This is a genomic window from Enterobacter sp. DVT3837 (assembly GCF_056238685.1).
The window spans coordinates 1-115,343 of record NZ_JBWDLA010000004.1 but is presented as its reverse complement, the minus strand read 5'-3'; the positions used below and the strand labels follow the sequence as shown (position 1 = coordinate 115,343).

The window sequence follows — 115,343 nt, the reverse complement described above, 5'->3', positions numbered from 1 at the left end:
CCAGCTCGTGATGGATCGCGTCTTACGGCGGAGTCTCGGCAGCAGTACCGAGAGCTGGAACGCATAGGTTTCCAATGCGGCTGGAATCTGATCATCAAGGCTGTCCAGTAGCCAAGGCACCCAGCCGGCGAAACTCATGCAGCGCAGCCGATCCAGCTCGATACCGCTCCGCTGGGAGAGCATCGCCAGCAGCGCCAGTGGTGGCGCGGTGTCCAGGTCATCAACCTGGCCGTGACCAAGATCGTGCTCCAGCAGCTCGGACACTTCCATGTGATAGCAAAGGGCCACGCGGTTGAGCCACGAAGACAGGGCTTCGGCTTCCCTGGGTGCCGGATGCAGTGGCCAGCGTGGCGCTGGCTTCACATCAGTTCCCGCTCGAATTGCCGCCGCCGCTCGCTGGGACCGGTGTAATCGGCCATGCTGAGCGTGCGGTGGTTGATCGCTTCCTCACCACTCTCCACGGCGGCCACGGCCGCCGCCATCAATAGGTGCGCCAGCTCGCCAATTTTGCCCTCGCTGCGCGTGAGCAGGTAGCGAGCCATGTCCAGCGTGGCAATCGACGAAGGTCGCCGCAGCGGGAGCGAAGCCGCGAAGCTGGCCAGCAGTGAACAGCAATCGTCGTTGGCCTCCCACACCGGCAGCATCATCGGCTCGAAGCGATTTTCCAACTGGTCATCCGAGCGGATGGCCAGGTAGGCGTCGTGTGTGCCCACACCGACCAGCGGGATGCGCAATTCGTTGCCGAGGAAGCGCAGCAGGTTGAGGAATTCCCGGCGGTTGACGCTGTTGCCGGCCAGGACGTTGTGCAGCTCGTCGATCACCAGCAAACGCACACCGAGCTTGCGCAGCAGTGTCAGCGCCAGTTGCTCTATTTCCGGCAGCCGTGGGCGCGGTCGCAATGGTGCTCCCATCGCCGCGAGCAGCGCGACGTAGAAGCGGATCACCGATGGCTCGGACGGCATCTGCACGACCAATACCGGGATGTGCTCCTGGTCGGCGTCGGAGCTGGCCGGGTGGGCGCGGCGGAACTTCTCGACGATCATCGACTTGCCGTTGTTGGTTGGACCGACCAACAGCAGGTTGGGCATGCGTTGTTTGTTTGGCCACGTATACAGGGCTTCCAGCCGGTTCAACGCCTCGACTGCTCGCGGATAGCCGATCCAGCGGTCGGCGCGAAGGCGATGGATGCGCTCGTCCGCCGGGAGACGGGCCAAGCCCTGGGCCGCCGGCAGCAGGTGGCTGGTTGTCCGCCTGCGGGTCTGCCATGTCCGTGTCCGCTGGTGGCGTGGTTTTGACAGGTTGTTCCGTTGACTTGAGATGCTGGCGTCGATCCGCGTCGCGCCGCGCCTTGCGCGTGGCTTTCTGCGCAGTGGTCACGATTTCGCGCATCTGCCCGATCATGCGGAACAGCGCCGACTCATCCACCTGTTCGCGCCCTTGCTGCCGCAATTTCGCCAGCGCCTGCCGTTGTTCCCAGAGGGTGACAGCCGGGTGCGACAAGGTACGGTATGGAATTTCCAGATAGTGCTGCCCCTCCGGCTCCAGCACCCAAATGCGGCTGATGTCGCGTGGGTCGCGCCGGATCAGGAACGCAGGCAGGCGGTCGCGCCGAGCTATCCACGGCTTGAGCGCATCGGCGTAGTAGTGGATGTGGTCGATGACGAAGCCAGTGCGGGTCAGGGTGCGGCGGAGGACGGGCAGGAAATCGACCAGAAAAGCCGTGGTGCGAGTGATGACGGTTGGAACGCCGGTACGCGCGACAGCTTCGGCCCAGCGTGCGGCCGGCGGTTGGAGCAGGCCGTTGTGCACGGAGCCGTGATAGGTGCCAACCGCCAATGCGAGCCAGCGTTCCAGCTCGCGCAGTGTCAGGGCGGCCATCTTCTCGGAGGCGTATTCCCCGCGCTGGTCAGGGTTGGAGAAGGTCGTCCCCGGCAATTCGTCGTGGATCATTTGCATCGCCGTGCCGATGATCCGTTCCACGATGCCGCCATAGTGCGGCTGCCCGAGAGGCCGATAGTCCAACCGGATGCCATGCTGCTCGCAGCCACGGCGTAGCGCCTCGCTCTTGAATTCGGCCGCGTTGTCCAGGTAGAGCAGCGCGGGCTTGCCGCTCATCGGCCAGTCCATTTCCACGTCCAACCTTTCCAACCAAGGGCGCTTGTCGCAACCGGCGTGTGCGAGGCACAGGCCGACCGAGACGGCAGATGGCGCTTCTAACGTGACCACCATGCCAACCACGCAGCGGGTGAACACGTCGATGGCGAGGGTCAGGTACGGACGGCCAATCGGTTGCCGGTCGCGCTCGTCCACCACGATCAGGTCGATGACTGTGTGGTCGATCTGTACCTGCTCCAGCGGTGCGGAGACTGGCGGAGGAACACCGCCAACACCTTGCAGGATGCGGGACGCATCCTGGCCTTCCCGAAGTCGAGTGGTCTTGAGTGGATCAAGGCTGGCGATCCGCAACGCGACCGTGTTGCGCGCCGGCATCCGCAGCTTTTGCAGCTTGCACACCCGCGCAACTTCACGGTGGAACGCCGCCAAGCTGCGCTTCTGCTTGGTCAGGAAGCGCTTTTGCAGTAGCTCGCGGATGATTCGTTCGACCGACTCCGGCAAGCGGCCTTTACCTTTGCCACCGCTCGACTGTCCAAGAGCCAAATCAGTGACCAGCCCCGAACCTTGCCGGGCACGGCGGATCAGGACGTAGACCTGCCGCCGGGACAGACCCAGCGCCTGGGCTGCTGCGTCGGCCGCTTCATGCCCGACCGTCTCCGACTGCGCCAACGGCCCAATGATCTCCGCGCGGCAGCGAGCACGCTCCCATGCCTGTTCTGACAGGGTGGCTACGCCGCGCTCGGCAATCGGTACGGTATCGGTCGCCATGCTCGCCTCGCTTTGGTGCACACGAGTATTGAGCATAGACGAGTTTCGTGCAGAGGAGTCCTGATATCGGGCTGTCAGGAGCCGTATGCACAGCAGGCTTCATGTCTCGTTGATTGGTGCAGTCGTCTTCTGAAAATGACAGCCAGGGACAGGCGCAATGTCAGATTCTGTCGCGGCCTTGGCGCGTGCCTGGAAGCGTTCATAGCAATCCAGCCCGCAGAAATGTTCGACGTATTCCGCGCCTTCCGGGGTGAAGGCGGCATCGAGCGGAATTTCTTTGCAGCATACGCAGCAGGTGGTGCAACTGGCAGTGTTCGGGGCGTTTGCGTTCATGGTGGTACTCCTCCAGATTGGTAGCGAAGCTCAAAGCTGCCCACTCTCGGCTGGCTGGGAAGCGGTCATGATCTTCCCTTGAAGGCCCGCAGCAGCCGCGTCACAGACAGGACAAACAAGCCGGTCAGCGTGAGGGCTGCAATACCCCAGTGCTCCCCGATGAACGCGCCGGCCGTCGTGCCGGCTAGCACAATGGCGAGAATCGGCAAATGGCAGGGACAGGTGAGCACGGCCAGCGCGCCCCACAAGTAGCCGGTGATCGGTTTGTGCGTCTCAGACGGCAAGTGCTCTGGGCTGTTCATGGCAGACTCTCCGCGTGCTGTGCCGGTTCGGTTGGCATGGCGGCCAGTTGCATTTCGAGGCTGGCCAGGGCCTCGCGCCGACGCTCGACGAGTTGCCGCAACACGGCAAGCTGCGCAGACGCACCGTCACCGTCCGCAGCATCCAGCGCCCGGCACAGCCGCGCCAGTGCGTCCAGGCCGATACCCGCTTCGAAGGCAGCCCGTACAAAGCGCAGCCGTTGCAACGCGGTGTCATCGAACAAGCCGTAGCCGCCCGTGGTGTACGCGACCGGCCGTAGCAATCCGCGCAGCAGGTAGTCGCGCACGATATGCACGCTCACCCCGGCATCAAGGGCCAGCCGGGACACTGTGTAGGCGCTCATTGAACACCTCCTTTTCCTCATCCGGCGCAGCACGAAAGCTGCTTCACGTCCTTGCTGAAGGTCTGCGCCGCGAGCTTCAGCCCTTCGACCATGGTCAGGTAGGGGAACAATTGGTCGGCCAGTTCCTGCACGGTCATACGGTTGCGAATGGCGAGCACCGCCGTCTGGATCAGTTCACCCGCTTCCGGGGCCACCGCTTGCACGCCGATGAGCCGTCCGCTACCTTCCTCGATGACCAGCTTGATGAAGCCGCGTGTGTCGAAGTTGGCAAGCGCACGCGGCACGTTGTCCAAGGTCAAGGTGCGACTGTCGGTCTCGATCCCGTCGTGATGTGCTTCCGCCTCGCTGTAGCCCACGGTGGCGACCTGCGGGTCGGTGAACACCACGGCCGGCATTGCGGTCAGGTCCAGGGCCGCATCGCCGCCAGTCATGTTGATCGCCGCACGAGTGCCGGCCGCTGCCGCCACATAGACGAACTGCGGCTGGTCGGTGCAGTCGCCGGCCGCGTAGATGTTCGGGCTACTGGTGCGCATGCCCTTGTCGATGACGATGGCCCCCTGCGCATTGACGGCTACCCCCGCCGCTTCCAATGCCAGGCTGCGCGTGTTCGGTGTCCGGCCGGTGGCGACCAGCAGCTTGTCGGCGCGCACTTCGCCCTGTCCAGTGGTCAGCACGAATTCGCCGTCCACATGGGCGACTTGGCTGGCTTGCGTATGTTCCAGTACCTTGATTCCTTCGGCACGGAAGGCGGCTGTGACGGCCTCGCCGATGGCAGGGTCTTCGCGGAAGAACAGCGTGCTGCGCGCAAGGATCGTGACCTGGCTACCCAGCCGGGCGAAGGCTTGCGCCAGTTCCAGCGCCACCACCGACGAGCCGATGACGGCCAGGCGTTCGGGAATGGTGTCGCTGACCAAGGCCTCGGTCGAAGTCCAGTAGGGTGACTCTTTCAGGCCCGGAATCGGCGGCATGGCCGGACTGGCACCCGTGGCGACCAGGCAGCGGTCGAACATCACGACGCGCTCACCACCCTCGTTCAAACTAACGATAAGGCTCTGGTCGTCCTTGAAACGCGCTTCACCGTGCAGAACGGTGATGGCTGAATTGCCGTCCAGGATGCCTTCGTACTTGGCATGACGGAGTTCTTCGACACGGGCCTGCTGCTGGGCCAGCAGCCGCTCGCGCAAGATCGTCGGCGGTGTGGGTGGCATGCCGCCGTCGAATGGGCTTTCCCGGCGCAGATGGGCGATGTGGGCGGCGCGGATCATGATCTTGGACGGCACACAACCGACGTTGACGCAGGTGCCGCCGATGGTGCCGCGCTCAATCAGCGTGACCTGCGCGCCTTGCTCGACGGCCTTCAGTGCTGCCGCCATCGCGGCTCCACCGCTGCCGATCACGGCGACTTGCAACGGGCGCTCGCCGCCGCTGCCCTTGTCGGCGGCACCCATCCAGCCGCGCACCTTGTCGAACAGCCCAGTGCGGTTGTCGGTCGGCGGGGCATCGGCGAGCATCGCTTTGTAGCCCAGGCCAGCCACGGCGGCGGTCAGTGCGTCCGGCGCTGTGCCTGGATCAAGGGCGAGCTGGGCCGCGCCCTTGGCATAGGACACTATGGCAGATTGGACGCCGGGTACTTTTTCCAGCGCTTCCTTGACGTGCGCCGCGCACGAGTCGCAGGTCATGCCGGTGATTTTTAGATGGGTCATGCGACAGATCCTTTTTCGTTTGTGGTAGCAGACAAGGGCGTCAGATGTGCTGCGCTGCCGTTTTCAGTGCCTCACTTCTTGACGCTGGACGGATAGCCTGCGTCTTCGGTGGCCTTGGTCAGCTTCTGCACGCTGGTCTTGGCATCATCGAACGTGACAACCGCTTCGCGTGTCTCGAAGGTCACGTCAATTTTGCTGACGCCTTCGACCTTGGAAATCGCCTTCTTGACGGTGATCGGGCAGGTGGAGCAGGTCATGCCCGGTACGGACAGCGTGACGGTCTGGGTGGCGGCCCACACGGGGGCAACAACGGCAGCGAGGGCGAGGGCGGCAAACAGTTTTTTCATGATGAACTCCTGTGATTAATAGAAAAATGGCATGACGTAGGGAAATCCGAGCGAGACCAGGACCAGCGCGGCCACGATCCAGAAAATGAGCTTGTAAGTAGCTCGCACTTGGGGAATCGCGCAGACCTCACCCGGTTTGCAGGCTTGCGCCGGGCGGTAGATGCGCCGCCAGGCGAAAAACAGCGCGACCAGCGCTGCGCCGATGAAGATCGGGCGATAGGGTTCCAGCACCGTCAGGTTGCCGATCCATGCCCCGCTGAACCCCAAGGCGATCAAAACCAGCGGCCCCAGGCAGCAGGCCGACGCAAGAATGGCGGCCAGCCCACCGGCGAAGAGCGCGCCGCGCCCGTTTTGTGGTTCAGACTTTTGTGGTTCAGACATACGCTTGTCCTTTCAAATTTGGTTTGGATAGCTTAAGCTTACTTCCGTAGTTATGTACGGAGTCAAGCGATATGCAAATTAATTTTGAGAATCTGACCATTGGCGTTTTTGCCAAGGCGGCCGGGGTCAATGTGGAGACCATCCGGTTCTACCAGCGCAAGGGCCTGCTGCCGGAGCCAGACAAGCCCTATGGCAGCATTCGCCGCTATGGCGAGGCGGATGTAACACGAGTGCGGTTCGTGAAATCGGCCCAGCGGCTGGGCTTTAGCCTGGACGAAATCGCCGAGCTACTGCGGCTGGAGGATGGCACCCATTGCGAGGAAGCCAGCGGCCTGGCCGAGCACAAGCTCAAGGATGTGCGCGAGAAGATGGCCGACTTGGCACGCATGGAGGCCGTGCTGTCTGAACTGGTGTGCGCCTGCCATGCGCGGAAAGGGAACGTTTCCTGCCCGCTGATTGCGTCACTGCAAGACGGAACGAAGCTCGCTGCATCGGCGCGGGGGAGTCACGGGGTGACTACGCCTTAGCGTGCTTTATTTTCCGAATTCTGAGACGACCCCTGATCCACTCGTTTTCCGCCTGAATCCGGTCAAGGATCGCTTTCTTTTCTTCGTTAAGCAGCTGGAAGCCTGCCAAACCAGATTCCCAGTGAACGGCCAGCGGATACTGCTCAACAAAGATCACGGGTTTGCCGTCCATCTTTGCCAGGATATTCAGCTGCCTCTGGCGTGCGTTTTCGGACGGGCTAAAGGCCAGCTTAAGGAATAACGGCGCGATCCCCGCATCCTGTTTAAGACGTTCGGCAACCTCCGGCATGTCGAAATACAGACTGTCGATTACCACAATGGCTGGCCGTGTGGCGCTGCGCAGTTCGTTAGCCAAGTCTGCGTATAAAACGTCTTTCACTTTGTGCCGCTCAAGTATTCGGCCCAGCGAACGGCCAGATGCGCTTTGTCCAGGTTGTAAATCAAGGGAATGATCACGCGGCCTTCATACTCTTCAAACTCAATGCCTGGCTTAAAGTGAACAGTCAGTGTTTCAGGGTTAACACCCATCAAATGACGGTCAAACAGCTTGTGCAGTGTCGGCGACAGCAGGATACCGTTGCCGACGCTGTAGCAACCCAGATCTGCACCTTCGATGTGCGCAGCCTCCAGCACGCCGCCCAGATGCTTACCAGACACCGCACAACGGCCGCCAAAGTTCTGGCGAACCAATACCCTAAACTCTGCCTGTATGGCCGTGTCGCGCTGCATGACAACGCGCTCGGAGGAGCCGCCTTTCAGCTCGCGACCGTCGCGCAGCTCGGGCGGTGTGATGTCTTTCATCAGAAGCGCAACGGGCACGGCCATATCAACCACTTCCGGTGCGGAAACCTCAACCGGAGCATTAACTACCTGCGGGACAGTTACCGTCTCGTTGGCTGCAGGCCTGGTCTTCAGGGGCTCGGCCAGCGGTTTACCCAAGAACTGCTTGGCCATTTGCTGTACGGTCATGCCACTGGCGAGGTGCTTATGCACGAACAAGGCAAACTGATGACGCTGCGCGGCGGGGATCCGCTTCATGGCCGCTTCAATGCCGGACAGCTTACCGGTTTGGGTGGCCGCTTTGGGTTTGACTATCGGTAAATCATAGGTCCTGATAGCGACGGCGGGGGTGTCAGTTCCGCCCAGCTTACGCTGATTGAAGCCCTCCACCTGACGAGGTGTCACACGCTCGCCTGTATCCTGGACAGTGCCAAAGGTCAAGGGCTTAGTGGCTTCGGCACCGGAAGCTGTACGCGCAACAACCCACGGATCCAGTTTAGCTGTTAGCGTCTGCTTGCCTTTCGACTTTTTCAGCAGGTGGTGCGGGTTTGAGCGGGCTGTTCTTTCTTTGTTTTCACGGCGAAGAGCGGCCATACGAGCCAATTTTTCGCGGTAAGCAACTTCCCTTCCCCGGGAGGCGATAACGAGTGGATCTGTATTCATAGCCCTGACCACTTCACTTTTTGTCATCCCCACCGCCAGCAAGTGAGTCACGTTCGTCATTACCTTGCTGACATCCTGCTGCGCTATGCGTAATCCCTTAACAATGCTGTCAGCGATTTGGTTGCGCTCGCGGATCATCTGTTTGGCCGTGGTATTCGGATGACGCGCCGCATTAGATGCTGCGCGTGCTCGTTTGCCCTTGCCCATTTATTGCCTCTCTTGCCCGGTAACCGCCGGGGCGGTTATTTGCGTGGTTCAGGATCCGCTGTTTCTTCACTGTAGAACTGCTCTGCCGCCTCAATCAGCCATTCGGTGAGTTTCAGGCCTCTCTTCTCGGCCTGTTCGAATTAACGTCGCTGGCGGTGTGAATGTGGATCTGCGCTTCGCGCTTTACATCGACACACTGGGCATGGGTTTTGCCCGTCATTCTGTCAATATCCCGCATAATCAGGTCATTCATATTTAAAGAACCTTCGACACGATAATGAGAAGGCTCTCTAAGAACACGCCAATAAGATAGATAACAACAATTAGGCCCTGCTTCACTCGACTCGGACCGTTTGGTTAATCGTCTGAAACAGACGTAATGCCTATCCCGCTTGCACCTGCGTCTCCCGTCAGATACATGCGTAATGCATATAAAAGGTCGGGAGTATTAAGAAAAATTTTCGGCTTTTCAATTTGCAGATTGATGCGAGACTGCAAACCAATATTGTTGTCGATCACTAACCTGGAAACGCGATCGATCAGGTCCACAAATTTTTGGGTCCGTTCATTATCTGGCGCGAAAATCATTTTTAGACCTTCATCCTCGGAACCTCTGCTTCTCAGCAATGCCAGCAGAAGCTCCAGATGCTTACCAAGAGTCGCGATTTGGTATCTCGTTCCTTCACTATCCAGCTTTTGAATATCGAACCTGAGGCAACGATATAAGCTTACGGATAAAGCCTCGAGCTTCTCTTTAGTAAATCTGTTTATCACTGTTCTGGAACGCCAAAGCACTATCGACAAAACTTCCAGGGTAATGGATCTGGTCAGGCCCTCATTATCAATGGGATCAATGACATTCTCCAACAGCACTTGTTGGTAAGACAGGTCGGCATTACCGATGGCGAAAGCAATATTCTTGTGGTACTTCCGCAACAGCTTTCTATCCTTCACTGCATCAAGAAGCCGGGAGCCAACCATTTCAGGGGCGTCCTTATGCAGACAGCACAGAAAGAAGAAAAGCTCCTCTTTAAGCGTGTCCGGCATATTTTCAGACTCAATTATCGATATGATCTTTTGTGTTCCGTCGAGTATCGCGTTTCTAAAATGGTCGGGCACATCTGGCTCGGAAAGCGAGTGACCGTGATTCCAGATGGTTAATGCGGGGAAACGGAGGCTGAAGATCCCTTTTTCAGCATATTCAATGATTCTGGACAGCTTCCGATTGAGGGTATCCTGTGCCTTCTCCTGAAGCTGTGAGGGGACGCGCTCCAAAAAGGATATCGTTGCTCCGTAAGGCCCTTTTTCATTCGTAAATACATCCAGATAAACCGGGCAGCCTTTATGCAGGGAGTTTTCATCAACAGCCTCAATAAAGTGAGAACTGTGGCAAAACACACTCTGTCCCTCAACATTGACGCGACAATAGTATTTCCCGTTACTGTCTGTGCTTCCCCATTCCAGATAGCCGACTTTTCTTTTATTCAGGATGGATTGAAATTCCTTTTCATAATCAAAGGAGATCAGATCATTCAAACCTGAAATTTTGGAGCAACACCAGTCCAGGAGGTCAGAGACGCTCTTACCATCGTCTTTCGGGAAGGACTGAAAATCGGACCAGCTTTTTCTGGCCGGGAAATCCGGAATCGGTAAGTTCGCCAGATCGGCAATCCCCCTTTCTGATGCTGAGCGCCACTCAACTCGGACAGATTTAAAACCTGCTTCCGCTGAATCCAGCGGAAGGAATTTCAGTTCGTACGGGTCATCCGCGCCATAGGTATAGGTCATCTTCAGCTTGCACGTTGTGTCCTTCTTTAATGGAAAAGCTGGCGACATCAGGTATGCAACAAACCGCATCTCTTTATTGCCTTCTCCCTGTTGCAGGGGAAAACGATAATGCGTTTGTCCCGCGGGAAGCGTGAACCATTCTTCCACGGGTATATCCACCGTTCTGCCACGTTGCGGCGTTACTGTCGCGTCTTTTACAAGATAAAAATTAACCTTATACCCTTTGTCACTCTGTACCTCTATCGATAGCGCTGGCAGATGATCACGCCAGAGGGTCATATCACCCACTTCCTCCTGCCATCTGTTTAAGGTCTGGCTGCCTTTAATTGGCGACCATGCAGACCCCAGCCACTTATAATCCATTCGCCCATCGGGTTTCCTGAGGGTAACGTCAAGAGGCAGGATAAAGACATTCGCGCCCCGACAATCCAGGTTTGCAGAGTTCAGGCAGTTACTGATGGCGGTGTTTGACAATATGCTGAGATCTAGATCCTGAGTCAGAACCTCCCGAACAGAACCCGGAACGTTATACCAGCGTTCATCGTTGACAAAAGACACGTCTCCGGCATCGCTGGCTAAACCCTCGAATCCAAACAAATGAAGAAGGTCTTCAGATGTCTGGCAGCCATTCCCGTCAAGATTGCGGACCATGGCATTATGAATGCCGCTGTCGGGCTGATTAACCGTAGGATGTCTTTCCCAGCTAATACCTTTTGTCTCAGGCAACAGTCCCTCAAGCTCCGGTTGGTAAATTGCCTGAACCGGGGTTACTGAAATGCCACCGTCAAAGGAATCAATCACCAGCACAACATCATTGCCCTGGACGCTGTCCTGTACAAATTTCTTCGACGATTGCCATGCAAAGATAGCAGCGATACTTTTGGGAAGCGGAGTTGACTCATCAAAATAAAAATTGGCGCTTTTTCGTATCCCCTCCAGATCGAAATCATTCCCCCAATCAGGAATAAGATAGGTCAACTTATCTGCCTTGATATAGTCACTCAACTTTTTAATAAAAAACATCGATGCCCGGCTTTTAGTAGCCTCGGGCAGTGTTGAGTCAGGTGAAAAGAGGCTCCTCATGCTGACCGTCTGAATACCGGAATGCAGGGCGATGCATTTAGCGTAACCGCAGTCAATCTCCACTTCGCCATCAGAATGCAGGGGCCAGTACTGCTGAACCAACCTGAATGGCAGATGCGCCTGGGAGCCTGTACCGTGCGTGAACGCAGGACGGACTGAACACAGATCCACAACGGTGCTCTCCATCCGTATCGGGTCACGTTCAGTATTCGTCGGCGCAGCGTATTCAGGCGGGGCATCCGTGACGAATGACATTATCGTCTTCGGTATCTCGTTGATCGCTGCAGGCTCGATTTTTAATTTTTTATTTACGCCCTGAGCTGACGCAATAACCAGATACCCCGAAACGATATGTAATAAATACTTATCCTCACCGACGTGTAACTCCCATTTATCCCCCGTCAAATTGAACGCCACAGGGATGATCCCCGCCAGACGGTCGATGTCATCAGCACATTCCCCCTTTGGGTTACTGCCAATGACAAAAGACACCTCATCTCCAGCAGTTAGTGAGTTTATGTCTAATTTTTGAGATAGATTTTTTTGGTGGAAAAATAAGTCCACACCCTCTTCAGACGTGATAAATCCGAATAAACTCTCTGGCTTAATGAACTTAACTTTCCCTTTTTTCTTTGCGCCATACCCGGGGAATAGATATCCCCGAATGGGAAATTCAGACACGATAGAAAAGTTGTCGTAATCAAAGCCGACCGGTTGCTGAACTGTCCGAAAGCCACCACTCGCGTAAAGCTGGGAAAGTGTATTCCAGTAGATAACGGTGAGTAGGTCTTTATTAAGCCGTTTGCTGTCCTCGGTTATCTGAACGTCGCTGGCCTGGAGCCAGAGCCAGCCATCCCATATTTTTCGATAACGCTTGTCCTGCAGAAGCGTATTGTTGGGCGGAAGATTTCCCCATGCACCGATTTCAGCGGCATCGTCAGTTCTTAGCCATCGCTGAAGGGAAACAAGTATGTCCTCACAGGTCTCTTCTTTTGCGGCAGATAATGCACCCTGTCTTTCTGTCAGAATGTGTTCCAGCCGGAAGAGAAAAGCTCTCATCAGTCTGTTTTCCGACGTATCCACACTGCTCCTCCGTCTGACGGCCTTCATATAAGGCTTACCGGAAAGCTTTTCTCGGAGTGTCCTGCCCGGCTGACGGCTTAGCCATTGAACACTGTTGCTGTCAACCTCTCTCGCCGCATATATCGGCAGCATGGCATGTTCGCGTATCACCTTATCCCGGGTATGCTCCATTATTGCCAGGACAGCGTCCTTCACATGTGATACCACGCGATAGATACGGTCTTTTGTCTCCTCCTCTGGTGAGGTATCCCGCACCGATTTCGCCACAACATCCAAGAAATCGTCGATACCGGTATGCAGGACAAGTCCGGAAACTGGGTCGAAGTTCGACACTTCCGTCAGCCAGTTGCGAACCACAAGAATTAACTGGGCATGAGCCTTTAACTCATCGGTATTATTTAGACACCTGTAAACAGACTCAACAGAGTCAATTTTGAATGTACCCTCCATGACTTATGATTCCCTGGTCGCATTACACAAAGACTTGATAGCCTTTGCTTCTTTTGCATCACATTTCAGGACGGTCATTATTTCGTTTGTTGTCAGCTGCCAGAGTTCCCTTGCACTATTACTTGCATACACGCTGAGCTCAGCAGGAATAGCGCTTGCGCCTGCAGCAGACCGATAATGAAGTCCGGCGTGTTCAGATGACAGCATACTGGCTTCACTGGCACTGGCGTTGTTACCAGTTTGACCATTCAATGACTCATCGTCTTTTAAGTAATTAGCACTGCTCCAGATGAACTGACCGTAACCAAATTCGCACGCCAGATCGAAATCTTCGATTATCGTATAGTTGTCATTCACCAGTTGAGTACGAATTCGGTCAAGACAGTCCGTTCTGGATTTACCTCGGGTTTCGATGCCGCGCAGCTTAGGCATAACCTTTTGAACAAGCTGATCTTCAAAAGCGACTTTCATGGCTTTGACCAGGCCTGCATCATCATTTTTTCTCTGGGCGTCGAGCACATCAGGATAATTTGCCATGTAGTATTCGATCGATTGCCACACCCTGTGCCCCAGTGCTCTTCCGACTTTAGAAAGAGCATCGTTCATGTCTTCAATAAAACCCTTAAAGGGCAAAATCTGATCATCGCTGAATTTACTTTCTCTGCACCACCAACTCTCCCACAGTCTGCGGGACAGTAATGGCGCCTGGTCGCCTAACGGAATCAGCTGACGGCGTCTTTCCAGCGTAGTCGGTCGGGGAAAGTTGATGACAATTCCCCTGTCGAGGACCTTGTCTGAGAGGGATTTCGTTGTCTCGTCCTGATTCATTGTGCCAGCCCAGAGCACATTACGACCGATTGGCAATTGATAGGGCTGAATTCCGGCCCCCAGCTTAACATCAAGGAAGGGGAGTTCTTTTTTCATTCCTCTGCGCAGCTCAAGCTTGCTCAGGAATTCCGCAAAATAGAGTTCGACATGGGCAAGATTCATTTCATCCATCAATATCAGATTCATGGCATCTTTAAGACCAAAAGGATAGCCTTCAGCCTGCGCCTTCTGACTTTGTGCCAGTAAACGCAGAACCGGTTGGGCATCGAACTTGTTATCGATAGAGTTGAAGAAACCCAGCATGGATTCCTGACTGTCCCAGTTGGGTTGCACGGCCAGACTCAAAAAGTTTATGCCGCCAAAATGTGAATACAGCCTTGGCAGTTCAGACTTTCCGGTTCCACTCACGCCTGCCAGAACAGTCACAGGAGACCACTCTGACGTTTTTAGTGCCGTGTGGAATGCGTGTAAAATTCGCCGCGGGAATCTCAGCCCATAATCGATGCAGGATTGACGGATGCCGTCCAGCCATTGAAGCTCTTCAACGTTTTCAACCGCACGAGGCAGTTCCTTTTGAACGTATGGCGTTTCAATGTCCCGAATCCTTGCCTCACGGTCCTGTTCCCGTTCGTAAGAGGATTGCAAGCGTTTAAGCTCCTCCATCAAGCGGTTGTTGTCGGCATCCACGGATTCAAACCGCCTCAGCAGCGATTTGTTTTTATCGGTCAGTTCCGCTACCTGCATTTCCAGATCTGACTGTGCGCGTGCTGCACTTCTGAGCCCCTCATTTTCTTCAGAGAATCGCTCACAGGCCAGTTTCAGTTCGTTCTGTTCAGACGTCAAACGATCAAAGGCGTCCCGCATCTCCTGCGTTGGGCGTGTGGCAAGATCCTCGCGCAGGGTGTTGATTTCCTCTTCATAGGTTTTCAGCTTAAGTAAAACGGCGGCAGGATCTTCATCACCGAGCTTATGCTTCAGTACTTCGAAGTTTGAAATGAGGGCACTGCTTGTTTTGAGGGATTCCCTCAAACGGGCAATTTCATCGTTAAGCACAGACTTCTCACTCTCGAAAGAGTGTTTCCGCTGAGCAATCCTGGCATCCACCTCAAGGTTCAGACCAGATTCTCTTTCCTCGAGTCGGTCTTTATGAGAGCGAAGGCGCTGTTTCTGGTACTCAAGTTCATCCCTGAGTTCATCAAGCTCCGCCTGGTTCTTAAGGAATGCCTTTCTTTTTTGTTCGAGTTCATCCTTATCCTGTTGAATAGCCGCTTCATGCGCGCTTAGCCGGTCAGCTATCTCTTTCCCCAGGTTTGCTATTCTGGAGACTCTCTCCACTGTAAGCTCTTCTTCAAGGGCCGTCAGGGCGCTGGCGCGTTTTGACTCCAGATCTTTTTCCTGTCCTTTTCTGAGACTGAAGAGTTCATCATCAAGCCTGGCCCTTTCATCGGCATACCCCCTGTCCCTTTGGATTTCCGCCTTTTGAACAGCGACCTCTCTTTGCCGCAATTTTTCCTTTTCAGCTTCGAGAGTTTCCCGCTCACTTACACACTGAGCTTCCCGCTGCGCCAGTTGTTTTTTGAATGCTGCAAACTTTTCCTCAAAGAATTGCGGAAAGCCGTTTTTTGCATGAAGCTCCATCTCCTGAAGATGAACATATTTATCATTCAGCTCTGCTTCTTTTTGGGCCATCGCGTCTTTAGCCGCCTGTAGCGCCTGTTCCTTTTGGGCTAAAACCGTTTCTTTTTGCGTCAGAAAGTCTTCCCGTTCCTTCAGTTCCTGCAGTTTATTCAGGAACTCACTCTCCGTTACGTTGATTGTGTTATTCGTCAGATCTTCCATATCATTATCCGCAGTAAACTGAACGCTATTATTTTTTTTAGAGTCCACTAAAATTCTTCCATAATTATTTTGATGAGTTTGAATACGTTCATTTTTAATGACGCCAGGTATTCCCTTGAATAGTCAAATTTCTGGTGATTACCGTGCCCACGCAGTTTGATTAAACTGGCGATAAGCTCGAAACAATCCGGAAAAGACCTTTTGAGTGCGACCCTTTCGCTTTCTGATGCCAATAAACAAAGCGCAAGAAGTTGAGCCCCAAGAGTTGTGCTTGAACCTTGCACAGCACGAGATAGTCGACTGCTGTTTACCGTACTGATTTGCACTGGTATGGCATCAGGTGCGGGATAAAAACCGGATTGAACGATTTTTTCAATCGCCTCATCCTTCAGGTTTGTTCGGTTTTTGAAGGGGGTTATCCGGTCCTTAGCGGCTTCAAATAACGACAGTTGCATAATGGACGCCAGTAAATTTATGTAGCACTGTTGCTGTTCATTATCCAGAGTCGTCATCTGGTTTAAGATCGTCACTTTGACCAGTTCTTCCCGCAACGACGGGGAAACCGCGTGGACGAAACCCAGCCCCAATGACCTGTCCAGTTCGATCCTGGCCTTCAGTCTGACCTGATCAATATCGGTTTTCTGCCGTGTTTTGGCTGTATCAGCATCCCGCGTGATATCCGGTATCAGTAATTGAATAAGCCGAACGGTTCTCCTGCAATAGCCCTGAAGGGTTTCCCTTGAGAGCTGCACACCCATTGTGTTTCCATGGGAAACAGGATCCCTGACGTCTTTCAGCGCGTGAATAAAAGAGAGACATCCTGCGTCTTCAATGGCCAGACGATTAAGTGGATGGCTGGGATCATTGATCGCCCCGGCGATTGCCATAGCCAGTAGCGGCTGCATCTCGGAAGCACCATGGTCAACGGCTCTGATTTTGCCGGGTTTAACCTGAAGCAGGCCCTTCACACTCTCTGAAACATCAAATCCAATCCGGGTGGCAAACGAGCGAAGTATCTTGTCATTTTCCCTGTAGGACTGTGATGATAATAATCGCTCCCAGTGCGTCACTGGGTTATCCGAAACAATAAACCGCAACGCCCATTCTATTGCTTCATACAGGGCGACGACCGCCAGGCCGGTCAGGCGGGTGAATTCCTGCTCATCATTTGATGAATCAATCCTGATTTTTTCAGCGTCTGACAGATACGCTTGTGCGCGCCGAAGTGGGCGCGCTATCCGCGGATATTGCTTCAACTCATCCGCCGCTGAAGAGTCTTCTTCAGCCTCTTCATTGCGTTGGTCGGGGTTCAGCGTGTCGACAACCCCTTTATTCTTCAGGTCGATGACCCACTGCCAATTCTGAGACATAAGGTAACTGGCAAAGCTCTCAGAGAAGCCGAAGCCGCATCCATCCGTCACCAGAATGTCAGAATTGCCTGTCTGGATCAGGGCGTGGCAATGCAGGTAAACCAGTTCCGGATTCGCCTGTAAGGATATGGCTTCAGCCACAGGGATCGGAGGTGGGTACTGCTCTACGCCCTGGTTCAACAGCGCCTGCCGCTTATATCTCCTCTTAAATTCCCTGATAGCTCTGATGATGTCGTTGGCGTCAGGAACGGTTTTCCAGAAAGCGTCGTTTGCTGGACGTATCTGAATCGCCCGAATGTATTTATCATCAGTGGGGTTGATGAAAAAATTCACATAGTGTTCAAACTCCCCCTTTTTCTGAAGATTCTCTTTTGAGTAAAGGGTCTCTATTTTTTTGTAGCTCAGCTGTTTTGTACTGACATAAGGTAGAAGCTTTCCGTACAGCAGATCCACAAACACCGTAGCCACGGTGTATTCCAGATCTCCGTCGGATTTATTCTGCCACTCGTTCAAAAGCGCCTGTCCTTGCTGAGACAACTCATAGCGATCATTCAAAAGACCGAGCTGGTTGAGGCGACTCTGAATAAAAGCCACCAGCTCCTTCTCCAGGCACGTGAGCTGCGCAATCGTTTCTGTGTCGCCGGATTCAATCTCTGTGATCTTCAGAACAGTTTCTTCGAACACATTGAGACCGCTCTTTTTCTTTTGCGGAAGTGAGATGTTGAAGGCATGACATGGCCACAGAACACTTTGTCTGGCAGCGATGTTCAATCCATCCAGTGCGGTGCGGAAACTGATGACTTTAGGACGATGATCTTTGGGTTTTGCACTCACAGGATCACCCCCTTTTCATGGCACAAATCATAGAAGTTTTTCAGGGCTGGAACGGCATCCTCCGCTATCTGGGTGTTCGCAAACACGCCATCTCCCACTATGGCCAGGACCTTTTTCTGGCGAGTCATACTCACACAGAGGCGGTTTTCCGACATGAGATGCCCGAAAAGTTTTTGCTGTTTCTTTTTGTCATCCTCCTCGTTGCGTATATGAGGCGGCAAGGCGTTCATATCCTGAGACCTCACCATGGAAAGAAACACAATGTCGAATTCCATCCCCTGAAAGGCATCAACGGTGCCGATGCGGAGCCGCTCTTCACCATTGTCGAGAAAGCGGTATTCCTGACATATCTGCCATGTACCATCCTGTGCCCGTTCCGTGATACCGTATTTTTGCAGGGCTTTATAAACAGCAAATACCTGGGCTTTATAAAAACTGATGACACCAAAGCTAAGGCCGGGTTGCCTGTCATCATGGGTTAACGTCTTCATATAATCTGCAGTGGACTCATCTGACTTAATCCAGTCACTTAGTCGCCTGGCGATAATTTTAGCTTCAGCCTCTCTATCACGACTGCCACTCTCAAGACGCTGCTCTTTTCCAGCCTCATTGGGCACATGGATCCAGACGGCGGCGCTATCTTCGATGCCGTTTAATTTCTGGGTAAAATATTTAGCGCCTAAAGGAGAACGATAACCTTCATTGTATCGATCATAAAAGTTGCGGCTTGCAAACTCCCCCAACAACGGGTGTGTACGGTACTGCGCATCCAGTGTCACCGTTCGCTTGATGCCGTCCTTCTCCTCCAGTTTTTTCAGGCGGTTGAACAGATACTCAAACATGCTTTTCTTCACAAAATCGACATCAACCGGCGGACCTGATCGATCGTCACCTTCGAGAGCTCTGGCGACCTCCTGGTCAATCAGGTGAGGCAACTGCCTGTGGTCCCCGACAAGAATTATCCTTTTTACCGCCTGGGACATCGGGATAAGCAGATCTCGCGGACTGGTTCTCGCGGCCTCATCGATGATCACCGTGTCGTACTTAACCATTTCCGTTCGCTGATCATATTGGACGTTTTTATTCTTTGACCGGATGATGTCTTTTCCGACAGCCTGTTGCGTGGTGGCCGCATACACAAAGTTGTAGTCCTCTATGGCCTCACGCACGCCATCAGGATTGTCTTCAAGCTCATGTAAAAACTCAGCCAGTATTGCATCCCGTTTACGGGTTGAACTGAGTTCTTTCTCCAGACTCTGAGATACCGTTGTCACCAGTCTCAACACATCCTCTCTTGGTTTTTCTGTCCTGAAATCAGGCGAGGGCAGATATTGATAGAGCAATGATGCTTTCAGTTCTCTGAGTTCTGGAAGAAAATTCAGCGGCTTACCGCTGCGCCAGCGAGCCGCTTTTTCAAGAACACGTAAATCCGGATTAGCCGGTCCGTCTTCTATCTTGTCCAGTAAATCAACCGCTCTTACCGCACCGTCGTCAACAAAGGCGGCTTCACTGACACGCAGAGCCCTCACGAGCCGCAAGGTGGAAGGATCGTCTGACGTGGGCTCCGTTTGCAGGGAATGGATGATGTCTTCAGCCTCACGGGTGATATCTTCAGAAATCACGTCTCTGGGCAAATCCAGAATACGCTTTATTAAACTGGCGGTGTTGTTCTTTGAGGGGCACAGTGAATAGGCGACAAACTGCTCTGTCAGTCTGACCTGATGCTCCGTCTGAGCCATTTGAGGGTTTTTGGTTCGAATCTTTCCGGCGACAGTGGCGCACCATTTGTTCAGTTTTTCAGTAACGGCATCTGTCGTAAATTCTGAGCCACCAGACCGGGTGCCAAACTTCACTGCCGGAAGCGCATTCACACTCAGCCTTGCCACAATATTCTCAACGGCATCATGCTGAAAACCGGAGACAAGTATCTGACCTCTTATCGAGCGGGTTTTATCATATTCCTCATTGAGCCGTTCAAGAATGGCTGTCACAACCGTTGTTTTCCCTGTTCCCGGAGGCCCCTGAACAAGCGCAATATCCGGGGTGTTCAGTGCGACATCGATGGCCTCTGTCTGTTTAGGCGTTGGTTCATGCCTGAAAATTTTCTCTTTCACAAAAGACGTCAAAGGTTTCAGTTTGGTGACACGCTGTATGTCCGGGAGTATACCGCCTTCTTCAATAAGCAGGCCGAGAAGCGGATTTGCGCAGCGTCCTTCCAGAATGGCTGAACGTGCCCGCATTCGTCTTTCAATCTGAATTTTGTCGCCATTTATGGACAGGATCAAAAACATCTGACCGGACGGAATTGACGGCAGATCCAGTTCAATACTGGTCTTTGAAATTGTCAGGATCGGGGCATAAACAGAAACGGATATTTCAGCATCGTTCTTTTTTCGATCCCGTTTGGTGGCAAATTCTTCTTCCAGAGCCTTGCTGTAAGCTTCCCAAGTAAGATCCGGAGCCCTGAGGTATAAAGGCTCCTCGGAGGTGATCTCTATCTCATCGCCTTCGCTAAGTTGTTCCGGAACAGACGACACAAAAAACTTAACCCCTTTTGTTGTCTGTTCAGTGCCATGATAATCCACCCTGCCAACAGCTTTTGCCCGGGCCAGCAACATTTCACCTTCAATTGCGCCGTATTCGTCCCACTGTTTCAGGTAACTCCCAGTTTCCCTGGAAAGCTGACTCATCGCGCCGGCAGCTAAAGCACGGATGCGTCCCGTCTTCGTGTAATCAGTAAACCGGACCCTCCCCCTTGCCAGACGTAATGATCCTTCCCTCTTATGATCGTCTCTAAAGATAGCTTTGGTCGCAAAATAGATATCCCTGAACGGCTCGACATTGCGCCTTTCAACCGGAATACGCACCCTCTCACCATAGACAGAAAATTCCCTGTATTTTTCCTGAACAACGCCCTGGGGATCAGGTGAGCCTCCCTCTTCAGACATATCCGCTTCAAAGTCAGCCCTAGCGGATGGTCCACTCATTAGCAGAAAGTAATCGTCGCCACCAACGTTGATGTTACATTTTTCGTTTAATACGCCCCCCAGCGCTTCAGTGCCACTGAAGCGAATGCCATTTTTTTTCGCCGTTAACTCTATGCGCTCATCAATGCCGATCTCCACATCACCAATTTCAACAACTTCGCCGTTAAAAAAGACAATTTTCACCAACACACTGCGATCCTGTGCAATCAGCATGACTTCGGCAAGGTGCGCACAGCCTTTTTTTAAGTGAAAATTTAGATCGTTTCCGGCCGGAGTATCCCGAAGCACCATGCTCCACTGCCGGCCATCGATTCTTAATCTGTATGCCTGGTCATTTTGGTGAGGAGCAATAGAGCCCACCCCCGTGGTTGGCGTCTCTTCGTACAGCGCCGGCGTCATCCATAATTCAAAAGTGATTTCAGCATTTATGTCTTTGAGTTTCATTTGTCACTTCCGCTGATCATGCATTTAACCAACCGGGGACTATTCATGTTTGAGAACATCCAAAACTGAACATCCGGGGTTGCACGGTCTATTTTCATCTGTGAATAAACTGTCTGAAAACCACGTTGCGGATGGCTGTCAGCGGCAACAGAGACATCGGCTTTAGCATGATCTGACTTTTTAATCAGAATGCCCTCATCGCCTGAAGAGATGAGCACCTCTGCTGTATCAGAATCAAGCATGAGAAACTCATCAAAGACGCGTCTCGGTACTGTCAGCTCTGACCCCGGCGGGATCTCGCGGACATAGCGCCAGCAGGGAAGTTCCAGGGGGGTGTCACTGCCCTTCCATCGATAAGACTCCAGAATGAGCACCTGCGGCCTCGGTGTTGTACAGTAAGGGCAATGGTGCGCCTCTGTTTCCGGGTGAATAAAATCATAGTAATAATGCATCGCGCAACCCGGGCATGTGACGGTCATATCCGCGGCCTGGGCGAGAGCTTCAGGCCAGTGATAGATTGTCGGCCGCAGCAAAGGAGATGTCCTTCCCGGACCGAATGTGCTCTCAAACAAGGCCGTCAGTTTCGCTGTGAGGAGAAGGGATCTGGGCAGACCGCTGTCGGAAGAGTTGGCATCATCATTTTGGTCATCAACCCAGGGGAGCAATCCAGCGTAAGCCTTATCTTCTATATCCCCGTCATCATTTTCTTCATCAGCCCAGTCGCCTTCATCTGTTCCATCCACTTTTTTTCCAACAAACGGGTGAATCAACGAAAGAAGGTAAAACGCTACCACCGCAAACGCATGACAATCGCTTGACGGTCTTCCACCATCAGTGCCCTGAACCAGCTCCGGGGCGCCGTATTTTGGTGTGTAAACAACACTTCCCCCTGCCAAAATTTCAAATCGAATATTGTCGGCATCAATCAGCCAGACGGAGGTATCATTCATGCCTTCTGAAATAAAGATATTGTTGGGCGAGATATCACCGTAGACCATGCCGTTACCATGGAGACGTGCCAGTAATGATGCACACTTGTAGAGCGCATGAAGTCTGCGCCTTAGCCCGCCCGTTTTGCAGTAATGGACGATCTTTTTAGCTTCGTTCTCCGGCATGGCAGAAAGCCATGCCGGGATCTGGTCAGGCCCCATTTTTTCTGCGGTCTGGCCATCAAGCCAGAAATGGCTGAACGGGACCATTTCACTCAACAGTTGCATCACATATCCGGCCTTGTTCTGAAGCAGCGCTGCCGGTACGGATATATTCAGGTTTTCCGGCAGAGGCAAGAGCCGGACGCGCTTAAAGCGTTTCGAATACCGTTCCACCAAGACGTCATCGGTGACAGGGTTCCCGCTCTCATCGGTCACCAGTTTGATCGCCAGATCAGGGTCCCTGGTACGGAAAACAACACCCTGGCCCCCCTGACCGAGCACCTTGTCCTGAATGTGCACATTCTGATATTCATCCACATACCTATTGAACCATTCACTCACCGGGTGCCTCCTTGCTTAAACAGACAGGCAATCGTCTTATCATCGGAGTGTCCTGGAACCGGCCATTCACTGAGCCAACGCCGAAGATCCCGCTTTCTTTCCTCAGGCTTAACGTTTGAATACGTGGAGCAGAGCTCCTGTGCAAAAATCTTCTGTTTTTCAGGTAACAGGTCATCGGATATCCCATCCGTACATAACACAACGGCATGGCACGCCGCGCTTGCAATCGTCGCGGTTTCCCATTCTTCGGGCCTAAACGCCTGTTGAAGACTGTTTGTGAAGTTTGAGAAGGAATCGTGTCGGGTATCACTGAGGATAAGGTGGTGTTCCTCAGTTTCGCCAAGGACAGCAATCATGCCGTCCCCCAGACGACCTAGAGTGATAGTTCCTTCTGTCTGGATGACGAAAAGACAGGTGGCCGAACACTCTGTTGAAGAGTACGGCGCTATCTTCATAAGCCAGTTGGCATGAATGAGTCTGAGAACATCACCAACAGAAGCCGCAGGGGTATTCTGATAGTTCCTGGCTGCCTCAAAGACAGCTAGACAGGCGGCTTTTGACCCGTGATCTGAATGTGCCTTGCTGCCCAGTCCGTCCGATACAACGACGACATTTCCCCATTTATACCGGCGCGCCCTCCAGGAATCCTGATTGGGTATTCCCGCTTTAACATGAAGGGGGCCGATTACTGAGGCCCCCCAGCTGTTCCAGAGTGGATCACGCATCCCAGTCCTCCTCAGGCCCAACTGTTTCAGCGGGTGCGGAGTGCTGTATCTGGGCTGCGGATACCGGAGCGGTCACCGGCTCATCAAAGCCAAAGAGAGTGCTGTTCATCGCTGAAGCGATATTCTCCGGAAGGTAAACGGTGTTGTTTGTAGACAGTTTCCGCAACTTCAATAGGTCAGCATCAGCGCCGACTGCAACAGTCCGGATAATGAGGTCGGGGAAGGTGCAAAGCTGGTTTTGAAAGTTGATGGTGTCTGAACTGGGGAAATTGCCATCAGACAGAATGAGAACTCTTACCACCCCGCTCTTATAGACATGTTGGGATAAAAAATCAGAGAGCTCAGCAAGGCTCGAGGAGCCTTTTGCGGTTAAGGATGGAATATCCCCATCGCTTTGTAGCGTGATCTCGGAAATATTCTGATGCCACTGATATAAACGGATGACGAAATCCGTACAGCTTTCCTGAGCTAGGCTAGGCACTTGAATTGCATAACGGGCTAAATTCCGGTGAAGATGAACTTTCCCCATTTCATCCATGCTTCCTGAAGTATCGAAAATAAAATATATGTCCATTTTAATTACTCTCAAAAAACTTCAACAAGCGGTCTGACGCATGCTCCCCAAAAAACCAGTTTACATTCGTCTGGTCATCTGATTTTTGCTTAACCACAGGATGTGAGGGGCGAAATGCTGAAATCATAACCCCATTGCCTTTCACCCCACCAAAATGCTTGGTAATTTCGCTAAGCTTCGAAATATGGTGTGATTCAACTTTCCCACTTTTACATTCAATAACAAATAAAGCGTATCCGTCGGTACAGATAACATCAAATTCTTGATAACCTGTTTTTTCCTTAAACCCATCATGATAGGACTTAAAGTTATCGTTCGAATCAACGTCCTCAACGGATACTTCAAGCCCAAGGCGTATATCTTTCAGTACGGCCGATTCTTTTAACGGCATTAACACACTAAAGACATACACCTCTAACCATTTCCCCAGGAGAAATTCCATAAAATTCGGACATTCATCAAACACAAACGACTGACCCCCGATGGTCAGTTTTCCTTGTTTTTCTATTGTCAGCTCTGCGTAGAAGTCATTCCCCCAACATTTGAATGATTTCTCTTCGAGATAAGATTTCAGTTCGCGATACTTAGACACCATTAAATTACGATTTTCCCAAATTAACTGAGAAGCCGTAATCATCTCGCGAGAAATATCGTGTTCAGTCAGACCGGGCTTAGAGATGGTTAATCCATCACCATTCAACTTCAGGAATGTTTCTACCGAATCAATTGAAACAATCTCACTTTTCGTGAAGCTATTTAGATTGATCACCTGCTTCTTTGAAAAATCAAAATAAAATGGCGTTGCATTCACCTTGCGACAGGCGGCAAGGGCCCCGGCATACATCAACTTGGTGCCACCCGTTAAGTTAAAGCCGATCTTCGCCTCAGCAGGCATGTCCGCAATCTGCTCCAGAATGGTGGACCGGACATTGTCAGGATCATACGGGTCCACCGCAATTTCACCGTATTCTGCTTCGCCAAGAAACGGTTTCATGACATCGGCAGGAAACTGGGCAGAATTCACGAAGATATGCTTCCGGCTTAAAAACTGGAGTACACCAAGCAGGTTAGGGATCCGCTGTTCGCCGAACAGGTGAAAAATGGCATCATACCGATCCGATCCCGCACTGACTGTCCGGACCTGTCTTCCGTGCCATTCCAGCCACTCGTTCGGCAGGACGATTCTTTCCGGCGGTTTGCCCGGCTGAGAAGATGCGATAAGACGTTTTTTTAGCGTTGGGTACCTCAGGGCCGCAAAAGCCCAGACGAATGCCATCACCGGAGTGCCCGGACTCAGGTAGAGCGTAACCAGTTTTTCACCTTCGGAGGCAGCAACGGCGTTAAGGGATTGCGTTGCCGCCTCATAGATACCTTCCGTGTCATTGAGATGTGCCAGCTCCACGGGTTGAAAATGTACATCGACTTTTTTACCGGCAGCCTGAAGCTGTTTATTTAGCCATTCATTGAAATGCGTGTGGGCAACTTCTGTATTTGAAAACAGGCCAATACACTGTCTTGCCGCAGCCGGGTCAACGCCTCCTGTTGCGGCAGTTTTTGGCTGGACATCATCCGCGTGGCTTTCGATTTTCACCGGGCGCGTAAACCCCAGGATGACCACGTCGGTGTAATCTTCCGCCAACAAAGCCCCCAGAACAGGGCCGGTTGTCTGTTCCAGTCCGAGAGAGGCCCTGAAATCCGTCATTCCGTACCATGTCATTAAATATTTTTTCAATTTATACGTCCCTGACCTTTAGGTACGAGTATTTGCGCGATCTGTTCACCTGCATGAATTGTTTCACCGGTTTTGACGCACACCTTGACAACAAGTCCGTCAACAGAAGCGTTGATTTTTTGGGTGTTACCTCGCTCGTTATCTATCTCAATAAGAACATCGTTATATTTAACAATATTGCCTGTAAAGCAAAGGATATTCTGAACCGTACCTGCTGTAACAGGCCGAGGTAATTTTATTGTTGCCAAATCAAATATTTTTTTTCGCTCCTCAAATGAAATCTTATGGGCCAGCGATAAGAGCTTTTGTGCATCAATCAGTTGCTTTGAATGGAGTTCAAGAATGAGCTCACCACTCATATTGGGGTGCTGCAATGCCAGCTCGAACTCATTTTTGGTGATTTCGTTGTTACTCCAGGAGCCTGGCTTACTAAAATCAAATTTGCAATATCTGTTTACGACTTGCTGTAAGGCTGAAAATGGACATTGAGGGTTTTTTAAGGCAGCCTGGCGAACGAACGGGCTTTGATCATTAACTAATTGTATGAGCTTTTCAGATGCGATAAATTCATTTGAAGCGGCGTTTTCTCTTTCCGATACTGCATCGCTGTCACTCAGTGTATTAATGTTCTCAAGATCTTCCTCTGCAAGGGAGGCGGCTTTGAGACTCAATTTCTCAAACAACGCCTGGTAGACCGCAATTTTCTCTTTAAGAACAACACTTATGGGTATCACCAGGTCAATGTGCTTCTTAATAAGGGCCTGGGTCAGAACAGGCTCATTACTGCGGAACAAACTTTCTAAAGCATCATTGATAACACATTCAATATCAGCGCCGGAAAAACCTTTAGACAGGGTTGCAAGCTCTGCAAGGTCGAGCCCTTTAGGTGGAAGGGTCAGTTGATTTAATTTAACGGCGAAAATCTGTTTTCGCTCACGTTCACTGGGTAAATTAACATAAAAAATTTCATCAAACCGTCCCCGCCTCAATAGCTCTGGAGGGATATGGGTAATGTCATTGGCAGTTGCCACAACAAACACCGCGCCCGGCTTCTCCTGCATCCAGGTCAGAAAATAACCAAACAGACGGGTTGTGATTTCTGTGCTTCCCCCGGTCCCGTTAATGCCTGAAAAAGCTTTCTCGAGTTCATCGATCCACAACACGCAAGGGCTCGCTTGTTCTGCAACCTTTAGGGCGGCCTTCATATTTGCTTCACTCTCGCCCACAAATTTTCCCATCAGGGAGCCAATGTCTAAACGAAAAAGAGGAACATTGAATAATGAAGACACCGCTTTTGCACTCATTGATTTTCCACATCCCGGCATACCGGCTAACAGCATACCTTTGGGGGCCGAGATGCCCAAACTCTGCGCTTTCGTTAAATCATCAATGATGTGTTTCTTGTTACGTAACCAGCTTTTGAGCCGTTCCAGCCCACCGATTTGGCCAATATCTATTTGACTATCGACCAGCTCCAGCAAACCGGAGCGAGATAACGCTCTCTTTTTCAGGGCCAGAGCATCACCCACAGACTCCTGGGGAAATGTGCCCTTATACTTATTGTTTAGCGTTTCGAATATTTGGAATACCCTGTCTCGCTCCATACCTGAAAATATGGACTTAAGAGAATTACGCACTGCGGTAGTAACCGTGACAGAGTACTCCTGTAAGAGAGAGTCAAAAATGCCGTCCACTTGCTCTAACGAAAGAGGAGAGCAAGAGAATGGGATCAAAAGATCCACAAGCTCTGAAAATTCTATACTCTCTTTTGAGACGAAAAAGATCGCTGCCTGCCCCTTAAAGTGACGCTTGATCCTTAACAATTCCTGCTGCAGTCTTGCAATCGCTCTGATGTCATCTTTCAATACGGAACAGGCGTTCTGTATGACATAAATCCGACCCGTCGGATCGTCATCCGCAATGGCTTTTAAATCCTGATACAGCAATGCGTCTTGATCCGGTTTCAGAGCCCTTTTTGTCTTAAAATCAACCCAACCATACCCCAGATTCCACTCCTTTACCCTGAAGCCCAGTGTGGTCGCAACGGTCTCGATTTCTTCATCGATTCGATTGACGTCCTGGCCCAGAATCTGAATGCCTGGTACACCGGAACGAATGGCCTCAATAATGCCTTTAATATCCATACTTAAAATCCAAACAGAGAGGCCACGCCGCTACAGAACGATGAAACACCACTGCCTATTGCCGACCCCACCAATTTAACGGAATCAACAACTGCAGATACAATTCTCTTTCCACCTTCATAAATCGCTTCTCCAACAGTACTTCCTGCCATGCCGCCGACCACCCCACCAACAAGACCCCCAATAGCAGTCCCCACGGGTCCCAGAACGGTTCCCAGTGCAGCACCTATACCCGCTCCCTTGGCCCCACCGACAAGTCCCCCCACAAGGCTGCATGTGACACTGCCGGCTTGATCAAGCGCTTCTTCCGCTGTGATTTCTCCGGTTGCGTATTTGTAGAGAACCTTCGCGTTTTCAATACCGATGCACACAGCATTAGCAATTCTGCCAGCCGGTGTATTTTTTAACACAGTGCCCAACCAGCCACTTTTCACTGCTACGGTCACAGCACCCGTGACAGCGACGCTTAGCCCCGAGGTCGCCGCCGATTTCAGAGCACTCTGTACAAACTCCTGGAGGTCTTCTTCAGCACTATTATTTTCTTGCCCTGTTATTCCCTTCCAGATCCGCCGCCCGAGAATACGTGCCCCCTGAAATCCCACAGACAAAAGAGCCGCACTACCCGCGTTTTTCCCGATATTTTTTGCAATATCGATCCTGCTGGTCTCGTTCCAGTCATATTGTTTGGCTTCGGCTTTTTCCTGGGCTCTGCGTTGCCTCTCTTTGGCTTCCTGTTTAGAAAGCGGCTTCGATTCAACCCCATCAATTTCTATTGTTTCAGTACTGCCAAGTATGTCTTCAGACTGCCCTTCAGGCACCAACTTGCGCTGCCCCCGATAATCACCCTTTTTAAGCAATGTGTCTGTTGCATCCGCATCGGCCCCATATTTGGCCTGATAGCGACGTACAATTTTTCCCTCGCCATCCCGAATTACAACATCTACCGAATTTTTGCCATATGTCCCGCCGGATTTGGGTTTTAACACTTCAGCGCGGTATTCACTGCCTTTGGCTACTGCATCAAGGTTGAAGGTATCAGCATGGTGCTGTTCAGCAATAAAACCATCCAGATTAAGCTGCTGGTTCAATTGGCCATCGTTCCGGTAAAGCAAATCAATGTTTGCTTTGTTTGCCGTCTCAATGGCGCTATCAATTATCGTGGCGTATGCGCCGAAGTTGGTGACGCCGCCTGCCGTTGCACCCTGCTCAATTTTCCCCGCCAGCCAGTTGCTGGTACTTAATCCTTTGCTGTGATGTGCCGCCAATTCTTGCTGAGAGGATCTGAAAATCGACACCTCCTCAACAATCTCGCTAGCCGCTTGTTGGCGTTCCTCTTCAGTGCGCCAAATATCCGGATATTTAGCGAATTCAAGGTTGAGCCAGGCCTTACTGGAGAGATCAGGCGATTTATCTCTGTAAGAACGAATAAATGAACCAATCACTCTGCGAGTTTTGTTTGCCCCCGCTGGTGTAACCTCTATCTGTCCAGCTAAAGCGTCTGCCTGAGCTTCACTATGATGTGCGCCATTCGTTATCAGTGTCGGTAAATCCACATTTTCCTGATTCCTTTCCATTATGCTCCCCTACCAATAACCTTGATCATCATTCGCAATAGAGACTGACGCTGCAATATTTGACTTCGTACGCGCATCGAGCTCAATGGACGCCGGTAACACGTTCGGGTTTCGGGACTTGGTACGCAGGGTCACAGACATTGTCACTCGCTGGAAAAATTCATGCATCTGCCCGGCGTTTTCCGCATAAAAAAGGTCATGCGGCGTGCCCTCGGTAAATCGCTTCAGAACCGCCTCATCCGCATCACGCCCGATAGCCATTGCCATGCGGTCACATTTGGACGAGCGTCCTTCAAGAATAAAGTCCTCCAGTGGCCTTTCCCAACGGTCATTAGGCTGTCCGTCTGAAACGAGAACAATCGTCGGCCTGTAAGCGCGGGACGGCGTGGTTTCCTTGTCTTCAATCATGGCCTTGGCCATTTCGAGTGCGGTTCCCATCGGGGTCATACCGCTTGCTTGCAGACCCTGCCAATGCACCTGAGAAGCCCGGGTGTAGGGAACATATAGCTCAACCTGATCGCCAAAAGTGATGACGGAAACCAGGATCTCGGTCTCCATTTTCTCTTCCTGCGCAAAGGCATCCAGCATATCCCTGACGGCCTTGTTCAGGTTATCGATTTTCTCTCCGGACATACTGCCACTGACATCCAGAAGCAGGACGACGGGAAGCGGCCTGGCGGTCGGTGTGGTGAATTTTTTTGGATCAAACATGGGTTATCCTCCTGATACGCTTGTTGGTTATCATCTCGACCCTGAATCCTGTTTAGCATCCCATCCGTCTACTGAACCTCTGACATCACTGGCTGTCGCCCAGATTTGACGGTGTTGTTCTGTACGATGCTGAATGCTTTTCATTTTATATGCTGCTGTACGATGCTTTGTTGGGCGGTCTCCACCAGAGCAGACATATCCTGTCCTCACGACGAGGCCAGTCCAAAGGACTCCGGACTGATGCCACCGGGATGCCCGTAATACCGGGCATGATTGCTAAGCACTTCAATGTAATCGAAGATATCCGCCCGGACCACCTCCCGAATTTTGTATATTCTCTTCCTGATGCGTTCTTTTTTACGTGAACTGAAGAACGATGCGGTGAGAGAATTGACGCGCCTGTGTCAGTCGCAGACATCTGACACGGGTGAGGTCCGATACGATCCATAGATAGCGTTCACGGACGGTATCGCGTTTTGGTACCGCAGGGTCTCTTTGTCCGATAGCCCTCCGCCTGTCCATCTGTCAACACTGACTTTTGTTTGTGGATTACTACACATCAGCACAAGGGGCTAACTGGCACGTGCCCAACCTTATCGTCAGGTGAGCGCTGATCCCTGCCACGACTGCAAATGAGACATAAGAAGACTACCTGTTTGTGATTTGTCTGGGAAGCAAGAAAGTGGTATTGATTATCACCAGATAATGGCCTTTGTGTCTTCAATATCGTATTGCATGAATGATGCAGCTCTTACAGGTTCTATATTTATAGGATTAACACCATGACTGTCGAAATGACGAGTCTAATTTAACTTAAAGTGGTTGGAAGCCAAGATGAAACTTTGTTTTTTGTGGGTGGATCGTTTTAAAAATCTTGCTAATTTATCCGCCAGTTTCTGCAGTGAATATCAGTATGCCTTTGACAGCGAAAAAAAACAGTTAACACGTTTCGCAAAGCCCCCATTGCCTGATAGCCGTCTGCTCGAACCACACCTTTCACATATCTCCGGTGTGCTGGGTGCCAATGGTACGGGTAAAACAACGCTTCTGGAATTCATTTGTTTAGTCACCAAAGCGAAAGACGATCTCAACAGTAATTACATTCTGATTTACGAGAGTGAAGGCGAGCTTTTTTATTATTCCTCTGAGGACAGCAATAAAACCTTATATCGTCATTTGAGATTCAGCACAGTCATGGTGCCTCTCATTTGGAGCAATTGAATGTTATTTTCTTCTCCAATGTTTATGATGACGGTTTTTTAAATTTAGGATCTCCTATCAAAGATATTTCCGTTAACCGGCAGGCAAGGTATTTTGGGAAAGAAGAAAATGACAAAAGCAAGTTTATTCAGGATCTTGATTTCATAAAATCTGATGCATTCCGCTATCTACGCTATCCTTCCCCGCGTCGGGCATCAGTCAAAATTGACCCTTAGTTCTGGTCGCGATATACGAACAGAGATCTGAATCATGAAGATAACAGCGTTATTCGAAAACTTCGGGATATATACTCTATTAAACGAAGGGCCAGAATAAGTGTAAAAGAACATGCCTGCGTGGTCATCAAACTGGGGGGCTTAGCTCGAATTTATGCCGATTTTTATTCGGATGCATCTGTAAGCCACATATTTCAGAAAAGTTTATCCGATGAGGATAACTTTACACCTGACCTAGACCTGTTAATGATAAAGCTTATTAAGGGTTTTGAAAATGATCATCCTTCGGTGGCAAATATGCTTTCCTTGTTACGAGATATTGACGAGATGTTTGAAATGGTCAATTTGAAAGAGTAACGTCGCTATCGTAATTATCAGATTAATTTCACGATCGCTTTAAAGAGAAATAATTTGTCGGCATTTGAGGGAATAGTGGCTTTAGTCCATATTATCCCCAGGGCGAATATGCAATGGGCGGAACTGAGCTCAGGGCAAAGAGCCTATGTTAATCTTTTCAGCTCCGTCTGGAATGCCCTTGCCGACAGCAGAGATACTGATGCACTGGTCTGTATTGACGAAGGAGATCTCTATTTACACCCTCAACTTCAGGTTGAATTTATTGAAAAGCTGGTCCGGGTCATGCCTCATCTGACGCATAAAGAAATGCAGATAATCGTCACGACGCACTCACCGCTGCTGGTGACGGATTTACCCGGCCAGTGTCTGACAGTGCTGACAAAAGATAAAAACGGTCTGACTCAGGCGAAGCAGGGTGGAAAAACGTTTGGCGCCAACCTTTATGATATTTACCGGAATACCTTTCAATTAGATAATCAACGCACAGGCAACCTGTCGCAAGATTATATTACCAGCATTATCCGGTTACTGGACAAGGAGGTACTCATGGATGCAGATATTGTCGACCTGACTGCTTCGCTCAATATCATTGGAGATAAACTGCTGCGGTATCATATCGAGAAGAAACTGAATGCTTATCAACAACAAGCTGGCATAATAGGTGGCCAGTATGATTAGTATAAGACATCATTTATCGAATTCATTTTACGATCCTGATACGGTTCTGAATGAGAAGGCGCAGGCCGTCTGGCGCTATCTTAATAAGGAGAACGTGGTGGGGGCAGGTGCCGTGCGGGGTAAATCCATCACCAAGCGGGCCCAGGAATTCCTGACTATTGTCGAAAGTCATGAACATGCATGTCACTATTCCAGACCCGCAGCCCGTCGTCACAGCGCGCTATTGAAGGCTTTGCTGAATGACGGAACACTGGAAAAACTGATCACGTCCGGCCCGCGAGAACTCGATGCCCTGGCAGATACACTTTCTCCAATCCTGGCCAATGCTGACTTCGAGAAGTGTGGGACTCATGCCGCCTTTTCTGAATTGCTGCAAAATAAAGTTTTCAACTATAAAGCCTACCGTGATTCGGATTTTTGTTCCTCTTTATACATTGAACTGAAATTCACCACTGTAACCTGCCCATATTGCAATGAATATCCGGTCAAGGTCATACTGCGTTCAAAAGGCAAGGACAAGAAACCCATCCTGCATTTTGACCTGGACCATTTCTATCCCAAGAGTAAATACCCTTTTCTGGCGTTGTCTTTTTATAATCATATTCCCAGCTGTAAATATTGTAACAGTCTGCATAAGCAGGCTCGGCCTTTTACAATAAGGACGCATACTCATCCGTATCTTGATAACTTCGACAGTCTGTCCTCATTTTCGTACAGCCATGGGGCACTGATTGGACGCAATGTTAATTCAGTCAGCATTAACAATACTACCCCAAATGCGCTTAATTTGTGTGGTGATCCTAAACTTGAAGAACGCTATCAGCAGAATATTGGCTACGAAAAAAATCAATCAACTGGTCCGTATCCTGGCTGACAATGCAGACCTGTTTATTGACGAAGAGGAGGAGAGTGTCACGACTGAATTCTTGCAGTTGAAAATGAGGCTTGCCGATTTCGGACTAAGGCATGATGCCAGCCGCATTATGGAACAACCCTGGAGTAAAATGCAGCGCGACCTGGTTAAATTCTTTGATGTAAACAATATCATACACAGGAAATAACAACGCCCAGTTCACCTTACGTTCAGAAAGCCGTTTTCTTCTGACCCCTTCGACTGCACCGAGGGGGACAGTCGCTCAGGCATCCCCGGTAACTCTACCGAGCGTATTGCCATTCCTGAATGAGGATCGCTTTTTAACTCCCGCGAGCCAATGGCCAGTATTTCACTATCCCGACAAACATGGCGGGTATCTCAGACGGCCGTCAGACCGCTAACTCACGTACCACCGGTGCAGCCATGGCCAACAGACTCCGAACATGCGTAAGAGTGGAGACACTGGAAAGCTGTGTTCATCCCATTTGCCTTGCCTGGAAATGAAGAAAACTAATTTACTTATTAAAATGTATCTTTGAAAAAGTAGACTTTCTGCGATACGCTCTGGCGGTATCATTTCCCCCGATTTTTCACGCAGCGCGCCGGACGGTTTCCGGCCCTGACGGAGCCCTGGATGACACAGATGCCTGATGATGATCCTGACCTGTCCATGTCGCCGGCGGTCATACCACCTGATGGGGATTTCCTGCCGGCGCTGACAGGCGGCGAGGGTCCGGTCAGTCCCGCCCGGGCGTACCTGCTTTCCCTGAATTCCCCCCGCAGCCGGCAGACCATGGCCTCGTTCCTTAGCATCGTCGCGGACATGCTCGGTTCAGCTTCCATGGATGCCTGCAGCTGGGGCAGCCTGCGGCGTCATCACGTGATGGCTGTGACCGAGCTGCTGCGCGATAGCGGGCGGGCCACGGCCACCGTCAACACCTACCTTTCGGCACTCAAGGGCGTGGCGAAGGAAGCCTGGATGCTCAGGCTGATGGACGTGGAAAGCTTCCAGCACATCCGGGCGGTGCGCAACCTGCGCGGCAGCCGTCTCCCCCGCGGCCGGGCCCTGCTGCCGGAGGAGATCCTAGCGCTGTTCAGTACCTGCGAGGATGATGGCTCCAGTATCGGCCTCCGGGATGCGGCGATGCTGGGTGTCATTCTTGGCTGCGGCCTGCGCCGGTCGGAGGCCGTGGGGCTGGATTTGAGTGACGTTGTCACCACTGAGCGAGCACTCAGGGTGCTGGGTAAGGGGAACAAGGAACGGCTGGCCTATATGCCGGCGGGCACCTGGCAGCGGCTAAAGCTGTGGATCGATGAAGTGCGCGGAGAAAAAGACGGGCCGCTGTTTACCCGTATCCGTCGCTTTGACACCCTGACGAATGACCGTCTCACCGACCAGGCAGTGTACCATGTCCTGCAGGTGCGCCAGCGCCAGGCAGGAATAGCGAAATGCGCCCCGCACGATTTAAGGCGTACTTTTGCCACGGCCATGCTGGATAATGGGGAAGACCTGATTACGGTGAAGGATGCGATGGGTCATGCCAGCGTCACCACCACCCAGCAGTACGATCGCCGCGGCGAGGCGCGCCTGCGAACGGCGCGCGACCGTCTGGATCTGATATGAACTTAACAACACGTTAAGATAACAAGTTAACAAGATAGTAGGTGTGGATGCTCGCATGCTTGCAATTTTCTGAAATGGTGTCACATTGGAACTTCCGTTAAAGTAGGTCTGCCGGCTATCCCGTTTCCCCTTCTGAACCGGGGTGGTTTGGATATGCGGGATGGCCGGTCCTTTTCGTTCTTTTGCCGGGTACCATATGTGATTTTTAGGGTTATGAAGCGTGAAAATCTTCTGCAACTTCAGAAAAGTAGCTGAGTAACCGTGTATCTCTCGCGGGCATACGTTCATGAGCCGGTGTTATCAGCCCCATCAGCAGAAAGCGGCCGCTATCCCACATGTGTTCTGTGTAAATGAGATAGTGATCTGAGGTACGGTTGTAATTCTCTTGTCTGGCACTCCAGGTGAGCTGGAAATGCAGATTAACGTGAATATGCTGGACGTTAGCATCGACAGCGAATGGCGGGTAATCAAAAGGGGCGTCCCTTCCAAGAAGATTTGACGGTGCGCCAGTTGATTTATACGTAATGAACTCTGCTTGTAACTGGCTCTCCAGCTCAGGGTAAACGGCAAACGTGGGCTGGAAAAAAGTATCCCACGTGACATGACTGTACTCAGCTGTTAACGCCATTTAGCCGCTGCCCTGTTGCCTGAATCCAGCAGGTGATTCATGGCCGAGAGGTTGATTCCAGAGTCACGCACTTCTGTCGTTCGTGTGATTTGATCAATAAGACTGAGGTAGTTTTTAGTCGCAAGACTGACCATTTTAATGGCCTTAAAGAATGCAAACTCAACAGAATTCCTGTCATACGACTGAACGATTTTTTTTTCCGGCAGCATCAGAACAAAGGACTCTGCGATACCTGCGACATAGATAGTATGATTTCTGATGTCGCTGGCGACTTTGATAGCGCCGGCGAAATCGCTGTCTGCATACCGTGCCAGCTCGATGCGACTTGAGCGTAATTCTTCAGCTACGTCATTGAGAGCAACAGTGAGCTCGCTGATATCGGTTTTGTTGACTCTGGAGCCCATTTCGTAAACCCGTTCAACAATCGTAGGCTGACACGCAACCGCTTTGGGTTGCGGCTGGAAACTGGCAAGAACCAGTGCCACTGCGGCCTGCAAGTGCTGGATTTTAAATTTCACGACGGGCTCCATAATCATCATCTCTCGACGAGGCGCTGCATTTTACTACTGAACTTAACTATATGCTAAAAAAAGTTGGTTGCATATGTGGCTGGCACAGCAAACAGGAAATTGAAATCTTCTATCTGGCCGTGGCTTTCCGGATTGCTACCTGAAGCCTGTCAGCGGTTACGGCTTCCGGGAAAACCGTGATGGTGTCGGGAGTCGCCCCGCTAACGGGCATGACGATGATCCCCGGCGTTCCGGTGAGTCCCAGCGCCTCCGACAGATTGCTGTTTTTCTCAAGAGACGCGGTATGGTCGCCAGGAGCTGAGGTGGCCAGCCCCGCCTTTGACGCTGCAACGCGAATATCCTCCACCGTCAGTTTGCCTTCATTATGCCCGGTGGCGTAGATGGCATTGTGATAGGTGACATAGGCCTGCGGCCCTTTCTTTTGCCAGACCGTCAGCCCCTGCTGCGCTGCCTGAAGTGAGGCTTCCCAGCGGCCACCAAATATTGGCCACTCCTTAAAGAGGTAGCGGACGTCCGGCTGCGCTTTCATGACCTTCTCCAGCTCCGGCGCAAAGCGGCTGCAGAACACGCACTGGTAATCAAAGAATTCAATCACCGCGACCTTTGTATTATCAGGCCCGTAAGCCGGGGTATCCGGATCATGCAGAAGGTTCGCCTGATTCTCCATCACGCTGAGTGCAAACATCTTCTGCTTACGTGCCTCCTGCTGTTCCTGCAGCTTATGACTGACCGTCACCAGTATCTCCGGGTGGGATACCAGGTAGTCTGCTGCGATTTCCCCGATACGGGCCTCCTGCTCCGGGCTGAATACCGGCTGAGGGGCCGAAGCGTGTGCTGTTGCAATAAAGCCAATGTATGTTGTAACTATTAATGCTGCTAATTTGTGTACTTTCATCGTCTGAGTCTCATTGTTAAATGGGGGATTAGCGTTCTTTCTGAATGGTACGGGTGAGGGTCTGTTCTTCACGCTCCGGCATGCGGCCGCGTTCAGTATTTTCTGCCACCCTGAGCATGTCGCGCTCAGCGTTTGCCAGATCTGCAATCACACGCGATGCCCGCGACTGTTCACCGGATGCCTTGTCAGCACCTTCCAGCTCACTCCTGACACCTGCAGCAGCTTTCATTTCCTGTCCACCGGTGTTTTCCTCACCTCTCCCCCTGGCGATTACATCTGCATCCGGGGTGAGTGGTTCCGGTTTACGCGGGTTAATGTCTTCCGGTTTCAGTCTGATCACCTCTTCCTGCGGAATTTCCGGCAGCAACGACTCCGGCTGCCTGTTCCGTCCGGCGTCTTCATTGCGAATCTGGTCTGCCAGCATCTGTTCGCGCAGTTGCTGTACGTTCTGCTCGTCAGTCAGCGTGGAGACAATACCCGGCGACACATCCTGTTTTGTCCCACCGCTCACCTTAAGCAACCATGCTGAAGGCGGTTCATCGCCGGTCTGCCAGACCACGCCGTCCTTCGGGTGATGTCGTACTGCATCAAGCGCGGCCGCCAGGTCACTGGCCACAATCGTGTTGCCTGACTGGCTTCGCTGCAGTACCGCACCACGGGCACGCTCTGTCATGACCATCCGGGTCTCCCCCTGTGTCATCCGCCCTTCCGGGCTGGCAACCAGGGAAACCAGGGCCAGGCCCGCACTCCTGCCATTGTTGTCATAAACCGGCAGCGCCAGCGCCGGTTCAGGAAAGCGCCGGGTGGCCGGGATGATTTTTGCCGTCAGTGACGCATCCTGCATGCCCTGATGGCGCACCCAGGCGCGACCGATGGCCGTTTTATTCACCGGCTGCCCCATTGCCCAGATGGCTTTCGCCTGTTTGCGCTGCGTTTCCGGTGCCAGCGCATCGTGCGCCGTTTTGATATCACGCTCCGGCGTTTTTACCGCCTTAACCCAGTCCGCTTTCTTGTCGGTGTAAATCTGGACGTGCTCCTTGACGCGTGAGGCTGAAATGTAGAAGGCACGACGGGAAGCCAGTGCCTTACGTCCGTCTTTCGTGCCCTCAAGCGCAATGACATAATCACTGCTGGCCCCCTGTGCGCCGTAGCCGGTGACGGCCCAGCCGTAGTCGAGATTCTGCTGCGCCCGGACCTTCTCAGGATTGATGGTGACGCGACCGTTCTCCCCCTTCAGACGGATATTCCCCTCCTCGCTGACCGACTCCACCGTATAGCGCTGGTTGGCCATCTGCCCCTGTTCGCGATCGGTCGCCGTGAACTTAAGCAGATCGCCGGAACGGACTTCCATCTCGCTGCGGCGAAACAGCTGCACGTCACCGGTGATCAGCTCCTTCGGTGAAACCAGAGCAATCTTCCCCTCCTCATCACGTACCGTCACCGTGCTGCCGTTACGGTCAACGGCTACCACATCCTGGTAGCGGTCACCGCGTTTAACCACCATCCCGGCTTCCCAGGACTCTGTTTTATTGAACTCATGGCGCGTATGGGTGATTTTATCGAGCACCGGCACCTTAATAGCCTTCTCCCCCAGTTCTCCCCGCGCTGCCAGCGCGGCATGAATGCCAGCATTTATCGCCTTACGGTCGGCGTTCAGCTGCGCAATGATGAGCGTACGGGACCGCGCCTCCGGTGTCCGGTCCTTCCAGTCAGCGACAATATCGATAACAGGCGTCTCCGTTTCCTGAATCGCACTCTCCGGGAGCGCGGCTGAAGCGCTACGCGCCACGCGGTCAGCCGGCTGGGTTTCAATGCGCTGCAGGGCCGCATCGATCCGGTTATCAATGATGTCGTGAACGGCGCCGCGTAGCTGCAGGTCTTTCTGACGGACGATTTGCTTCATGATGGCCACATCCATCGGACTGCGCTCCTGCATCAGCTTAAACGGCGCGCCCACGTCGACCGATTCAAACTGGTCGATATCCCCCATCGAGACCGCGCGACCGCCGCCGCTGGCAATGGCCTGGAACAGGGCCGCCGTATCCTGGTTGCCTGCCATTGAGGACTCATCGATAAGAAACACCTGTCCTTTATAGTCGGGCTTACCGCCTGCGGCCGTCACCTGGTCATGTTCAACGATAAAGGATTTGATGGTCTGCGCCCGGACACCGACGTCGCTCATCTCTTTCACTGCCTGGTGCGTCGGGGCAAGACCCGTCAGTACTGGGCGAACATCTGCCGGTAAGGTTTCAAGCGCGGTTTTCACGGCCTTCAGCTGCGTGGTCTTCCCCACGCCGGCATAGCCCTGAATCCCGATAAACTGATCCGTGGCGCCCAGCACCAGAGTGGTCGCCTTTTTCTGGCCATCGGTGAGTCCGTTCAGCACGGCCTCCGGTACCTGTTCCAGCAACGGCTGCTGCGTACCTTTCCCTTCCTCCACCACCCGCAGAATAGCTTTCTCCATCTCCCATGTGGACCGGGAAACCAGCACCGGCTCTCCCCCTGCGGATACGGACAACAGCTCGCCATTTTTAATCATCGCGCCAATTTCATTCCCGATAGCTTCAAGGTCGGGATGATATTTCTGCGCCTCCGTCGCCAACTTAAGTTCGCTGAACACCACAGTGCGCTGGTCATTGATGGCACGCCAGACGGCCAGCCCGGCGTCCGTCCGGACGCTGTCATGCAGAGAGTCTACCGCCTGGCTGACGTCATCGTGGTCACTCAGACTTCTGACCAGCTGCACGGGAGATGCACTGGTCTTCATACGCTGCAGCCGGGCTTCCGCCCGGTCCTGCACTTCGGCGGTGAACACTTCCGCCCTGTGGCCACTCTGTGCCAGCGAGTTCATGGTCTGGGTCGAAATATCGCGGCTGTTCAGCGCGGCCAGCACCACGCCGGTGTCGTTATCCCTGCCGCCCGGCGCCGTCACGTAAGCATGTGACAGATAGAGCGGCTGGTCTTTTGGCAGCGTCAGGGTGTCTTCCCCCCGTTTCACCTCAATCCCCTTTTCACTTATCCCGGTCACCTCAAGACGATCTTTGGCCTTCAGGCTGTGCTCGCGGTCACCCGCCACGGACAGCAGTTTTTCGCCGGTGGCCACGCTGAGGGTTTCGCGGCTGAAGAGACGCCAGTCAGCGCTGATATCCCCGATTTTCATCCGGGTCAGCACGCCGTCCCCGTCGATGAGCGAGAGGACTCGCGTGTCCTCATGCACCCGGTCAATCACATACGACTTACGTGCTTTTGCGTCCGTGCGATCTTCAAGCACCATGCCGGGACGGTATGAACCGGGCATGCGGCGCGTTTTGCTGTCGAGCCAGACCGGCTGCCGGGCCTCTATCTCCACGCCGTCGCGCCCCAGCTGTCCTGCGTTCTGCAGCGCCTCACGTACCAGGCCCGTCAGCTGTGCCTGTTCACGCCTGCCGACCACAACGGCGGTGACGTTTTCACTGCCTCCGCTCAGCTCTGCAAACCGGTTGGCCAGCGCCTCGTAACGGTCGCGTTTGTTCGGAATACTGACCACTTCGGCCTCCAGCCCGGGCGCCGGCTCCGTGCGGCGGGAACGGGCAACCCCTGCGGACTCCAGCACGGACATGGCGTTACCGTTCGCCTGCCGTCCGGCACTGTCGAGAAAGACCAGCTGTGCATCCTGCGCACGCGCTTCGCCCAGCAGAACCAGCGTCTCCTTGAGCCCCAGACGCTCTGCCCCTTCGATTATCAGCGTGCTCTGGGGTTTCAGGTGAAAATCACCGCTCAGAACATGCTGCCGGCTGATGATCCGCTCCCGCAAATCGTCGGATTTCGCCAGCGAAATGGCGCGCTCGGCAGAGCTGGCCAGCACCTGCACGTCACGACCGTTCGCGCCGGCAATGCCGGCCAGCTGCGCGGTCAGGTCACGGATACCTGCCACGCCTGACGGGGCATTCATCAGAACCAGGGCGTCTTTCTCCACCACTTCCAGCGCCGCTGGCGCGTACTGCGCCGGACGGGTGAAACTGACGACTTTTGTGGATTTGAGATGTTCCTGACTCAGCGCCTGGATCGAGAGTTCATCCAGCAGGTGAATACGGGAGGTGAAGACCCCTTTCTCACTGTCCAGCGGCACAATCATGCCGTCCTTCAGCGCCGCATCGATGGCCACACGAATTTCCTGAATTTCCGGCAGCCGTTCGCTCAGCTCAGCGGTGGTCATCATCAGCTCGCCAAAGGTGAAGCGCGTTTTACTGTCGCTGAGCTGCGAGATGGCCAGCCGGACAGCCTCAGTCAGTTCCGGGCGGGGTATTTCAGTGTCCAGCTGCGCGGCAGGTAAGCGCCTGGTCGCCGGCGTCTTTTCGGGACCGGTCTGTGCCGGCTGACTCAGCGTGTCAGTTTGTTGTGGTACTGGCTGACGGGACAGGCTCTCCCGTTCTGCGGGTTGAGCAGGTGTGTCGACGCTCTTTTCTGCCGTGGACGACGTCTGCAGAGAAGACTGTTCAGGCCCGGCAGGAACCGGTTTAGCCTGGTGACCTTGCTCCGGCTGAGGCGCGGTCTCACGAAGACCTGCATCACGCGGCACCACGCTCTCCTGATACGCCTTCAGGTCAAATCCCTTCTCCTTCATCTGGCCCAGCCAGCGCTCCATCAGGCGCATCCGCGAAGGGTCAACTTTCGCCCTGCGGGTGTCTTTGGCGGCCACATCCCGGCTGCGCAGCGTGGCTTCCGCCCCCACGGCCCCCTGTATTTCCCTGCCCCGTGAGGAATATTCGTCCCTGACTTCTTCCGGAACGCCCTTGATCTCCCACATGCCATGCTTGCCTACTTCTTCCACTTCATGGCCAAGAGCTTCAACCCGCTCACGAAGCGCGCTGCGATAAATTTTCCCGAGGGTGACCTGGTGCTTCATGACGGTTTCGATAAAGCCGGCGTTATGGATATAGTCCGTGGCCAGGGCTTTCCATTTGCCCGCATACTCCGTCATGTTGGCAATCAGGAGATGGGTGTGCAGCTGAGGATCAAGATTGCGCGAGGTATCATGCGTATAGGCGGCCGCCACCATCTTGCCGGTGTGTACGATGGACGTAACGCCGTCTTTCGTGTCGCGGGCCGAGATGAGCTTCTCCACATAGCCAGCCGCCACGCGGACGGCATGGTTATGTGCTTCCACCATTTCTTTATCATTCCCAATGAGCGCCAGAATGGACACGCTCTTGGGAGCGGAAAAGGTCAGGTCATGGCCCGGGCGGTGGACGTGCTGTCCGTTAACCTCCTTGCCCAGCCGTGAGCCGTCCGGCAGACGGCCCTCGAGCACGGCCGTCAGGTCATCGCCACGGACGTTGCCCTCAAGGCCCAGCTCTTTTGCACCTTCCCCCATCCAGAGGCTCTGCAGGCTGCCCAGAAAATAGTAGTTATCGGAATTGCTGTAGTAGCCTGCAGCCTCGCCGGCTGACGCTACTGGGGCGACTGACATCATAGGTCATGCTCTCTGTCGTTATAGTGATGGTCGTTTTCGTCGTAACCCGGGTCGTCCGCGTGACGGTGAAGTAAAATGTTCTCTTCCTCCTGCGCCAGCTGACGGTGGGTGCTGTGGGCTTCATCCTGGGGCTGCGGTGTCACTGACTTCCCTGCCGTCGTCAGACTCAGGCCGCCGTCAGGCAGTGCCGTCACCTTCATATCCAGGTTCATTGATTCGCCCGCATTCTCGCTGGCCTGACCTTCTTCTCCGCCTGAGGTGGCTCCGGTATTGAGCCGCCGTTTCAGCATCCCCAGCGCGCCGGCTGCAGCAGGCTCGGAGGAAGTATCCAGCTGGGTTCTGCTGCGGATTTTTTGCAGTGCTGCAGGTATTTCCGGTTTAAGGGGCGCAGTCTCTTTTTGACGAGTTACTGAAGGAGGAGAAGACCGAAGTGAAACGACGTTGTCTTTTTTGTCTTCGGTGACAGGGTCTGTCACCGTGCTGTGATTTTCAGTTACTACTTCCGGGACCACTGGCTCTGTCCGCGATGTGACGTGCTCCCTGGCAGGTACCGGCTTCTGTTCAGGAGCAGCGCTGCGCGAAGGTTTCGGTTCTTCCATTCGGGTACGAGCCACTTTTTCGGTGGCCGGAGTTACCGGTGAGCCGGATGCCCCTGCAGAAGAAACCGGAGCAGGATTGTCAGCTGCAGATGATGTCTCGCTCCCCTTCTCCAGCACTTCATCGCCGGTCGGGAACGTCAGACCTGCGGCAGCCGCTGCGCGCTCGTTCTCCTGAATAACCTTCTCCAGCTCCGGACTGAGCGCATCGCGGATATTGCGCTCGAGAAGGCCTGCCTGCCGCTTCTTCGGCGCGCGATATTTCAGTTTCAGACGGACGACCGGATACTCGCCCGGGAGGCGCACATAAAAGTTGAGGTTTGGCAGACGCATGATCTGCTCGTAGTCGACAATCGGGTTATTGACCTCGTCTTTACCGAGAGATACGCCGTCACGCACCTGGTCCAGACCGTAGCTGTTCTGCTCACGGATTTTGCGCTTACGCTGGTTGCCCAGTTCCTTTTCCACCACTGCGGCCATCTCCGCACTCGGTGAACGACCGTACATTCGGGTGTTCAACAGGTCGAAGATGCTTTTGGCCAGCTCGCGGCCATAGACGTGAACCAGCTGCGCCATGTTCTGCATCCCCAGCACGAAACAGCCGCCAAACTTACGCGCCTCGGCAAGCGTCTCAGCCAGCTCGGGGATGCGCTGCAGGCTGGGGGCTTCATCGATAATGAACCATACGCGGCGGTCGCTGTTCTCTCCCATGCTCTGCAGCATCAGCGTGGCCAGAGATACCCACAGCGAGATCAGAGGACGTACACTCTTGCGGTGACGTGCCTGGGTTGAAATAAACAGCCAGCTGCTGTCATAGCGTTCCTGCGTCATCCATTCCCGGATGGTGAACGGTGGCTTCGTTCCGTCATCCAGCCCCTGCAGATAGCGCAGGGCTTTGGCGTAGTTGGTTACCACTGAGCGAATGGAAATGGCCGTTTTCTCAATTTTCTCCTCAACCAGGTTGGCTGAGGGCGTGTTGGCCAGATAGTCACGCAGATTTTTCATGCTGAGGGACAGCAGGGTTTTGAGGAACTTCTCAATGCTGCGTTCCGGGTCTGTCGACATACGAATTGCAAGGTCGGCATAAATAGTTCGCGAACTGGATACCCAGAACGGATCGGAATCCCCTTCAACCGGAATGAGGCTGGCGGCCAGGTTGTCGTAATCGACCGCGTCAACGCACTCCCCCCACATCTGCCAGTTTGCACAGCGTTCATCGTGAGCATTAAGGATGAAATCGGTGGACGGGTTGTAGTGGGTTTCTGTGAAGGTACAACCTGAGTCGTAGATGATGGCCCGGTCACCGCGTTTGCGGATGTAGTCGAGTAACCAGCGTATCAGCGTCGACTTCCCCACCCCGATAGTGCCATGCATCAGGAAGTTGAGTACCTCCGCCATCCTGACCATATGCAGATCACCCACGCGCAGGTCAGAGAACTCACCGTTTTTACGCAGGAGCTTGTTCACTTCAGCTGGCTTATCAGTCAGCTGCATCCCGGAAATGTATTCATCTTCACTTTCCTTTCTGCCGATACTGGCGATAAACCATGTCACGGCGATAAACACCACCATACTGAACAACCCGCTGGCGCCGGCCGCCCACTGCAGCTCAGTCAGGCACTGGTTGCCCATCTCCTGCATATACAGGTCGGTATAGATCTGCGGCAGGGTCATTTTGAGCACCATCATCGTCGCGGTTGGCGCATACCAGTAGTGGACGTCGTAAATTTTTGGCGTCCCCGTTGCCGGCATCAGATCGATAAAACTGCTGTTGATGCTGGCAAACCACCACAGGGAGCCGTTATCAAGGGCTTCCTGTGGAATTCGCCAGAGAAAAATGGCGGTAGTTAGCACGGCGAACAGGATGAAGATCCAGAATCCTATCCAGTTGTTCACCTGAATGAACATGCGCCAGCGGTAGGCGGTCATCTGCCCGCCCTGAGTGAGGTTTTTTCCTGCGAAGCTCATAGAGTGTTGTCCGGCCGTTATTGCATCACCTGTTCGGTGATGTGTGTTATCAGGGGAGAAACGTTGAAAAGGGTGATGAATTACGTGATAGCGCGAGTGGGAAAACGTCGGGTTGCCGCCCGAAACATTATTTTCCGTGCTTTCATCTTCATTCTCTCATCATTTGATGGTGTCACCGAGGCGCAGCTGGCTGGCCTGGCGGAGAACGTCATCCGGGTTGATGTTGCCGACTGAGGTGGTGCTTGATGCGGTGGTCTGGCTCGCCGGTTGAGGAGTCACGGCGTTCTGCGCGGCGTTGCCGGCTTTCTGCAGTTCCTCTTTCGCTTTCGCGTCCTCGGCGTCCTCGATGGTTTCAAGGCGGAAGCCCTTCTGGAATACAACGGTCACCTGATTGCCGGCACCGATATCAATTACCGGGTGGTACTGCTCAGCGCGTTTAATCCAGTACTGGCTCAGCGTGTCGGCCGCCTTGCTGGCCCCGCCGCCTATGCCCTGCTTAAACACGTCGCCGGCACCGACATCCGCTGTGGCGCCGAGGCCGACGGATGGTGTAGCGGCAGATTTGATACCTTCACCAAAACCTGACAGGAGGCCTGCTGCACCGGCGTAGCCGACAATCATGCCGTTTCGCATGACTGGCTTGCCGCGAATGCCGCCTTTACCCTGGAAGCTGACATGCCCCTGAAACTCCATGTCCACGTGCTTGCCGTTTTTCAGGATGCAGCTGATGGACTGGGTGCGGACGTTTCCGCGTTCGCTGGAGATATCGCCCCACATCTCACCCACAATAAAGCAGCCGTCAGCGTTGAACTCCTTGTTGTTGGGCATCTGAATGTTGCCCTGCAGGCGGATGGTTACAGGACTGGTATTCTGCTGACCGGTGACGCTGGCGTTCGCGTCAGCCCCCTCAATCAGAACAGCATCAGAGAATGAGCCGGAAGGAATCCAGGGTAATTTAGTTGGCTTTTTCTTCAGGCTGTCGTAGCTGAACTTTGTTGTCGACAGGCCACCTGTCATTCTCTGGCCAGAGCCGCCCGGGTAGAACGCTGCGCCCTGCCCCATATTCACACCAGTGGCGGCCGGTGTGCCTGAAGGGGTTACGGTGTATTCGGGTGGCCGGGCCTGACCGCCAGCAACGGGACCGGGGAGTGGTGTTCCGTTCTGGCCAACAGGTGGTGTCTGCTGGCCAGTGGTCTGGTTGCTGCCGGGGGCTTTCGTTAGCTGGTCATTCAAGCGCTGTATTTCAGCGTCCTTCTCGGCCAGCTTCTGCTCGGTTGTGAGCTTGTTCTGCGCGAACTGCTGAGCAAGCGTGGCAAGGTTTTGCTCAAGAGCGGAGGTCTTTGCCTGCTGCTGTGTCAGCGCGGCATCGTTGACCTGTTCGTTAAACGTCGCGGTCACAACGCCGGTCAGGTTTGGTGTTGCAACCGGTGCGGGTTGCTTTTGTTTTTGCTGGTATTGCCCGTACCACATTACGCCGCCTGCTGCAGCTGCGCCGCCAATGATGACGGCGGCCAGGATGGCCAGTTGCTTGCGGCGGGTTTTCAGGTTTTCATTCAGGCTGATGGTCATGAGCGGGCGTCTCCGTCATCTGAAAACACAATCCAGGCATAGCCCTCACCGCCAGCGTAGAGCTGATTCTGCGACAGCATTACGGCCCGGACGCCCTTGCGCCAGAAATCGCGCTCGCGGAGGCTGCGGGTGATGCTGCCCGGGTTGCTCATCCGGAAGCGAACAACCCGCAGGTGGTTGCCCACAAACTGGCGTTCAGGCGTCAGGCGTACATCACTGGCGGGTGTGTAAGCCGGCATGCGGCTGACCGGGTATTCCCGGTAGTCGTCCGGCACCTGGCCATTGACTGCGGCGCGGGATAGCGCAACCAGCGTTTTTTCATAGGTCTGCCCTTCTTCCCATGCCTTCGCATCGTCGTTCTTGCGAAGTGGTGGTGACATCGGGGTGAAGCGCAGTGTTTTGCCGTTACCCGGCTGCGGCCTGACGTTCAGGCTCAGCGATGAACCGTGGTCAGTCTGGATAAACAGGGTGAAGTTCTGGCCAACAAGCGGAGACAAAATAAGCGCTCCGTCCTCGGTCTGGCTCTGGTCATACGCACCGGTTGGTCCGCTGATGCTGGTAATGAGTTCTCCGTCTACAACAACCTTACTCGGGTTGGTGTTGCTGAGAGTGACGTTAAAGGCGGCGTCGTTCTCAAACGGAATGGCTGCGGGTGAGGAAGCGGCCCGGAGGCCGCTGGTAAATAATCCCGCTGCCAGAAACACAGCAGCAGCTGCCGGTGAAATGCGAAATTTCATGGGCAGTCCTGTCAGTTAGTGGAAGATACCGGCTTGAGTTCTTCAAAGCTGTGGAGGTTAATCACACCGTTGTCATAACTCAGTTTCAGTCGGTAGGTTTTTTCCTGGTCTTTCAGTGGCGTGATGATTGCGCCGTTTGTGGTGGAGGATTTCAGTACCCCGCTGTACTGCACGGAGCCATCATCCATGACGCGAATTTCTTTCGTGTCGAACTGGGTGGTGATGCCCGCTTTCTGGATGCGCTCAGTTTCTATGTCCAGGGCTTTCTTGAGTACGTCCCGTTCGGCGGAGGGGACAAATCCAAGAATCATTTTCTGGTTATGTTCGATGTTTTCCGGGGTAACGTTGAGTCGCCAGTAAATAAAGGAAGCGGCGAACTGTGTCAGACCGGTCGCATCGACACTTTTAGAATCTGATGCAAATGGGCGGTTAAACGTTAACGGCGTGGTGATGGTTTTCTGGGTTGTGGCGAAATACCATGCCAGTGACCCTGTCAGTACATTCCCTGCGCTCATGAGTAAAGTTAAAGCTGAAAGACCAATAAACGCATAGCGGAGTTGTTTATCGCGCTCTCCTTTAATATTCAGTTTCATGAAAAACTATGCCCTCCAGTGCCGGAAACTTGAGTCAGGTATCTGGCGAAAGGTTACTTTGAATAAAAGTGATGGCAGGTGCCAGTAGCAGAAATTAAGCAACCAGTACGACCCCTGCCCTTTTTTCAGATATCTGACGATGAACCAGAGGATTCCCGCAATTACACCAAGTTCGAGTGACAGGTTGTTAAGCACCCCCAAAACTAAAAGGGGTGCGGTAACAATCAATTCGTCAATCGGTAAGCCTAAATAGCGGTTCTGCTGGTTCATTGTTTCCGGGAAGTTATATTTGTCTCCTTCCCCGTTCATCATTTAGCTCGCGATACCGAAGGCGACACGGGTAAATATGATTGCCATAACGATACCGACGAATACCAGTGGTGAGCGGGCCTTAATGTAAATAAACAGGCCCATGATGATTTCGGCGATGTAGAACCATTTAACCAGTGATGAGCCGGAGCCGAAGGTGGAATTAACCGTGGCGTTCTGCGAGGAAAGAAGGTCGGTGCCAGATGCGAATGCCGGGTGAGTGACCATAAGTGCAATTAAAAAAGCGCCTGCTGACTTTAAGTAAAATTTAGCCTGGCGATTTTCGCGTGCTTTGCGGAATAAAGACGCTACCGCCCATCCCTTACCGACGTTAAGGGCACTGCCTTTGGTTAACATGTTTGTTTTCTCCGAAGTAAACAAAAGTGAATCGCGTAAGTGCTTGTTTACGCGGGCGCAATTGTCCCATGACCCTAAAAAAAAAAAACTGTGACGCATGTCACACTTTTTGGAACCATTCAGATTTATCCGAATATGTAAGTGGGTAGGCTTTGTTGACCAGTAAGTTCGGAGATGGTCTATGGGATCTATAGCTATGAAAGTAAAAGAAAAAATGTGGGATGGTCGCGGCCGTCCACGCAAGTTCCAGCCAGGTGAGGCGGTGGAGTGGCGATTGCGTGCACCGGATAATCTGCTTATGGAGCTGAGAATATGTGCCAGAGCTGGCAACAGAAGTGTGAATGAGGAAATTATTGCCAGGCTTTTGTTGTCGCTGAATTATCAGCCCGGCAAGCCTGTCATTAAAACTGCGGAGGGTGAGCGGCTCATTGCTCTGGCGGTGAGATTTGAAGAGTGGCTAGGGCAATTACTTGATGGTGAATCTCTTGATGATGCTGGAGAAATTAAATCCTCGCCCAAGCAGGAGCAATTGTGGATGTGGCGTGAGGGTGAAAGAGTTTTGCTTCCGGGGAAAACAACCGGATATAGCATGCGAATTCCTGAAAACCTTGCAGATGAAATCAGGGCAATGGCGAAGGTGCATAACCGTAGTCTGAATGATGAAATGCTCACCCGTCTGATGAATACGCTGGGTTATTTTACGGAAAGGTTACTTGACCAGAATGAGGATGTGCAGGCGCTTAAAGTTCTTTGCATGGAGTTCGAGGTGTTCCTGAAAGAAAAAATAAAGGAGGTGGAGAAAAGTGACCTTCCCTGGGATGAAAAACCGTCCCTGTGATCGATGTGGGCCGGGGTGTCCGGCTCACAGATTTATTCTTTTTCGTTGATGAAGTGCCTTGCTTCTGCTTCGTTCTCGGCTGTGTTTATGCCGCTTAAAATCATATCAAGCGTATCTTCAAGGCTGCCTTCGCCGTCTTTTCCTGTCATTTTTAAATACATCTCAGCGATTAGGGTGGCAATGAGAACTGTGCCTTCGCGTGAGCCGGCTGCTTTTCTTATGAGGTCTCTTCGATATCCTTCGATATCAAATTGATTGCCATCCTCGCCATCGCGTTTATAAACAAGCAGTCCAAGCCGGATTAATTCGTTGCAGGTAGCTGATATGTTTGCTTCTCCAGCATTAGCGCCGTTCTGCAGGTCTTGTTGAACAATATCGCGAACTTCGCGTTCAATTTTATCTTTAAGGTAGATGCCGACTCTTCCCATATTTCTTACCTGTTTTAAGTTAGTGTCGGAACCGACACTATGTATGGCCTGTTGGTGGATTTCCACATTGCTGTGCAAGGCTGTAATGGGTTGATACTGCTGTGCATTTCTGTTCTATACAGTAGTACAATCCAGCACTATGATGTGCGATAGTGTGACACTGTGCGATATATAATTCAATGTAATTAAAGCATATCTACAATTGTATGATACATGTGTGACATACCGACACTAACAGGTATCAGGATTATACGATAGTGTAGTGTCGGTATGTACGACATTAAACGGTCACATTCCAAAAGCGCGCAAATTTCTTACAAACATCCCACTGAAATGAAAGGAAAAATCTGCAAGACGAAGTCTTGCGTGGGGTGTGATGTTTTAAAGGGTTAGTAAAGAGCGGCATGTTAATACCGTATACCGTTCTGGCATGTTTATTTCGGACAGGTGTTAAATCCCTTCAGGAGAGCGCTCAGGCGCGTTTGTAGTGAATTTACTTGATTGCGACGATCCGCCGGGGTATTTTTTAAAGCGCCTCTCCAGAGCCCGTTTATTTCGCTAAAAGGCCAAACCATGAAAATATCGTTACTGCCTGCTGCTTTACTGACTCTTTCACTATCTGCTGGCGCAGCTCCGCAGATGTGCTTTGATCAGGCCGGGAAAGATTACCAAATTGATCCGCTGCTGCTTATGTCAATTTCGATTAAAGAGAGCCATCTTGTACCGGATGCGATAAATGGATCAAACAGGAATGGAACGGAAGATGTCTGCGGTATGCAGGTGAACAGTTCCCATTACGGTAAACTTAAAAACTTCAATATTACCCGTGAGCGCCTGTTAAATGATCCATGTATCTGCGTTTATACGGGAGCATGGGTACTGGCGCACAACTTTCGGTCATACGGGAAAAACTGGGACAGCGTGGGGATGTATAATACTGGACCGAGCAAAAAGCTCATTGTACAGCGCAAGGCCTATGCACAGGATATCAAAAATATATATCGTGTATTACTGGCCAGAAAAAAGTTACTTTCAGAACGTCTCGCGCCAGCTGCGGGAAAGGAGCATGATATTAAAATTGCAGAAACAGCATCGTCACATAGCGTGCAGTAAAAAGCCGCTCTGTTGAGCGGCTTAATTTTTAGGCCTTCAGTTTTGCAAACTCCTCCGCCATTTTCCAGAGCACCTGATTTAATTTGATGTCACCATCTATTCCGGTGACTTCCCGCGTTCTGGTCATCTTCCCTTTTTCCGTTCTGCCACGAATTCCCCCACGGATCACATTTTCCTGCACCACGTTAAACGTGGTCCATAAATCCTGGCCTCTGTCGAGCACACGGCGAGGGTTAATAATTTGCTCCGGTGTAATCGGCGCTGGTTTTCCATCGTATTTAAGTTCCAGGGCGGTCGCACCAAAAAGGCGCTGCTCAGGCAAAGTGAGCTGAATGCTTTTCATGAGGTCTATATTTTCATCAACCGCGTCGAATGTTTTCAGCACCGTGTAAGCGCCTTCAATAACCTGCCCGACAATATCCCCTTTGTGGGGTACGCGGATTTCACCAAAATCCTTCCATGCAACCAGACCATTACTGCAAACCTGACGGAACATGCCGGGGATCATTTTATAGCTGCTTGAACCATCATGGCTATTCAGCAGAATAATTTCCGGCACTTCTTTTCCGTTAATCTGGTCATGACGGCGCAGGCGAAGCATATGCTTTGTAAAGTCGCGTTTATCCTGGTCACGTGTACGTGACTGCGTTGCATAATATGGCTGAAAACCTTCATCACGTAAGCGATCAAGAATGTTAATGGTCGGGATATACGTATAACGTTCAGAGCGTGAATCGTGTTTATCCGATGAGAACGCGCTCGGAACGATGCGCTGTAATTCATCATTCGTCAGCGGACGGTCTTTGCGGATCGAGGCAGGCATACGATAGCGGCTTGCGAAACTGACCATTTTTATTTACTCCTGATTATTTAGTAAGAGATGAAGAAATAACGCGGTGAAAATTATCCAGCGGGATTGCAGCTGCCACCGGGCGACCATCTACAACCCAGACAGAGATATAATCCGGGCATTCGTCATTTATTAACGTCAGCTCAGTGGCATTCTCTGGCGGCGTAAAAATTACCGGTTGTGGCTCCCCTTCCGATGCGGCCAGGACCCAGCAAAACAGATCCGTAAACTGGGACGTGGTGAGGTTTGAATCACATCTTCCGGTAGATTCTTGAGCGGCGGTTTTGACGTTGACGTTTCGTGTGTGCATCCTGGTTTTCTCCTGTGGTGATGGCAGTCCATCTCCCTGGTGAGTTCTCTCGCGGCAAAGGGCAAAGGAGCAACGGCGAAGGGCGGAAGGAAAGGGGCGGAGACTAAAGTTTTTGCGGCACGCAAAAAGTTTTGGCGGAGTGCATTTCACCCCTTGGATGACGACCCGACGGTGCTACAAGCAGCCCTCCGCGTGAGGACACACGGGGGATGGCTTCACCGGGGGAACAGGATGCACACACCCGACACGTCGGAACGGCGTGGCGCCATTAAAGCGACGGCATCAGCCGGCGCGGTGAAGGCGTTCCGGACGGCACGGCCGGAGAAGCCGCAGCCCTTGACCTTCGCCATCAGACCCTAGCCGTATGGCCCGAAACCCGGAGGGGTTCGGCGGAGCCTGGCGGGTGCGCAGCGGCCGCCCTGGCGGAGTGGGGCTCGACGACCGGACAGCAGCGCTGGCCGGGAGCCGAAGGGGGCCATCGCCCTGCCCTGTTTTCGGGTTATGGCCACGGAGCTGCAGCTGAGGAAGTTAACCAGCAGGACGACGGATATGACGCCCGGGATGAAGAACACAGGGAAAACCAGGCTGAAGCCAGATACAGGCAGGTAACTAATGGCGCGCTGACTTCAGCAAAATCAGGCAGGAGAGAGGGCAAGGCGGAGGGAGCAGAGGGGCAGCGCCGAAGGCGCGTCCCCCTTCCCCCGTTCCCCGCAGGGGAACAGACCTTCCGGGTTGTTCATGCATGCGACTGCACCCTTCGGGATGGAAAAAGGGGCTACCGGCGAACCGGCAACCCCTTCATAAAGGCGCTTCAGGCATGTCCACACAGTCTCAGCCCCTGAATGGCGGGGGGGGGTCCCCCCGCCGGGGTTAGCTACTTAGCGGATTCGTAAGCCATAAAAGCTGCCACCTCCCTGTTCGTGTCCCTGTATCGGATTTCGCAGAGCGATTTCCGTGTCAGGTAAATGAATATCAGCAGTGTGAGACACACTATTAATACGCACCAGAGCAGGGTATTTCGTGGCAGTTTCATGGCCTTCTTCTCCTTGCCTTGCGGCATCTAAGAGGCTATCCTGATGTTGTCTAGGCATACAGGTGGCCTCGTGGGTGTACTGACCCCAAAAAGTTGGACAGTTAAACACGAGGCACATAGGTCTGGGTTCGATATTCAATTGGACTCAGACCTTTTAATTTCAGGCTAATTCTTCTGCTGTTGTAGTAGTCAATATATTCCGTAACAGCATCCTTCAGTTCGCTTATATTACTGAACTCGTCAAGATAAAAACACTCCGACTTTAAGGTTCCAAAGAAACATTCCACGACTGCATTATCCAGACAATTGCCTTTTCTGGACATGCTCTGTGTAATGCCTTGTTCTTTAAGGATGTTTTGATACCTTCTCATACGATACTGCCATCCCTGGTCAGAGTGCAGAATAGGATGCTCGTGAGGCTTAAGCTTTTTGAATGCCTGATCGAGCATATTCTCGACCATGTTCATCACAGGTCTTTCCGACAGGCTGTAAGAAATAACTTCGTTGTTGAAGAGATCTATTACTGGAGACAAATACAGCTTTCGCCCATTGACTGCAAATTCAGTAACGTCGGTAACCCACTTCTCGTTTGGCCGTGTAGCCTTGAAATCCCTTTGGAGAACATTGGGGGCGGTTTGCCCTACCTCTCCTCTGTAGGAGCTGTATCGCTTGACCTTAATCGCTGCCTTAAGCGAGAGGGTTCCCATCAGGCGCTGAACGGCTTTATGGTTAATCCGTTCCCCGTCTCGATGGAGAGACAACGTTACCCTACGGTATCCGTAACGACCTTTATTCTCGTGATAAATCTCACCAATACGCTTTTTAACATCCGCATACTTATCAGGCTTGCTGAGAGCCTTTAGATGGTAATAAAACGTACTGCGCGGTATCTCCGCTGCCTTGAGAAGCTCATCAAGAGGGTAAAACTGCCTTAGCTCGTTGAGTACTTTCACTTTTTCGCGGGATGAGCTAAGGCTTTCAGCTTTTTTAGATACGTAAGCCGCATTTCAAGGAATCGAACTTGTCTTTCAAGATCCTCAATACGTCGGTCTTTCGACAGCTCCAATGCTAACGCCGCTTTTTCTGGATCAACTGACATTGTAATGTTTCTTTTGGTGCCGATCTTGAGTGCGCGTAAACCAGCTTCTCCGTGCTCCTCATAGACTTTCAGCCACTTGGCTACAGAACCACTACCAGCAAGCATAAAGTGAGCAGCAGCCTGATTGAGGGACATCTGCTGCTCGGTCACGGCTTTCACGACCTTAATGCGCAACTCTGGATCAGCACTAACGCCTTTAGGTTTGGGAATTAAACCTTTTTCTCCATGTTTTTCATAGAGGGCAACCCACGTCCTGACCTGTGTTCGAGGCACACCAAAACGTGCAGAGATGATCCTGTAACCATCATCAGTTGTGAAGTAGTGATTCACGACTTCAAGGCGCTTTTCGAAGGGGTATTTTGGCTTTGACATATCAGGGACTATTCCATTTCATCGTCCAACAAAATGGGTGCAGTACATGGGTTAATGAAAATTAACTACGGGGCTTTCTGCTTTCTGCCACACAACACGGCAACAAACCACCTTCACGTCATGAGGCAAAAAGCCTCAAGCGCCACGTCGATTATACCGGGCAGGTGCTCTTTCTTACCAGGTATATCCACGCTTTATGCTGCTTAACGCCTGAAATATCTCAGGTATCCCCATCCCGCGATCACTACGCCCGTGACCAGCGCAAGATTGGGCAAAATGACGTCAAATGCACTTACAAATTCGGCATCAGAATTACCCTGCCCCCAGAATGCCAGCTTGTACCCGACGCCCCAGACAAAGAAGATGATCCCGGCACTCAGAACTCCGTATTTCATTACGCCGAGCAGGATTTCATTTAACCAGCCAGGCGGATCACGCCATGTGATGACCAGAGCTATTAGTGTGCAGATGATCTGGCCTGCATAATAACCAGGCGTACCATGCCATTCTGGCGCAGCATGCTTAACGATTAAATAGAACAGCACGTTCAGGAAGATAACGAGCAACCAGTACCTCATAATTCTGCTTTCCTTATATGTTTTGTCTGAGCAGTCAGACAACATTGTATCTGATTCATCGGGCGGACTTGCCATTGAAATATGCCTGACTTGCAGCCAGCTCACGCTCGATTAACTCATCGGCAAACAAAGGGGCAACACGATTAATCCGTGCCTGCATATTGCGCCTTCTCACTGCGGCTTTCCGTTCATCGCTCCAGCGCTGGATCTGTTTCTGACCGAGAAAATCCACGCAAACAGCGTAACCTGAGCCAGCAACCCAGCGTGCCATCACCTCCTCAGGTGCCGCCTGCCCTGCCTCCACGACAACTGAAACCAGCTCCAGTAGACCTGGGCAGGGCTTGTGCGGCAATTTCCAGCGCAGGGAATAGCGCCACTTCATACACCGCTCCGGTCAGCCAGCTTATTTGGCACCTGCCAGCGTTCAGCGACACGAACATGCTCAGGTGTTTCTCGGACAATAAACGGGATTTCATACATCACTGTATACAGCGGCTCACCGCTGATGCGAAGCCAGTCAAGTTCCTTCAGCGACGCGAACCGCGACTGCCAGCGCCAGAACGGTCCGGCAAGCTCTGCCGCGTCAAACTCGTCGCTCCACCGGGTGTACCAGGTGCAGACGGTTTCCGGAGACTGAAAATTCAGGTCAATTTTCGCCTGCTCCAGCAGGTTCTGGCGCAGTTTCCAGTGCTGTTCGTACTCACGGGACTGGCGGCGCAGCTGGCGCGTGGTCTTAATGCCGGACCGGTGCAGCCGTCGACCCGTGCGGGTGTGCATGACCTCAGGAAACAGTTCGGCCTGTACGTCAATCGTGAGCGGCAGCGGGCAGGCTTCGCCACTGGTGGCGATCATCGTGTTAAGCGCCTCCTCGACCTGTTTCAGGTTCGAATGACGGTTATTTGGCACCCAGTGCAGGCCAGGTATTTTACTGGCCACCGTGGCGTTGAGGCGTCCGCTGCCCGTGAGAAGACGCAGAAAGGTACGCACATACGGCATGGCGGGCAGTCGTGCGCCGCGTTCGCGGGCAGACTCAACATGGCTGATAGCCTGTATTGCAGCCTGACGGGCGGGCTTCAGGGAAACGAGCGCGTGTGAGGATGGGATCATGCTGTCACATCCCCGCTCATCAGGTTCGCCACGGTGCGGGCAGTGCAGTTAAAGCGGCGCATACCTGCCAGCTGCGCGATCAGCTGGCTTATCCGGTCAGGCTGTAGCGTGTCACTCTGGTAAAGGGTACGCACCACTTCCCCGCCGGAGGAGAGCAGTACCAGAAGCCAGTAAGGCGAGACTTCGCCGGGGCTGCACACGCACAGATGCCAGTCATCGCTGCCGTCCGCGCTGAAGCGGCACTGGACGGGGAAGAAGCCGCCGAACTCGCTGCGGTATTCGGCGCAGACGCGCCATCCTTCTGGTGTCGACAGGAGGCCGGTCACGGTATCGCTGAGGGCGCGGCGCGCGTCCTCGCCCTGCTGACGGATAAACTCCAGGTCGGAGGCGGTCAGTTTGTTGATTTGGTTCAGGTCATATTGCATAGTCATGTCTGTTCCCGCCGCCCGAAGGCGGCGGCCTCCGGTATTAAGCAGCGTGGTCAGTGGTGTGAGCGTCGGTTTCGGTGGCTTCTTCAGCCTCAGCGGTTGGTGATGTGCGCACCATCCAGTCAGGCAGCCAGCCCTGAGCATTCAGATCCTGCTCGGCGGCCTTCGCCGCATCGCGGCGCTTGAGCTTCACAATCTCTCCGGCGCGGGCACTGAGTCCGGCTTCTTCGTAGGCTTTGCCAATCTGGGCGATGGTGAGCTTGCCGAAGTAGCTCTCAGCATCCGGCTGCCACCATTTGCGCAGGTCAAAGTCCAGCGCCGCTTCCAGCCCGTCCAGTTCGCTTTTCTGCGTATGGTTGTACATACGTTCCTGAATACCGTTGATACCGTGCGCGGCACAGAATCCCAGCAGGGTGTTCACCTGCTCCGCTGACCATGAAAGCAGCCACGTGAAATCGAGATGCCAGTTTTCGGGCAGCGTTGCCTGAAGCGCCTCTTTCTGCGCTTTGAGCGCCGTCAGCGCCTTCCCTTCTTCACCGGATGGAGCCAGTGATGCAAGGTGATACTGATTCGAGGACACGGAGGCTTTCAGCGGTTCGCTGCGTTTACCGTAGCTGCGGTCAAACATACTGAGGCACAGTGTCCACGTCAGCAGCGCCACCGATACGTCGGGACGACCCGCCAGTTCGGCCTGAACGGCGAGAGTCCGTTCGGCTGACATAGCTTTTACCAGCGTTGCCGGATAGGCGTCGGCGGGAATTTCAGGCGTGGTGTGTCTGATCACATTGCTTTCACGTTCCTGACGCGCCTGTTCTTCAGCTACCCGGTCTTCGTCGGTCAGCTTGCGGATACCAGGCTGAACCTGAAAATTGCTACCGTCCCATGACACCCAGATTCCGTGCGCGGCGCGAAATTCCGGCGTGGCTTCGCGGTACTGCGCCTCGCAGTAAATGTCATCGATATCCTGCTGAAGCTCGTATTCGTAATCGTAGCTTTCAGTGGCATCCCTTTGTTCTTCCAGCTCACTGACGCGCTTCTGTTCTTCTTCCGTCAGGACAGCTTTCGGCATCGCAAAACGGTACTGTTCACCGTCCTCACCGCTGGCACGCAGTTCCGTCATACGGAACTCAGCCCAGCCCCAGCCCTGCTCCTGCTTAACGCGAGCGGCGAGCGGCGAGCGGCGAGCACGGTGAGCTTGCCAGCCAGCAGAGATTTCACCAGCGCCGCATCGGCAAAGGTGCTGTCCCTGTCGCTGAACAGGTCGGCGGTCAGCGTACCGCCAGCGGCGGTATAGGCTTCCTCACCCACATACTCAAACATAGGGTGACTGATGGCCATCTTGTCGTCGGTCACCATTTTGCGCAGAGTCTGTACGGCAGGATCGCGCCACTGTTCAACAGCCTCTTTCCAGACCTGCTCCTGACGCTCATGAGTATCAGCAAGTGTCAGGACTTCACACTGTTCAAGGGAGATTTCATCCCGCGCCAGCGCATCCAGCAGGGAGGGGGCAAGATTCGCCAGCTTCAGGCAGCGCTGAACGTGGCGCGGGTGATAGCCCATCAGTGCGCCGATCTGAGAGGACGTTTTACCTTCCTGCTGAAGGGTACGAAAACCGATAATCTGCTCGGCGGGATGCATGTTTTTACGTCGACCGTTCTCGATCATCGAGGCCGCCACAGCCATCTCAACGGGCAGGACTTTCACCGGAACAAACGGCGTGTCTGCATCGAGCACACCGCGCATCACCAGAATGCCTGTGCCTCTGCGGCGACCTTCCCCGCCGACAATGCCGATCGTACCGTCCGGCAGTTCTGCACCGATCAGGTTCTGGAGGATGCCCATTGCCTGAATGCTGTCTGCCATCTCTTCCACTTCCTGATCGGTATGCGGAATGATGCGCGTGTTTAAGTCAGTGTGTGACAGGCGGGAGTACGGGAAGATTTGCACGGGCGTATCAGCGAGCAGCCGGACGAGCTTCTGCTCGGTAGTCTGCGCGATTTTCTCCGCTGTCTTTTTCGCAGAGGTGGATTTCGCAGTTTTTTTTGCCGTAGTATTGGTGGCGGCCATGATTTTTACTCCTGTGTTTAAGTGATGGTCCGCCGTGGCCGGAGTGCGATCCGGTCACGGCACCCGGTTAACCGGTAATACGTTTCGGGTGTGCAGCCAGTGCTGCAAAGGACGGATAGCCGTCGAGTACCTGCATCATGACTTTTGCCCCTTCCAGCATCGCGTTATCCGTTACGCTGCCGCTGTTTTCACACACGTTGATCGTTGCAAGAATCCCCGATTTCACATCTGAAAAACGCTCATACATGCGGTTGCTGAACAGGACGCGTTTGCCTCCTGCCATCACCTGCCAGTTGTTGCAGTCGTTAAAGCGGGTGTCCACGTTGTCAAACTCGACCACGTGGGTGTCGCTGGCCTGAATGCGCAGCAGCTTCACGATTTCGGTGCTCTGCCCGACCTTACGGGTCGCCGGACGGGTGTTAAGGTTCTGCATGTTTCCTCCTTCTCTGGGTTAAGGCCGGACATCCGGCCTCCGGTTAAAGCTGCACGTATTGCAGGTTGCGTTTCAGTTCAATAAGAAAATCCGGTTCAAACGACCAGGCGTGCCAGTTAAGCGTTCCGTTGGTGCGGATCTCCACCTGAACGTCGCCGTATCGGGACACATCGCGGTGACCCCCGCTTTCAGCGAGGTGGCCTGAGCCACCCACTCCCGTGCGACAGAAATAGGGTTTTGTTCTTCCCCCATCTTCCTGGAAGATTCCTGAGCGGCGGTTTTGACGTTGACGTTTCGTGTGTGCATCCTGGTTTCTCCTGTGGTGATGGTTGTCCATCTCCCTGGTGAGTTCTCTCGCGGCAAAGGGCAAAGGAGCAACGGCGAAGGGCGGAAGGAAAGGGGCGGAGACTAAAGTTTTTGCGGCACGCAAAAAGTTTTTGCGGAGTGCATTTCACCCCTTGGATGACGACCCGACGGTGCTACAAGCAGCCCTCCGCGTGAGGACACACGGGGGATGGCTTCACCGGGGGAACAGGATGCACACACCCGACACGTCGGAACGGCGTGGCGCCATTAAAGCGACGGCATCAGCCGGCGCGGTGAAGGCGTTCCGGACGGCACGGCCGGAGAAGCCGCAGCCCTTGACCTTCGCCATCAGACCCTAGCCGTATGGCCCGAAACCCGGAGGGGTTCGGCGGAGCCCGGCGGATGCGCAGCGGCCGCCCTGGCGGAGTGGGGCTCGACGACCGGACAGCAGCGCTGGCCGGGAGCCGAAGGGGGCCAGAAGTGGGATTCTGGTTTTTTCAGAGGATTTGCTGATCGGGTTTCAGAGCCGACAACCACGCCACGCCACGCCACGCCACGCCACGCCACGCCACGCCACGCCACGCAGGACCGTATCAGTGACAATTTGCCCTCACAATGCCTTTCATGTACATCTCCACGGGCTTACATCAGGGCGGGAGGGGGCAGCGCCGCAGGCGCTGACCTTACCGACCGTCAGCCCGAAGGGATGACAGGGTTTTCGCGCGCGAACAGGCGGCGCCTATGCCCCGCCCGGATTATTTATTGTCCGTCGCCCTGACCGCCCTGGAGAATGAAGTGGCCGCAAAGATAGACGGCGCACTGGCGGGTAGCCGATTCGCAGATCTCATCCAGCACTTTCGCTGTGGTTACGGGGCTGAGTCCTGATTCGCGACGTCGCTCGTTGATGAGCGTTTTATACTGGCGCAGGATACTGCGGGTTTCCGGTGACAGTTGCATGGTGTTCTCCTTTTGTTCTGTTTCCGGAGGCAATGCCTCCGGCTTTTCTGTCAGGCATCGAGCGCCTCGCGCAGGCGCATCATGACGTCGTTTTCTTCTTTCAGGGTTTCTTCAGCTGATCCGCCGCCATCCTCCGCGCATACTGCGATACGTTGCATCTCCCGTCCTGCAAGCTGCATGACTAAGGCCAGCGATTTCGCGGGAATAGTCACGGTTCGCTTCTCGCGTCGCTCATCGAGCATGGTTTCGACAATCGCCCGTATCTGGCCGATATCCGCGCCACTTTCAAGGCATGAGCTTAGCCGACGCAGGACTTCATCCAGTTCCTCATCGGTTAAATCCCAGTCAAGGCAGACGCAACGAATGTCATTTCGATTCCAGCAGGCGAAAACGTATTTCTCGCCATCGAGGTCGGAATGTCTGAACATTTCAAGGGCAATTTCTCTTGCTGTACCAATCATGTTTTTCTCCTTTTATCGGGCGGCATCGCCGCCCGTGGTCAGTCAGTCAGTCAAGGGCACGCCAGATGGTGGCGCTTTCCGGATGGGTGTCAGCAAATGCCATAAGCTGCTCATAGCGACGGCAGAAGTGGCGGCACAGTTCTTCATGGTCATGGTTGCTGTGGTGCCAGCTCCGGTGATTCAGTACCAGCGCCGTGAGGATGATCCCCGCCACTTCCCCGCTGACAGTCTCCTCAAACCAGTTGTCCGGATTGCACAGGGTCAGGCTCTCCACGTCAGGCGCCATATATCCGCCGCCTTCCGGCAGCCGGTAAAACTGCCAGAATCCCCCCTGATACTCAGGGCAGTAACGCTGGGCGTAGGCGTACACGGATGCCTCGGACGTCATAAAATCGCCGCCAAACAAATCAGGCAGGAAAGTCAGGCGCTGCGCACCCTCAAGACGAACAGCATCACAGGTCACGGTCTGGTTCATAGATCCTCCACGGTTAACATATTCTCGGTTCCGGCATCGCCGTGACGACACGACAGACCGGCGAAAAGCGGAGGACACAGGGGCGACGCCGCAAGCCGCAGCGCAAAGCCTTCACGGGCTGAATGCACCGTGAAGGGTGCGAACGGGTGAGGACGGAGGCGTAAGCGAACCCTTGTGGCCGATGCGGCCGGGCTACAGTGAAGTCACGGCGCATGCCGTCACCGCACGGAGCTTCAGGGGGAGTTTCATTGTCCCGACGTGGCCCGGAGGGCAGCGGCGGATAAAAGCGGAAGGCACTGACATCCTTTTCGCAGTGGATGGCCACCGGTTGCCGGGGCGTTACCCCGGCTCTCTCCCTTACGCGGCCAGCGTCTCCTGTAATGCGTGAACGTCCTTCAGCTCATTCCTGACGGATTCAGGCTCCTGCCGCCCGGCTTCCCAGGCCATACCGATCCGGTTTTCCAGCTCGCATTCATAGTTACGCAGGACGCGGGACAGGAGTACCGCCGGAACACTCACCTGACGGTTTGCCGCTTCGCGCTGACGGGCCAGGAGATCGCTGACAGTCAGATTATTTACCCCCTCCTGACGGTATTGCGTCATTTTCATTTCGCCGATCGCCTTCATCAGATTCCGGATTTCAGTCCCGTCCGGTTCTGGCTGGGCTTCACGGCAGGCCACGCTAATCCCCTCTTCCGTCCAGACCAGCAGGACCAGGGGTTCGTCAAACGTGAACATGTTTTCAAGCTGTACACAAAGTTCTTCGCGGGTTCCGTACATCGTTTTTTCTCTCTTGTTAGGGGTTACAGGCCGGGCATCAGCCCGGCAGGGTCAGTCAGTCCTGAAAGGTTTCGTCCAGCACCAGGGCTTCGCGGTAGGCTTCAAGAAGCAGGGTGTTGATCCGGCGCAGAGTCTGCGCAGCCATACGTTCGGTAAGCGTTGCCGCGTCGTGCCGGTGCTGCGATTCGAGGCGGTTCAGCAGCATCCGCACGTCACACATGGCATTGCTGAGCGCGGCCACGTCCGCGCGCAGGTGTTCAAGGCCCGGGTAGTTCATGCCGCCTCCGGATAGTCGGGGTAAAACGCGCCGTCATTGGCCGCCGGCATCCTTCTTGCCCGTTCAACCTGTGCCAGACGTCGAACGCCGGCGGCGTGGTACTGCTCAAGCATCTCGATCCCGATATAGCGGCGGCTGGCTTCGGCGGCTGCCACGCAGGTGGAGCCGCTGCCGGCGAACGGGTCAAGGACAATAGCCCCCGGACGCGTGAGCGATTCAATCAGCGGCCGCAGGCTCTGCACCGGCTTCTCCGTCGGGTGATGTCGGTTGCCCGTGTATTTCCAGGGGATCACGTCCGGGATGGGACGGTCCGGGGTTTGCGGCCTTCCCTTTGCCAGCAGGTAGGCACTCTCATGGGTGTAACCCACGAACGTCGATTTTGAGGCGTAGCTCTTGGCAAAGACGATATGGCCAACCACCCGGAAACCGGCCGTTTTCCACGCATTCAGAAACAGATCCGCGCGGTTCCAGGCATAGAAACTCACCATCAGGCTGTCATTTTTCAGCACGCGGTACATTTCATGACAGGCGGGCTGGAGCCATTCGGCAGAGTTGTCCCCGGCCAGGGTGCGGCCGGTACGGTCCTTATAGCCAACCAGGTACGGTGGATCGGTAAGAATAAAATCGACGGCACGCGCCGGAAAACGGGACATCACCTGCACGCAGTCACCCAGAATAAAACGGGACATAGACACACTCCTCTCTGATATGCGGCACCCTCTTGCGCCGTGCCGCCACAAAAACCCGGCGAAAAGCGGAGGGCGCAGGGGCGACGCCGCAAGCCGCAGCGCAAGCCTTTCACGGGCTGAATGCACCGTGAAAGGTGCGAACGGGTGAGGACGGAGACAACGTGAACCCTTGTGACCGCAGCGGCCGGTTTAGCGTGAAGGCACGGCGTTGAACTCGCCGCCGGTTGGCGGCAATAAGGCGGAGAGAACCGACAACCTTTGTTACCGGTTCTGGTAGCTGATGAGTACGTGAGTGTATGGCAGAATGCACACTGATAATGGATTCGCGCCGTTATCTGACATGTGTGCCTTTGATTTCAGGACGTCCCCGACCGGAGACGTCTTTTTTTTGAGTCGGATATATGGCAGGTGAAAAAAGGCAGCGATTGTGCAATTATCTGTGCCGAAAACATCTGATGGGTTTTCACTTACAACGAATATGACACATTTCAGGACACCCCTCCCCGGAAGGTGTCCTTTTTTTTAGCGCCCCTTCACGTGGTCGATAGCGAACTGCAGCGTGTCCCAGTTAAAACCGATGCCTGCATCGTGGCTGTGGTCGCAGATACGCATGGCTTCTGCAATTTCCTCCTCCGACAGACTGCCATCGAGCGACAGAAAGTCATCTTCCAGCCAGAACGTCCCCATACACAGTGCATCCGGTGGGTACTGCTTCAGCCTGGCGATGAGCCCTGCCACCGTCACATCATCACGACATGCTGGAAGCGGCGGCAGGACGCGATCGGCGATGTCGTTCCAGCACCAGTCATCGCACTCCGGTACAGGTTCCAGCAGGGTCTGTAATTCCACGCCCGGCAGCAGGGAGAGCTGCTCCAGAACCTCCTCCAGAGAAAGTCGCTCTCCGCTGGCATCTTCACTCCCCAGGTAATGGTGATTGATATAGACGGCAAACTCGCCGTTATCGGGTTCAATACAGGTCAGTCTGAACATGGTTGTGTCCTCAGCATCCGGCACCCTCTTGCGCCGTGCCGCCACAAAAACACGGCGTAAAGCGGAGGACGCCAGGGCGACGCCGAAGCCGCAGCGCAAGCCCTTCACGGGCTGAATGCACCGTGCAGGGCGCGAACGGGTGAGGACGGAGACAACGTGAACCCTTGCGACCGCAGCGGCCGGGTTAGCGTGAAGGCACGGCGGGTAATTTTTTCGGGAGATATAAAACGGAGGGAAAATTTCACATTAAATTAAAATGTGATTTACATCACAAAACAATACATTATAATCGCCGAAAAATTAAGCGTTTAGTTTTGACGGCAGGGATGAGATGTCACCCTGCCGTTTTTTTCTGAAGTGTACGGGGCCGGATTTAACGCGCAGGAGCTGCACCAATACGTCTCAGCGCATCCTCTACTTCACACAGCCCAAAAATATCTTCCGGCGGCTGCTCTTTTCCGGACAGGCTACATACCGTAAAGACGGCATTTGATGCGGATAATCTCTCGCGGAACAACGCCTGCAGTGCCACAACGACCAGCGTACGTTCGTCTCCTGTCAGTTCTTCAAGCTGCATACTGTTTCCTTCAGGTTAATGTTCATATTCATCCCCGCCCCTCTGGTTTTTTCTCGTCAAACGCCAGGAGAACCCCGAGGCCGATCAGTGAGGCATAGCAGACCTGCATCGCGATTGTCACCGGCAGGGAGATGTTATCAACCAGAACGCCGGGAACCACGACGGCCACGCCTGCCAGTATCATTCCCCTGCCGGTCTTTTTGACCCGTTCCGGCCACTGAGATTCAGGCACGTTCCGGGCGCGCAGAAAGTTATGAATGCACTGCACTGCTTTTTGTTTAATCACTGACATGTTCTAGTCTCCGAATGCCCGGCGCATATTTTTCTTTATGCTGGTCGCTTCTGCGGATACCGGTGCGGCAGGCTCCGCTGGTTTCTCCGGCACTGCAGCCATACTCACGTCAGCCGTACCAGCCATCTGCTGAACCAGAACCTGCAGCTCGCTGACCGTGCCGGGCGGTACCGGCATGCTGGCCAGCAGCCGCGGCAGCTCCGGTGCGGTCGTATGCAGGGCCAGACCGGTGATAATCAGGTTTCTCAGCAGCTCTCCGCGCAGGCGGGATGACACGCCCGTCAGCACACGCTCAACCCGTTCACTGCTCCGGTCATCCTGAAGCGTCAGGGTGTAACGCCGGCGCTGGTATTCCGTCTCAGGTGACATGGCCAGAGCCGCCACGCCACCATCAGGCTCATCAGGAAGTCCTGAGAGTGAAGACCAGGTGCCGGATACCAGCGCCATCACGGCACAAAGCCGGATGGCGCTCAGATGCCCGTCAAAGAACACCGGGATCAGCGCCGGTAAACGGGCATCCGTCTGGTACATCACCGCCCCGGCGGTGGCGGCGGTCCGGATGAAGTCACCGCGCAGGGGCTGTGAGATGGTGCTGATGGTCGCCATCGCCGCGATGTCGGTGCGATCGTCGCTGTGCAGATAGAAAGAATACTGGCCGTCCGGCACGTTTAGTCCTCTTTATTGTAAAGGGCAATCTCTCTGGCCAGTGCCAGCTGCGGATCGCCGATAACCTCGATACGGTCAGGAGCCAGAGGCCAGGCCTGACGGATAGCCTCTTCAATGAGGGATGCCCCTCCCCCGACCAGGAATACCCGGTTAACGTTCCTGAAGGCCGTCAGCTCACTGGTGACGCGCGCGCCCAGGGAAGTGATTGCCTCTGTAATTTTGTTCAGAACATCGTCAATTTTTCCGGCATTGTTGATCACTCGCTGCAGATACTGACGATCATTGCGGTTGCGGATGACCGTGTCAGCAATAAGCGCGCTGGTTTCGCTGTCTGCAGCCCGCAGCGCGCCTGCAGCTGCGCGGGTGACCTGTGACACGCCGACAGACGGATTGCCGTGTACCGCACTGATATCATCAAACTGTCCGACAATCACGCCGGCATCGAGCGTGGTTCCGCCGAGATCGATAATCAGGGTGGTCTCAGCGGGTCCGGGCTTCAGCTCCGCGAGACGGGAGAACGCCGCCGGCAGTGATTCAGGCATCACCTTCACGTCCGTTACGGTAAATGCCCTGCCCTTATTCAGAACCAGCTCACGCATCAGGTTTTCTCGTTTGCGTCGGATGTTCTCCTCGTTCCGCTGGCAGTCCCCGTCATAATACTCGCTCAGGGGCAGCGTCACGGTCAGGCTCACCGGCTGCGGCTCAAGTCCGCTGTTCAGCATGGCATGATGCACGGCCAGCAGGTTGAGATCACCGTACTGGTATTCCACGTTTGTTGTCGGGATGGCATCCCGGCTGACGCGGTCCCAGGTGTATTTCAGCGTGCCCACCTGATAGTTGAACGTTGCGGCACTGAATTCCGCCACTTTCCAGCCATGCCGGAAGGAGTTAGCAGAAACCCGGGTCTGCAGCTCGTTTCCTTCAAACCATGCCAGCTTAACATTAGTTGAACCATCATCGCAGTAAATATTCATCATTATGCTCCGTCAATTAAACTCAATTTGATACATATTATAAGAGCAAAATGGCAAAATAAAAGCCATACTTCTCATTGTGAGTAATTTAAATGTCCCATAATGATATTAAATAGCATTTTGAGTAACTTAGATTACTCACCCTGTTCATGAAGCAGGTGATCTGGATTATCCTCACGCTGTTAAATATACTGTATGCATATCCAGCATATTTAGACGTCAGGAGGAAAGATGAAACTGCAGCTTTTCAGCACCGGGAAAGCACTCCCGCCACAGGCCCATCCGTTGTTTGCAGACCTGGCCAGCTGCGGTTTTCCGAGCCCTGCCGCTGACTATGTCGAGTCCGACCTGGATCTCCATGATTACTGCATACGGCACCCAAGCGCGACTTACTATCTCCGTGCCAGCGGTGACAGCATGTCCGACGGCAGCCTTTACAATGGCGATCTGCTGGTTGTGGACAGTGCAGAGAAGCCCCGGCACGGCGATATTGTTGTGGCCAGTGTGCAGGGGGAGTTTACGGTTAAACGGCTTCTGCTGACGCCACGACTGACGCTGCAGCCAATGAACGCCGCCTGGCCGCCGATTTATCCCGACCCGGACGATCTGGATATCTTTGGCGTCGTCACGCACATCATCCACCGCCCGAGGGAGATGTACTGATGTTTGCCCTGGCCGATGTGAACAGCTTTTATGCCAGCTGCGAACGTGTTTTCCGCCCGGATTTGAAAGGAAAGCCGGTTGTGGTGCTCAGTAATAACGATGGCTGCGTTATCGCAAGAAGTGCCGAGGCAAAGCCCTGGATCAAAATGAGCATGCCGTGGTTTCAGATGAAAAACGAAACGTATCCGGAAAAAATATACGCGTTCTCAAGCAACTATGAACTTTATGCCTCGATGTCAGCGCGCGTGATGAGCTGCCTGGAGGAGCTGGCCCCAAGGGTGGAACAGTATTCGATTGACGAGATGTTCCTCGACCTGACCGGCGTTGAGCACTGCATGGACCTGGAGGACTTCGGCCGGCAGCTGCGCCAGCACGTGTATGACTGTACCCGTCTGACCATCGGCGTGGGTGCCGGGCCGACGAAAACCCTGGCAAAATCAGCCCAGTGGGCCTCAAAGGAGTGGAAACAGTTTCGTGGTGTGCTCGCCCTGACCAGGGGGAATCCTCAGCGAACGCGGAAACAGCTTTCACTGCAGCAGGTCGAAGAGATCTGGGGCGTGGGAAACCGTATTGCACGCAAACTTAATGTACTGGGTATCAGGACCGCGCTCGATCTGGCCCTGACGAACCCGGCCTTTATACGCAAAAATTTCTCCGTCGTTCTCGAGCGAACAGTACGCGAACTGAACGGGGAAAGCTGCATGTCGCTTGAGGAAGCACCACCGACGAAACAGCAGATCGTCTGCAGCCGCAGCTTTGGAGAGAAAATCACGGAGTACGATTCGCTCCGCCAGGCTGTCTGTCAGTACGCAGAGCGGGCCTCTGAAAAGCTGCGGAAAGAGCGCCAGTACTGCCGGCATATTTCCGTTTTCATCAAAACGTCTCCGTTCGCCGTTAAAGAGCCTTACTACGGCAACGTGGCCACGGAGAAACTGCTTACACCCACTCAGGACACCCGGGACATTATTGCGGCCGCCACAACGGCTCTGGAGCGTATCTGGAAGGATGGGCACCTGTATGCCAAAGCCGGTGTGATGCTGAATGACTTCACCGGCTCCGGCGTTTCGCAGCTGCAGCTGTTCGACGAACGTCCGCCACGTCCTCACAGCTCTGAGCTGATGAAGGTTCTCGATGGCATTAATCATTCCGGTCTGGGACAGATCTGGTTTGCCGGGCGAGGGATAGCGCCATCATGGCAAATGAAACGCGATATGCTCTCCCCTGCGTACACCACCCGCTGGAAAGATATTCCCGTTGCGAGGATCAGATAAATTCTGCTTTTCTGAGAGATCCAGTAGTGCTCGCCGCAGCCGAACGACAGGGTGAAGCCCGCGAGTGAGCGAGGAAGCACCAGGGAACAAAACGAACATAATCTTCTTACGCACCTAATACAGGAATCACAGTAACAATCTTAAAATCTGTATTGTGATAGAAACAGCTGAATAGAGTGGGACCATGGTCCCAGTTAAATCCGGCGTGTGGAATCGATATTCCAGGCGGGGTTGAAGGATGAGTTCTGACACGCAAGTAGGAGGTGGGACCGTGGTCCCAGTTAAATCCGGCGTGTGGAATCGATATTCCAAGCGGGCTTGACGGGTGAGTTCTGACACGCAAGTAGGAAGTGGGACCGTGGTCCCAGTTAATCTGGTGTATGAAATCAGTATTCCGGGATGGGTTACCTTCTGAGTTCTGATATGCAGGTTGAGGGGTGAACTGCGGAACTAGTTAAGGAAAACTAGAAAAAACTGGATCTTTAGATTGTGGTAACAATCAGGTTGGGAGAAGTAAACAGATCTTTTTAACAACACTGGGCTATAGTGCAGAAAATAACTGCTTCGGATGTATATATTCCGAAGCAGCATGTAACGCATTAAGGATATTGGAAATTAATGAAGACTCTCGCGTGTATCATTAAACAGGCTAAACTTTTTGTAAGTCGCGCAGTATGCTTTCTATCTTCTCGATACACTCGGCAGGCAAACGAGATTTATCGAGATTAAAAATCACCTTATCGCCTTTGTATAGGGCTGTCGCACCAGGTACAAATTGATGACGGGTATTAAGGTTTACTTTTTTACCTGATGGCTCTTTCAGAACATCCGTCAGTAAACCAATAACTTCCTCGGATTCAAAGATAACTCCCGCTTTTTTTTGCTCATGAAGCTGTTGTGTCCGTTGCAACAATAAAGCTTCTTTTCCCGAAAATGCTTTGTACAGCGTCTCCCCAGAGCGGGCGGAAAGTTCACCAGGATGAGTAAACAGGGCAACCACTGATTTTGGCAAATGGGCCGTGTTGATGCAACGCGTGATGATTTTACGGGAAATATTCTCAGCTTCAGCCAGAGCAGAGATATTGCCGTTAAAATCATTTTCCAACCGCTGTGCATAACGGTTGCCCCGTTCATAAGCGCTGACAGGACGATAATCATTACCCAGCCGTGATAAAGCTATCATCTGTTCGTCATCGAGATCCCCGACGAGAACACGATAATCTGATGATGTCAGTATGGCGGCTTTACGACGGCGACTACCATCAGCAATTTCAATGACACCTTCTACCCTTCGTCCGAACGCAGGCGTCTGTTGACCACTCAGCATAAAAGAGGGAATCAGATCATCAAGCGCGTCTTCGGTCAGTAGTTCCTGGTCACGTTCATTACCTGACCAGACTCTTGATGCCGCCTCGACACTCTCGCCCGGGATCGCTTCCAGAATAAATTTCACTTCCCGGCCACAAACCGGAAGCAGAATGGTATTCCCGCGGGCCATGGCTCCAACCCGTGCAATTAATGAATCAACCATCGGTGCAGCGGGTGCCGCTGAAGGTTCAGTTTCGGGGCGGATATCTTTTACGGTATGTTTTGGAATGACTGGTGCACGTTTCATTATCTGATCTCCCAGCGAGGTTTAATCAGGCGATCAAAAATTTCATTACAGACAGGCTCCCAGATAGACAGCGCATTTCGCCAGGCTCCTGTAGATGAGCGCTGATCGATAGCCTGCTCAAACACCGTTCTCATACGGATCTGACCTTTACCGACTTCGTCGGTCTCGCGAACAACGTTTTTCAGTACCATGCTTCCCCAGGCATCGCGGATCTGTTCTTCCATCCAGGGTGACTGTGAGCCATTGTTATTGCTGTACTTGGTCAGAAGAATTCTAACGTCAGGTTCAAAACCCTGCAGGTCCACGTTTTTTAACAGGTCGCGCAGCATGTCAAAAAACTGAAGGGCAGAGGTGTAATCAAATAACTCTGCTGGCGTTGGCACGATGAGTACATCTGCAGCACAGACGACATTGATGGTACCAATACCGAGGTTCGGTGCACTGTCGATAACAATGACATCATAATCATGGGCCACTGTTTCGATGGCCAGGCGAAGCATCATATGAGGTTCTGTCGGCAGTTTCCCGTTGTCAAACCTTCCCATTAGTTCTGTCTCAATGCGGTGCAGAGCCAGGCATGAAGGTATGATGTCGAGACCCGGCCAGCAGGTGGCTTTGACGGCATAGGCTGCATCATCGCGCTCACCAAGATAAAAAGGCAGCAGTGTGTCTTCGGCATGGATATGCAAATCAGGGACCCAGCCGTGGTACATGGAGGCTGTGCCTTGAGGATCGTTCCCTTCGACAAGCAGTACTCGCAGCCCTTTCAGCGCCAGGTCCTGTGCCAAATGTACAGATACAGATGTCTTATAGACACCCCCTTTATGTGCTGCCACCGCAATGACGGGCGGAACGCTGTCATCAGGACGGCGCAGACGGGTGCCAAATACATCCCGCATATGGTTGATTTGTTCAATGGTGTAGCCCACCCGCTGCTCTACACGTCCACGCATTTCCATATCAGGATGGGGAAGGCGTCCTGCTTTTTCTGCATCACGGATTGCCTGAGAAGAAACGCCAATCAGATCGGCGGCCTCACCCACACGCCAGCGACGGGTAATTTTCCTGGCTTCCGGGCTATCATCGTTAAACTGTGCAATCGCGATAGCTTTCGTCATTTCATGACCGGCCGTAATGCACTGGTCAAGCGTTTCCATCAGTCCCATTCTTTGTTCCTTATTATTATCTTTGCATTAATCTATTAAATCTTGGTAAAAGGCGCAAAGCAACATTAAAGTTGCAAACCGTCTTAAATATTGCAAAGCCGATCAAAATATAGTCTTGTTCAGTTCAGCATCCGCCTGAAAGGCTGCCGCATGCTTCAGTCAATATCATCCGCTCGCCGCAGAAAGTATGCGCGCGTAGGCGCATGCGTCGAGGAAGCGGAATTACTCCGTACTAACAAGGTGTGGCTGACGCTCTGAAGCTAACGAAGCTCCACTGGAAGGAACTGAATGGTAAGGAATTGACTATAGTATGCAGATTATTGACTGCGGTATGAAGCTGAATAGGAATAGGGAAGAGTAATGACATGCATTTTTCTGCATATCACAGTCAAGACTATTGCCTTTCCTGGTGTTGTATTACTGGGTTGTTGTACCAAGATTCACATTGTGTCATGTCAGTGGTCCATATGTATTGGATGCTGGCTGTTATTCCATATTTCGATCCAGTAATTGATCCTTAAGGAGATCATGTTGAGATCAAAAAGAGATCCCCGGATCGTTTAGCGCCCCGCTACGCCTGAGCCTGGAGACTATCTTCATTAACTGTGGTGTGTGGTATGTTGACTGTTGTGTGCGAGATCAACTATTGCGGTATGCAATTGTATTAACTGGGGTATGTATTTCCGTTGACTGTGATATGCGTATATACTTTCGTTTGTGGATAACCGCGGGTTAATAAAATGGCTATGGAAAATAATGAGTTACCCCTGAATCTTCAGGAGGTCAATAAGACAACGGGTGAAGTTGTTAAGCTGGATGTCAACAGCGCCAGCACTGTTCAGCCTGTTGCGCTCATGAGGCTTGGTCTGTTCGTTCCTACCCTCAAATCGACCTCTAGGAGTAAGACGAACCGCAAAAACGTCACGGATGCGACTGAGGAGCTCGTACAGCTGTCCATTGCCCGGAGTGAAGGGTATACCGATGTCAGGATCACCGGATCGCGCCTCGATATGGATACGGACTTCAAAGTCTGGCTTGGAATCATCCGTTCAATGTATGATTTTGGCGTTAAGGATGACACGCTCAAGCTGTCTTTTGTTGAGTTTGTTAAAATGTGTGGCTTTGACTCCCGGCGCTCTAACAAGAAAATGCGTGACAGGATAAGCAACTCCCTGTTCAAGCTGGCATCCGTAACCCTCAAGTTTCAGAGTGAAACGAAAGGGTGGACTACGCACCTGGTTCAGTCTGCCTATTACGACATCACTGCCGATGTCGTGGAGATCAGGGCAGAGCCCAAGCTCTTTGAGCTTTATCAGATGGACAGGCGGGTCCTGTTGCGTCTGAAAGCCATTGATGCCCTGCAGCGCAAGGAGTCCGCACAGGCACTCTATACCTACATTGAAAGTCTGCCACAGAATCCGGCCCCCATCTCCATGAAGCGTATGCGAGACAGACTCAACCTGACGTCTAACCTCTACACGCAGAACCACACGGTGCGCAAAGCCATGGCGCAGCTGAAGGATATCGGCTATCTGGATTACACCGAATTCAAACGCGGCCGGGCCACCTACTTCAGCGTGCATTACCGTAATCCGAAACTCATCAGTAGCAAGGTCGTTGTTCCCCGTGAGCCGGAAGAGGAAGTACCTGAGCAGAACTATGACGAAGTTATTAAAGCCCTGAAGGCTGCAGGTATTGATCCTCAGAAACTAGCAAAAGCGCTCGCCAGCGTGAAACCGGGAAATGACTGAGGAATGCCGTTTTAGAGTTTGTTGACTGTGGTATGCAGAGCGCATACCACAGTCAATTTATACTGATTCATCATTCCGTTTAGGTTTTGCTTGCCTTGACTGCGATATGCGGATAGGCCTACCGGAGTATTGATATTGATTGCGGTGTGTGGAAGAGCGGGCAGTCTGCTCAACATCTTCACTGCGATATGTTTACTTTCATCACTTAGTCAATATTGTTCGTCAGGGCGGATGCCCTTAGCCCAGTACTTTCACAAAGGGTCTTAACCCACCGAGATCAAAGGATTCCGGGGGCAGCGTCCGGGATTCACTGATCCGCACTCCCGTGTTCCAGAAAGTAGAGAACAGCATTTAATGGTGAAGATCCGGCATATAGAAGAGTAGGGCTCTCACTTCGGGGACGAGTAGGTACGCCAGGGTGGCGCCGGTTAAAGTGGCCATCCTTCTGAGTGCGGCCGCGGTCGCAAAGTCGACCCCATGGGCTTTCGGCAACAGTGAAATGCGTTATGAAGAAAAGGGGGCAATGCAGGGATGAACAGGATCGGAACGAAAAGGTAAGTAATGAAGAAGACGTAAAGTGCGTTACGTGAATTCCGGCCTGGTACAGCCTGGACCCCTGTCAGTTTTCACGTAACGCAAGATTAATTTATTATCGAATAAGTGGATGTCATTACAACTGTCTGTAAATTTTGACAAATTTAGTTATCTTTTTTTCAGCATGGCAACAGCATCAGCCTCTGCCATTGAAAATTGCACACGATGCCTTGCAGCAACATCGAGCGCAAATACCTTTGTATAGACTTCCGTCGAGCTGATCGACTTGTGCCCCATCAGGCTCTGCAGCACCTTCAGCGGAATTCCGGCATACAGCATGTGCATGGCGTAGGAGTGGCGGAACGTGTGTGGCGTCACCGGCACGGAGAACGTCACCCCGTCGGCGGCTGCCGCTTCAACAGCTTCGCCCAGCCAGGTGCGAACGGTACGGTCGGTGATCTCCCAGATGCGCACCTTTTCCGTTCTGCCGGTGCGCTTATTCCGGCGTTCCAGCGGTATTTTCAGGGTGGCCACCATCATTTCCAGCTGGCGGGCATACTGCGGATCGGAAAGCGGAACGTTACGATGAGGCTGGCTGCCGGCCGGAGCACGGCCGGCCGTTCGGGCCGCTTTCTCCACCCGCTGTTTGAGGGTTGCCAGTTGCACGAACGGGTAGGGCGGGGCCAGGGAAAAATCACTCCGGGTCAGGGCCAGTGCTTCGTTAATACGGGCGCCGGTGTTCCACAGGGTGGTCAGCAGCATCTTACGGTGAAGATCGGGCACGTAGTGGAGCAGGGCGCTCACTTCCGGCGCCAGCAGGTATTTCGGCAGTTCGTCCTGAACGAGCGCCATCTGGCGCAGTGCCAGCGCGGCCGGGTAATCGATGGCCACCGGCAGCTGAGCAGAGGAAAAAGCCCCGCTATGGCCTGGCAGTGCTGGCATCATGTTATGTCACCATTGTCATTAGAGTGTGCAGTGCATCACCGGTGCATCCGGGGATGCCGGACCCGGCAGGATCAGATACTCGGTAGCAGATTTGACACGGTAATTGGTGTAATCTTCAAACGAAACCGGGCTTGCTTTCATCCCCGCGAGAAAAGTTTCTTCAAGACCGCGGGCACGCGGAAGCGATAGTTCTATCGTCTCAGGATCGATGGCCATTTTCTGGCGGGTGGCTTCCAGCTCAGTGGTCAGCCGGTATTTTTCCGTACGAAAAGGAATACTCTCTTCAGCGTTTCGCTGTGTATAGGTCACGTCAAACATCATGCGATCACCGTCGTTCTGCAGTACCACGCCCCTGAGGAGACTTTCTATACGAACGGGGGATTCACCTTTCTGCGGAATCTCCGAGGTCCGGCTGCAGATAATCACCATCCCGGGTTTCTGACTGGCATTAACCATCCGCATTTCACTGAGCGTTGCCGCCCCTGCATCCCGTGCAGTCACACCCAGCAGGATCGTCAGCCCCATTATAAAACCGGTCAATTTACACATCGTTCCTGTATCCTTTACGTTAATGTCTGGATCATCTTCAGGGAGAAATCCCGCCGGACTACACTATCGAGTGACATGTGGCCGCCAGAGGGTGTCCAGCCGACCACTCATTAAATGCTGCTGTCGGCTATCAGTAGCGACCAAGAGTCATTAACTGGAAGCATTTTTCCTCGGAGAGCTCTCCTTCTTTCTTTGGGAGAGGGCCAAGGAAAGGAGTTATCACATCGACTTCTGTGGACAGATACCATGTGTCATCAGCATCATCCCACCAGGCAACTGTGCGATCGTCCCAAGTGTGTATCTCACGGTAGCAGCCGTATCCGTATATGTGCTCAAACTCCGATTCTTCCATCCAGACTCTGTCATGCCCAAGGATTATGAGAGCCTCAAATAAAACACTCAGTGTAATTTTCATATTCATAATCAACTTCCTTATTATTTAATATCTATTAGTTCTATTTATTTATCATCGCCAGCAGAACATTCCGTTGCCCGCCCGCAGTGATTAGCAGAATAACAGTCACCGCCCGCAATTACCGGATCTCACTCTTTTTGACTTCCGAAAAATTCATAATAGCAAAGTTTTCGGAAGCGATGATGAACAGATTAACAGGATTTACTCGTCAGGTCGGTCTGATGCGGAGAGGGTGAAAGTTATCTAACTACTTAAAGTGTAGCACATTTTTAATTTTCGTTTCACAAATCAGCGCAGAAAATCGCCGTGATCCGGAACTGGGAGTTTTCGGATCTCAGCCAAAAAAGAGAGAAGAAGGTATATGTGGAGCATATCCATATGCCTGGCATCTGCATAGGTAGAGCATACTCATATCCTCACCATCTGCATATCCAGCCCCTATACATATGCATGACATCTGCATATACTGAACATATGCACACACCCGGTGCAAAGCACCCCATTCCGGATATGCACCACATATCCACACCTACCCGGGAGAGAATTATGAGAACCGTATCCATTTTTAAAAATGGCAACAACCGCGCCATCCGTCTGCCCCGCGATCTGGATTTTGAGGGGGTGAGCGAGCTGGAGATCGTCCGGGAAGGGGACAGCATCATCCTGCGCCCCGTCCGGCCGACCTGGGATTCATTCTTTGAGCTCGAAAGAGCCGATCCGGACTTTATGGCGGAGCGCGAGGACGTTGTCACCGACGAAGGACGATTTGATTTATGAACAAGATTTATATGCTGGACACCTGTATCTGCTCGTTCATCATGCGAGAGCAGCCGGAAGCCGTCCGGAAACGCCTGGCACAGGCGGTGCTGCGCGGTCACCGCATTGTGATCTCGGCCATCACCTACCAGGAGATGCGCTTCGGTGCCACCGGCCCGAAGGCCTCACCCCGCCACGTGCAGCTGGTCGATGAATTCTGCGCCCGCCTCGATGCCATCCTGCCCTGGGACCGGGCCGCGGTGGATGCGACCACGGAGATTAGGGTGGCGCTGCGCATGGCCGGCATGCCGATCGGCCCGAACGACACGGCAATAGCCGGGCATGCCATTGCCGCCGGCGCGGTGCTGGTGACGAACAATGTGAGAGAGTTTGAGCGGGTACCTGACCTGAAGCTGGAAGACTGGGTATAAATAACGTGAAAACTAAGGATATGTGATACGCGATTTTGGGGCTGCTCGATATCTGAGTGGATCTGATCATACAACCTCAGGACGCATTAGCGCATGTGAGGAAAAAACACTTACCTTCGATCTGGGATAAATTATGAAATTTGAATACAAATCAAGTGTGTATTTACTTCACAGTTTTAAAGGGATTTAAGAATAACTTGGAAAGTTCATATACCAATGAGCCATGCTGAACTCAATCTGTGTTCTGATGTTTTTGAAACAGAAAGGGGTAATGACTCCAACTTACTGATAGTGTTTTATGTTCAGATAATGCCCGATGACCTTGTCATGCAGCTCCACCGATTTTGAGAACGACAGTGACTTCCGTCCCAGCCTTGCCAGATGTTGTCTCAGATTCAGGTTATGTCGCTCAATGCGCTGAGTGTAACGCTTGCTGATAACGTGCAGCTTTCCCTTCAGGCGGGATTCATACAGCGGCCAGCCATCCGTCATCCATACCACGACCTCAAAGGCCGACAGCAGGCTCAGAAGTCGCTCCAGTGTGGCCAGAGTGCGTTCACCGAAGACGTGCGCCACAATCGTCCTCCGTATCCTGTCATACGCGTAAAACAGCCAGCGCTGACGTGATTTAGCACCGACGTAGCCCCACTGTTCGTCCATTTCAGCGCAGACAATCACATCACTGCCCGGCTGTATGCGCGAGGTTACCGACTGCGGCCTGAGTTTTTTAAGTGACGTAAAATCGTGTTGAGGCCAACGCCCATAATGCGGGCGGTTGCCCGGCATCCAACACCATTCATGGCCATATCAATGATTTTCTGGTGCGTACCGGGTTGAGAAGCGGTGTAAGTGAACTGCAGTTGCCATGTTTTACGGCAGTGAGAGCAGAGATAGCGCTGATGTCCGGCAGTGCTTTTGCCGTTACGCACCACCCCGTCAGTAGCTGAACAGGAGGGACAGCTGATAGAAACAGAAGCCACTGGAGCACCTCAAAAACACCATCATACACTAAATCAGTAAGTTGGCAGCATCACCGGCGATTGTTACTCGTTTTGGACAAGTCAGCCTGAAGGAAAATCAGCGACGAACCGGCACTGATTATTTGCATCCTGAACGTCTGTCCTTACCTCTGACATTGCGACCATCCTTAAAGCCCGCTTTACGCAACATCAGACGTTAGTAAGTCATTCTCAATATTGCTCTAATCAAAGTGAATCCCCAGATCTGATGCAATTTATGCAAATCAAATGCTCCAGAAGACGGCTGGCAGACTATCAACAGGATATCTGTATGGCCACTCTTGCACTCTGCATTCCGATTGACGCCGCATCGTAAGTTGAAGTTTGCTAATCTTTGAGATGTAGTACCCTCTATACAGTGCGGATTTTAATTAATGGAATAAATGATTATGAGTGAAAATGATACAATCCAAAAGAAGTCTAAAAGCCAGATTAACAAAGCGGTATTCTTTACATCTGCTTTGTTAATTTTCCTTCTTGTCGCCTTTGCCGCTGTATTCCCGGATGTCGCCGACAAAAATTTTAAACTACTTCAGCAACAAATCTTCACGAATGCCAGCTGGTTCTACATCCTTGCAGTGGCCCTGATTCTACTGAGTGTCTCGTTCCTGGGACTCTCACGCTACGGTGATATCAAACTGGGTCCGGACCATGCGCAGCCTGATTTTAGCTATCACTCCTGGTTTGCGATGCTTTTCTCGGCAGGGATGGGGATCGGCCTGATGTTCTTTGGCGTTGCTGAACCTGTGATGCATTATCTTTCACCTCCTGTCGGCACTCCAGAGACCATTGCGGCAGCGAAGGAAGCAATGCGCCTGACGTTCTTCCACTGGGGCCTGCACGCATGGGCAATCTATGCCATTGTGGCACTGATCCTGGCCTTTTTCAGTTACCGTCACGGTCTGCCTTTAACGCTGCGTTCCGCACTTTATCCCATTATTGGCGAGCGCATATACGGACCTGTAGGCCATGCGGTTGATATTTTCGCCGTTATTGGCACCGTCTTTGGCGTTGCGACATCGCTGGGGTACGGTGTTTTGCAGGTGAATGCTGGTTTGAATCATCTTTTCGGGGTGCCTATTAATGAAACGGTGCAGGTGATTCTAATCGTTGTCATCACTGGTTTAGCGACGATTTCGGTGGTGTCCGGCCTGGACAAGGGAATACGTATACTGTCTGAGCTCAACCTGGGCCTGGCAGTGCTGCTGCTGGCGCTGGTCCTGTGTCTGGGACCAACCGTGCTTCTGCTGAAGTCATTTGTGGAAAATACGGGCGGTTATCTTTCTGAACTGGTGAGTAAAACTTTTAACCTTTATGCGTATGAACCTAAGTCGAGCAACTGGCTGGGGGGCTGGACATTACTGTACTGGGGATGGTGGCTTTCATGGTCGCCGTTTGTGGGGATGTTCATCGCAAGAGTCTCGCGCGGTCGAACCATTCGCGAGTTTGTCACCGGCGTGCTGTTTGTTCCCGCCGGCTTCACGCTCATGTGGATGACGGTGTTTGGTAACAGCGCAATCTATCTCATTATGCACCAGGGGGCGGCTGATCTCGCCAATACCGTTCAGCAGGATGTCGCGCTGGCCCTGTTTAATTTCCTGGAGCATTTCCCGTTTTCTTCCGTGCTGTCATTTATTGCAATGGCGATGGTCATTGTCTTCTTTGTCACCTCGGCTGACTCCGGGGCAATGGTTGTTGATACGCTGGCATCGGGTGGCGTCGCTAACACGCCTGTATGGCAGCGAATTTTCTGGGCCTCGCTCATAGGGATTGTGGCAATCGCACTGCTGATTGCGGGGGGACTGAGCGCGCTGCAAACCGTGACAATAGCGAGCGCATTACCTTTCTCAGTGATTTTACTGATATCCATATACGGATTATTAAAAGCCCTGCGTCGGGATTTGACCAAGCGTGAAAGCCTGAGCATGGCGACTATTGCTCCGACTGCAGCGCGTAACCCGATTCCATGGCAGAGACGCTTGCGCAATATCGCTTATCTGCCAAAGCGCTCTCTTGTGAAACGCTTTATGGGCGACGTTATCCAGCCCGCCATGACGCTGGTTCAGGAAGAACTGAATAAACAGGGAACGATAAGCCATATAAGTGATACTGATGACGAACGAATTCGGCTTGAAGTCGATTTGGGCAATGAGCTGAACTTTATTTATGAAGTGAGACTTCGTGGCTATAACTCACCGGCTTTCGCCATGGCTGCAATGGACAATGACGAGCAGCAGGTTGAGCAACATCGATATTATCGCGCTGAGGTCTATCTGAAAGAAGGCGGTCAAAACTATGATGTGATGGGCTGGAATCAGGAACAGCTGATTAATGACATACTGGACCAGTACGAAAAACACCTGCACTTCCTGCACCTCGTTCGTTAATACAAAAATGCCGTCCTGCCGGGCGGCATTTATTTTCCCGAACTTAATACAAGGATATGCTGAATGATTTTACGCTGGCAATGGATTCTCAGGCAGACACTTAAAAAGCTATGGTTCAGGGCAACGTTATTTGCAATGGTAGCAATAATAACGGCCCTTTTATCTATTCTTTTTAGATCAATGATCCCAGAGTCAGTATCAGTGAAGGTTGGTGCGGAAGCAGTTGATAATATTCTGAACATACTGGCATCGAGTATGCTGGCGGTGACCACATTTTCACTGAGTATCATGGTCACCGCTTACGGTTCAGCCACTACTAATGTGACGCCCAGAGCCACGCGTTTAGTTGTAGAAGACGTAACCACACAAAATGTACTGGCCACTTTTATCGGTTCTTTTCTCTTCAGCCTGGTAGGGATTATTGCCCTCAATATGGGAGCCTACGGAGAAAGGGGTAGAGTCATTTTATTCATTGTAACACTGGTTGTCATTGCCTTAATAATCATCACATTGCTTCGCTGGATACAGCATTTGACCTCTCTGGGCAGGGTAGGTGAGACAACAGCAAAAGTAGAACAGGCGGCGATCGAGACATTTATTGCGAGAGCAAAAAGTCCATGTCTTGGCGGATATCCATGGCTTGAGAACAATGAACAACCAAAAGGAACTGTTGCCGTATATCCGGAGAAAATTGGCTATGTTGAATATATTGACATGGTCAAGCTCGGCAGTCTGCTGAGCAATGATCCTCGTCATGTATATCTTGTGGCGCAGCCAGGCAGTTTCATACATCCATCGATGCCAGTTTTGTACCTGAGTTCTGGTCAGGAGTCATCAATCTGTACCGATTTACTTGAAACGATCATTGTCTCGGATGTGCGTTCATTTGCTCAGGATCCCCGATTCTGTCTCAGCGTCATGGCCGAAATAGCCTGCAGGGCCCTTTCGCCCGCAGTAAACGATCCCGGTACTGCGATTGATGTCATTGGCAGAGGTGTTCGAATACTCTCCGCTTACGCGCAGAATAAAATAGATGAAACTGAAGTGATATATCCTTCAGTACATGTTGCGCCACTTCAGATCAAAGACCTACTGGAAGACTTTTTCTTACCTGTTGCACGTGATGGTGCGAGTATGAGGGAGATTCAGATAAGAGTCCTTAAAGGACTGTCTATGCTGAGTAAGGGTTGGCCTGGGATGTTTGCTGAAGCCGCACATATACTGGCATCTGAAACATTAGAGCATGCAACTCGTACTGGTCATATAGCCCATGACGAATATCTTATAAAATCAATTTATTATAATTTATTCAGTGGCGAAAATCCTAAGGAAGGTGCGAACAAGTTCCTGATATGAGATCATCATATTCATCCGGAGCGCATCCCAGAGGGACATCATGAGCCATCAACTCACCTTCGCCGATAGTGAATTCAGCACTAAGCGCCGTCAGACCCGAAAAGAGATTTTCCTCTCCCGCATGGAGCAGATTCTGCCATGGCAGAATATGACCGCTGTCATCGAGCCGTTTTATCCCAAGGCGGGCAATGGCCGACGGCCCTATCCGCTGGAGACCATGCTGCGTATTCACTGCATGCAGCATTGGTACAACCTGAGCGACGGTGCCATGGAAGATGCCCTGTACGAAATCGCCTCCATGCGCCTGTTTGCCCGATTATCCCTGGATAGCGCCCTGCCGGATCGCACCACCATCATGAATTTCCGCCACCTGCTCGAGCAGCATCAACTGGCCCGTCAATTGTTCAAGACCATCAATCGCTGGCTGGCCGAAGCAGGCGTCATGATGACCCAAGGCACTTTGGTGGATGCCACCATCATTGAGGCACCCAGCTCTACCAAGAACAAAGAGCAGCAACGCGATCCGGAGATGCATCAGACCAAGAAAGGCAATCAGTGGCACTTTGGCATGAAGGCCCACATTGGTGTCGATGCCAAGAGTGGCCTGACCCACAGCCTGGTCACCACCGCGGCCAACGAGCATGACCTCAATCAGCTGGGTAATCTGCTTCATGGAGAGGAGCAATTTGTCTCAGCCGATGCCGGCTACCAAGGAGCGCCACAGCGCGAGGAGCTGGCCGAGGTGGATGTGGACTGGCTGATCGCCGAGCGTCCCGGCAGGGTAAAAACCTTGAAGCAGCATCCGCGCAAGAACAAAACGGCCATCAACATCGAATACATGAAAGCCAGCATCCGTGCCAGGGTGGAGCACCCGTTTCGCATCATCAAGCGGCAGTTCGGCTTCGTGAAAGCCAGATACAAGGGGCTGCTGAAAAACGATAACCAACTGGCGATGTTATTCACCCTGGCCAACCTGTTTCGGGTGGACCAAATGATACGTCAGTGGGAGAGATCTCAGTAAAAACCGGAAATAACGCCAGAAATGGTGGAAAAAATAGCCTAAATAGGCTGATTCGATGTGTTTGCGGGAAAAAAATCGGCCCAGATCCGCGAAATTTTAATCAGCGAGTCAGCTTGGGAAGAAATGACCTGCTTATTCGCACCTTCCTTAACACATACATAACAGGAATGTAGACAAGGGGTATATATGAACAAAGTTTACAGCATTATTTGGAACGCGGCGCTCGGTATCTGGGTGGTCGTTTCTGAATTAACGAAAGGAAAGAAAAAAAGCAGTTCGCGTAAAACTGTCGCCGTACTGGCAGCTGGCGCATTAAGCGGTGCTTCATTGCTGGCTTCTGCAGCCCAGATTACCGCAACGGGTGAACACGATATTCATGAAGACTTCAAGACAGGTATTTCCGCTGGGGTTTATGAGGTTATCCACGACTACGGCTTCTTATATGAAGATAACACAACTGGTCAGGCACTGAATATCAGTGGTGCAATCCCAACATTTAGCCCGGGTCAAAGCGGCGTTGTTGAATCAACCACTATCCGGGAACTGCTGGAAAGCCGCAAAATCACCCTGCTGGCGACCAGCCCTGACCAGAGCGTAAAAACCATTACCAACTCTGAAGAACTGGCGGAATACCTGACTTACAACCAGTCGTCAACGCCTTCGCAGAGCACAGAATTTGATATCAACGATCCGGCGTTTCCCGGCGAAAAAACGACCATCAAAGTCTTTGATACCAATGAGTTAAATGGTTTTCTTACCGAAGCGCAAGTCGGCGATGCGGTATTAAACACCTTTGATGCTCAGAAATCAGAAATCTATAAGCAATTTGGTATCGCACTGGCGACAAATGGCTCCATTGCCAATCTGAATATTGGCAACGACACCCTCAATGTGCGTGACAAAGCCAATACCATTGAAATGCTGGCAAAAGATTCCTCGCTGCTGGAAGCACAAGGTACTGCAAGCCAGGTGAACTGGCAGTCAGATAACTATATAAAATTTAACGCAGCCCCGGTGATCCCTGAAAAAACGTTCACCGGTTCAGCGCAAACCTCCGTGTTTGGCGATGATGTGACGCTGATGACCTATGGCTATGACGAGGATGGTCAGGTCGTCAAAACCGGGGAGCGCACATTTACCATTACCAACACACAAGAACTGGCCGAATTCAATGACTGGCTGTTGGGCAAAAGCGACGACGCGGCACTCAACCCTGATGGTGAAAAAGTCAGCCAAATCCAGCTGTGGATAGATGCGGAGGAAGTCACAACCGTCACCGCAGCACAAACAAAGTACGCCGGGCTGATTGAAAATCTGCTCACCTCCGGTAAGCCAGCTGACATACTCAGCTGGGATTACGACGTCTGGACCGACGGTTTGTCACATACCAACAACGCGACCGCTGGCCGTGGTGAGTTACATGCCATCTACGCCAACGGCGCAGGCACCTCAGGCACCTTGAACAAAGACGCGATTATTGCCGTTGACGGCAGTATTAATGGCGTGATGAAAGCCATTAATGGTGGGGTTATCACTAACCTTGGTGAGCTGAACGCATTACGCACGTCTACCGGGCAAAGCCTGGCGATTGGCATGCTGGCAAAAGACGCGACGGCAACCAACAACGGGATCATCAACTCCGGGCTGTTTATTGATAAAGACGGCAACCAAAACGTCAACAGCTATGGCGCATTTGGTATGCAGGGGCAAGGCGCCAGTCAAATCACCAACGAAGGCACCATCAACCAGGCGATCACCACCGATAACTTCGGTACCGCTTCTGCCGCCGATCCCTGGAGTAAGGACAAACCCGCTGGCGAGCTGACGCTGGCCATTGGTATGCAACTGTCTGACAATGCTCAAGGGGTCAACAACGGCGATATCAACGTCGTGGACGGGCGCAAAAACGGTGCATCCTACGGCAGCGGCATCGCCTATGGCGTAGAAGTCGCCGACAACGCCACCTTTACCAACAGAGCAGGTGCCTCTATTTATCTTGGCCGTAACGCAAGTGATCCGTCTAAAGATGTCACCATGTCAGGCGGTTCAAGTCTGAGCGCCGGGATCATGACCAAGAGCGCCAAAGAGGTGATTAACAACGGCCTTATCACGCTGGGAACCGGCGTACGTAACGCCGCGGGTATGCTGATTGGTAACGCGACCGGCAACGTCATCAATACCGGTAATATCGTGATCAATGGCGATTCCAGCGCGGGGAGTAGCAGGAACTACGGTATCACCGTGCGTGACAGCGGCGCGGAAAATAATCAGGAAATTCGCAACGACGGCAAGATTAACGTCAACGGCACCAACAACGTCGGCATCCACGTCAGCGCAACTAACAAAAATGCCGAAGCCACGACCAGCGCTTCAGGCTCTATCGTAGTTGATGGTGAAGGTAGTGTCGGTAACCGTAACTATGCCGTCTGGGCTGAAGGTGGCAAAGATGGAAAGGCAGTGATCAACGTCTATTCCAACATCACGCTAAACAAAGCCGGGAACATCGGCGTACACGTGCGTGATAACGCCGTCGCTAACGTCGACAGCCTGAGTAGCCCGGCATTCAACAGCACCGATCAGATTGGCTATTACCTGTATGGTAAAGGCGCAACTGCGAATATTGGTCAGGCGGTAATGAATGACAACGGGCAGGATCGCACCACCATTTTCCGTATTGCCAACGGCGCAATGCTGGCCGGTAACACCACCACTCCTGACGGTCAGCCCAGCTCAAACCTTGACCTGACCTTAAGCGGCGAACAGTCCGTTGGCGTATTAGCGACGGGCACAGGCAGTAGTGTGGATACCGGCGAAGCCACGTTCACCGTGCAGGGCACCGACTCCGCCGCGCTGCTGATTGAAGGCGGTGCCACAGGTAACATCAGCGATAAAACCACCATCAATTTAACCGGTGAAAGAACCATTGCCGGGGTAGTGGACGGTCAGGCTCACCAGTTGAATGGCAACGCAGAGGGTAGCGCCACTCCGACCATCCTCACTTCAAACGCAAAAATCACTTCAGAAGCCAGCGGCAACAAGGTTATTGCCTATGTGGCAAGGAACCAGGGCAGCCTGATCCTCGATACCCAGGCAATTATCGATCTTGCCAGCACCGACAGCATTGGTGTTAACGTGCAACAAGGCGGGAGTTTAACCAATAACGCGACCGCTGCCTTACATGTGAGTAACGGCATTGGCGTACAAGCTTCTGGTTCGAACGCACAGATTAAAAAATTGGGTCAGATTCAAGTTGATGATGGAACCGCAGGGGTTCTGCTGACCAACGGTGCCAGCCTGAATATTACTGGTAATACTGGCGATGCCATCACCACCAATGGCACTGCTGACGGTATTCGCCTGGACACCGGAGCCGGTAAGCTGGCTGCCAAAGGGGTGATTATTAGCGCCGAAGGTACTGGCGCGGGCATTCAAAACGATGCCAACAATACCGATATCACACTCAATGATGTCACCATCAATGCCAAAGACGGTCCGGGGATCCGTACCAGCGTCGCGTTAAACATGAAAGATGGCCTGAATAACATTCTGAACGTTAACGGTAAAGGTACCGGCTTCGCCTTTGAGCAGCGCAATGGTGACGCAGTGACAGGCAATCTGACCATCGGTAAAGGCTATACCGTTGAGGTGCATAACAGCGAAGGCAGCGGTATCCGCGCCAATACGGACGGTAAGGTCACCACCAATGCCAATATCAACGTCTACGACAGCGCAGGTGGTTCTGCAATCATCGCTAAAAATGTTAGCGCAATAGCCAATAGCGGAAAAATTACCTCTGCCAGCACCACCGCACCCGTTATTGATGCCAGCGGTGACAGCAATAAAAAAATCACCAATACCGGTACCCTTCAGGCTATCAACGATACGGCAGTGGCGATTCAATCTGGCAAGGGCAATGACACCATTGATATCAGCCAGGGTATCACCAGTGGCGTGATCAACACTGGAGAAGGCAAGGACACCTTTAACTGGCAAAGCGGAACCTTTGCGGGCGAGGTGAATTTCGCCGGAACCGGCGGCAACAATAAAGCCAACATCGGCAATGTGACGCTGGATAAAACGCGCCATATCACTACCGAAGCCGGCAGTGGCAACGCCCTCACCTTCACCAATACACACGGTAACAGTGCGAAAATTGGCAGTCTGAGCAGCGATAACCTGACCACCGGTACCAACATCGGCACGGGTTGGGACTCACTGACCATTAGCGGTTCAAGTGCAGATATGCGCATCGTCGATCGTCTGCAACTGGCAAGTAAAACCATTGCGGTTACCAATGGCGCAACGCTGCGTACCGGCGATCACGGCGAGTCCACCAGCACTGCCGCGACCATCGCTGACTACAATGTGACGACTCAGGGTACAGGCAGCCGGGTCATCTTTGACACGCAGGGCGACACGACGGCTGCGCAGATCTATAACGGCGTCATCAGCGGTGATGGGAAGTTTGAACGCGCGGCAGGCGGCACCACTGTCTTTACCGCCAACAACACCTATACCGGCTCCACCACTATTGATCAAACCGGTACGCTGCAGTTGGGTGACGGCGGAAATACAGGCGGAGTCAACGCCGTGTCTGACATCATCGACAATGGCGTGCTGGCGATTAATCGGGCCAATGATGTGCTGCTTGGCGGCGTAATCTCCGGGATCGGTGCGTTACAGCAGATTGGTAACGGTATTACTCGCCTGACGGGCAATAACACCTATACCGGCGACACGACCGTCACCAGCGGTACGCTACTGGTGAAAGGGAATCAGAGTGCCGCGACGGGTGTGACCAAAGTAAGCGGTACGGCGACGCTGGGGGGTAACGGGGTGATCGGCGGCGACGTGCTGATGAACGATGCCTCTACCCTCAGCGCCGGTGACGGCGGTGCGGGTACGTTATCCATTAACGGTAATCTGCAGCTTGGCAGCAAAACGACCTCCGCTTTCGAACTGGGTCAAGCCTATACGCCAGGCGGCGCGCTAAACGATCTGATTAACGTCGCAGGCGATCTGCAACTGGACGGGACTCTGGACGTCACCACTTCACAGGGTGGTAACTTCGGACCGGGCGTGTACCGTATCTATAACTACGGTGGCACGCTGGATAACCAGACGCTGGAATTAGGCGCGATACCGAATAGCCAGGATAAGAGCAATATTTTTGTTCAAACCTCCATCGACAAACAGGTCAACCTGGTGAATGCCAACGGCGTTACCCTGCAGTTCTGGGACGGCGCAACCGTTAATCAGAGCCACGGCGCGTCGGGCATTGAAGGCGACAGCAAAATTGACGGTGGCGATGGCAAATGGATGGCAATCGGCAGTCAGGGTGATAACAACTGGACCACCGCAACCGGTGAGGGTAACGCCCCTTGGGCACAGAAGTCCTTCGCCGTCTTCACCACCAAAGGCGGTACCGTTACCGTGGATAACGCCGCGGGAGAAGTTAACTTCTCCGGAGCACAGTTTGATGCCGATGGCTATGTCGTTAAAGGCGATGCGCTTAACGCGTATGCCACCACGGAAAACGCGACCCACGCAGGCCAGACGCCGGGGACTGGCGAACTGCTGGTGCGCGTTGGCGCTGGTGGCGCGGGGCAAAACTATACCGCGACCATTGAGTCCGTTATCCGCGAGGCCAGTACTGCTGACAAGCTGACGCTGGTGAAAACCGACCTTGGCCGTCTGATCCTCAGCGGTGACAACGAATATCGCGGCGGCACGCGCATTGATGGCGGCACGTTGCAGATCTCCTCCGACAGCAATCTCGGCCAGAGCGGAACTGACCTGGCCATCAATAACGGTTCAACGCTGCAACTGGGCGCGGACCTGACCAGCAATCGCACCATTGAGCTGGGAGCGAATGAGAATGCTGCGGTGTTTGACCTTAATTCGCACCACTTCACGCCAACCGGTGAGATTACCGGCGAGGGTAAACTGAAAGTTACCAGCAGCTCTAGTGATGCGGGCAGCACCTTGTCGCTCGACCGCGCAAACAGCTACAAAGGCGACACCGAAATTGCCGGTACCGGAAACGCCAACAATGTGACGGTCAACGTCAGCAAAACCGGAGCCTTTGGCAGTAATGAAAGCAGCACCGTGAACGTCAATAAGGGTGCGACGCTCAATGTCAGCGGGACAGATACCAGCCTGAAATCCCTGACTATGAACATCGCCGACAGCCTGTTAACGCTGGCGGATAACGTCACCGCCGCAAGCGCAATGCTGAACCTGACGGGCACGGCGAAAGCGGTGTTAACCAACAACGCCAGCGCGGGCAACGCGACGGTTAACGTGTCAAAAGACAGTACCCTGGCGCTGGAAGAAAATGCCAGCGGCGGCAACGCCATTGTGAACAACAGCGGATTGATGACCTTCGCTGACCAGGCAATGGCAGAAAATACCGTCGTTAAAAACCTGGCGGGTGGTAAGGTCGATATCAGCGCAGTCGACAGCGCAACGTCTATTGGCTCGTTGTCTGGCGCGGGTAATGTCGAGCTGGGCAATAAAGAATTGTCTCTGGGGAATCTGAATCTTCCGGACCCTGACACCATCAGCGGCATTATCAGCGGCAGCGACGGCAGTCTGGTGAAAATCGGTAACGGTACACTGATTCTGACCGGCGACAATACCTATACCGGCACCACGGACGTCAACGAAGGCGTACTGCTGGTCAACGGCAATCAGTCTGCTTCTACCGGTCAGGTCACAGTGAAATCGGGTGCTACGCTCGGCGGTAACGGCATTATCGGCGGCGCGGTTGATGTGCAGGACGACGGTCATATTACCGCCGGTGCCGCCATCAACAGCGTGGGTAAACTGACTACCGGTTCGCTGACGCTCAGTGATAACGCACAGCTTGATTATCAGTTTGGTCAGGCTTATACTCCGGGCGGTGCCTTCAACGACTTGATTGACGTAAACGGCGATCTGACTCTCGACGGTAAGCTCAATATTGAAACCTCACCGGGCGGAAAATTTGATGTGGGCGTCTATCGCGTCATCAATTACACCGGCACATTGACCAACAATGTGATGGATATTGCTAACGCGCCGGAAGCGGCAGACAGCCTGTACGTGCAGACATCGGTGAAAAATCAGGTCAACCTGGTCAATCACGCCGGACTGACGCTGCGCTTCTGGGACGGCACCGGTGGTGAGAATGGCGAGCTGAAAAACAACGGCGTCATCGACGGCGGCGACGGTATCTGGCAATCCAGCAAGGGTAACGACAACTGGACTACTGATGAATCAACGCCGGAAGGCGCGCTGAACGCACCGTTTACCGATGCCGCGTTTGCTGTGTTCCAGGGCGAATCAGGCAACGTGACCGTCGATAACAGCAAAGGCGATGTCATTATCAGTGGCGCGCAGTTCGCCACCGATGGTTATCGTGTGGGCGGCGAAGCCATTACCACCGATACGGCCAACACCCTGATTCGCGTTGGCGATGGCACAGTAGACGGCGCCAATTATACCGCGACTATCGACAGCGTTATCCGCGGTACCGGCGGCCTGAATAAAGGCGATCTCGGTACCCTGATCCTCACGGGCGACAACACCTACAGCGGTGGAACGACTATCACTTCCGGGACGCTGCAGGTAGCGGGCGATACCAACCTGGGTGCGGCAGATACGGGAATTATCTTTAATGGCGGCACGCTGAAGTATGGCGAAGCGTTTGATACTGCCCGTCAGGTGACGCTGGAATCCGGCGGCGGGACATTCGACACCAACGGGCATGACGTTTCCCTGCTGACGGAAGTCGAAGGTAACGGTCAGTTGACCAAAACAGGTAAAGGCTCCCTCACCCTGACGCAGGATAACACCTACACAGGTGGCACCACCATCGAACAAGGTGTTTTACAGCTGGGTAACGGCGGCGATATCGGCAGCATTCAGGGGGATGTCGTTGATAACGGCGTACTCAACGTCAATCGTGGCGATACCCTGGTGCTGACCGGTAATATCAGTGGTAAAGGCCAGTTGCATCAGACCGGTAGCGGCATTACCGAGCTGCAAGGTGAAAACAGCTACAGCGGCGCGACGTTGATCGCCAACGGCGTGCTGCAGGCGGGTAATGCCAACACCCTGAGTGCCGCATCACACCACTATGTGGTTGCAGACACCACCCTGAACACTCAGGGTTACAACCAGACGGTAGCGGGCCTGAGCAACGGTGGTTATGTTTCACTCATCGGTCAGCAGACAGGCACAACCTTAACCGTCAAAGGGGATTACACCGGCGAAAAAGGGACTATCAACATGGCGGCTATCCAGAATGGTAGCGGTGCAGGCATTGCCGACCGTCTGATTATCGATGGCGGTAAAGCCAGCGGTAGCACGCTGCTGAATGTCGATGGTTCTGGTCTCGGCGCGCCGACCATTGGGGATGGTATCGAAGTGGTGACCGCGCTCAATGGCGCAACCACCACCGCGCAAACGTCGCGGGATGCCTTCCATCTTGCCGCCGATCGTATGGCTGCAGGTGCGTTTGAGTACCAACTACATGCGGGTAATGCTCAGGGCCAGGGTGAAAACTGGTATCTGAGAAGTGAATACCGTCCAGAAACCATGCTGTATTCTGGCCTCGCCAGCGTAGTACGTCAGGGTGATATTAGCCTGTTAGGTAACATGCACCAACGTATGGGGGACGAGGTTAAACCGGGCATTGATGAAGACAATCGCGCCTGGGCAAGAATGATTGGCTACTCCGGTAAAACCAAACTGGATGATGCTGCCGGTACGCAAACCAGCTCCCATACCATGGGTATCCAGGTCGGCGTTGATATGTATGCTAACGAAAGCTGGAAAGCCGGGATGTATACCAGCATCCTTGATATCGACAGCAACGTGAAAGGCACGAAGACAGGCAGCGATGGCAAAGGCGGTAACATCGACGACAACGCATTTTACGTCGGTGGCTATGCGACCTGGTTCTCGGGTGACGGTATGTATGTTGATAACGTCCTGCAGTACGGTAACCATAAATCCCGCCTGGCGGCGACCGGTAACAATGGCTCGTATACCGTCAGAGGCAACACGCTGACGGCGTCGACAGAGGTGGGTAAATCGTTCCGTTTAGGCGCCAGCGCATGGAGTCTGGAGCCTCAGGCTCAGTTGATCTACCAGTACAGCGACTTTGATAACAGCACGCTGGATGGTGTGACCCCAACGAAAGTGAAAATGGATACCGCAGACTCCTTTACCGCGCGTCTGGGCGTGCGTCTGGTCGCTGACTATGACACCAACCATGGCAAATTCCAGCCGTACGGCAGGGTTAACGTCTGGCAGGGTCTGGGTTCAAAAGACAAAACGCACTTTAGCAATGCGGTAGCCACCACTACGCTGGAATCTTCACAGCAGTACTCCAGCACTGAAGTTGCAGCCGGCCTGTCATGGTCTATCGACAGAAACCTGCAGGTCTACGGTGAGCTGGGTACGCAATTCAGCAACGGCGGCAGTAAGTCGCAGATCGAAGCGCCGGTCAATGCCTCTATCGGCTTTAAGAAATCGTTCTAAGCTGACATAAACTCGCCAGCCTCCTGCTTAGCAGGGGGCTTTTTTTTGCTTATAGTATTACAGGGGTGGCTGATGCGCGACGCGTATCAGGCCTACAGACTTACCAGCAACGTGGAACAATCAAGGGATTGGGAAACGTAAATACGGAAGGATTAACGATTATATTGCGCTAAGAGTGAAGGGATCTCTTGTGCCTGCACCGGGGGAGAAATGAAAAAGCCTTGAATTTTGTCACAACCAATCTGCATCAACCGGTCCAGTTGGGACTGGGTTTCCACCCCTTCGGCAAGAACTTCGATACCAAAATTATGCGCCAGTGAAATAATACCCTCAACAATCTTTGTCGATCGGGTGTCGGGCTCAATAGCGGTGACAAATTCCTTATCAATTTTTAAGGTATCAAAAGGATATTTCAACAGGTAATTAAGATTAGCATGACCGGTTCCAAAATCATCAAGCGCAAGCTTGACCCCTATCGCCTTTAATTCCGTCATATTTTTAGCCGCAATCTGACTGTCGTACAGCGGTGACGTTTCGGTGACCTCTATTTGGCATCGATGGACCGGCAATCCGGAGGTGGCAAGATTTTGTCTGACGCGTTGGGGTAAGGAAGGTGCGAACAAGTTCCTGATATGAGATCATCATATTCATCCGGAGCGCATCCCAGAGGGACATCATGAGCCATCAACTCACCTTCGCCGATAGTGAATTCAGCACTAAGCGCCGTCAGACCCGAAAAGAGATTTTCCTCTCCCGCATGGAGCAGATTCTGCCATGGCAGAATATGACCGCTGTCATCGAGCCGTTTTATCCCAAGGCGGGCAATGGCCGACGGCCCTATCCGCTGGAGACCATGCTGCGTATTCACTGCATGCAGCATTGGTACAACCTGAGCGACGGTGCCATGGAAGATGCCCTGTACGAAATCGCCTCCATGCGCCTGTTTGCCCGATTATCCCTGGATAGCGCCCTGCCGGATCGCACCACCATCATGAATTTCCGCCACCTGCTCGAGCAGCATCAACTGGCCCGTCAATTGTTCAAGACCATCAATCGCTGGCTGGCCGAAGCAGGCGTCATGATGACCCAAGGCACTTTGGTGGATGCCACCATCATTGAGGCACCCAGCTCTACCAAGAACAATGAGCAGCAACGCGATCCGGAGATGCATCAGACCAAGAAAGGCAATCAGTGGCACTTTGGCATGAAGGCCCACATTGGTGTCGATGCCAAGAGTGGCCTGACCCACAGCCTGGTCACCACCGCGGCCAACGAGCATGACCTCAATCAGCTGGGTAATCTGCTTCATGGAGAGGAGCAATTTGTCTCAGCCGATGCCGGCTACCAAGGAGCGCCACAGCGCGAGGAGCTGGCCGAGGTGGATGTGGACTGGCTGATCGCCGAGCGTCCCGGCAGGGTAAAAACCTTGAAGCAGCATCCGCGCAAGAACAAAACGGCCATCAACATCGAATACATGAAAGCCAGCATCCGTGCCAGGGTGGAGCACCCGTTTCGCATCATCAAGCGGCAGTTCGGCTTCGTGAAAGCCAGATACAAGGGGCTGCTGAAAAACGATAACCAACTGGCGATGTTATTCACCCTGGCCAACCTGTTTCGGGTGGACCAAATGATACGTCAGTGGGAGAGATCTCAGTAAAAACCGGAAATAACGCCAGAAATGGTGGAAAAAATAGCCTAAATAGGCTGATTCGATGTGTTTGCGGGAAAAAAATCGGCCCAGATCCGCGAAATTTTAATCAGCGAGTCAGCTTGGGAAGAAATGACCTGCTTATTCGCACCTTCCCTTTCAGGGTGAATGAGCCCTGGATAAATTTACTTTGGCCAACAATACCGCAGCCAGGTAATACAGGTTTTATATCAACCCCATGTTGTTTTTGCCCCGGCCTGCCATAGGTTTGATAATTTGTATCAACTCTATGGCCCCACCAGGCAATCTCTTTCATCCAGTATATACAAAGTGTTTCCCAGTCTTCCCAGGTTTTGACGCGAAGATTGAACATTCTGAACCCCGTGGTGGGCTTTGTTGAATAAATCGAACTTTTGCTGAGTTGAAGGATCTGATCACGCATCTTCCCGACAACGCAGACCGTTCCGTGGCAAAGCAAAAGTTCAAAATCACCAACTGGTCCACCTACAACAAAGCTCTCATCAACCGTGGCTCCCTCACTTTCTGGCTGGATGATGGGGCGATTCAGGCCTGGTATGAGTCAGCAACACCTTCTTCACGAGGCAGACCTCAGCGCTATTCTGACCTTGCCATCACGACTGTGCTGGTCATTAAACGCGTATTCAGGCTGACCCTGCGCGCTGCGCAGGGCTTTATTGATTCCATTTTTACACTGATGAATGTTCCGTTGCGCTGCCCGGATTACACCAGTGTCAGCAAGGGGAGCCCGCAGAATTCGGAAAAAATCGTACGCTAAGGTTTTCCGGGCATCCGTAAGGGCCGAAACTTCCCGTCTTCCAGTCTGCGGCTCTGCCGCCAGACGTAATCGCCGGTTAGGTTGATGTGCTCCCAGCCCAGCGGCGACAGGAATTGCAGCAGCTCGCCGTCCACCGGCTTGCCGGCCTCGACCAACCCCTGGGTGGCGCGTTCCAGGTACACCGTGTTCCACAGCACGATAGCCGCCGTCACCAGGTTGAGGCCGCTGGCCCGGTAGCGCTGCTGCTCGAAGCTCCGATCCCTGATTTCCCCAAGGCGGTTGAAGAACACCGCCCTGGCCAGCGAGTTGCGCGCCTCACCTTTGTTCAGGCCGGCATGCACGCGGCGGCGCAGTTCAACACTTTGCAGCCAGTCCAGGATGAACAGCGTGCGCTCGATCCGGCCCAGCTCGCGCAGGGCCACGGCCAGTCCGTTCTGGCGCGGGTAGCTGCCGAGCTTGCGCAGCATCAGCGAGGCGGTGACGGTGCCCTGCTTGATCGAGCTGGCCAGGCGCAGGATGTCGTCCCAGTGGGCACGCACGTGCTTGATGTTCAGGGTGCCGCCGATCAGCGGGCGCAACGTCGGGTAGGCTTGCACGCCCTGCGGCACGTACAGCTTGGTTTCGCCGAGGTCGCGGATGCGCGGCGCGAAGCGGAAGCCTAGCAGGTGCATCAGGGCAAAGACGTGATCGGTGAAGCCGGCCGTGTCGGTGTAGTGCTCCTCGATCCGCAGGTCGGACTCGTGGTACAGCAGGCCGTCGAGCACATAGGTGGAATCGCGGACGCCGACATTCACCACGCGGGTGCTGAACGGCGCGTACTGGTCGGAGATATGGGTATAGAACAGCCGTCCCGGCTCGCTACCGTACTTCGGGTTGACGTGCCCGGTGCTCTCGCCCCGGCCACCCGCGCGGAAGCGCTGGCCATCGGAGGATGAGGTCGTGCCGTCGCCCCAGTGGGCGGCAAAGGCGTGGCGATACTGGTGGTTGACCAGCTCGGCCAAGGCCGCCGAATAGGTTTCGTCGCGGATGTGCCAGGCTTGCAGCCAGGACAGCTTGGCGTAGGTCAGGCCGGGGCTCGACTCGGCCATCTTGGTCAGCCCGAGGTTGATCGCATCACCGAGGATTGCGGACAGCAGCAACGTCCTGTCTTTGGCCTCGGCCCCGTCCTTCAAGTGGGTGAAGTGGCGGCTGAAGCCCGTCCAGTCGTCCACGTCCATCAGCAGTTCGGTGATCTTGATGCGCGGCAGTAACTGGCTGGTTTGGTCGATCAGCGCCTGCGCCCGATCCGGCACCGCCGCATCCAGCGGGGTGATTTTCAGCCCTGACTCGGTGAGGATGGCATCGGGCAGCTCGTTGTCCTTGGCCAGGCGGGTGACGGTGGCCAACTGCTCGTCCAGCAGCTGCAAACGCTCTTCCAGGTACTGGTCGCTGTTCGGGTTGATCGCCAGGGGCAGGGCCTGCTCGCGCTTGAGTGCGGCGAACTTCTCGGCCGGCAGCAGGTAGTCGTCGAAGTCGCGGAACTGCCGCGAGCCCTTGACCCAGATGTCGCCGGAGCGCAGGGCGTTCTTCAGCTCGGACAGGGCGCAGATTTCGTAGAATTTCCGGTCGAGGCCTTCCGGGGTGATCACCAGCGGCTTCCAGCGCGGCTTGATGAAGGCCGTGGGTGCATCGGCCGGCACCTTGCGCAGGTTGTCGGCGTTCATCTCACGCAGGGTCTGCACGGCTGCCAGCACGCCTTGCGCGGCCGGCGCGGCGCGCAGTTCCAGCACCTCCAGCAAGGCCGGCGTGTAACGGCGCAGGGTGGCGAAGTTCTCGCCGACCAGGTGCAGGTGGTCGAAGCCTTCCGGCCGGGCCAGCAGCTCGGCCTCGCTGACGCTCTCGGTGAACTCGTCCCAGGGAATCACCGCCTCGATGGCGGCATAGGGGTCGCTGCCGCTTTCCTTCGCTTCCAGCAGCGCCTGGCCGATCCTGGAGTACAGGCGCACCTTGTCGTTGATCGCCTTGCCCTGCTTCTGGAACTGCTGCTGATGCTTGTGCTTCGCGCCGCTGAACAGCTTGACCAGGATGCGGTCATGCAGATCGACCAGCTCATCGATCACGGTCGCGGTGCTCTCCAGCACCACGGCGGCCAGGGTCGCGTAGCGGCGCTGCGGCTCGAACTTACCGAGGTCTTTGGGCGTCATCTGCCCACCCTCGCGGGCCAGCTTGAGCAGGCGGTTCTGGTGGATGTGCCGGCCCAGGCCTTCGGGCAAGTCCACCAACTGAAATGTCTTCAGCCGCTCGATGTGTTCCAGCATGTGCCGAGAGTTGGGTTTCAGCGGTGCCTGGCGCAGCCAGGTCAACCAGGTGATGCTGCTGCCGGCCTTGAGCTTCAACAGCTCGTCCAGCTTGGCCCGATGCGAGTCCGTGAGTGGTTCGACCAGGGCGCGGTAGACCCGCCGATTGGCTCGCGCAATGGCTTCCGAGCAGGCCCGGTCAATCACGCTCAGCGCCGGCAGGATGCGTCGTTTCTGCCGTAGGCTCTCCAGGGCCTGACCGGCCAGCAGCAAGCCTTTGTCGGTCTGCTGGGCCAGCTCGGTTAGCTCGCGCACCAGGGCGCGGAAGTCGGACAGGCCGAACGGGGCCAGTTGCAGGTAGGTGCGCAGTTCCTGGGCATGCTCGCGACGGGTCACGTCGCGCTCGCCGTACTTTGCCCAGCTCGCCGGCTCGGCCTGGACTTGCTTCGCCACCCACAGGATGACCGGCTCGGGCAGCTCGCTGTCGGTTCCCAGCGCGTAACCGGGGTAGCGCAGCAGGCAGAGCTGCACGGCGAAGCCGAGGCGGTTGGCGTCGCCGCGTCGCTGGCGGATCAGCGACAGGTCGGAGTCGTTGAAGGTGTAGTAGCGGATCAGGTCATCCTGGCTTTCCGGCAGCGCAAGCAGGGTGTCCCGCTCCGTGGCCGAGAGGATCAAGCGACGCGGCATGTGTCAGTCGTCCGTGCGGAGGTACTGGTAGAGGGTTTCCCGGCTGATGTTGAACTCGCGGGCAAGCTGCGCCTTGGGCTCGCCGGCCGTCGCTCGCTGCCGCAGGGTAGCAGCCTGCTCATCGGACAGGGCTTTCTTGCGGCCCCGGTACGCGCCACGCTGCTTGGCCAAGGCGATGCCCTCACGCTGCCGCTCGCGGATCAGGGCGCGCTCGAACTCAGCGAAGGCCCCCATCACCGACAGCATCAGGTTGGCCATCGGCGAGTCCTCGCCAGTGAACACCAGGCCCTCCTTCAGGAACTCGATGCGCACGCCGCGCTGAGTCAGCTTCTGTACCAAGCGACGCAGGTCATCGAGGTTGCGGGCCAGCCGATCCATGCTGTGCACCACCACTGTATCGCCTTCGCGGACGAAGCTCAGCAGCGCTTCGAGCTGGGGGCGCTGGGTGTCCTTGCCCGATGCCTTGTCGGTGAACACCTTGCTCACCTGGGTTTGTTCCAGCTGGCGTTCCGGGTTCTGGTCAAAGCTGCTGACCCGGACGTAGCCGATGCGGTGCCCCTGCACGATGTCTCCTTGGTTGAAGGCGGCTTAAGTGCACTTTCTGTTCCGTTGTGCCTCAAAGCCCATTTCTGTCAGGCTGAAATCTATAACCTTCGCGGGCATGTGTCAAAAAATGGGAAAGCAGACTCTATTCTGACGAAGCGGCGCGGCCCTGCCTGACATCAAGTTAGGGTATAGCCTAGATTGACATGCGCGATGCAACCCTTAACTTGCTTGCACCTATCGTTTCCATGCTAGCTTTATCGTAACGCTCAAGAAATTGGGCTTAATGCCGAAAACAATAAAATAAAACAGCCAACCCTTGAGGTTCTTATGCGCCAGAATTTACCAGTGACGGGTCGAAACTTAGAACTCCCAAAAGATGCCAATATTCTTTCGACTACCTCCCCTCAAAGCCATATCACGTACGTTAATCCTGACTTCATTAAAATCAGTGGTTTCACTGAGGAAGAACTATTAGGCCAGCCTCACAACATCGTAAGACACCCAGATATGCCGCCTGCTGCATTTGAGCATATGTGGAGTACATTAAAATCTGGCCGCTCATGGATGGGGCTAGTAAAAAATCGCTGTAAAAATGGCGACCACTATTGGGTAAGTGCTTATGTAACGCCAATAGCTAAGAATGGTTCGATTGTTGAATACCAGTCTGTAAGGACCAAGCCTGAACCTGAGCAGGTTTTGGCTGCGGAAAAATTATATGCTCAATTGAGAAGCGGGAAGGCCGCGAGGCCGAAATTGGCTGCTAGCTTTTCCGTGAAAATACTCTTGCTCATATGGGGTAGTATTATATCAAGCGCAATGGCTGCCGGCATGCTTACTGATACATCAATAAGCAGCTTATTGTTAGCCACTTTAATGTCAGGAAGCTTAAGCTCTGTTAGTGTTTTGGCTATTCTCTCTCCTCTTGGAAGACTGGTTGAAAGAGCCAGGAATATTTCCAATAACCCATTAAGTCAATCCCTCTACACTGGGCGCACCGATGAGTTTGGCCAAATAGAGTTTGCTTTACGAATGATGCAAGCTGAAACAGGCGCCATAGTAGGTCGCATAGGTGATGCATCAAATCGGCTTAGCGAACACACCCGAGGCCTACTAAAGGATATTGAGTCAAGCAATGTACTTACAGTTGAGCAGCAGGCAGAGACAGATCAAATAGCAACGGCAGTAAACCAAAGGGGTCCGCTTGGAAAACGGAATCTATGGTCACTCCCGTTTTTGCAACACCGATTTTGACGACAAGTTGGCTTGCTTGAATCTATCCGGCGTCTGAATGGGATTTTATTCCCGCGCCTTGATGAGTTCCGCGCCTGATGAACCTCCAGAAAATATACGGCTTCAATGAGCCTTTCCGTTTTACAGGTTCCTCAACAGGCCGGTGGGCCGTTAGTATCATCAATATCAGTATTCGCAAAACCAGATCAGTAATTCTTTAAACCGGTGTATTTCTGCCGTTATGCTACATAAGTTTGCTGTCGTGCCGTTAGGGCCCAGGCTATTCTGGCCAGCTTGTTTGCCAGAGCACAAGTGACGACAAAGTTGCTTTTCCGGCACAGTAAATCCCTGACCCAATCGGCCAATTTGCCAGACTGGTGTTCCAGTTTTTGTATGAATACCCTGGCACATTGAACCAACAAAGTTCGGATCTTTTTATTACCTCGCTTACTAATTCCCAGCAATGTCGTCCTACCTCCCGTGCTGTACTGCCGAGGTACAAGCCCTGTTGCCGCCGCAAAGTCACGGCTGCTGGCGTACTGCTTCCCGTCGCCAATCTCAGTTGAAATAGTACTCGCTGTCAGTGTTCCGACGCAGGGAATGCTCAGCAAGCGCTGTCCAACCTCATCTTCGTCCAACTTTCGTTTCAACTGGGATTCCAAATCTTTAATCTGCTCAACAAGATAGTGATAATGCTGTTGTAATTTCAGCAATAACTGGCTGAGGTAAAGAGGCAAACTATTATCCTCAAGAATGGTACTCAGTCGGCTAATAACGGCAGCTCCTCGGGGAACGCTAATGCCAAATTCCAGCAGAAAAGCATGCATTTGATTGGTTGTTTTTACCTTATCCTGAACCAGGGATTCACGGACACGATGCAGAGCCCGCATTGCCTGCTGAGATTCCGTTCTGGGCTGCACAAAACGCATAGACGGACGCGATGCAGCTTCACAAATAGCTTCGGCGTCGACAAAGTCGTTTTTATTGCTTTTAACGAACGGGCGGACAAATTGTGGTGATATCAGCTTTGGGGAATGCCCCAACTCTTCCAACTTGCGTGCCATAAAGTGAGAACCGCCACAGGCTTCCATTGCGATGGTTGTAGCGGGGCATGTCGCCAAAAATTCGATCAACTTTGGCCGGGTAAATTTTTTACGGTAAACAGCCTTCCCGCGACGATCCTGGCAATGAATATGGAAAGAGTTTTTACCCAGATCGATACCAATGAGCGCAATGTTTTCCATGATAGTTCTCCGAATGAAAGCCTGTCCTCAGCATAGTACCGGGAAGGAGGGAGTGACCATCTCATTAAATATCCTACGCTAAGCCTGTTTTTCGTACAGATTGCTTCACGGGTCTATGGTGATAGCTAAAAAATCACCAATACTACCTCACGAGTATGTTGATAGCTCATCGTGCCCGTATCAAGTTTGCATATACCAAGGAAGCGGAGACGAAAGACCACCTATTACTGAGGGATCCCCAGTAATGGGAGGGTAAAATGAAAGATATAATGCTACCAATTACTCACCGTCAGTCACGTATCGCTGGATTAACTACGGCATTCGCAGCGAGATAAGTATTCCCCATGTTAAGCCAATAGAAATATAATTATCCATTTTAATTTCGGGCTAGCATCAGTGAATTTTTTTGTTTTTACGAAAACTTTTAGTAAAAAGAAAATATCACTAAGGCTATATACACCTTTTACTAAATCTCTATATGCTATTTTTTTAACAAATAACCTCCTTATTTTTTATTTGCCCCTCACCTTTTTTCTATATAAACCAAGGAAGTGTCTGGCCTCATATAGGGCATGCCTAAACAGCGATACGCTCAAATCATTATTTTTTTCGACTTTGCGTGGCCGATGGTTTTAGATATTACATCAATATAGCATTCTGCTCTGACGTCGAAATAATCACCGCGATTTGTGATGGATTCATTATTGTACTTGTAGGTGTAGTCCATATCTTTTGATATGTAGAAACGCCCATTTGCCAACGCCAATTCCATCGTCCATAAAATATCTTTATGACTCCGGCCATCATGAAATGACAGATTGTTATTCCTGATATAGTCAGATCTAACTATCTGTAACCAAAAGTAATGTGGCCATTCCCTGACTTTTACTGCGTGACTTACCCACGCATTGCCGGATAAAATTTCATCATAAGGTTGGTTGGTATGTACAGGTTTTTTATTATCGCTTTCATGCCAAAGCTTCCAGGCATTGGACAAAAGCACATCGGCATTATGGCTGGAAGCCTGGATGTACCTGTTATAAATGAATCCTTCAGACACATCGTCATCGGCATCCAGAAACATGACCCACTGGCCTTTATGCTTGTCTAATCCATTATTTCTGGCCGCGTATACACCTTTATTATTTTGTTCAATAACTTGAACTCTGCCATCCTTTATGGAGTTAATTATCGTTGACGTGTTGTCTGAGGAACCATCGTTAACGATAATAACTTCAATGTTGATCCTGTCTTCTAATAAGATATCTTCGATCAAGGATTTGATGGTTTTTTCTGCGTTGTAAACGGGGATTATTACACTCACCGCAATTTCATGTTTCATGTTCACTCCAGTAAATTGAATGTATTTATTTGTCCCCGGAGTTATTTCCGGGGACAATAATCACCTCAGCATTAAGAGTGGGATTTGTGTTTTTTCCAACATGGCGGTGGTGTTGCTGCCGATAAAGAATCGCCGCAATGGCGAATGGCCATAGGCACCCATCACAATCAGGTTAATGTCGTTTTCATTAGCGTGACGGCAGAGCGCCTCAGCAACGGATGTACCTTCCAGTAGGTGGCTTTCGGTCGCGATGCCAGCTGCTTGCAGCACACTCTGTGCTTCCTGCAAGGCTCGTGTATCCCCCTTAACCATCACGAGGTGGCAAACCAGGCCATTGAGTAGCGGGCTAAGTGTCAGGCGCGTCAGGTTTTTGCGACTCTCATCGCTGCCATCATAGGCGAACATAACTTTGGATGGTGGAGAATAAGCCTCCGGCACGATAAGTACCGGTTTTTTCTGCAGGCGAATAATGCTTTCCAGGTGGCTGCCAACCGGGTTCTGCGTTCCACGGCGGCCCAGCACCATCAGGCGAACATCCCCTAAATCAGCCAGGATTTCATCCAACGCGCCATGTTTTTGCAGTAATTGAACATCAGCATGACCAGCATCATTCAGCAACTTCGCACAGCTAGCCAGTATGGCTTTGCCCTGTGCCATTAATAATCGGTTACGCTCTCCTTCAACTTTCACCAACTCTTCGGTGAGATGCGCCTGGCTATCAATGCCGATACTTCCGGTCAAATCTGACACGGCAGGATGTACGTCTTTCTCCAGTACGTGCAGCAGGGACAGCGGCGCATCCAGCAGATTGGCGGCCCAGGCCGCGTATTCGCACACAGGTCGGGTAGACGGTGAGCCGTCAACGCAGGCAATAACGGTATTGTTCATCTCTGTTCTCCTGACTGTTAATGGCCGCCCATTAATTTTTCCACTTCTTCAGGTTTGTCATGCACCCCGAAGCGGTCAACAATTGTGCGGGTAGCCTGATTCATTCCACGGATTTCCACGTTCGTGCCTTCACGGCGGAACTTAATAACCACCCTGTCGAGTGCGCTGACCGACGTAATATCCCAGAAATGGGCATGTGAGACGTCAATGACTACGTGCTCCACCGCTTCGCGAAAATCGAAGTGGCTCATGAACCGATCGGCAGAAGCAAAGAACACCTGACCGGCTACGGTGTAGATCCGCGTTGACGCTTTAAGTTCGGACGACACCGCCATAAAACGGGCCACTTTGGTGGCAAAGTTCAATGAGGCAATCAGAACGCCGGTTAAGACGCCATACGCCAGATTATGCGTGGCGACCACTACCACCACGGTGGCCAGCATGACGACACTGGTTGACAGTGGATGGCTGCGTAAGTTAGCGATCGACCCCCAGGAGAAGGTACCGATAGAGACCATGATCATGACCGCGACCAGGGCCGCCATTGGGATTTGTGAGACCCAGTCACGCAGGAAAACCACCATACAAAGCAGGACAACGCCCGCAGTGAGTGCGGAGAGGCGGCCACGCCCCCCAGATTTCACGTTGATCACCGACTGACCGATCATCGCGCACCCAGCCATACCGCCAATAAATGCGGCGCCAATGTTGGCGATACCCTGTGCTTTGCATTCCCGGTTCTTGTCGCTCGGTGTATCGGTCATGTCATCCACAATAGTCGCGGTCATCATTGACTCAAGCAGCCCCACCACGGCAAGGCCGGCGGAATAAGGCAGAATGATTAATAGGGTATCGAGATTGAGAGGTACATCGGGTAACAGAAATACTGGCAGGCTGTCCGGCAACTTACCCATGTCGCCGACAGTGCGTACGTCCAGATGCAGCCACATGGAGATCCCGGTCAGCACGACGATGCAGACCAGCGGCGAGGGGATGGTTTTATTGAGGTACGGGAACAGATAAATAATGCCTAGACCGGCCGCCGTCAGGGCGTAAACGTGCCAGGTGACGTTGGTCAACTCCGGCAACTGCGCCATGAAAATGAGGATCGCCAGCGCATTAACAAAACCGGTAACTACCGAGCGGGAAACATAGCGCATCAGGCTTCCAAGCTTCAGATAGCCCGCAATAAGCTGAATCACACCTGTAAGAACGGTGGCTGCCAGTAAATACTGCAAGCCGTGGTCCTTCACTAGGGTGACCATCAGCAATGCCATAGCACCGGTTGACGAAGATATCATCCCTGGACGACCACCACAGATGGCGATTATCAGCGGGATACAAAACGCAGAGTAGAGCCCAACTTGCGGGTCAACACCAGCGATGATGGAAAAGGCGATCGCTTCAGGGATAAGCGCGAGCGCGACAACAATACCGGCGAGGACGTCTCCACGGACGTTACCCAGCCAGTCCTTACGCGTCGAGGACAGCAACATAGTCGTTTCTCAGTTTTTGAATACAGTCAGCCCGTAAAGGGCAAAAAATTTAGATACGGTAAAGCACATCCGCAGACGGGATGTTAAAGAGTGCGCGCTGAGGGTTACTCAGAACGACAGAGAAGGGGAAAACTCAGGGTGGCGTCATATGCATGGTAGTTTTTATTACTCCTTGATGGTCGGTGTGTACACCTTCAGGGATCAGATAAACCAGATGAAGATATTCAAGGCTGGCCGCGGAGTCTGCCAAGGCAAACAGCGTCTTACTATAAACGAAACTGAAACAGGGTCAATCATGGATTAAATGTGCCATTAATGTATACCCCAGTGTCATAGCCTAAAGTGTCGCCATTTTCCCCTTGGATCATCACCTATCTGTCACGTACATTATGATCATCACTTAAACGTCATAAATGGGTGAAAAATGTACATTCATGGTTACCTCCGCGCATCAACAAAAGAACAGGATGCTCTCCGAGCAAAAAATCGGATGAAAGCCTTTGTTGAAGAAAAAGGATTTCGGCTGGCCAGTTGGTACACCGAAAATGTATCCGGGGCATCACTTCAACGGCCAGAACTTTTACGGTTACTTGATGATGCTGCACCTGGTGACATTATTCTCATCGAGCAGGTTGATCGCCTTTCGCGCCTGGATGAAGAGGGCTGGCAAAAACTAAAGCATCTTATCCAGGAAAAACACCTTGTGGTTGTCAGTCTTGACCTCCCAACGAGCCATATGGCTCTTGCAACACATGCTGGCGATGACTTTACCCTTGCAATACTTAAGGCTATTAACGGAATGATGCTTGATATGCTGGCCGCCATAGCTCGCAAAGACTATCAGGATCGTCGCCGGCGCCAAGAGGAAGGGATAGCGAAAGCCAAGGTGGCCGGTAAATTTCGGGGACGTCAGGCAGATCATCAATTGCATGAAAAAATCATAGAGCTTCGGGTTAAAAACAGGCAGAGCATCCGTGATACCGCAAGGTTGTGTGGCGTTTCAGAACGAACGGTTATACGCATTGTTAAACTCAAAGCATGTTCTTGATGCGTATATTTTGAACGTCCAAGCGGACAGCGTCCGTATGCAGGGAGAGCATTTATGCCACGGCGACAGATACTGAGCAGTGATGAAAAAGAACGCTTACTGATTGTGCCGGATGATGACATTCTGCTAACCAGGATGTGCTTTTTAAGTGAGCAGGATCTGGTCCTCATCAACAAACACCGGAGACCCGCTAACCGCCTGGGCTTTGCCGTTTTACTCTGTTATCTGCGAGGGCCGGGTTTTACTCCAGACAAAAACAGTCTCCCTCACGATGGCGTTATGTCCAGAGTGGCAGAGAGATTGAAACTTCAACCTGATTTATGGCGAGAGTACGCAACGAGGGAGGAAACCCGTTGGGAGCATCTTGCCGAACTCTATCGCTACTTGGGATTAGTGCCTTTCAACAGGTCATTGCAAAAAACATGCATCCGCCATTTATATCCGCACGCCATGCGGACCGACAAAGGCCTGATTCTTGCTGAAGAGATGCTCGCTTGGTTGCACAACAACAACGTTATTTTCCCTTCCGTTGATGTGATGGAGCGAACCCTTGCTGAAGCCGCAACACTTGCAGACAGAGCCGTATTTTCTACACTGACGACGCAACTGGAACAACGACATAAAACAGCACTGGATAATCTGCTTGCATCAGGTGATGAGCAACTTTCCCGTCTTGCCTGGCTGCTTCAGCCCCCGGGTAAGATTAACGGTAAAAACGTGCTGCAACATATTGATCGGTTGAATGCCATTGAGGGGTTGGCACTGCCGGAAGGTATTACGCTTTCCGTTCACCAGAACCGACTGCTGAAACTGGCTCGCGAAGGCCGGAAAATGAGTAGCAGGGACCTGGCAAAATTCTCCGGCACACGTCGTTATGCCGTGCTGGTTTGTATTATCTCAGAAGCAAGGGCAACGCTTACCGATGAAATCATCGAACTACACGAACGTATCCTGGGTAGCTTGTTCAGCAGGGCAAAGCGCACACAAGCCGAACGGCTTCAGAAAACAGGAAAACTCATCCAGAGCAAGTTAAGGCAATATCTTACTGTTGGGCAGGCGCTGCTAAACGCACGGGAGTCAGGAGAAGATCCCTGGGCGGCGATAGAAGACGTACTTCCCTGGCCGGAATTTATCACCAGTCTGGAGGAAACACAGTTTCTGGCCCGAAAGGATAATTTTGATCCGCTTCATCTGATCACCGAAAAATACAGCACGCTGCGTAAATATGCGCCCCGTATGTTGTCTGCATTGCAGTTCAGTGCAGCCCCTTCAGCACTGCCACTCGGTGATGCGCTGGATACCGTCAGAGAAATGTACCGCAAACAACTCCGCAAGGTTCCGTCAACAGCGCCAGTAAAGTTTATCCCTGAGAGCTGGAAAAAGTTGGTAATAACGCCATCGGGTATCGATCGCCGGTATTATGAATTCTGTGTACTGAATGAGCTGAAAGGCGCATTGCGATCTGGTGATATCTGGGTTAGAGGATCACGACGCTACAGGAATTTTGACGATTACCTCATTCCTCCTGCTGATTTTGAAAAATCACTCAAAGAGAAACAGTTACAGCTTGCCATTCCGACAGACTGCCAGGAATACCTTCACTCCCGTATGACACTGCTGGCGTCGCGACTGGAAGAGGTCAATGCGATGGCGATTGCCGGTGATTTGCCTGATGTTGATATATCGGACAAAGGTGTGAAGGTCACGCCTCTTGATAACAGCGTTCCTTCGATTGTATCACCGTTTGCCGACCTGGTTTACGGCATGCTGCCGCACCCAAAAATTACCGAGATATTAGATGAAGTGGACAGTTGGACGGGATTTACCCGCCACTTTACTCACCTCAAAAATAATCACGTCAGACCAAAAGACAAAAAGCTGTTGCTGACCACCATCCTGGCAGATGGTATCAACCTGGGGCTGACTAAAATGGCAGAATCCTGCCCGGGAACCACAAAAGCGTCGCTGGAAAGCATTCAGGCATGGTACATCAGGGATGAAACGTATGCAGCCGCGCTTGCCGAACTAGTGAATGCACAAAAAAAGTGCCCACTGGCAGCATCATGGGGGGACGGTACAACGTCATCCTCCGACGGCCAGAATTTTCGAGTCGGAAGTCATGGCCGCTATGCCGGACAGGTGAATTTAAAGTACGGTCAGGAACCCGGCGTGCAGGTTTATACACATATATCAGACCAATACAGCCCATTTTATACCAAAGTGATCAGCCGGGTCAGGGACTCTACCCATGTGCTGGATGGGTTGCTCTATCACGAAAGCGACCTGGAAATTACGGAGCATTACACCGATACAGCGGGTTTCACTGAACATGTTTTTGCGCTAATGCATCTACTTGGGTTTGCATTTGCACCAAGGATCCGGGATCTCCATGACAAACGGCTATTCATTCATGGAAAGGCGGAAAAATATTCTGGGCTTCAGTCAATCATATCCACGACCAGTCTGAATCTCAAAGAAATTGAGACACACTGGAATGAGGTACTGCGCCTGGCGACCTCGATCAAGCAGGGCACGGTAACCGCCTCGCTGATGTTAAAAAAGTTGGCCAGCTACCCCAAACAAAACGGCCTGGCAAAAGCGTTACGGGAAATTGGCCGTATCGAGCGAACGTTGTTTATGCTGGACTGGTTTCGCGATCCGGCCCTGCGTCGTCGTGTGCAAGCCGGTTTAAATAAGGGTGAAGCCCGCAATGCGCTTGCGCGGGCCGTTTTTATGCACCGGTTGGGCGAAATAAGAGACAGGGGGCTGGAAAATCAAAGCTATCGCGCCAGCGGGCTGACGCTGTTGACTGCGGCGATCACGTTGTGGAACACGGTGTATATAGAAAGGGCCATCGAATCACTAAAACGAAAGGGGCTCCAGATTAATGAGCCGTTGGTTTCTCACCTGTCCCCTCTGGGCTGGGAGCATATCAACCTGAGCGGAGATTACATCTGGCGTAATAATCTTAAGCTGGGATCCGGTAAATATCGACCGTTACGCACAGTTGATGTCAGTCTGTACAAAAAAGAGGCTTAGCGTAGGATATTTAATGAGATGGTCACTCCCTCCTTCCCGGTACTATGCTGAGGACAGGCTTTCATTCGGAGAACTATCATGGAAAACATTGCGCTCATTGGTATCGATCTGGGTAAAAACTCTTTCCATATTCATTGCCAGGATCGTCGCGGGAAGGCTGTTTACCGTAAAAAATTTACCCGGCCAAAGTTGATCGAATTTTTGGCGACATGCCCCGCTACAACCATCGCAATGGAAGCCTGTGGCGGTTCTCACTTTATGGCACGCAAGTTGGAAGAGTTGGGGCATTCCCCAAAGCTGATATCACCACAATTTGTCCGCCCGTTCGTTAAAAGCAATAAAAACGACTTTGTCGACGCCGAAGCTATTTGTGAAGCTGCATCGCGTCCGTCTATGCGTTTTGTGCAGCCCAGAACGGAATCTCAGCAGGCAATGCGGGCTCTGCATCGTGTCCGTGAATCCCTGGTTCAGGATAAGGTAAAAACAACCAATCAAATGCATGCTTTTCTGCTGGAATTTGGCATTAGCGTTCCCCGAGGAGCTGCCGTTATTAGCCGACTGAGTACCATTCTTGAGGATAATAGTTTGCCTCTTTACCTCAGCCAGTTATTGCTGAAATTACAACAGCATTATCACTATCTTGTTGAGCAGATTAAAGATTTGGAATCCCAGTTGAAACGAAAGTTGGACGAAGATGAGGTTGGACAGCGCTTGCTGAGCATTCCCTGCGTCGGAACACTGACAGCGAGTACTATTTCAACTGAGATTGGCGACGGGAAGCAGTACGCCAGCAGCCGTGACTTTGCGGCGGCAACAGGGCTTGTACCTCGGCAGTACAGCACGGGAGGTAGGACGACATTGCTGGGAATTAGTAAGCGAGGTAATAAAAAGATCCGAACTTTGTTGGTTCAATGTGCCAGGGTATTCATACAAAAACTGGAACACCAGTCTGGCAAATTGGCCGATTGGGTCAGGGATTTACTGTGCCGGAAAAGCAACTTTGTCGTCACTTGTGCTCTGGCAAACAAGCTGGCCAGAATAGCCTGGGCCCTAACGGCACGACAGCAAACTTATGTAGCATAACGGCAGAAATACACCGGTTTAAAGAATTACTGATCTGGTTTTGCGAATACTGATATTGATGATACTAACGGCCCACCGGCCTGTTGAGGAACCTGTAAAACGGAAAGGCTCATTGAAGCCGTATATTTTCTGGAGGTTCATCAGGCGCGGAACTCATCAAGGCGCGGGAATAAAATCCCATTCAGACGCCGGATAGATTCAAGCAAGCCAACTTGTCGTCAAAATCGGTGTTGCAAAAACGGGAGTGACCATAGATTCCGTTTTCCAAGCGGACCCCCAAATGGTGGCAAGCATTCAAGAGGTTGCGAGCAATGCACAGCATGCTGCAGATGCGGCCGGAAGAGCAGACACTGAGACGGCATCTGGCCAGCGTCTGGTAGCCCACACAAGCCAGTCAATCACTGCCCTTGAAGGTGAAATTAGGCAAGCCACTCAGGTTATTCATGAGCTTGAAGGTCAAAGTAACGAGATATCAAAAGTTCTTGACGTTATACGAGGGATCGCCGAGCAAACGAATTTGTTGGCACTCAACGCAGCAATTGAGGCCGCGCGTGCTGGTGAGCAGGGGCGTGGTTTTGCTGTTGTCGCCGATGAGGTTCGCAGTCTTGCTGCTCGCACACAGCAATCGACAACGGATATTCAAAGCATGATCAGCGCTCTACAAGAGCGAGCGCAATCCGCTGTTACAGTCATGGAGCAAAGTAGTCGGCAAGCGCACACGAGTGTAGCTCACGCAGAGGAAGCAGCTACAGCTCTTGATGGAATTGGCCAACGCGTTAACGAAATTACCGACATGAACGCGCAAATAGCGACTGCGGTCGAGCAGCAGGGAGCAGTAAGTGAAGACATAAACCGCAGTATTATCAATATACGCGATGCTGCTGATACCAATGTACAGACCGGGCAGAATAATTTGCAAAGTGCGAAATCTGTCGCTCAGTTAACTAGCGCTCTGAGCGAACTGGCAAAACAGTTTTGGGAAAAACGAGGATAACGCTTTTCAGTATCTCGACAGGGATAACTTACTTTACCATCGGTTATCCCTTTTAGCCGCACAAATTTTAGCCATGGCTTTTCAGGAAGTCAGGGCTATCAGAATGGCCTTAGAAAGCCTAGTCAAAGAGCTGTCACGAGAACACCGTTAGCTTAGCGTACGATTTTTTCCGAATTCTGCGGTTCCCCCAGCAAGCGCGCAAAGTCGGTTAATGTCAGTTTCAAAACGTTCACCCGGGGTGAAATCGCGCATCTGGTGATTGATTCCACCGGGCTGAAGGTCTTTGGTGAAGGCGAATGGAAAGTCAAAAAGCATGGCCAGGAACGCCGTCGTATATGGCGAAAGTTGCATCTGGCAGTTGACAGCAAAACACATGAAATCATCTGCGCAGACCTGTCGCTGAACAATGTGACGGACTCAGAAGCCTTCCCGGGTCTTATCCGGCAGACTCACAGAAAAATCAGGGCAGCATCGGCAGACGGCGCTTACGACACCCGGCTCTGTCACGATGAACTGCGGCGTAAGAAAATCAGCGCGCTTATCCCTCCCCGAAAAGGTGCGGGTTACTGGCCCGGTGAATATGCAGACCGTAACCGTGCAGTGGCTAATCAGCGAATGACCGGGAGTAATGCGCGGTGGAAATGGACAACAGATTACAACCGTCGCTCGATAGCGGAAACGGCGATGTACCGGGTAAAACAGCTGTTCGGGGGTTCACTGACGCTGCGTGACTACGATGGTCAGGTTGCGGAGGCTATGGCCCTGGTACGAGCGCTGAACAAAATGACGAAAGCAGGTATGCCTGAAAGCGTGCGTATTGCCTGAAAACACAACCCGCTACGGGGGAGACTTACCCGAAATCTGATTTATTCAACAAAGCCCCCGTGGTGTATCAATCTATGAATGTTATACCCTAATTACCCCATTTGACATCCTCTCCGCCCTAAAGTGCGGAGATTCCTACCCTGCGCGACCGCACGCCTCACTTCCGGGTAGGGCAGTTCCCCTCCGGTGAGCGGGGGAAGGGGGACGCGCCTCCGGCACTGCCCCTCAGCGCCCCCGGAAGGTTCTTTCTCCATTATCTTCTTCCTGCCACCCCGTCCTGAACAATCTGCTGCTGTATTACTTTCTATCTCTACGGGAAATACTCATGGCATCATTAAATGTCATTATTAAAGTTCAGTCAGGTAATATTAATTTAATCAGCACAGCATTTATTTTGATATACTGATGGTCTGTTTTTCTATTAATCAGTAACGCTGATACTTTCCAATACCAATGACCTTTCTGAAACGGATGATAAAGATGAAAAACACCTCGCGCAAAATCAAAATCACCTATGATGACCTGATGAACATCACAGCAATGAGTATAGAAACCATCACAGGAATTCAGGGCAGGGTCCAGCTCAGCGAAAATGAGCTGGGCATACTCAGGGGAATTATCCTCCACTGGAGAGCACTTGCATCCCAGTTCGGCATATCAACTGAAAACCTGGACAGGGATATGGACTGGCTGTGTGAACTGGCCGGAATACCGGTTAACTGACAGGCAGGGAGGTCAATGTCAGATAACATATAATTACTTATGAAATAAAATTTAACAAAGAACAACGCACCTTAATCTGAATATATTGCGTCTGCTGCCGATAATAATATTATTGTAATGAGGGTGGTATGTACGATTTTCATATTTTAAGTCTTTGTATTCAGAATAAGGATGTGGCAGGCGCCATGCGCGTTCTGCGCGATAAATCAGAGTTTGCCGCGCGTAAGATTCTGGAAAAAATAAAGGTCACGGTGACATCGCTGACGGGCAGGGCGTTCTGGCATGATGTCCAGCGCTGGCTGTTGAATGCGTGCCGCCAGGAGAGTATACCGAATGAATCAGTCCGTTCCCGGCCTTCTTCACCCCCTTCAGACACCCGGCCAGCTCAGTCCGGCCGCCCTGGATATGGTCAAGCTTCTGGCGCTCCTGGCCATGCTGATCGACCACATCAATACGGTGTTTATGACCCCAGCTCAGCCGGTGATGTATGCGCTTGGCCGGATGGCATTCCCCCTGTTCACGCTTATCTGGGCGATGAACGTGCGGCGCGCACCAGAACGTCTTCAGGTGAGAGCAAACCGTCAGTGGATATGGGCCATCATCACCCAGCCCGTCTTCAGCCTGGTCTTTGCCGGCCATCAGCCGTGGTGGGCTCTGAACATTCTCTTCGTGTTCGCCGGCGTCACGCAGCTGCTCGCCCTGCAGTACCGGTTCGGCAGAAAGGGAAGTCTTGCCGGTGCTCTGCTGCTGGCCATCATGATCTGGCCGCTGAGTCCGGCCAGTTACGGTCTGACGGGTGTTGCGCTGGCCATCGGCATGGTAATCACCACCGGCGGACAAAAACCTGGCGTGCAGCTCACGGGAATTATCGTGTCCGTCCTGGCGCTGTGTTGCCTGAACGGATTATCGCACCTGCTGAGTCTGCCGGCAGACACGCTGTTGTTCGCCACTCTTCCCACACTCGTATTTCCCCTGATGGCCCTGTCCCTGAGCATTCATCTGTGTCCGGAAGGCTGCCCGCGCTTCATGCCACGACATTTCTTCTACATTGCCTATATCGGCCATCTTCTGGTGCTCCTCCTCCTGTTGCACCTCTGGTGAGAGAGCCACAGTTTCGGGGCGTCAGCGCACCCCGGGAACCCCTCGCCCCCGCTCCAGTAAATCAATGGCCAGCTGAAGATAAAGGACCTGGTCCGGCTCCCATTTCCCGTTACTTTCGGCCAGCTCATTGCGCAGCACGGTGATGATATTTTTGCTTGTGGAGTCGTGTCCGGCCTCCACGAGTGAAAAAACGATACTGCCCACGACCTGGCACATTTCTTCATGCTGGCGCAGGAACGCTTCTGAATAGTCCATCCTGATTTCTCCACTGCGAATCTGTTCAATATTACGGCGGATGGTCATTATGCCGTGCAGCGGCATGGAGACGCCAGCTGAAGTCACGCGGAACGCTGCCGGTGAGGGGCGTCGTGACCGGCTTCAGCCGTTACGGATTGATAGTTTCTGCCTTGCCCATCCCATTCCCTGCAAAGCCAAATCCCCTGAAAGCCACTCTGGTTGCCGGTTTGCGCCGTCGGAGTGGTCACGACAAGGCGTAGCCGTAGTCGGGGCGTATCTCCGCGTTAGCGGGCCGTGAGGGCCGCTTACGGGCGTGTACTCAAAAGCCTCAGCGACTTACTGACAGCGATTCAGAATTCTAGTTACAACATCCCTCTTAAAGCGAGGGTGTTCCGGCCCTTTGGGCCGGGGCGGCGTCGGTTTAGCAGGGGTCAGGTATGTATGCGGTGCCTGGTTCTGGCGAGAACGGGGCCCGGCGCTTGCGACGGGAGGTACTTTTGATTTCCTTCTGAGCGCGCGGCCGTGAGGCCGCTGCATGCGAAGGCATTTTACGTTATCCACAGAGTGGCCCAAGACAAAGATCCACTCTGGAATGTAATGAACAGAGAGATAAAAAAGGTGAAGTAAGACTGTTTTGCGGAATGTCTTTTATTCATTTCCGGGTTACTTCACTTATTCGTTTGCGGATTTCTGTGTAAAAAAAAGAGACTGTGGCCATTGCGGGCCATAACGACCGGCAGAACGTCATGATGACCGGAAGAAGAAAGGAGTGAAGGATGAAAAATGAGCAGAATGGCCGAAAAAAACCAGCACGAAAAGCCCCGTTGAGGGGCCTTTAAACAAGAAGACTGTTGTGTCGTCTGTGACTAGTCCGGTGGAGAAAGCGCCAGATCCAGCTGGTAAAGATGCCGGATAGCCAGCGCCTTCAGGCGCTCAGATGTGCACCAGTACGCTTCGTCAGGCGGCATGGTGCGATAAATCCATTCAGACATTGCATGGAGTCGTTCATCTGCCGGCAGCTTTATCAGGTTGTTGGCACGTTTACGCTCCGCGCCTTTTTTGCGGCGGTAAACGAGTGCCTCCTGACGCTTACGGCCAGACCAGCATTTCCGCGCAGAGTGGGCCTGAACATCATCATGTTCGCTCATCACTCCTTCCCGGATCAGCTGCTCACGCTCGGCGCTCTGACGGAGCTTCTTCTCCTGCTCTTTAAACAGCTTGTCCATATCGACGCCCAGCATCTGGAATCCCACGGGGGTTATATAGACATACGTTGGCAACCAGGTGCGGGATTCACGATCCCAGGCGCGTTCTTCTGCGAGGCCCAGAACGCCAAACCGTACCTGTTCCTCAATAAGCCGTGAAAGGCGTGACACCGTCACCTCCGTTTCAGGAATGACATTGCCTTTTGCGTCCTTTGCACTGAGTTCTTTTGCAAGACGGGAGATACACATGCCGACGGTATGCTTGCCGGCATCACAGAAGCTGATGAGCACTGGCCAGAGCGCATCGAGCAGGCGCTGACGTTCCGGACGGAAGCCATATTTACGTCCCGCCTTACGGCGGCCGGCGACATAGAGAGGGTGACGAGAAACATGCATGCGCAGGCTGACCTGCCCGGTTTCTTTGTCTTTTTTCACCAGGCGATTGTAGGCATGACCGAGTTGTCCGGAGAGCTTTTTATAATGCTCCGGGCGATACCAGGCCGGGTTCTCACATTTGGCTTTTGTGGAATGCTCACCGCGTTTGCGGCGGGTCAATTTTTTGACCGGTGCAATGAGGAAATTACCCTGAGTGCCGGCATCGACATCCTGGCAGAAACAGGTTAGCTCATCTTTCGGTAGATCTGACCAGTGAACAGAAATCTGATTGTCATTCAC

The 115,343-nt window shown here is 52.9% G+C and carries 97 protein-coding genes and 9 pseudogenes (1 of these 106 running past the window's edge); 30 read left to right on the top strand and 76 right to left on the bottom strand.

The features are described 5' to 3' along the window. The 3 genes and pseudogenes from AC0XWG_RS25055 to AC0XWG_RS25045 form a co-directional block, all read right to left on the bottom strand. Nucleotides 1–363: the start of a TniQ family protein gene (locus tag AC0XWG_RS25055; RefSeq protein WP_475681161.1), read on the bottom strand. The gene continues 855 nt to the left of window position 1, outside the view; the window shows 363 of its 1,218 coding nt (coding positions 1–363); it begins with the start codon at nt 361–363; its stop codon lies beyond the left edge, outside the window. Further along, a complete protein-coding gene (locus AC0XWG_RS25050; protein ID WP_475681160.1) occupies nt 360–1,214 on the bottom strand; it encodes a TniB family NTP-binding protein in 855 nt (284 codons plus the stop codon). Before AC0XWG_RS25050 ends, AC0XWG_RS25055 begins: the two co-directional genes overlap by 4 nt. Before the next feature lie 364 nt (nt 1,215–1,578). Beyond that, nucleotides 1,579–1,878: pseudogene (locus AC0XWG_RS25045) on the bottom strand (Mu transposase C-terminal domain-containing protein); the annotation flags it as partial. Between the two features lie 411 nt (nt 1,879–2,289). On the opposite strand from AC0XWG_RS25045, the gene AC0XWG_RS25040 reads away from it, so the two are divergent. Then, nucleotides 2,290–2,583 (top strand): hypothetical protein, encoded by a 294-nt coding sequence (locus tag AC0XWG_RS25040; protein ID WP_475681159.1) that lies wholly within the window; start codon nt 2,290–2,292, stop codon nt 2,581–2,583. A 399-nt stretch (nt 2,584–2,982) separates the two neighbouring features. Here the strand turns inward: AC0XWG_RS25040 and AC0XWG_RS25035 are convergent, their stop codons facing one another. The 6 genes from AC0XWG_RS25035 to merT form a co-directional block, all read right to left on the bottom strand. Further along, the gene (locus tag AC0XWG_RS25035) at nt 2,983–3,216 is read right to left on the bottom strand and encodes a DUF3330 domain-containing protein (RefSeq protein WP_475681158.1); all 234 of its coding nucleotides are present in this window, start codon (nt 3,214–3,216) and stop codon (nt 2,983–2,985) included. A 65-nt stretch (nt 3,217–3,281) separates the two neighbouring features. Further along, nucleotides 3,282–3,518 (bottom strand): broad-spectrum mercury transporter MerE, encoded by a 237-nt coding sequence (gene merE / locus AC0XWG_RS25030; protein ID WP_001087807.1) that lies wholly within the window; start codon nt 3,516–3,518, stop codon nt 3,282–3,284. Then, nucleotides 3,515–3,880, bottom strand: a complete 366-nt coding sequence (gene merD, locus AC0XWG_RS25025) for a mercury resistance co-regulator MerD (RefSeq protein WP_001277466.1) — start codon at nt 3,878–3,880, stop codon at nt 3,515–3,517. The genes merE and merD overlap by 4 nt, the downstream gene beginning before the upstream one ends. A 17-nt stretch (nt 3,881–3,897) precedes the next feature. After that, nucleotides 3,898–5,583, bottom strand: a complete 1,686-nt coding sequence (merA, locus tag AC0XWG_RS25020) for a mercury(II) reductase (RefSeq protein WP_475681157.1) — start codon at nt 5,581–5,583, stop codon at nt 3,898–3,900. Between the two features lie 71 nt (nt 5,584–5,654). Next, nucleotides 5,655–5,930 carry a mercury resistance system periplasmic binding protein MerP gene (gene merP, locus AC0XWG_RS25015; protein ID WP_475681156.1) on the bottom strand — a complete coding sequence of 92 codons (276 nt, stop codon included), beginning with the start codon at nt 5,928–5,930 and terminating at the stop codon, nt 5,655–5,657. 15 nt (nt 5,931–5,945) lie between these two features. Continuing rightward, nucleotides 5,946–6,311: a mercuric ion transporter MerT gene (merT, locus tag AC0XWG_RS25010; RefSeq protein WP_001294656.1), complete on the bottom strand. Its 366-nt coding sequence runs from the start codon at nt 6,309–6,311 to the stop codon at nt 5,946–5,948. 71 nt (nt 6,312–6,382) lie between these two features. Here merT and merR point away from each other — a divergent pair, with 71 nt between their 5' ends. Further along, entirely contained in the window at nt 6,383–6,838 is a 456-nt protein-coding gene (gene merR / locus AC0XWG_RS25005) for an Hg(II)-responsive transcriptional regulator (RefSeq protein WP_001166628.1), read from the top strand. Here merR and AC0XWG_RS25000 read toward each other — a convergent pair. From AC0XWG_RS25000 to AC0XWG_RS24930, 15 genes and pseudogenes are all read right to left on the bottom strand, one after another. Further along, nucleotides 6,828–7,217: a hypothetical protein gene (locus AC0XWG_RS25000; RefSeq protein WP_348552052.1), complete on the bottom strand. Its 390-nt coding sequence runs from the start codon at nt 7,215–7,217 to the stop codon at nt 6,828–6,830. The genes merR and AC0XWG_RS25000 overlap by 11 nt on opposite strands. Next, a complete protein-coding gene (locus AC0XWG_RS24995; protein WP_348552051.1) occupies nt 7,214–8,488 on the bottom strand; it encodes an HNH endonuclease signature motif containing protein in 1,275 nt (424 codons plus the stop codon). Before AC0XWG_RS24995 ends, AC0XWG_RS25000 begins: the two co-directional genes overlap by 4 nt. 357 nt (nt 8,489–8,845) lie before the next feature. Continuing rightward, entirely contained in the window at nt 8,846–12,892 is a 4,047-nt protein-coding gene (locus AC0XWG_RS24990; RefSeq protein WP_080828754.1) for a DUF2357 domain-containing protein, read from the bottom strand. A 3-nt stretch (nt 12,893–12,895) separates the two neighbouring features. Further along, nucleotides 12,896–15,559 (bottom strand): chromosome partitioning protein ParA, encoded by a 2,664-nt coding sequence (locus AC0XWG_RS24985; protein WP_088569358.1) that lies wholly within the window; start codon nt 15,557–15,559, stop codon nt 12,896–12,898. 47 nt (nt 15,560–15,606) lie between these two features. Further along, nucleotides 15,607–17,763: a hypothetical protein gene (locus AC0XWG_RS24980; RefSeq protein ID WP_164877746.1), complete on the bottom strand. Its 2,157-nt coding sequence runs from the start codon at nt 17,761–17,763 to the stop codon at nt 15,607–15,609. After that, on the bottom strand, nt 17,760–21,194 hold the full coding sequence (locus AC0XWG_RS24975; RefSeq protein WP_080828750.1) for a DEAD/DEAH box helicase: 3,435 nt from the start codon (nt 21,192–21,194) through the stop codon (nt 17,760–17,762). Before AC0XWG_RS24975 ends, AC0XWG_RS24980 begins: the two co-directional genes overlap by 4 nt. After that, nucleotides 21,191–22,687 carry a protein kinase domain-containing protein gene (locus tag AC0XWG_RS24970; protein ID WP_080828748.1) on the bottom strand — a complete coding sequence of 499 codons (1,497 nt, stop codon included), beginning with the start codon at nt 22,685–22,687 and terminating at the stop codon, nt 21,191–21,193. The genes AC0XWG_RS24975 and AC0XWG_RS24970 overlap by 4 nt, the downstream gene beginning before the upstream one ends. Next, complete coding sequence (locus AC0XWG_RS24965) at nt 22,684–23,412, bottom strand: PP2C family serine/threonine-protein phosphatase (protein WP_475681155.1); 729 nt, start codon at nt 23,410–23,412, stop codon at nt 22,684–22,686. Before AC0XWG_RS24965 ends, AC0XWG_RS24970 begins: the two co-directional genes overlap by 4 nt. Beyond that, entirely contained in the window at nt 23,405–23,986 is a 582-nt protein-coding gene (locus AC0XWG_RS24960; protein WP_475681154.1) for a vWA domain-containing protein, read from the bottom strand. The genes AC0XWG_RS24965 and AC0XWG_RS24960 overlap by 8 nt, the downstream gene beginning before the upstream one ends. A gap of 1 nt (nt 23,987) precedes the next feature. Continuing rightward, nucleotides 23,988–25,718 carry a Card1-like endonuclease domain-containing protein gene (locus tag AC0XWG_RS24955; protein ID WP_475681153.1) on the bottom strand — a complete coding sequence of 577 codons (1,731 nt, stop codon included), beginning with the start codon at nt 25,716–25,718 and terminating at the stop codon, nt 23,988–23,990. Continuing rightward, complete coding sequence (locus AC0XWG_RS24950; protein WP_080828741.1) at nt 25,715–27,862, bottom strand: AAA family ATPase; 2,148 nt, start codon at nt 27,860–27,862, stop codon at nt 25,715–25,717. Before AC0XWG_RS24950 ends, AC0XWG_RS24955 begins: the two co-directional genes overlap by 4 nt. Before the next feature lie 2 nt (nt 27,863–27,864). Continuing rightward, complete coding sequence (locus AC0XWG_RS24945; RefSeq protein WP_080828740.1) at nt 27,865–29,436, bottom strand: hypothetical protein; 1,572 nt, start codon at nt 29,434–29,436, stop codon at nt 27,865–27,867. 9 nt (nt 29,437–29,445) lie between these two features. Further along, nucleotides 29,446–30,147 (bottom strand): vWA domain-containing protein, encoded by a 702-nt coding sequence (locus AC0XWG_RS24940; RefSeq protein WP_080828737.1) that lies wholly within the window; start codon nt 30,145–30,147, stop codon nt 29,446–29,448. 48 nt (nt 30,148–30,195) lie between these two features. Continuing rightward, nucleotides 30,196–30,291 (bottom strand): annotated as a pseudogene (locus AC0XWG_RS24935) (type I restriction-modification system subunit M N-terminal domain-containing protein); the annotation flags it as partial. A gap of 62 nt (nt 30,292–30,353) precedes the next feature. Then, nucleotides 30,354–30,539: pseudogene (locus AC0XWG_RS24930) on the bottom strand (IS3 family transposase); the annotation flags it as partial. 442 nt (nt 30,540–30,981) lie between these two features. Here AC0XWG_RS24930 and AC0XWG_RS24925 point away from each other — a divergent pair. From AC0XWG_RS24925 to AC0XWG_RS24900, 6 genes are all read left to right on the top strand, one after another. After that, entirely contained in the window at nt 30,982–31,368 is a 387-nt protein-coding gene (locus AC0XWG_RS24925; RefSeq protein ID WP_348551891.1) for an ATP-binding protein, read from the top strand. Continuing rightward, nucleotides 31,356–31,583, top strand: coding sequence for a hypothetical protein (locus tag AC0XWG_RS24920; protein WP_475681152.1), 228 nt, complete (start codon nt 31,356–31,358; stop codon nt 31,581–31,583). The genes AC0XWG_RS24925 and AC0XWG_RS24920 overlap by 13 nt, the downstream gene beginning before the upstream one ends. A 120-nt stretch (nt 31,584–31,703) precedes the next feature. Continuing rightward, nucleotides 31,704–31,940: a hypothetical protein gene (locus AC0XWG_RS24915; protein WP_475681151.1), complete on the top strand. Its 237-nt coding sequence runs from the start codon at nt 31,704–31,706 to the stop codon at nt 31,938–31,940. 108 nt (nt 31,941–32,048) lie between these two features. Then, entirely contained in the window at nt 32,049–32,618 is a 570-nt protein-coding gene (locus tag AC0XWG_RS24910; protein ID WP_080828724.1) for an AAA family ATPase, read from the top strand. Then, nucleotides 32,611–33,492 carry a hypothetical protein gene (locus AC0XWG_RS24905; protein WP_475681150.1) on the top strand — a complete coding sequence of 294 codons (882 nt, stop codon included), beginning with the start codon at nt 32,611–32,613 and terminating at the stop codon, nt 33,490–33,492. Before AC0XWG_RS24910 ends, AC0XWG_RS24905 begins: the two co-directional genes overlap by 8 nt. Before the next feature lie 634 nt (nt 33,493–34,126). Then, complete coding sequence (locus AC0XWG_RS24900; RefSeq protein WP_023327721.1) at nt 34,127–35,116, top strand: tyrosine-type recombinase/integrase; 990 nt, start codon at nt 34,127–34,129, stop codon at nt 35,114–35,116. Nucleotides 35,117–35,327: 211 nt separating this feature from the next. Here AC0XWG_RS24900 and AC0XWG_RS24895 read toward each other — a convergent pair whose 3' ends face one another. From AC0XWG_RS24895 to AC0XWG_RS24850, 10 genes are all read right to left on the bottom strand, one after another. Beyond that, nucleotides 35,328–35,744, bottom strand: coding sequence for a type II toxin-antitoxin system YafO family toxin (locus tag AC0XWG_RS24895; RefSeq protein ID WP_023327722.1), 417 nt, complete (start codon nt 35,742–35,744; stop codon nt 35,328–35,330). Further along, nucleotides 35,735–36,262 carry a hypothetical protein gene (locus tag AC0XWG_RS24890; protein WP_310572806.1) on the bottom strand — a complete coding sequence of 176 codons (528 nt, stop codon included), beginning with the start codon at nt 36,260–36,262 and terminating at the stop codon, nt 35,735–35,737. Before AC0XWG_RS24890 ends, AC0XWG_RS24895 begins: the two co-directional genes overlap by 10 nt. A 121-nt stretch (nt 36,263–36,383) precedes the next feature. Further along, nucleotides 36,384–37,169 (bottom strand): DsbA family protein, encoded by a 786-nt coding sequence (locus tag AC0XWG_RS24885; RefSeq protein WP_103142502.1) that lies wholly within the window; start codon nt 37,167–37,169, stop codon nt 36,384–36,386. A gap of 28 nt (nt 37,170–37,197) precedes the next feature. Then, entirely contained in the window at nt 37,198–42,621 is a 5,424-nt protein-coding gene (gene traI, locus AC0XWG_RS24880) for a conjugative transfer relaxase/helicase TraI (RefSeq protein WP_475681149.1), read from the bottom strand. Continuing rightward, nucleotides 42,618–45,185, bottom strand: coding sequence for a type IV conjugative transfer system coupling protein TraD (traD, locus tag AC0XWG_RS24875; protein WP_475681148.1), 2,568 nt, complete (start codon nt 45,183–45,185; stop codon nt 42,618–42,620). The genes traI and traD overlap by 4 nt, the downstream gene beginning before the upstream one ends. 159 nt (nt 45,186–45,344) lie before the next feature. Further along, nucleotides 45,345–46,748 (bottom strand): F-type conjugal transfer pilus assembly protein TraB, encoded by a 1,404-nt coding sequence (gene traB, locus AC0XWG_RS24870; RefSeq protein ID WP_039265248.1) that lies wholly within the window; start codon nt 46,746–46,748, stop codon nt 45,345–45,347. Between the two features lie 2 nt (nt 46,749–46,750). Then, a complete protein-coding gene (gene traK / locus AC0XWG_RS24865) occupies nt 46,751–47,491 on the bottom strand; it encodes a type-F conjugative transfer system secretin TraK (protein ID WP_039265197.1) in 741 nt (246 codons plus the stop codon). A gap of 11 nt (nt 47,492–47,502) precedes the next feature. Beyond that, nucleotides 47,503–48,084 carry a TraE/TraK family type IV conjugative transfer system protein gene (locus tag AC0XWG_RS24860; protein WP_023327726.1) on the bottom strand — a complete coding sequence of 194 codons (582 nt, stop codon included), beginning with the start codon at nt 48,082–48,084 and terminating at the stop codon, nt 47,503–47,505. 6 nt (nt 48,085–48,090) lie between these two features. Further along, a complete protein-coding gene (traL, locus tag AC0XWG_RS24855; RefSeq protein WP_023327727.1) occupies nt 48,091–48,393 on the bottom strand; it encodes a type IV conjugative transfer system protein TraL in 303 nt (100 codons plus the stop codon). A gap of 3 nt (nt 48,394–48,396) precedes the next feature. Next, nucleotides 48,397–48,750 carry a type IV conjugative transfer system pilin TraA gene (locus AC0XWG_RS24850; protein WP_033147099.1) on the bottom strand — a complete coding sequence of 118 codons (354 nt, stop codon included), beginning with the start codon at nt 48,748–48,750 and terminating at the stop codon, nt 48,397–48,399. A 196-nt stretch (nt 48,751–48,946) separates the two neighbouring features. Here AC0XWG_RS24850 and AC0XWG_RS24845 point away from each other — a divergent pair, with 196 nt between their 5' ends. Continuing rightward, complete coding sequence (locus AC0XWG_RS24845) at nt 48,947–49,588, top strand: Arc family DNA-binding protein (RefSeq protein WP_032636186.1); 642 nt, start codon at nt 48,947–48,949, stop codon at nt 49,586–49,588. A 32-nt stretch (nt 49,589–49,620) separates the two neighbouring features. On the opposite strand, the gene AC0XWG_RS24840 is transcribed toward AC0XWG_RS24845, so the two are convergent. Next, nucleotides 49,621–50,016, bottom strand: a complete 396-nt coding sequence (locus AC0XWG_RS24840) for a relaxosome protein TraM (protein ID WP_023327730.1) — start codon at nt 50,014–50,016, stop codon at nt 49,621–49,623. Nucleotides 50,017–50,589: 573 nt separating this feature from the next. Between AC0XWG_RS24840 and AC0XWG_RS24835 the strand changes: the two genes are divergently transcribed. Then, nucleotides 50,590–51,129, top strand: a complete 540-nt coding sequence (locus tag AC0XWG_RS24835) for a lytic transglycosylase domain-containing protein (protein WP_032636190.1) — start codon at nt 50,590–50,592, stop codon at nt 51,127–51,129. Between the two features lie 28 nt (nt 51,130–51,157). Here the strand turns inward: AC0XWG_RS24835 and AC0XWG_RS24830 are convergent, their stop codons facing one another. From AC0XWG_RS24830 to parM, 24 genes and pseudogenes are all read right to left on the bottom strand, one after another. Further along, nucleotides 51,158–51,979, bottom strand: coding sequence for a DUF932 domain-containing protein (locus AC0XWG_RS24830; RefSeq protein WP_023327732.1), 822 nt, complete (start codon nt 51,977–51,979; stop codon nt 51,158–51,160). 16 nt (nt 51,980–51,995) lie between these two features. Further along, on the bottom strand, nt 51,996–52,289 hold the full coding sequence (locus tag AC0XWG_RS24825; protein WP_023327733.1) for a hypothetical protein: 294 nt from the start codon (nt 52,287–52,289) through the stop codon (nt 51,996–51,998). Nucleotides 52,290–53,163: 874 nt separating this feature from the next. After that, nucleotides 53,164–53,283 carry a type I toxin-antitoxin system Hok family toxin gene (locus AC0XWG_RS24820; protein WP_475681168.1) on the bottom strand — a complete coding sequence of 40 codons (120 nt, stop codon included), beginning with the start codon at nt 53,281–53,283 and terminating at the stop codon, nt 53,164–53,166. Beyond that, nucleotides 53,231–53,380 (bottom strand): annotated as a pseudogene (locus AC0XWG_RS24815) (DUF5431 family protein); the annotation flags it as partial. The gene AC0XWG_RS24820 and the pseudogene AC0XWG_RS24815, both read right to left, overlap by 53 nt. A 43-nt stretch (nt 53,381–53,423) precedes the next feature. Beyond that, a protein-coding gene (locus tag AC0XWG_RS24810) for an IS3-like element ISKpn8 family transposase (RefSeq protein ID WP_085949440.1) occupies nt 53,424–54,793 on the bottom strand; the annotation gives its coding sequence in 2 pieces (ribosomal slippage) (nt 53,424–54,313 and nt 54,313–54,793; 1,371 coding nt in all). 203 nt (nt 54,794–54,996) lie between these two features. Next, nucleotides 54,997–55,371 (bottom strand): hypothetical protein, encoded by a 375-nt coding sequence (locus AC0XWG_RS24805; protein ID WP_023327673.1) that lies wholly within the window; start codon nt 55,369–55,371, stop codon nt 54,997–54,999. A 55-nt stretch (nt 55,372–55,426) separates the two neighbouring features. Beyond that, complete coding sequence (locus tag AC0XWG_RS24800; RefSeq protein ID WP_023327674.1) at nt 55,427–55,753, bottom strand: hypothetical protein; 327 nt, start codon at nt 55,751–55,753, stop codon at nt 55,427–55,429. Beyond that, nucleotides 55,750–56,478 (bottom strand): plasmid SOS inhibition protein A, encoded by a 729-nt coding sequence (locus tag AC0XWG_RS24795; RefSeq protein WP_033147101.1) that lies wholly within the window; start codon nt 56,476–56,478, stop codon nt 55,750–55,752. Before AC0XWG_RS24795 ends, AC0XWG_RS24800 begins: the two co-directional genes overlap by 4 nt. Continuing rightward, the gene (gene psiB / locus AC0XWG_RS24790) at nt 56,475–56,909 is read right to left on the bottom strand and encodes a conjugation system SOS inhibitor PsiB (RefSeq protein WP_023327676.1); all 435 of its coding nucleotides are present in this window, start codon (nt 56,907–56,909) and stop codon (nt 56,475–56,477) included. Before psiB ends, AC0XWG_RS24795 begins: the two co-directional genes overlap by 4 nt. Before the next feature lie 37 nt (nt 56,910–56,946). Then, nucleotides 56,947–58,026 carry a hypothetical protein gene (locus tag AC0XWG_RS24785; RefSeq protein WP_475681147.1) on the bottom strand — a complete coding sequence of 360 codons (1,080 nt, stop codon included), beginning with the start codon at nt 58,024–58,026 and terminating at the stop codon, nt 56,947–56,949. Then, entirely contained in the window at nt 58,023–58,973 is a 951-nt protein-coding gene (locus AC0XWG_RS24780; RefSeq protein WP_475681146.1) for a ParB/RepB/Spo0J family partition protein, read from the bottom strand. The genes AC0XWG_RS24785 and AC0XWG_RS24780 overlap by 4 nt, the downstream gene beginning before the upstream one ends. Nucleotides 58,974–59,040: 67 nt before the next feature. Continuing rightward, nucleotides 59,041–59,406, bottom strand: coding sequence for a hypothetical protein (locus AC0XWG_RS24775; protein ID WP_475681145.1), 366 nt, complete (start codon nt 59,404–59,406; stop codon nt 59,041–59,043). A 43-nt stretch (nt 59,407–59,449) separates the two neighbouring features. After that, nucleotides 59,450–59,575 carry a hypothetical protein gene (locus AC0XWG_RS24770; protein WP_275887081.1) on the bottom strand — a complete coding sequence of 42 codons (126 nt, stop codon included), beginning with the start codon at nt 59,573–59,575 and terminating at the stop codon, nt 59,450–59,452. An 896-nt stretch (nt 59,576–60,471) separates the two neighbouring features. Beyond that, on the bottom strand, nt 60,472–60,669 hold the full coding sequence (locus tag AC0XWG_RS24765; RefSeq protein ID WP_023337955.1) for a hypothetical protein: 198 nt from the start codon (nt 60,667–60,669) through the stop codon (nt 60,472–60,474). A gap of 50 nt (nt 60,670–60,719) precedes the next feature. Next, nucleotides 60,720–61,130, bottom strand: coding sequence for a DUF1380 family protein (locus tag AC0XWG_RS24760; RefSeq protein WP_023327697.1), 411 nt, complete (start codon nt 61,128–61,130; stop codon nt 60,720–60,722). A 46-nt stretch (nt 61,131–61,176) separates the two neighbouring features. Then, the gene (locus AC0XWG_RS24755; RefSeq protein WP_013087148.1) at nt 61,177–61,605 is read right to left on the bottom strand and encodes an antirestriction protein; all 429 of its coding nucleotides are present in this window, start codon (nt 61,603–61,605) and stop codon (nt 61,177–61,179) included. Nucleotides 61,606–61,962: 357 nt separating this feature from the next. After that, nucleotides 61,963–62,385, bottom strand: coding sequence for a DUF1380 family protein (locus tag AC0XWG_RS24750; protein WP_023327696.1), 423 nt, complete (start codon nt 62,383–62,385; stop codon nt 61,963–61,965). 55 nt (nt 62,386–62,440) lie between these two features. Beyond that, complete coding sequence (locus AC0XWG_RS24745) at nt 62,441–62,662, bottom strand: hypothetical protein (RefSeq protein WP_013087144.1); 222 nt, start codon at nt 62,660–62,662, stop codon at nt 62,441–62,443. Next, nucleotides 62,659–63,351 carry a DNA methylase gene (locus tag AC0XWG_RS24740; RefSeq protein WP_023327695.1) on the bottom strand — a complete coding sequence of 231 codons (693 nt, stop codon included), beginning with the start codon at nt 63,349–63,351 and terminating at the stop codon, nt 62,659–62,661. The genes AC0XWG_RS24745 and AC0XWG_RS24740 overlap by 4 nt, the downstream gene beginning before the upstream one ends. 522 nt (nt 63,352–63,873) lie before the next feature. After that, nucleotides 63,874–64,341: a hypothetical protein gene (locus AC0XWG_RS24735; protein ID WP_475681144.1), complete on the bottom strand. Its 468-nt coding sequence runs from the start codon at nt 64,339–64,341 to the stop codon at nt 63,874–63,876. Between the two features lie 373 nt (nt 64,342–64,714). Further along, nucleotides 64,715–64,918, bottom strand: coding sequence for a hypothetical protein (locus tag AC0XWG_RS24730; protein WP_475681143.1), 204 nt, complete (start codon nt 64,916–64,918; stop codon nt 64,715–64,717). A 28-nt stretch (nt 64,919–64,946) separates the two neighbouring features. Then, the gene (locus AC0XWG_RS24725; protein ID WP_013087139.1) at nt 64,947–65,210 is read right to left on the bottom strand and encodes a hypothetical protein; all 264 of its coding nucleotides are present in this window, start codon (nt 65,208–65,210) and stop codon (nt 64,947–64,949) included. A gap of 3 nt (nt 65,211–65,213) precedes the next feature. Continuing rightward, on the bottom strand, nt 65,214–65,876 hold the full coding sequence (locus tag AC0XWG_RS24720; protein WP_049022775.1) for a plasmid partitioning/stability family protein: 663 nt from the start codon (nt 65,874–65,876) through the stop codon (nt 65,214–65,216). A gap of 2 nt (nt 65,877–65,878) precedes the next feature. Next, nucleotides 65,879–66,850, bottom strand: a complete 972-nt coding sequence (parM, locus tag AC0XWG_RS24715; protein WP_475681167.1) for a plasmid segregation protein ParM domain-containing protein — start codon at nt 66,848–66,850, stop codon at nt 65,879–65,881. A 231-nt stretch (nt 66,851–67,081) separates the two neighbouring features. On the opposite strand from parM, the gene umuD reads away from it, so the two are divergent. Beyond that, nucleotides 67,082–67,513 carry a translesion error-prone DNA polymerase V autoproteolytic subunit gene (umuD, locus tag AC0XWG_RS24710; protein WP_013087136.1) on the top strand — a complete coding sequence of 144 codons (432 nt, stop codon included), beginning with the start codon at nt 67,082–67,084 and terminating at the stop codon, nt 67,511–67,513. Next, on the top strand, nt 67,513–68,784 hold the full coding sequence (locus tag AC0XWG_RS24705) for a Y-family DNA polymerase (RefSeq protein WP_335282385.1): 1,272 nt from the start codon (nt 67,513–67,515) through the stop codon (nt 68,782–68,784). The genes umuD and AC0XWG_RS24705 overlap by 1 nt, the downstream gene beginning before the upstream one ends. Nucleotides 68,785–69,433: 649 nt before the next feature. On the opposite strand, the gene AC0XWG_RS24700 is transcribed toward AC0XWG_RS24705, so the two are convergent. Both AC0XWG_RS24700 and sopA read right to left on the bottom strand, forming a co-directional pair. Further along, entirely contained in the window at nt 69,434–70,399 is a 966-nt protein-coding gene (locus tag AC0XWG_RS24700) for a ParB/RepB/Spo0J family plasmid partition protein (protein ID WP_475681142.1), read from the bottom strand. Then, complete coding sequence (gene sopA, locus AC0XWG_RS24695) at nt 70,399–71,565, bottom strand: plasmid-partitioning protein SopA (protein ID WP_023327689.1); 1,167 nt, start codon at nt 71,563–71,565, stop codon at nt 70,399–70,401. Before sopA ends, AC0XWG_RS24700 begins: the two co-directional genes overlap by 1 nt. Nucleotides 71,566–72,305: 740 nt before the next feature. On the opposite strand from sopA, the gene AC0XWG_RS24690 reads away from it, so the two are divergent. Then, nucleotides 72,306–73,316, top strand: coding sequence for a RepB family plasmid replication initiator protein (locus AC0XWG_RS24690; RefSeq protein ID WP_015572055.1), 1,011 nt, complete (start codon nt 72,306–72,308; stop codon nt 73,314–73,316). Nucleotides 73,317–73,559: 243 nt separating this feature from the next. Here AC0XWG_RS24690 and AC0XWG_RS24685 read toward each other — a convergent pair. The 4 genes and pseudogenes from AC0XWG_RS24685 to AC0XWG_RS24670 form a co-directional block, all read right to left on the bottom strand. Next, nucleotides 73,560–73,817: pseudogene (locus AC0XWG_RS24685) on the bottom strand (tyrosine-type recombinase/integrase); the annotation flags it as partial. A gap of 201 nt (nt 73,818–74,018) precedes the next feature. Continuing rightward, nucleotides 74,019–74,795, bottom strand: coding sequence for a site-specific integrase (locus tag AC0XWG_RS24680; RefSeq protein WP_015572054.1), 777 nt, complete (start codon nt 74,793–74,795; stop codon nt 74,019–74,021). A gap of 18 nt (nt 74,796–74,813) precedes the next feature. After that, the gene (locus AC0XWG_RS24675) at nt 74,814–75,344 is read right to left on the bottom strand and encodes a hypothetical protein (protein ID WP_013087127.1); all 531 of its coding nucleotides are present in this window, start codon (nt 75,342–75,344) and stop codon (nt 74,814–74,816) included. Between the two features lie 130 nt (nt 75,345–75,474). Further along, nucleotides 75,475–75,765, bottom strand: a complete 291-nt coding sequence (locus tag AC0XWG_RS24670; protein ID WP_013087126.1) for a hypothetical protein — start codon at nt 75,763–75,765, stop codon at nt 75,475–75,477. 540 nt (nt 75,766–76,305) lie between these two features. On the opposite strand from AC0XWG_RS24670, the gene vapB reads away from it, so the two are divergent. Next, nucleotides 76,306–76,536 carry a type II toxin-antitoxin system VapB family antitoxin gene (vapB, locus tag AC0XWG_RS24665; RefSeq protein WP_057688290.1) on the top strand — a complete coding sequence of 77 codons (231 nt, stop codon included), beginning with the start codon at nt 76,306–76,308 and terminating at the stop codon, nt 76,534–76,536. After that, complete coding sequence (locus tag AC0XWG_RS24660; RefSeq protein ID WP_057688291.1) at nt 76,533–76,946, top strand: type II toxin-antitoxin system VapC family toxin; 414 nt, start codon at nt 76,533–76,535, stop codon at nt 76,944–76,946. Before vapB ends, AC0XWG_RS24660 begins: the two co-directional genes overlap by 4 nt. Nucleotides 76,947–77,228: 282 nt before the next feature. On the opposite strand, the gene AC0XWG_RS24655 is transcribed toward AC0XWG_RS24660, so the two are convergent. Continuing rightward, a protein-coding gene (locus tag AC0XWG_RS24655; protein WP_226683650.1) for an IS1 family transposase occupies nt 77,229–77,926 on the bottom strand; the annotation gives its coding sequence in 2 pieces (ribosomal slippage) (nt 77,229–77,677 and nt 77,677–77,926; 699 coding nt in all). A 428-nt stretch (nt 77,927–78,354) separates the two neighbouring features. On the opposite strand from AC0XWG_RS24655, the gene AC0XWG_RS24650 reads away from it, so the two are divergent. From AC0XWG_RS24650 to AC0XWG_RS24630, 5 genes are all read left to right on the top strand, one after another. After that, complete coding sequence (locus tag AC0XWG_RS24650; RefSeq protein WP_023304012.1) at nt 78,355–80,352, top strand: BCCT family transporter; 1,998 nt, start codon at nt 78,355–78,357, stop codon at nt 80,350–80,352. A 63-nt stretch (nt 80,353–80,415) separates the two neighbouring features. Beyond that, complete coding sequence (locus tag AC0XWG_RS24645; RefSeq protein ID WP_023304011.1) at nt 80,416–81,708, top strand: DUF2254 domain-containing protein; 1,293 nt, start codon at nt 80,416–80,418, stop codon at nt 81,706–81,708. Between the two features lie 40 nt (nt 81,709–81,748). Beyond that, nucleotides 81,749–82,729: an IS5-like element ISKpn26 family transposase gene (locus tag AC0XWG_RS24640; protein WP_000019450.1), complete on the top strand. Its 981-nt coding sequence runs from the start codon at nt 81,749–81,751 to the stop codon at nt 82,727–82,729. Further along, nucleotides 82,711–82,902 (top strand): hypothetical protein, encoded by a 192-nt coding sequence (locus tag AC0XWG_RS24635; RefSeq protein ID WP_311764714.1) that lies wholly within the window; start codon nt 82,711–82,713, stop codon nt 82,900–82,902. The genes AC0XWG_RS24640 and AC0XWG_RS24635 overlap by 19 nt, the downstream gene beginning before the upstream one ends. A gap of 13 nt (nt 82,903–82,915) precedes the next feature. Continuing rightward, nucleotides 82,916–92,260 (top strand): autotransporter outer membrane beta-barrel domain-containing protein, encoded by a 9,345-nt coding sequence (locus tag AC0XWG_RS24630; RefSeq protein ID WP_333190672.1) that lies wholly within the window; start codon nt 82,916–82,918, stop codon nt 92,258–92,260. A 152-nt stretch (nt 92,261–92,412) separates the two neighbouring features. On the opposite strand, the pseudogene AC0XWG_RS24625 reads toward AC0XWG_RS24630, so the two are convergent. Further along, nucleotides 92,413–92,874: pseudogene (locus AC0XWG_RS24625) on the bottom strand (EAL domain-containing protein); the annotation flags it as partial. 62 nt (nt 92,875–92,936) lie between these two features. Between AC0XWG_RS24625 and AC0XWG_RS24620 the strand changes: the two are divergent. Further along, nucleotides 92,937–93,917: an IS5-like element ISKpn26 family transposase gene (locus AC0XWG_RS24620; protein WP_016947617.1), complete on the top strand. Its 981-nt coding sequence runs from the start codon at nt 92,937–92,939 to the stop codon at nt 93,915–93,917. A 100-nt stretch (nt 93,918–94,017) separates the two neighbouring features. On the opposite strand, the gene AC0XWG_RS24615 is transcribed toward AC0XWG_RS24620, so the two are convergent. Next, nucleotides 94,018–94,281 (bottom strand): hypothetical protein, encoded by a 264-nt coding sequence (locus AC0XWG_RS24615; RefSeq protein ID WP_475681141.1) that lies wholly within the window; start codon nt 94,279–94,281, stop codon nt 94,018–94,020. Nucleotides 94,282–94,329: 48 nt separating this feature from the next. On the opposite strand from AC0XWG_RS24615, the pseudogene AC0XWG_RS24610 reads away from it, so the two are divergent. Then, nucleotides 94,330–94,668, top strand: a pseudogene (locus AC0XWG_RS24610) (transposase); the annotation flags it as partial. A gap of 32 nt (nt 94,669–94,700) precedes the next feature. On the opposite strand, the gene AC0XWG_RS24605 reads toward AC0XWG_RS24610, so the two are convergent. Further along, nucleotides 94,701–97,667, bottom strand: coding sequence for a Tn3-like element TnAs1 family transposase (locus AC0XWG_RS24605; protein ID WP_001138014.1), 2,967 nt, complete (start codon nt 97,665–97,667; stop codon nt 94,701–94,703). A 3-nt stretch (nt 97,668–97,670) separates the two neighbouring features. After that, nucleotides 97,671–98,231, bottom strand: coding sequence for a recombinase family protein (locus tag AC0XWG_RS24600; RefSeq protein WP_001161490.1), 561 nt, complete (start codon nt 98,229–98,231; stop codon nt 97,671–97,673). Nucleotides 98,232–98,540: 309 nt separating this feature from the next. Here AC0XWG_RS24600 and AC0XWG_RS24595 point away from each other — a divergent pair, with 309 nt between their 5' ends. Further along, complete coding sequence (locus AC0XWG_RS24595) at nt 98,541–99,464, top strand: PAS domain-containing protein (protein WP_475681140.1); 924 nt, start codon at nt 98,541–98,543, stop codon at nt 99,462–99,464. 218 nt (nt 99,465–99,682) lie between these two features. Here the strand turns inward: AC0XWG_RS24595 and AC0XWG_RS24590 are convergent, their stop codons facing one another. From AC0XWG_RS24590 to AC0XWG_RS24575, 4 genes and pseudogenes are all read right to left on the bottom strand, one after another. Next, nucleotides 99,683–100,687, bottom strand: a complete 1,005-nt coding sequence (locus AC0XWG_RS24590; protein WP_000427623.1) for an IS110-like element IS4321 family transposase — start codon at nt 100,685–100,687, stop codon at nt 99,683–99,685. A 347-nt stretch (nt 100,688–101,034) separates the two neighbouring features. Beyond that, nucleotides 101,035–102,029 (bottom strand): annotated as a pseudogene (locus AC0XWG_RS24585) (glycosyltransferase). Between the two features lie 60 nt (nt 102,030–102,089). Next, nucleotides 102,090–102,917, bottom strand: coding sequence for a universal stress protein (locus AC0XWG_RS24580; protein WP_016809499.1), 828 nt, complete (start codon nt 102,915–102,917; stop codon nt 102,090–102,092). 17 nt (nt 102,918–102,934) lie between these two features. Next, nucleotides 102,935–104,413 carry a SulP family inorganic anion transporter gene (locus tag AC0XWG_RS24575; RefSeq protein ID WP_016809498.1) on the bottom strand — a complete coding sequence of 493 codons (1,479 nt, stop codon included), beginning with the start codon at nt 104,411–104,413 and terminating at the stop codon, nt 102,935–102,937. Nucleotides 104,414–104,837: 424 nt separating this feature from the next. Between AC0XWG_RS24575 and AC0XWG_RS24570 the strand changes: the two genes are divergently transcribed. From AC0XWG_RS24570 to AC0XWG_RS24540, 7 genes and pseudogenes are all read left to right on the top strand, one after another. After that, nucleotides 104,838–105,461 carry a recombinase family protein gene (locus tag AC0XWG_RS24570; protein ID WP_016809496.1) on the top strand — a complete coding sequence of 208 codons (624 nt, stop codon included), beginning with the start codon at nt 104,838–104,840 and terminating at the stop codon, nt 105,459–105,461. A 54-nt stretch (nt 105,462–105,515) separates the two neighbouring features. Further along, entirely contained in the window at nt 105,516–108,500 is a 2,985-nt protein-coding gene (locus AC0XWG_RS24565; protein ID WP_016809495.1) for a Tn3 family transposase, read from the top strand. Between the two features lie 78 nt (nt 108,501–108,578). After that, nucleotides 108,579–109,583, top strand: coding sequence for an IS110-like element IS4321 family transposase (locus AC0XWG_RS24560; RefSeq protein WP_000427623.1), 1,005 nt, complete (start codon nt 108,579–108,581; stop codon nt 109,581–109,583). Nucleotides 109,584–109,863: 280 nt separating this feature from the next. After that, the gene (locus AC0XWG_RS24555) at nt 109,864–110,577 is read left to right on the top strand and encodes a methyl-accepting chemotaxis protein (RefSeq protein WP_224965575.1); all 714 of its coding nucleotides are present in this window, start codon (nt 109,864–109,866) and stop codon (nt 110,575–110,577) included. A gap of 189 nt (nt 110,578–110,766) precedes the next feature. Continuing rightward, nucleotides 110,767–111,402, top strand: a pseudogene (locus tag AC0XWG_RS24550) (IS5-like element IS903 family transposase); the annotation flags it as partial. Between the two features lie 480 nt (nt 111,403–111,882). Then, nucleotides 111,883–112,125, top strand: coding sequence for a hypothetical protein (locus AC0XWG_RS24545; protein WP_008502222.1), 243 nt, complete (start codon nt 111,883–111,885; stop codon nt 112,123–112,125). A gap of 333 nt (nt 112,126–112,458) precedes the next feature. After that, nucleotides 112,459–113,226 (top strand): TraX family protein, encoded by a 768-nt coding sequence (locus AC0XWG_RS24540; protein WP_008502221.1) that lies wholly within the window; start codon nt 112,459–112,461, stop codon nt 113,224–113,226. 21 nt (nt 113,227–113,247) lie between these two features. Here the strand turns inward: AC0XWG_RS24540 and AC0XWG_RS24535 are convergent, their stop codons facing one another. Beyond that, complete coding sequence (locus tag AC0XWG_RS24535; protein WP_226840878.1) at nt 113,248–113,547, bottom strand: DUF2767 family protein; 300 nt, start codon at nt 113,545–113,547, stop codon at nt 113,248–113,250. A 782-nt stretch (nt 113,548–114,329) separates the two neighbouring features. Then, nucleotides 114,330–115,343 (bottom strand): plasmid replication initiator RepA (repA, locus tag AC0XWG_RS24530; RefSeq protein WP_475681139.1); only part of this gene is annotated, 1,014 nt, incomplete at its 5' end.

Excerpts from the sequence above, each read along its gene's own strand:
- AC0XWG_RS24835 (WP_032636190.1), top strand. The coding sequence starts at position 50,590 with ATGAAAATATCGTTACTGCCTGCTGCTTTACTGACTCTTTCACTATCT.
- AC0XWG_RS24755 (WP_013087148.1), bottom strand. The coding sequence starts at position 61,605 with ATGAACCAGACCGTGACCTGTGATGCTGTTCGTCTTGAGGGTGCGCAG.
- AC0XWG_RS24690 (WP_015572055.1), top strand. The coding sequence starts at position 72,306 with ATGGCTATGGAAAATAATGAGTTACCCCTGAATCTTCAGGAGGTCAAT.
- AC0XWG_RS24560 (WP_000427623.1), top strand. The coding sequence starts at position 108,579 with ATGGAAAACATTGCGCTCATTGGTATCGATCTGGGTAAAAACTCTTTC.
- AC0XWG_RS24700 (WP_475681142.1), bottom strand. The coding sequence starts at position 70,399 with ATGAAACGTGCACCAGTCATTCCAAAACATACCGTAAAAGATATCCGC.
- AC0XWG_RS24745 (WP_013087144.1), bottom strand. The coding sequence starts at position 62,662 with ATGAACTACCCGGGCCTTGAACACCTGCGCGCGGACGTGGCCGCGCTC.
- AC0XWG_RS24590 (WP_000427623.1), bottom strand. The coding sequence starts at position 100,687 with ATGGAAAACATTGCGCTCATTGGTATCGATCTGGGTAAAAACTCTTTC.
- AC0XWG_RS24940 (WP_080828737.1), bottom strand. The coding sequence starts at position 30,147 with ATGTTTGATCCAAAAAAATTCACCACACCGACCGCCAGGCCGCTTCCC.
- AC0XWG_RS24800 (WP_023327674.1), bottom strand. The coding sequence starts at position 55,753 with ATGAAGTGGCGCTATTCCCTGCGCTGGAAATTGCCGCACAAGCCCTGC.
- AC0XWG_RS24945 (WP_080828740.1), bottom strand. The coding sequence starts at position 29,436 with ATGGAAAGGAATCAGGAAAATGTGGATTTACCGACACTGATAACGAAT.
- AC0XWG_RS24885 (WP_103142502.1), bottom strand. The coding sequence starts at position 37,169 with ATGAAAGTACACAAATTAGCAGCATTAATAGTTACAACATACATTGGC.
- merA (WP_475681157.1), bottom strand. The coding sequence starts at position 5,583 with ATGACCCATCTAAAAATCACCGGCATGACCTGCGACTCGTGCGCGGCG.
- AC0XWG_RS24985 (WP_088569358.1), bottom strand. The coding sequence starts at position 15,559 with ATGGAAGATCTGACGAATAACACAATCAACGTAACGGAGAGTGAGTTC.
- merP (WP_475681156.1), bottom strand. The coding sequence starts at position 5,930 with ATGAAAAAACTGTTTGCCGCCCTCGCCCTCGCTGCCGTTGTTGCCCCC.
- traD (WP_475681148.1), bottom strand. The coding sequence starts at position 45,185 with ATGAGCTTCGCAGGAAAAAACCTCACTCAGGGCGGGCAGATGACCGCC.
- AC0XWG_RS24750 (WP_023327696.1), bottom strand. The coding sequence starts at position 62,385 with ATGTACGGAACCCGCGAAGAACTTTGTGTACAGCTTGAAAACATGTTC.
- traK (WP_039265197.1), bottom strand. The coding sequence starts at position 47,491 with ATGAAATTTCGCATTTCACCGGCAGCTGCTGCTGTGTTTCTGGCAGCG.
- AC0XWG_RS24975 (WP_080828750.1), bottom strand. The coding sequence starts at position 21,194 with ATGAAACTCAAAGACATAAATGCTGAAATCACTTTTGAATTATGGATG.
- AC0XWG_RS24785 (WP_475681147.1), bottom strand. The coding sequence starts at position 58,026 with ATGACGGAACTGCGTGCCAGCGGTGAGGACGGTGAACAGTACCGTTTT.
- AC0XWG_RS24670 (WP_013087126.1), bottom strand. The coding sequence starts at position 75,765 with ATGAATATGAAAATTACACTGAGTGTTTTATTTGAGGCTCTCATAATC.
- AC0XWG_RS24580 (WP_016809499.1), bottom strand. The coding sequence starts at position 102,917 with ATGAACAATACCGTTATTGCCTGCGTTGACGGCTCACCGTCTACCCGA.
- AC0XWG_RS24860 (WP_023327726.1), bottom strand. The coding sequence starts at position 48,084 with ATGAAACTGAATATTAAAGGAGAGCGCGATAAACAACTCCGCTATGCG.
- parM (WP_475681167.1), bottom strand. The coding sequence starts at position 66,850 with ATGAATATTTACTGCGATGATGGTTCAACTAATGTTAAGCTGGCATGG.
- AC0XWG_RS24620 (WP_016947617.1), top strand. The coding sequence starts at position 92,937 with ATGAGCCATCAACTCACCTTCGCCGATAGTGAATTCAGCACTAAGCGC.
- AC0XWG_RS24960 (WP_475681154.1), bottom strand. The coding sequence starts at position 23,986 with ATGGACATATATTTTATTTTCGATACTTCAGGAAGCATGGATGAAATG.
- AC0XWG_RS24995 (WP_348552051.1), bottom strand. The coding sequence starts at position 8,488 with ATGGGCAAGGGCAAACGAGCACGCGCAGCATCTAATGCGGCGCGTCAT.
- AC0XWG_RS24605 (WP_001138014.1), bottom strand. The coding sequence starts at position 97,667 with ATGCCGCGTCGCTTGATCCTCTCGGCCACGGAGCGGGACACCCTGCTT.
- AC0XWG_RS24660 (WP_057688291.1), top strand. The coding sequence starts at position 76,533 with ATGAACAAGATTTATATGCTGGACACCTGTATCTGCTCGTTCATCATG.
- AC0XWG_RS24760 (WP_023327697.1), bottom strand. The coding sequence starts at position 61,130 with ATGATTGGTACAGCAAGAGAAATTGCCCTTGAAATGTTCAGACATTCC.
- AC0XWG_RS24555 (WP_224965575.1), top strand. The coding sequence starts at position 109,864 with ATGGTGGCAAGCATTCAAGAGGTTGCGAGCAATGCACAGCATGCTGCA.
- AC0XWG_RS24925 (WP_348551891.1), top strand. The coding sequence starts at position 30,982 with ATGAAACTTTGTTTTTTGTGGGTGGATCGTTTTAAAAATCTTGCTAAT.
- merD (WP_001277466.1), bottom strand. The coding sequence starts at position 3,880 with ATGAGCGCCTACACAGTGTCCCGGCTGGCCCTTGATGCCGGGGTGAGC.
- AC0XWG_RS24565 (WP_016809495.1), top strand. The coding sequence starts at position 105,516 with ATGCCACGGCGACAGATACTGAGCAGTGATGAAAAAGAACGCTTACTG.
- AC0XWG_RS24765 (WP_023337955.1), bottom strand. The coding sequence starts at position 60,669 with ATGCAACTGTCACCGGAAACCCGCAGTATCCTGCGCCAGTATAAAACG.
- AC0XWG_RS24965 (WP_475681155.1), bottom strand. The coding sequence starts at position 23,412 with ATGCGTGATCCACTCTGGAACAGCTGGGGGGCCTCAGTAATCGGCCCC.
- AC0XWG_RS24905 (WP_475681150.1), top strand. The coding sequence starts at position 32,611 with ATGATTAGTATAAGACATCATTTATCGAATTCATTTTACGATCCTGAT.
- AC0XWG_RS24535 (WP_226840878.1), bottom strand. The coding sequence starts at position 113,547 with ATGCCGCTGCACGGCATAATGACCATCCGCCGTAATATTGAACAGATT.
- AC0XWG_RS24990 (WP_080828754.1), bottom strand. The coding sequence starts at position 12,892 with ATGGAGGGTACATTCAAAATTGACTCTGTTGAGTCTGTTTACAGGTGT.
- traI (WP_475681149.1), bottom strand. The coding sequence starts at position 42,621 with ATGATGTCAGTCGCCCCAGTAGCGTCAGCCGGCGAGGCTGCAGGCTAC.
- AC0XWG_RS24645 (WP_023304011.1), top strand. The coding sequence starts at position 80,416 with ATGATTTTACGCTGGCAATGGATTCTCAGGCAGACACTTAAAAAGCTA.
- AC0XWG_RS24780 (WP_475681146.1), bottom strand. The coding sequence starts at position 58,973 with ATGGCCGCCACCAATACTACGGCAAAAAAAACTGCGAAATCCACCTCT.
- AC0XWG_RS25035 (WP_475681158.1), bottom strand. The coding sequence starts at position 3,216 with ATGAACGCAAACGCCCCGAACACTGCCAGTTGCACCACCTGCTGCGTA.
- umuD (WP_013087136.1), top strand. The coding sequence starts at position 67,082 with ATGAAACTGCAGCTTTTCAGCACCGGGAAAGCACTCCCGCCACAGGCC.
- AC0XWG_RS24540 (WP_008502221.1), top strand. The coding sequence starts at position 112,459 with ATGAATCAGTCCGTTCCCGGCCTTCTTCACCCCCTTCAGACACCCGGC.
- AC0XWG_RS24825 (WP_023327733.1), bottom strand. The coding sequence starts at position 52,289 with ATGCACACACGAAACGTCAACGTCAAAACCGCCGCTCAAGAATCTACC.
- AC0XWG_RS24615 (WP_475681141.1), bottom strand. The coding sequence starts at position 94,281 with ATGTTCAATCTTCGCGTCAAAACCTGGGAAGACTGGGAAACACTTTGT.
- AC0XWG_RS24725 (WP_013087139.1), bottom strand. The coding sequence starts at position 65,210 with ATGTCAGTGATTAAACAAAAAGCAGTGCAGTGCATTCATAACTTTCTG.
- AC0XWG_RS24730 (WP_475681143.1), bottom strand. The coding sequence starts at position 64,918 with ATGCAGCTTGAAGAACTGACAGGAGACGAACGTACGCTGGTCGTTGTG.
- AC0XWG_RS24950 (WP_080828741.1), bottom strand. The coding sequence starts at position 27,862 with ATGGATATTAAAGGCATTATTGAGGCCATTCGTTCCGGTGTACCAGGC.
- AC0XWG_RS24830 (WP_023327732.1), bottom strand. The coding sequence starts at position 51,979 with ATGGTCAGTTTCGCAAGCCGCTATCGTATGCCTGCCTCGATCCGCAAA.
- psiB (WP_023327676.1), bottom strand. The coding sequence starts at position 56,909 with ATGACTATGCAATATGACCTGAACCAAATCAACAAACTGACCGCCTCC.
- AC0XWG_RS24545 (WP_008502222.1), top strand. The coding sequence starts at position 111,883 with ATGAAAAACACCTCGCGCAAAATCAAAATCACCTATGATGACCTGATG.
- traL (WP_023327727.1), bottom strand. The coding sequence starts at position 48,393 with ATGAACGGGGAAGGAGACAAATATAACTTCCCGGAAACAATGAACCAG.
- AC0XWG_RS24805 (WP_023327673.1), bottom strand. The coding sequence starts at position 55,371 with ATGAGGTACTGGTTGCTCGTTATCTTCCTGAACGTGCTGTTCTATTTA.
- AC0XWG_RS24895 (WP_023327722.1), bottom strand. The coding sequence starts at position 35,744 with ATGGCGTTAACAGCTGAGTACAGTCATGTCACGTGGGATACTTTTTTC.
- vapB (WP_057688290.1), top strand. The coding sequence starts at position 76,306 with ATGAGAACCGTATCCATTTTTAAAAATGGCAACAACCGCGCCATCCGT.
- AC0XWG_RS24795 (WP_033147101.1), bottom strand. The coding sequence starts at position 56,478 with ATGATCCCATCCTCACACGCGCTCGTTTCCCTGAAGCCCGCCCGTCAG.
- AC0XWG_RS24680 (WP_015572054.1), bottom strand. The coding sequence starts at position 74,795 with ATGATGCCAGCACTGCCAGGCCATAGCGGGGCTTTTTCCTCTGCTCAG.
- AC0XWG_RS24740 (WP_023327695.1), bottom strand. The coding sequence starts at position 63,351 with ATGTCCCGTTTTATTCTGGGTGACTGCGTGCAGGTGATGTCCCGTTTT.
- AC0XWG_RS24570 (WP_016809496.1), top strand. The coding sequence starts at position 104,838 with ATGTACATTCATGGTTACCTCCGCGCATCAACAAAAGAACAGGATGCT.
- AC0XWG_RS24845 (WP_032636186.1), top strand. The coding sequence starts at position 48,947 with ATGAAAGTAAAAGAAAAAATGTGGGATGGTCGCGGCCGTCCACGCAAG.
- AC0XWG_RS24850 (WP_033147099.1), bottom strand. The coding sequence starts at position 48,750 with ATGTTAACCAAAGGCAGTGCCCTTAACGTCGGTAAGGGATGGGCGGTA.
- AC0XWG_RS24775 (WP_475681145.1), bottom strand. The coding sequence starts at position 59,406 with ATGCAGAACCTTAACACCCGTCCGGCGACCCGTAAGGTCGGGCAGAGC.
- AC0XWG_RS24595 (WP_475681140.1), top strand. The coding sequence starts at position 98,541 with ATGCGCCAGAATTTACCAGTGACGGGTCGAAACTTAGAACTCCCAAAA.
- AC0XWG_RS24735 (WP_475681144.1), bottom strand. The coding sequence starts at position 64,341 with ATGTTCAGACTGACCTGTATTGAACCCGATAACGGCGAGTTTGCCGTC.
- sopA (WP_023327689.1), bottom strand. The coding sequence starts at position 71,565 with ATGGGACTGATGGAAACGCTTGACCAGTGCATTACGGCCGGTCATGAA.
- merT (WP_001294656.1), bottom strand. The coding sequence starts at position 6,311 with ATGTCTGAACCACAAAAGTCTGAACCACAAAACGGGCGCGGCGCGCTC.
- AC0XWG_RS24910 (WP_080828724.1), top strand. The coding sequence starts at position 32,049 with ATGCAATGGGCGGAACTGAGCTCAGGGCAAAGAGCCTATGTTAATCTT.
- AC0XWG_RS24900 (WP_023327721.1), top strand. The coding sequence starts at position 34,127 with ATGACACAGATGCCTGATGATGATCCTGACCTGTCCATGTCGCCGGCG.
- merR (WP_001166628.1), top strand. The coding sequence starts at position 6,383 with ATGCAAATTAATTTTGAGAATCTGACCATTGGCGTTTTTGCCAAGGCG.
- AC0XWG_RS24705 (WP_335282385.1), top strand. The coding sequence starts at position 67,513 with ATGTTTGCCCTGGCCGATGTGAACAGCTTTTATGCCAGCTGCGAACGT.
- AC0XWG_RS24640 (WP_000019450.1), top strand. The coding sequence starts at position 81,749 with ATGAGCCATCAACTCACCTTCGCCGATAGTGAATTCAGCACTAAGCGC.
- AC0XWG_RS24575 (WP_016809498.1), bottom strand. The coding sequence starts at position 104,413 with ATGTTGCTGTCCTCGACGCGTAAGGACTGGCTGGGTAACGTCCGTGGA.
- AC0XWG_RS24650 (WP_023304012.1), top strand. The coding sequence starts at position 78,355 with ATGAGTGAAAATGATACAATCCAAAAGAAGTCTAAAAGCCAGATTAAC.
- merE (WP_001087807.1), bottom strand. The coding sequence starts at position 3,518 with ATGAACAGCCCAGAGCACTTGCCGTCTGAGACGCACAAACCGATCACC.
- AC0XWG_RS24630 (WP_333190672.1), top strand. The coding sequence starts at position 82,916 with ATGAACAAAGTTTACAGCATTATTTGGAACGCGGCGCTCGGTATCTGG.
- AC0XWG_RS24675 (WP_013087127.1), bottom strand. The coding sequence starts at position 75,344 with ATGTGTAAATTGACCGGTTTTATAATGGGGCTGACGATCCTGCTGGGT.
- AC0XWG_RS24840 (WP_023327730.1), bottom strand. The coding sequence starts at position 50,016 with ATGGGAAGAGTCGGCATCTACCTTAAAGATAAAATTGAACGCGAAGTT.